The 108,329-nt window shown below is 49.7% G+C and carries 104 protein-coding genes, 1 tRNA gene, 1 other RNA gene and 9 pseudogenes; 73 read left to right on the top strand and 42 right to left on the bottom strand.

Going from position 1 to position 108,329, the window contains the following annotated elements:
- From LH51_RS20825 to LH51_RS09635, 4 genes are all read left to right on the top strand, one after another.
- Nucleotides 1–639 (top strand): hypothetical protein (locus LH51_RS20825; protein ID WP_036521904.1); only part of this gene is annotated, 639 nt, incomplete at its 5' end.
- Nucleotides 640–707: 68 nt separating this feature from the next.
- Complete coding sequence (locus LH51_RS09625) at nt 708–1,502, top strand: hypothetical protein (RefSeq protein WP_144244234.1); 795 nt, start codon at nt 708–710, stop codon at nt 1,500–1,502.
- Nucleotides 1,502–2,020: a hypothetical protein gene (locus LH51_RS09630; RefSeq protein WP_036521906.1), complete on the top strand. Its 519-nt coding sequence runs from the start codon at nt 1,502–1,504 to the stop codon at nt 2,018–2,020. The genes LH51_RS09625 and LH51_RS09630 overlap by 1 nt, the downstream gene beginning before the upstream one ends.
- Before the next feature lie 226 nt (nt 2,021–2,246).
- Nucleotides 2,247–3,203 carry a hypothetical protein gene (locus tag LH51_RS09635; RefSeq protein WP_036521909.1) on the top strand — a complete coding sequence of 319 codons (957 nt, stop codon included), beginning with the start codon at nt 2,247–2,249 and terminating at the stop codon, nt 3,201–3,203.
- A gap of 102 nt (nt 3,204–3,305) precedes the next feature.
- Here LH51_RS09635 and LH51_RS09640 read toward each other — a convergent pair whose 3' ends face one another.
- The gene (locus LH51_RS09640) at nt 3,306–3,980 is read right to left on the bottom strand and encodes a M15 family metallopeptidase (RefSeq protein WP_052063634.1); all 675 of its coding nucleotides are present in this window, start codon (nt 3,978–3,980) and stop codon (nt 3,306–3,308) included.
- A 204-nt stretch (nt 3,981–4,184) separates the two neighbouring features.
- On the opposite strand from LH51_RS09640, the gene LH51_RS19150 reads away from it, so the two are divergent.
- Nucleotides 4,185–5,144: a L,D-transpeptidase family protein gene (locus LH51_RS19150; RefSeq protein ID WP_052063635.1), complete on the top strand. Its 960-nt coding sequence runs from the start codon at nt 4,185–4,187 to the stop codon at nt 5,142–5,144.
- A gap of 8 nt (nt 5,145–5,152) precedes the next feature.
- Nucleotides 5,153–5,521: a L,D-transpeptidase family protein gene (locus tag LH51_RS23545; RefSeq protein WP_052063636.1), complete on the top strand. Its 369-nt coding sequence runs from the start codon at nt 5,153–5,155 to the stop codon at nt 5,519–5,521.
- On the opposite strand, the gene LH51_RS09650 is transcribed toward LH51_RS23545, so the two are convergent.
- The 7 genes and pseudogenes from LH51_RS09650 to LH51_RS09680 form a co-directional block, all read right to left on the bottom strand.
- The gene (locus LH51_RS09650) at nt 5,478–6,248 is read right to left on the bottom strand and encodes a M14 family zinc carboxypeptidase (RefSeq protein WP_052063637.1); all 771 of its coding nucleotides are present in this window, start codon (nt 6,246–6,248) and stop codon (nt 5,478–5,480) included. The two genes, LH51_RS23545 and LH51_RS09650, sit on opposite strands and share 44 nt — an antisense overlap.
- Nucleotides 6,249–6,325: 77 nt before the next feature.
- The gene (locus LH51_RS09655; RefSeq protein ID WP_052063638.1) at nt 6,326–6,793 is read right to left on the bottom strand and encodes an OmpA family protein; all 468 of its coding nucleotides are present in this window, start codon (nt 6,791–6,793) and stop codon (nt 6,326–6,328) included.
- A gap of 249 nt (nt 6,794–7,042) precedes the next feature.
- Nucleotides 7,043–8,539, bottom strand: coding sequence for an alanine/glycine:cation symporter family protein (locus LH51_RS09660; protein WP_036521911.1), 1,497 nt, complete (start codon nt 8,537–8,539; stop codon nt 7,043–7,045).
- A gap of 350 nt (nt 8,540–8,889) precedes the next feature.
- On the bottom strand, nt 8,890–9,297 hold the full coding sequence (locus tag LH51_RS09665; protein ID WP_036521913.1) for a GlcG/HbpS family heme-binding protein: 408 nt from the start codon (nt 9,295–9,297) through the stop codon (nt 8,890–8,892).
- A gap of 33 nt (nt 9,298–9,330) precedes the next feature.
- Nucleotides 9,331–10,548, bottom strand: a complete 1,218-nt coding sequence (glcF, locus tag LH51_RS09670; protein ID WP_036521914.1) for a glycolate oxidase subunit GlcF — start codon at nt 10,546–10,548, stop codon at nt 9,331–9,333.
- Between the two features lie 18 nt (nt 10,549–10,566).
- Nucleotides 10,567–11,676 (bottom strand): glycolate oxidase subunit GlcE, encoded by a 1,110-nt coding sequence (glcE, locus tag LH51_RS09675; RefSeq protein WP_081960769.1) that lies wholly within the window; start codon nt 11,674–11,676, stop codon nt 10,567–10,569.
- Nucleotides 11,676–12,961 (bottom strand): annotated as a pseudogene (locus tag LH51_RS09680) (FAD-linked oxidase C-terminal domain-containing protein). Before LH51_RS09680 ends, glcE begins: the two are co-directional and overlap by 1 nt.
- 474 nt (nt 12,962–13,435) lie before the next feature.
- Here LH51_RS09680 and glcC point away from each other — a divergent pair.
- From glcC to LH51_RS09745, 13 genes and pseudogenes are all read left to right on the top strand, one after another.
- Complete coding sequence (gene glcC, locus LH51_RS09685; RefSeq protein WP_036521915.1) at nt 13,436–14,191, top strand: transcriptional regulator GlcC; 756 nt, start codon at nt 13,436–13,438, stop codon at nt 14,189–14,191.
- Nucleotides 14,192–14,224: 33 nt separating this feature from the next.
- The gene (locus LH51_RS09690) at nt 14,225–14,593 is read left to right on the top strand and encodes a CidA/LrgA family protein (RefSeq protein WP_036521917.1); all 369 of its coding nucleotides are present in this window, start codon (nt 14,225–14,227) and stop codon (nt 14,591–14,593) included.
- Nucleotides 14,580–15,272, top strand: coding sequence for an LrgB family protein (locus tag LH51_RS09695; protein ID WP_036521918.1), 693 nt, complete (start codon nt 14,580–14,582; stop codon nt 15,270–15,272). Before LH51_RS09690 ends, LH51_RS09695 begins: the two co-directional genes overlap by 14 nt.
- A 124-nt stretch (nt 15,273–15,396) precedes the next feature.
- Nucleotides 15,397–17,057: pseudogene (locus LH51_RS09700) on the top strand (GMC family oxidoreductase).
- Nucleotides 17,058–17,185: 128 nt separating this feature from the next.
- Entirely contained in the window at nt 17,186–18,292 is a 1,107-nt protein-coding gene (gene zapE, locus LH51_RS09705) for a cell division protein ZapE (RefSeq protein WP_036521919.1), read from the top strand.
- Nucleotides 18,293–18,359: 67 nt separating this feature from the next.
- Nucleotides 18,360–19,343 carry an acrylyl-CoA reductase (NADPH) gene (acuI, locus tag LH51_RS09710; protein ID WP_036521920.1) on the top strand — a complete coding sequence of 328 codons (984 nt, stop codon included), beginning with the start codon at nt 18,360–18,362 and terminating at the stop codon, nt 19,341–19,343.
- Nucleotides 19,344–19,577: 234 nt separating this feature from the next.
- Nucleotides 19,578–20,009 carry a 50S ribosomal protein L13 gene (gene rplM / locus LH51_RS09715; RefSeq protein WP_036521921.1) on the top strand — a complete coding sequence of 144 codons (432 nt, stop codon included), beginning with the start codon at nt 19,578–19,580 and terminating at the stop codon, nt 20,007–20,009.
- 13 nt (nt 20,010–20,022) lie between these two features.
- Entirely contained in the window at nt 20,023–20,415 is a 393-nt protein-coding gene (gene rpsI, locus LH51_RS09720; RefSeq protein WP_036521922.1) for a 30S ribosomal protein S9, read from the top strand.
- Between the two features lie 307 nt (nt 20,416–20,722).
- Nucleotides 20,723–21,319 carry a ubiquinol-cytochrome c reductase iron-sulfur subunit gene (gene petA, locus LH51_RS09725; protein WP_036521923.1) on the top strand — a complete coding sequence of 199 codons (597 nt, stop codon included), beginning with the start codon at nt 20,723–20,725 and terminating at the stop codon, nt 21,317–21,319.
- Nucleotides 21,319–22,575 (top strand): cytochrome b, encoded by a 1,257-nt coding sequence (locus LH51_RS09730; protein ID WP_036521924.1) that lies wholly within the window; start codon nt 21,319–21,321, stop codon nt 22,573–22,575. The genes petA and LH51_RS09730 overlap by 1 nt, the downstream gene beginning before the upstream one ends.
- Nucleotides 22,575–23,351 carry a cytochrome c1 gene (locus LH51_RS09735; RefSeq protein ID WP_036521925.1) on the top strand — a complete coding sequence of 259 codons (777 nt, stop codon included), beginning with the start codon at nt 22,575–22,577 and terminating at the stop codon, nt 23,349–23,351. The genes LH51_RS09730 and LH51_RS09735 overlap by 1 nt, the downstream gene beginning before the upstream one ends.
- Nucleotides 23,352–23,442: 91 nt before the next feature.
- Nucleotides 23,443–24,075 carry a glutathione S-transferase N-terminal domain-containing protein gene (locus LH51_RS09740; RefSeq protein ID WP_036521928.1) on the top strand — a complete coding sequence of 211 codons (633 nt, stop codon included), beginning with the start codon at nt 23,443–23,445 and terminating at the stop codon, nt 24,073–24,075.
- Between the two features lie 33 nt (nt 24,076–24,108).
- Entirely contained in the window at nt 24,109–24,555 is a 447-nt protein-coding gene (locus LH51_RS09745; protein ID WP_327124704.1) for a ClpXP protease specificity-enhancing factor, read from the top strand.
- 47 nt (nt 24,556–24,602) lie between these two features.
- On the opposite strand, the gene LH51_RS09750 is transcribed toward LH51_RS09745, so the two are convergent.
- Genes LH51_RS09750 through LH51_RS23555 form a run of 5 tightly spaced genes read right to left on the bottom strand, consistent with a single transcriptional unit; the run spans nt 24,603 to nt 27,936 of the window.
- Entirely contained in the window at nt 24,603–25,169 is a 567-nt protein-coding gene (locus LH51_RS09750) for a BON domain-containing protein (protein WP_036521929.1), read from the bottom strand.
- A gap of 3 nt (nt 25,170–25,172) precedes the next feature.
- A complete protein-coding gene (locus LH51_RS09755; protein WP_036521931.1) occupies nt 25,173–25,760 on the bottom strand; it encodes an SIS domain-containing protein in 588 nt (195 codons plus the stop codon).
- 23 nt (nt 25,761–25,783) lie between these two features.
- Nucleotides 25,784–26,134 carry a YraN family protein gene (locus LH51_RS09760; RefSeq protein WP_036521933.1) on the bottom strand — a complete coding sequence of 117 codons (351 nt, stop codon included), beginning with the start codon at nt 26,132–26,134 and terminating at the stop codon, nt 25,784–25,786.
- Nucleotides 26,135–26,137: 3 nt separating this feature from the next.
- On the bottom strand, nt 26,138–26,788 hold the full coding sequence (locus LH51_RS23550) for a penicillin-binding protein activator (RefSeq protein WP_036521936.1): 651 nt from the start codon (nt 26,786–26,788) through the stop codon (nt 26,138–26,140).
- Nucleotides 26,785–27,936: a penicillin-binding protein activator gene (locus LH51_RS23555; RefSeq protein ID WP_036521938.1), complete on the bottom strand. Its 1,152-nt coding sequence runs from the start codon at nt 27,934–27,936 to the stop codon at nt 26,785–26,787. The genes LH51_RS23550 and LH51_RS23555 overlap by 4 nt, the downstream gene beginning before the upstream one ends.
- A 33-nt stretch (nt 27,937–27,969) precedes the next feature.
- Here LH51_RS23555 and rsmI point away from each other — a divergent pair, with 33 nt between their 5' ends.
- The 24 genes and pseudogenes from rsmI to mutT all read left to right on the top strand — a co-directional run bounded on the left by rsmI (nt 27,970) and on the right by mutT (nt 51,888).
- Nucleotides 27,970–28,809, top strand: coding sequence for a 16S rRNA (cytidine(1402)-2'-O)-methyltransferase (gene rsmI / locus LH51_RS09775; RefSeq protein ID WP_036521940.1), 840 nt, complete (start codon nt 27,970–27,972; stop codon nt 28,807–28,809).
- Between the two features lie 39 nt (nt 28,810–28,848).
- An RNA gene (gene rnpB / locus LH51_RS19165) (RNase P RNA component class A) lies at nt 28,849–29,202 on the top strand.
- 271 nt (nt 29,203–29,473) lie between these two features.
- A complete protein-coding gene (gene mraZ / locus LH51_RS09780) occupies nt 29,474–29,926 on the top strand; it encodes a division/cell wall cluster transcriptional repressor MraZ (protein ID WP_036521942.1) in 453 nt (150 codons plus the stop codon).
- Nucleotides 29,927–29,962: 36 nt separating this feature from the next.
- The gene (rsmH, locus tag LH51_RS09785; protein WP_036521944.1) at nt 29,963–30,901 is read left to right on the top strand and encodes a 16S rRNA (cytosine(1402)-N(4))-methyltransferase RsmH; all 939 of its coding nucleotides are present in this window, start codon (nt 29,963–29,965) and stop codon (nt 30,899–30,901) included.
- The gene (gene ftsL / locus LH51_RS09790) at nt 30,892–31,251 is read left to right on the top strand and encodes a cell division protein FtsL (protein ID WP_235263645.1); all 360 of its coding nucleotides are present in this window, start codon (nt 30,892–30,894) and stop codon (nt 31,249–31,251) included. The genes rsmH and ftsL overlap by 10 nt, the downstream gene beginning before the upstream one ends.
- On the top strand, nt 31,235–31,630 hold the full coding sequence (locus LH51_RS24220; RefSeq protein WP_327124707.1) for a hypothetical protein: 396 nt from the start codon (nt 31,235–31,237) through the stop codon (nt 31,628–31,630). Before ftsL ends, LH51_RS24220 begins: the two co-directional genes overlap by 17 nt.
- The gene (locus LH51_RS09795) at nt 31,582–32,943 is read left to right on the top strand and encodes a peptidoglycan D,D-transpeptidase FtsI family protein (protein ID WP_327124740.1); all 1,362 of its coding nucleotides are present in this window, start codon (nt 31,582–31,584) and stop codon (nt 32,941–32,943) included. Before LH51_RS24220 ends, LH51_RS09795 begins: the two co-directional genes overlap by 49 nt.
- Nucleotides 32,940–34,435: pseudogene (locus LH51_RS09800) on the top strand (UDP-N-acetylmuramoyl-L-alanyl-D-glutamate--2,6-diaminopimelate ligase). The gene LH51_RS09795 and the pseudogene LH51_RS09800 overlap by 4 nt, the downstream one beginning before the upstream one ends.
- Nucleotides 34,432–35,814 (top strand): UDP-N-acetylmuramoyl-tripeptide--D-alanyl-D-alanine ligase, encoded by a 1,383-nt coding sequence (locus LH51_RS09805; RefSeq protein WP_036521945.1) that lies wholly within the window; start codon nt 34,432–34,434, stop codon nt 35,812–35,814. Before LH51_RS09800 ends, LH51_RS09805 begins: the two are co-directional and overlap by 4 nt.
- A pseudogene (gene mraY, locus LH51_RS09810) lies at nt 35,814–36,895 on the top strand (phospho-N-acetylmuramoyl-pentapeptide-transferase). Before LH51_RS09805 ends, mraY begins: the two are co-directional and overlap by 1 nt.
- Before the next feature lie 19 nt (nt 36,896–36,914).
- Nucleotides 36,915–38,261, top strand: a complete 1,347-nt coding sequence (murD, locus tag LH51_RS09815) for a UDP-N-acetylmuramoyl-L-alanine--D-glutamate ligase (protein WP_327124742.1) — start codon at nt 36,915–36,917, stop codon at nt 38,259–38,261.
- Between the two features lie 134 nt (nt 38,262–38,395).
- A pseudogene (ftsW, locus tag LH51_RS09820) lies at nt 38,396–39,483 on the top strand (putative lipid II flippase FtsW).
- Nucleotides 39,480–40,052 (top strand): glycosyltransferase, encoded by a 573-nt coding sequence (locus LH51_RS24225; RefSeq protein WP_327124710.1) that lies wholly within the window; start codon nt 39,480–39,482, stop codon nt 40,050–40,052. The pseudogene ftsW and the gene LH51_RS24225 overlap by 4 nt, the downstream one beginning before the upstream one ends.
- A complete protein-coding gene (locus LH51_RS24230; protein ID WP_327124712.1) occupies nt 40,016–40,564 on the top strand; it encodes a UDP-N-acetylglucosamine--N-acetylmuramyl-(pentapeptide) pyrophosphoryl-undecaprenol N-acetylglucosamine transferase in 549 nt (182 codons plus the stop codon). Before LH51_RS24225 ends, LH51_RS24230 begins: the two co-directional genes overlap by 37 nt.
- Complete coding sequence (gene murC, locus LH51_RS09830; protein ID WP_036521948.1) at nt 40,561–42,009, top strand: UDP-N-acetylmuramate--L-alanine ligase; 1,449 nt, start codon at nt 40,561–40,563, stop codon at nt 42,007–42,009. Before LH51_RS24230 ends, murC begins: the two co-directional genes overlap by 4 nt.
- Nucleotides 42,006–42,965 (top strand): D-alanine--D-alanine ligase, encoded by a 960-nt coding sequence (locus LH51_RS09835; RefSeq protein ID WP_036521949.1) that lies wholly within the window; start codon nt 42,006–42,008, stop codon nt 42,963–42,965. The genes murC and LH51_RS09835 overlap by 4 nt, the downstream gene beginning before the upstream one ends.
- On the top strand, nt 42,910–43,410 hold the full coding sequence (locus tag LH51_RS20515; RefSeq protein ID WP_144244236.1) for a cell division protein FtsQ/DivIB: 501 nt from the start codon (nt 42,910–42,912) through the stop codon (nt 43,408–43,410). Before LH51_RS09835 ends, LH51_RS20515 begins: the two co-directional genes overlap by 56 nt.
- Nucleotides 43,407–43,784 carry a cell division protein FtsQ/DivIB gene (locus LH51_RS20520; RefSeq protein WP_160173715.1) on the top strand — a complete coding sequence of 126 codons (378 nt, stop codon included), beginning with the start codon at nt 43,407–43,409 and terminating at the stop codon, nt 43,782–43,784. The genes LH51_RS20515 and LH51_RS20520 overlap by 4 nt, the downstream gene beginning before the upstream one ends.
- Complete coding sequence (gene ftsA, locus LH51_RS09845) at nt 43,774–45,042, top strand: cell division protein FtsA (protein WP_036521951.1); 1,269 nt, start codon at nt 43,774–43,776, stop codon at nt 45,040–45,042. Before LH51_RS20520 ends, ftsA begins: the two co-directional genes overlap by 11 nt.
- Nucleotides 45,043–45,103: 61 nt before the next feature.
- The gene (gene ftsZ / locus LH51_RS09850) at nt 45,104–46,336 is read left to right on the top strand and encodes a cell division protein FtsZ (RefSeq protein WP_081960771.1); all 1,233 of its coding nucleotides are present in this window, start codon (nt 45,104–45,106) and stop codon (nt 46,334–46,336) included.
- Between the two features lie 19 nt (nt 46,337–46,355).
- Entirely contained in the window at nt 46,356–47,270 is a 915-nt protein-coding gene (gene lpxC / locus LH51_RS09855; RefSeq protein ID WP_036521953.1) for a UDP-3-O-acyl-N-acetylglucosamine deacetylase, read from the top strand.
- 210 nt (nt 47,271–47,480) lie between these two features.
- Nucleotides 47,481–50,225, top strand: coding sequence for a preprotein translocase subunit SecA (secA, locus tag LH51_RS09860; protein WP_036521954.1), 2,745 nt, complete (start codon nt 47,481–47,483; stop codon nt 50,223–50,225).
- A gap of 27 nt (nt 50,226–50,252) precedes the next feature.
- On the top strand, nt 50,253–51,473 hold the full coding sequence (argJ, locus tag LH51_RS09865; protein ID WP_036521955.1) for a bifunctional glutamate N-acetyltransferase/amino-acid acetyltransferase ArgJ: 1,221 nt from the start codon (nt 50,253–50,255) through the stop codon (nt 51,471–51,473).
- Nucleotides 51,436–51,888 carry an 8-oxo-dGTP diphosphatase MutT gene (gene mutT / locus LH51_RS09870; RefSeq protein ID WP_235263646.1) on the top strand — a complete coding sequence of 151 codons (453 nt, stop codon included), beginning with the start codon at nt 51,436–51,438 and terminating at the stop codon, nt 51,886–51,888. The genes argJ and mutT overlap by 38 nt, the downstream gene beginning before the upstream one ends.
- A 36-nt stretch (nt 51,889–51,924) precedes the next feature.
- Here the strand turns inward: mutT and LH51_RS09875 are convergent, their stop codons facing one another.
- The 6 genes and pseudogenes from LH51_RS09875 to LH51_RS09900 all read right to left on the bottom strand — a co-directional run bounded on the left by LH51_RS09875 (nt 51,925) and on the right by LH51_RS09900 (nt 57,769).
- On the bottom strand, nt 51,925–52,314 hold the full coding sequence (locus LH51_RS09875; protein ID WP_036521957.1) for a Na+/H+ antiporter subunit G: 390 nt from the start codon (nt 52,312–52,314) through the stop codon (nt 51,925–51,927).
- A 10-nt stretch (nt 52,315–52,324) separates the two neighbouring features.
- On the bottom strand, nt 52,325–52,594 hold the full coding sequence (locus LH51_RS09880) for a K+/H+ antiporter subunit F (RefSeq protein WP_036521959.1): 270 nt from the start codon (nt 52,592–52,594) through the stop codon (nt 52,325–52,327).
- On the bottom strand, nt 52,588–53,091 hold the full coding sequence (locus LH51_RS09885; protein ID WP_036521962.1) for a Na+/H+ antiporter subunit E: 504 nt from the start codon (nt 53,089–53,091) through the stop codon (nt 52,588–52,590). The genes LH51_RS09880 and LH51_RS09885 overlap by 7 nt, the downstream gene beginning before the upstream one ends.
- A 1-nt stretch (nt 53,092) precedes the next feature.
- Entirely contained in the window at nt 53,093–54,619 is a 1,527-nt protein-coding gene (locus LH51_RS09890; protein WP_036521964.1) for a monovalent cation/H+ antiporter subunit D, read from the bottom strand.
- Nucleotides 54,619–54,975 carry a Na+/H+ antiporter subunit C gene (locus LH51_RS09895; RefSeq protein ID WP_036521966.1) on the bottom strand — a complete coding sequence of 119 codons (357 nt, stop codon included), beginning with the start codon at nt 54,973–54,975 and terminating at the stop codon, nt 54,619–54,621. Before LH51_RS09895 ends, LH51_RS09890 begins: the two co-directional genes overlap by 1 nt.
- Nucleotides 54,975–57,769: pseudogene (locus tag LH51_RS09900) on the bottom strand (monovalent cation/H+ antiporter subunit A). Before LH51_RS09900 ends, LH51_RS09895 begins: the two are co-directional and overlap by 1 nt.
- A gap of 362 nt (nt 57,770–58,131) precedes the next feature.
- Here LH51_RS09900 and LH51_RS09905 point away from each other — a divergent pair.
- A complete protein-coding gene (locus tag LH51_RS09905) occupies nt 58,132–58,764 on the top strand; it encodes a LysE family translocator (RefSeq protein ID WP_036521968.1) in 633 nt (210 codons plus the stop codon).
- 89 nt (nt 58,765–58,853) lie between these two features.
- Here LH51_RS09905 and LH51_RS09910 read toward each other — a convergent pair whose 3' ends face one another.
- The 13 genes and pseudogenes from LH51_RS09910 to rpsU all read right to left on the bottom strand — a co-directional run bounded on the left by LH51_RS09910 (nt 58,854) and on the right by rpsU (nt 69,337).
- Nucleotides 58,854–60,110 carry a PIN domain-containing protein gene (locus LH51_RS09910; protein ID WP_144244238.1) on the bottom strand — a complete coding sequence of 419 codons (1,257 nt, stop codon included), beginning with the start codon at nt 60,108–60,110 and terminating at the stop codon, nt 58,854–58,856.
- A gap of 433 nt (nt 60,111–60,543) precedes the next feature.
- Nucleotides 60,544–62,196 carry a hypothetical protein gene (locus LH51_RS09915; RefSeq protein WP_036521972.1) on the bottom strand — a complete coding sequence of 551 codons (1,653 nt, stop codon included), beginning with the start codon at nt 62,194–62,196 and terminating at the stop codon, nt 60,544–60,546.
- Complete coding sequence (gene gapS6a, locus LH51_RS09920) at nt 62,196–62,525, bottom strand: GapS6a family protein (protein WP_036521973.1); 330 nt, start codon at nt 62,523–62,525, stop codon at nt 62,196–62,198. The genes LH51_RS09915 and gapS6a overlap by 1 nt, the downstream gene beginning before the upstream one ends.
- A gap of 144 nt (nt 62,526–62,669) precedes the next feature.
- The gene (locus tag LH51_RS09925) at nt 62,670–63,149 is read right to left on the bottom strand and encodes a PIN domain-containing protein (protein ID WP_036521974.1); all 480 of its coding nucleotides are present in this window, start codon (nt 63,147–63,149) and stop codon (nt 62,670–62,672) included.
- Nucleotides 63,150–64,202 carry a helix-turn-helix domain-containing protein gene (locus LH51_RS09930; RefSeq protein WP_036521976.1) on the bottom strand — a complete coding sequence of 351 codons (1,053 nt, stop codon included), beginning with the start codon at nt 64,200–64,202 and terminating at the stop codon, nt 63,150–63,152.
- A 339-nt stretch (nt 64,203–64,541) separates the two neighbouring features.
- Nucleotides 64,542–64,618, bottom strand: a tRNA-Ile gene (locus LH51_RS09935).
- 64 nt (nt 64,619–64,682) lie between these two features.
- Nucleotides 64,683–66,521, bottom strand: coding sequence for an RNA polymerase sigma factor RpoD (gene rpoD, locus LH51_RS09940; protein WP_036521978.1), 1,839 nt, complete (start codon nt 66,519–66,521; stop codon nt 64,683–64,685).
- A 160-nt stretch (nt 66,522–66,681) separates the two neighbouring features.
- A complete protein-coding gene (locus LH51_RS20030; RefSeq protein ID WP_036521980.1) occupies nt 66,682–67,122 on the bottom strand; it encodes a hypothetical protein in 441 nt (146 codons plus the stop codon).
- 16 nt (nt 67,123–67,138) lie between these two features.
- Entirely contained in the window at nt 67,139–67,534 is a 396-nt protein-coding gene (locus LH51_RS22565) for a hypothetical protein (RefSeq protein ID WP_235263648.1), read from the bottom strand.
- 15 nt (nt 67,535–67,549) lie between these two features.
- Nucleotides 67,550–67,699: pseudogene (locus tag LH51_RS22570) on the bottom strand (toprim domain-containing protein); the annotation flags it as partial.
- Nucleotides 67,654–68,547: a DNA primase gene (dnaG, locus tag LH51_RS22575; RefSeq protein ID WP_235263649.1), complete on the bottom strand. Its 894-nt coding sequence runs from the start codon at nt 68,545–68,547 to the stop codon at nt 67,654–67,656. The pseudogene LH51_RS22570 and the gene dnaG, both read right to left, overlap by 46 nt.
- 37 nt (nt 68,548–68,584) lie before the next feature.
- Nucleotides 68,585–69,028, bottom strand: coding sequence for a GatB/YqeY domain-containing protein (locus tag LH51_RS09955; RefSeq protein WP_036521982.1), 444 nt, complete (start codon nt 69,026–69,028; stop codon nt 68,585–68,587).
- A 93-nt stretch (nt 69,029–69,121) separates the two neighbouring features.
- Nucleotides 69,122–69,337 carry a 30S ribosomal protein S21 gene (gene rpsU / locus LH51_RS09960; RefSeq protein ID WP_036521983.1) on the bottom strand — a complete coding sequence of 72 codons (216 nt, stop codon included), beginning with the start codon at nt 69,335–69,337 and terminating at the stop codon, nt 69,122–69,124.
- Nucleotides 69,338–69,577: 240 nt separating this feature from the next.
- On the opposite strand from rpsU, the gene tsaD reads away from it, so the two are divergent.
- The gene (tsaD, locus tag LH51_RS09965; protein ID WP_036521985.1) at nt 69,578–70,615 is read left to right on the top strand and encodes a tRNA (adenosine(37)-N6)-threonylcarbamoyltransferase complex transferase subunit TsaD; all 1,038 of its coding nucleotides are present in this window, start codon (nt 69,578–69,580) and stop codon (nt 70,613–70,615) included.
- Here the strand turns inward: tsaD and plsY are convergent.
- A complete protein-coding gene (gene plsY / locus LH51_RS09970) occupies nt 70,612–71,199 on the bottom strand; it encodes a glycerol-3-phosphate 1-O-acyltransferase PlsY (protein WP_036522035.1) in 588 nt (195 codons plus the stop codon). The two genes, tsaD and plsY, sit on opposite strands and share 4 nt — an antisense overlap.
- Nucleotides 71,200–71,228: 29 nt before the next feature.
- Here plsY and folB point away from each other — a divergent pair, with 29 nt between their 5' ends.
- The 4 genes from folB (at nt 71,229) to LH51_RS21415 (ending at nt 74,769) form a co-directional block, all read left to right on the top strand.
- Nucleotides 71,229–71,585 carry a dihydroneopterin aldolase gene (folB, locus tag LH51_RS09975; protein WP_036521986.1) on the top strand — a complete coding sequence of 119 codons (357 nt, stop codon included), beginning with the start codon at nt 71,229–71,231 and terminating at the stop codon, nt 71,583–71,585.
- Nucleotides 71,585–72,115 (top strand): 2-amino-4-hydroxy-6-hydroxymethyldihydropteridine diphosphokinase, encoded by a 531-nt coding sequence (folK, locus tag LH51_RS09980; RefSeq protein ID WP_036521988.1) that lies wholly within the window; start codon nt 71,585–71,587, stop codon nt 72,113–72,115. The genes folB and folK overlap by 1 nt, the downstream gene beginning before the upstream one ends.
- Before the next feature lie 141 nt (nt 72,116–72,256).
- On the top strand, nt 72,257–74,074 hold the full coding sequence (locus tag LH51_RS09985; RefSeq protein WP_200881956.1) for a GGDEF domain-containing protein: 1,818 nt from the start codon (nt 72,257–72,259) through the stop codon (nt 74,072–74,074).
- On the top strand, nt 74,041–74,769 hold the full coding sequence (locus LH51_RS21415; RefSeq protein WP_200881957.1) for an EAL domain-containing protein: 729 nt from the start codon (nt 74,041–74,043) through the stop codon (nt 74,767–74,769). Before LH51_RS09985 ends, LH51_RS21415 begins: the two co-directional genes overlap by 34 nt.
- Before the next feature lie 3 nt (nt 74,770–74,772).
- Here the strand turns inward: LH51_RS21415 and LH51_RS09990 are convergent, their stop codons facing one another.
- The 3 genes from LH51_RS09990 to LH51_RS10000 are packed head-to-tail and all read right to left on the bottom strand — an operon-like array spanning nt 74,773 to nt 77,035.
- Nucleotides 74,773–75,879 carry a CCA tRNA nucleotidyltransferase gene (locus LH51_RS09990; protein ID WP_036521989.1) on the bottom strand — a complete coding sequence of 369 codons (1,107 nt, stop codon included), beginning with the start codon at nt 75,877–75,879 and terminating at the stop codon, nt 74,773–74,775.
- Nucleotides 75,879–76,196 (bottom strand): thiosulfate sulfurtransferase GlpE, encoded by a 318-nt coding sequence (gene glpE, locus LH51_RS09995; RefSeq protein ID WP_036521991.1) that lies wholly within the window; start codon nt 76,194–76,196, stop codon nt 75,879–75,881. Before glpE ends, LH51_RS09990 begins: the two co-directional genes overlap by 1 nt.
- The gene (locus LH51_RS10000; RefSeq protein ID WP_036521993.1) at nt 76,196–77,035 is read right to left on the bottom strand and encodes a symmetrical bis(5'-nucleosyl)-tetraphosphatase; all 840 of its coding nucleotides are present in this window, start codon (nt 77,033–77,035) and stop codon (nt 76,196–76,198) included. Before LH51_RS10000 ends, glpE begins: the two co-directional genes overlap by 1 nt.
- A gap of 117 nt (nt 77,036–77,152) precedes the next feature.
- Here LH51_RS10000 and msrA point away from each other — a divergent pair, with 117 nt between their 5' ends.
- Together msrA and LH51_RS10010 are read left to right on the top strand one after the other, a co-directional pair.
- Complete coding sequence (msrA, locus tag LH51_RS10005) at nt 77,153–77,623, top strand: peptide-methionine (S)-S-oxide reductase MsrA (RefSeq protein ID WP_036521994.1); 471 nt, start codon at nt 77,153–77,155, stop codon at nt 77,621–77,623.
- A gap of 61 nt (nt 77,624–77,684) precedes the next feature.
- Nucleotides 77,685–78,407 carry a 16S rRNA (uracil(1498)-N(3))-methyltransferase gene (locus tag LH51_RS10010; protein WP_036521995.1) on the top strand — a complete coding sequence of 241 codons (723 nt, stop codon included), beginning with the start codon at nt 77,685–77,687 and terminating at the stop codon, nt 78,405–78,407.
- Here the strand turns inward: LH51_RS10010 and LH51_RS10015 are convergent.
- On the bottom strand, nt 78,400–79,860 hold the full coding sequence (locus LH51_RS10015) for a sigma-54 interaction domain-containing protein (protein ID WP_036521996.1): 1,461 nt from the start codon (nt 79,858–79,860) through the stop codon (nt 78,400–78,402). The two genes, LH51_RS10010 and LH51_RS10015, sit on opposite strands and share 8 nt — an antisense overlap.
- 215 nt (nt 79,861–80,075) lie before the next feature.
- Here LH51_RS10015 and LH51_RS10020 point away from each other — a divergent pair, with 215 nt between their 5' ends.
- From LH51_RS10020 to LH51_RS10045, 7 genes and pseudogenes are all read left to right on the top strand, one after another.
- A complete protein-coding gene (locus tag LH51_RS10020; RefSeq protein WP_036521998.1) occupies nt 80,076–82,022 on the top strand; it encodes an acetoacetate--CoA ligase in 1,947 nt (648 codons plus the stop codon).
- A gap of 56 nt (nt 82,023–82,078) precedes the next feature.
- Entirely contained in the window at nt 82,079–82,771 is a 693-nt protein-coding gene (locus LH51_RS10025) for a 3-hydroxybutyrate dehydrogenase (protein ID WP_327124729.1), read from the top strand.
- An 8-nt stretch (nt 82,772–82,779) separates the two neighbouring features.
- Nucleotides 82,780–82,860, top strand: a complete 81-nt coding sequence (locus LH51_RS24235; protein ID WP_327124744.1) for a hypothetical protein — start codon at nt 82,780–82,782, stop codon at nt 82,858–82,860.
- 88 nt (nt 82,861–82,948) lie between these two features.
- Complete coding sequence (locus LH51_RS10030) at nt 82,949–84,010, top strand: TRAP transporter substrate-binding protein (protein ID WP_036521999.1); 1,062 nt, start codon at nt 82,949–82,951, stop codon at nt 84,008–84,010.
- A 220-nt stretch (nt 84,011–84,230) separates the two neighbouring features.
- Nucleotides 84,231–84,649 (top strand): annotated as a pseudogene (locus tag LH51_RS10035) (TRAP transporter small permease subunit).
- Between the two features lie 63 nt (nt 84,650–84,712).
- The gene (locus LH51_RS10040) at nt 84,713–86,074 is read left to right on the top strand and encodes a TRAP transporter large permease (protein ID WP_235263650.1); all 1,362 of its coding nucleotides are present in this window, start codon (nt 84,713–84,715) and stop codon (nt 86,072–86,074) included.
- A 155-nt stretch (nt 86,075–86,229) separates the two neighbouring features.
- Complete coding sequence (locus LH51_RS10045) at nt 86,230–87,261, top strand: IS110 family transposase (RefSeq protein WP_036522000.1); 1,032 nt, start codon at nt 86,230–86,232, stop codon at nt 87,259–87,261.
- A gap of 299 nt (nt 87,262–87,560) precedes the next feature.
- On the opposite strand, the gene LH51_RS20830 is transcribed toward LH51_RS10045, so the two are convergent.
- On the bottom strand, nt 87,561–87,725 hold the full coding sequence (locus LH51_RS20830; RefSeq protein ID WP_160173716.1) for a hypothetical protein: 165 nt from the start codon (nt 87,723–87,725) through the stop codon (nt 87,561–87,563).
- Nucleotides 87,726–87,793: 68 nt separating this feature from the next.
- On the opposite strand from LH51_RS20830, the gene LH51_RS10050 reads away from it, so the two are divergent.
- From LH51_RS10050 to efpL, 7 genes and pseudogenes are all read left to right on the top strand, one after another.
- The gene (locus LH51_RS10050; RefSeq protein WP_036522002.1) at nt 87,794–88,018 is read left to right on the top strand and encodes a hypothetical protein; all 225 of its coding nucleotides are present in this window, start codon (nt 87,794–87,796) and stop codon (nt 88,016–88,018) included.
- Between the two features lie 111 nt (nt 88,019–88,129).
- The gene (gene alaC, locus LH51_RS10055) at nt 88,130–89,347 is read left to right on the top strand and encodes an alanine transaminase (protein WP_036522004.1); all 1,218 of its coding nucleotides are present in this window, start codon (nt 88,130–88,132) and stop codon (nt 89,345–89,347) included.
- 63 nt (nt 89,348–89,410) lie between these two features.
- Nucleotides 89,411–90,325 carry a glycine betaine ABC transporter substrate-binding protein OsmF gene (osmF, locus tag LH51_RS10060; protein WP_036522006.1) on the top strand — a complete coding sequence of 305 codons (915 nt, stop codon included), beginning with the start codon at nt 89,411–89,413 and terminating at the stop codon, nt 90,323–90,325.
- A gap of 17 nt (nt 90,326–90,342) precedes the next feature.
- Nucleotides 90,343–91,506 (top strand): ABC transporter permease, encoded by a 1,164-nt coding sequence (locus LH51_RS10065; RefSeq protein WP_036522009.1) that lies wholly within the window; start codon nt 90,343–90,345, stop codon nt 91,504–91,506.
- Entirely contained in the window at nt 91,503–92,453 is a 951-nt protein-coding gene (locus LH51_RS10070; protein ID WP_036522010.1) for an ABC transporter ATP-binding protein, read from the top strand. Before LH51_RS10065 ends, LH51_RS10070 begins: the two co-directional genes overlap by 4 nt.
- A 282-nt stretch (nt 92,454–92,735) precedes the next feature.
- Entirely contained in the window at nt 92,736–93,203 is a 468-nt protein-coding gene (locus LH51_RS24240; RefSeq protein ID WP_327124734.1) for an ABC transporter permease, read from the top strand.
- Between the two features lie 82 nt (nt 93,204–93,285).
- Nucleotides 93,286–93,851, top strand: a pseudogene (gene efpL, locus LH51_RS10080) (elongation factor P-like protein EfpL).
- A gap of 22 nt (nt 93,852–93,873) precedes the next feature.
- Here efpL and LH51_RS10085 read toward each other — a convergent pair.
- Nucleotides 93,874–95,649 (bottom strand): SulP family inorganic anion transporter, encoded by a 1,776-nt coding sequence (locus tag LH51_RS10085; RefSeq protein ID WP_052063646.1) that lies wholly within the window; start codon nt 95,647–95,649, stop codon nt 93,874–93,876.
- A 172-nt stretch (nt 95,650–95,821) separates the two neighbouring features.
- On the opposite strand from LH51_RS10085, the gene LH51_RS10090 reads away from it, so the two are divergent.
- The 4 genes from LH51_RS10090 (at nt 95,822) to LH51_RS23565 (ending at nt 100,405) form a co-directional block, all read left to right on the top strand.
- On the top strand, nt 95,822–96,118 hold the full coding sequence (locus LH51_RS10090) for a SulA-like leucine-rich domain-containing protein (protein WP_036522011.1): 297 nt from the start codon (nt 95,822–95,824) through the stop codon (nt 96,116–96,118).
- 195 nt (nt 96,119–96,313) lie between these two features.
- Nucleotides 96,314–97,342, top strand: a complete 1,029-nt coding sequence (locus LH51_RS10095) for an efflux RND transporter periplasmic adaptor subunit (RefSeq protein WP_036522012.1) — start codon at nt 96,314–96,316, stop codon at nt 97,340–97,342.
- Nucleotides 97,339–99,168, top strand: coding sequence for an efflux RND transporter permease subunit (locus LH51_RS23560; protein ID WP_200881958.1), 1,830 nt, complete (start codon nt 97,339–97,341; stop codon nt 99,166–99,168). Before LH51_RS10095 ends, LH51_RS23560 begins: the two co-directional genes overlap by 4 nt.
- A 19-nt stretch (nt 99,169–99,187) precedes the next feature.
- Entirely contained in the window at nt 99,188–100,405 is a 1,218-nt protein-coding gene (locus LH51_RS23565; RefSeq protein ID WP_200881959.1) for an efflux RND transporter permease subunit, read from the top strand.
- Here the strand turns inward: LH51_RS23565 and LH51_RS10105 are convergent.
- Entirely contained in the window at nt 100,398–102,440 is a 2,043-nt protein-coding gene (locus LH51_RS10105; RefSeq protein ID WP_144244240.1) for a methyl-accepting chemotaxis protein, read from the bottom strand. The genes LH51_RS23565 and LH51_RS10105 overlap by 8 nt on opposite strands.
- Nucleotides 102,441–102,728: 288 nt before the next feature.
- Here LH51_RS10105 and LH51_RS10110 point away from each other — a divergent pair, with 288 nt between their 5' ends.
- The 3 genes from LH51_RS10110 to LH51_RS10115 all read left to right on the top strand — a co-directional run bounded on the left by LH51_RS10110 (nt 102,729) and on the right by LH51_RS10115 (nt 105,110).
- The gene (locus tag LH51_RS10110) at nt 102,729–103,550 is read left to right on the top strand and encodes a GTPase (RefSeq protein ID WP_052063642.1); all 822 of its coding nucleotides are present in this window, start codon (nt 102,729–102,731) and stop codon (nt 103,548–103,550) included.
- 68 nt (nt 103,551–103,618) lie between these two features.
- Nucleotides 103,619–103,780, top strand: a complete 162-nt coding sequence (locus LH51_RS20835; RefSeq protein WP_160173717.1) for a hypothetical protein — start codon at nt 103,619–103,621, stop codon at nt 103,778–103,780.
- Nucleotides 103,761–105,110 (top strand): GTPase, encoded by a 1,350-nt coding sequence (locus LH51_RS10115; RefSeq protein ID WP_052063643.1) that lies wholly within the window; start codon nt 103,761–103,763, stop codon nt 105,108–105,110. The genes LH51_RS20835 and LH51_RS10115 overlap by 20 nt, the downstream gene beginning before the upstream one ends.
- A gap of 188 nt (nt 105,111–105,298) precedes the next feature.
- On the opposite strand, the gene LH51_RS10120 is transcribed toward LH51_RS10115, so the two are convergent.
- Together LH51_RS10120 and LH51_RS10125 are read right to left on the bottom strand one after the other, a co-directional pair.
- Entirely contained in the window at nt 105,299–106,750 is a 1,452-nt protein-coding gene (locus LH51_RS10120; protein WP_036522015.1) for a GntP family permease, read from the bottom strand.
- Between the two features lie 2 nt (nt 106,751–106,752).
- Nucleotides 106,753–107,802 (bottom strand): patatin-like phospholipase family protein, encoded by a 1,050-nt coding sequence (locus LH51_RS10125; protein WP_036522016.1) that lies wholly within the window; start codon nt 107,800–107,802, stop codon nt 106,753–106,755.
- Nucleotides 107,803–107,890: 88 nt separating this feature from the next.
- On the opposite strand from LH51_RS10125, the gene LH51_RS10130 reads away from it, so the two are divergent.
- The coding region (locus LH51_RS10130) for an EamA family transporter (protein WP_036522019.1) at nt 107,891–108,329 on the top strand (439 nt) is incomplete at its 3' end.

Raw genomic sequence — 108,329 nt, forward strand, 5'->3', positions numbered from 1 at the left:
GACCCGGAAGAGCGTGAAGCTAATGTGCTTCGTCATACGGCGATCGGTCAACTGGATATCACCCCCTTCGAGCAAATGAAAAACAGCGACAATGAACATATTCGAGAGCGCTATGAATATGCTCGAATCGTAGCCATACAAGACACCTTGGGCGAAGCCAAAGACCTGCTGCGCTTATTGGAAATTGAAGAAGCCAATATCCAATACTATGAAACTGAACATCACTACGCCCTCACCACGGCTAAAGCCATTGCCGCCGTTGATAAATTAGAGCGGTCGATTGATAAGCGATACGTCGATCCGGGCATACAGCTATGGAATAACGTCACTTATGCTACCCGGAAAGTATTTAGCTCAGATCCATTTAACCGATCAGCCGATGAGCAACGACATCAATTCGCGGCCTATGGGATAGAGCAACGTAAAAAGTACCAACGGCTTGCGGATTACTGGAAAACACTGGATCAACGTCCTGGTGTGCATGAACCCGCCAAGCTGGCGCTGCTGGGTGCTGAACAGCGACGTTGCGAAGATTGTCTTGGCTTTGCAGCCAGTCAGTTGGGTTCGTATGTCGATGGCGTTAGGTTAAATGCATCCACCCGGCCTCGGTTTACGAAAAACTCAGTCTGGATGAGATAGAGGGAGAAAACTCAGCTGGTTCGGAATGGGCTACACTCTTCGCTGGCATGATTTCAGTGGCTTCCGAAATGGTTAATCAGCTGGGTGATTCAACAGTCATCGAACGTGTGCAGCAAGTATTCTTTAATGTGTACACTGAAGTGGCTACAACGCTCTTTCATGGGAATAGCCGTATTCAGCTCACACACATGGAAACACTCGCAGGTGTGGTAGAGCGAAGAGTTCGCATTCCCACCAGTGAATTAAATAGTCAAATACACCAACACTACGAAAAATTTCTAACAGGTCAGTCATCAAACCTGTTCGCCTCGTCAGACGGACAACCGCCTAATGGCAGAAACAGCGGTCTACATCAGCATACACATCGTTTTGGCAGTATCAACGTAACTACCTATGACTATGTGACGGATACCGCAGCAGGTAGAGCGAGTGCCGGGCTATCGGGTATTGCCCTGGCCCTGGCCCTCTTCAGTGCCCAAAAAACCATTAAAGACTGGCACGACCATCACCGATTTGATGCACGATCCAAAGCCGGAGCAATCGCCAACCTGCCTGCAGTGCAGCTCAGCGTCGCCTTCAGCACCGTCGTTGCCAGTTACAGCTCGCTAAGAGCCGAAGCCACCTTCATCCGCGCCAGCCAAGGCGCCGCTCAACTCGCCACCCGCTTCGCCGCCTATGCCATAGCAGGGTTACCGGGTAGAGGTTATGTGCTTCCTCAACGACCCAAACTGGGGATATCGAGTACTCAGATGGCATTGAGAGCACAGCAAGCCAGGATATTAGGGGGAATAGGCCTGGTGATTGGCTTACTCATCTCTGCAGGGCAGGCATGGGAGGGTAAAGTCCGTGAAGATTATGCCTGATGACAGGACATACATTGCAAGGAGCGGGTGGCTTGATGCTATCAGCATCACTGTTAGGCTCTCTGGCGGGTAGTAAAATTACTGCGTTAGCTATTGTTGGCAAGGCTGTTGCTGCTGTTGCCTGGCCCTTAGTCATTATAGGGGGAGTGCTCCTTGCAATCGGACTGGTCTTCGTCGCTTCCCAACGAACGGACTTGGAGCAATGGATCTCTGAAGGGTTTTGGGGAAGTAGTAAGAGGTACTGGGATGATGAACGTCCTGCATTTAACGCTCAATTAACTCAATCCAGAAAACTAATCACTAGTGATTCTGATACGTTAGATCAGTCAGAACAACTTCTAGTTCTTTTTAACGATGAAATGCGAGCCTTCGAAAAACTGATCTGGCCGATTAATGCTTCACAAATAGAAGACGATTTGGTTGTAAAGGTGGAGTTTCAAGGCCTCACTGATGAAGCTGATTTAGCGCAATTATCTATCAGCATAGAAAACTATCAGCCCGCGGAGCCCATGGCATGATGACAGGTGCATCAACCTGGGCACGCATTCAAAGTCATCAGGTACGTCGAGAATGGGTAGGGCCCGGTGTCGTGTCGTTAGATTTATCTGCCTATTCTGATGAGAAGAGACTGCGATTAACCGTGAGTTTGATCGCTTAATCGCTGATGGTGAGTCACAGCGGTTTACGATGATAGAGCCACTTGAAATCACAGTTATATAATCAAAGAAACTATAGGATAACCGGATGTCGTTAACACCTGAAGAGTTACTACCCAATCCCACTGAAAATCCAGATGTTATTGAGGCATTAAATCTGTCCATTACAAAGATCGATGATGATTTGATTGAAATTCCCCATATGACCGCAATGGGTGCTAATACATTTTTTAAGATGGTTTTTATTGCATTGATGCTGGGGAGTGCAGCAGCATATAATCCTGGTTGGTTTGCCTCGGATGGTAAACCAGGTGTTGCTTATGCTGCTATCTACAATATGTTTAATAGAGAAGAAAGTATCTTATCTTCTTTTGCACGTTACGAAGATAGAAAAAACCCTGGATTCACTGGTTCGGGTATGTCATATGAAGAGTTCAAATTAGATATGCTCGAACGCCATGGCAGAGGCATAGGGTCTGGTCTATTTGCTATAGCTTTTCTTATGGGAACCTGGATTTTATTAAATATAGCGATTGCAAACCCTGTCAGGATTGATCGCAAGCGTCGTATTATGTATGCTTGGATTCATGGTCAATTTGCATGCATTCAGTTTCCTTCTAATATTGATCAGCCTATGCAGGTTGTCGAAGCCCATGTGCCTATGCGAGATAAGGCAAACGATCTTTATAATATGACAGGACCCTTAAATCTCTGGTTGCCCTATCCCAAAAAAAATAAAAATGTAATCGTTAGCTTAGGTGCCAATCATGGATTATTTAACGCAATGGTCTTAGGGCAACCTTATTACCTACAAGACTTTCTGAATGATTACCTGACAACCCCCAATCCGAAATGGCTGGATCAGCTTGGTCCTAAGCGAAAGCCTAAATATGTACACCCACTCAATTACTTGTTATTTCATTTCTCGCGCTTACAGTTCTTACCTCAGTTTCCGTTCAAAAAACGTAAAACGGAAAAAGCGATTGAAGCGTTTATGAAGAATCCACGTACGAAGCTATATGATGAATATGTGCCGTATCGTTAAACATCTGGATGATGGTGCAAACAATACTAAGGAGCATCATCAATCGGCTTAACAGTCGATGGCCTTGAAGCGTTTCACCGGTGAGGTGCCATGCCGACATTATTATTCAATAATGTTAAATTGCTCTCGTGCGATATCCTTGTGTATTCCGTCAAAATGCCACCACTCATGACTGAGCGGGATAAAGCCAGCTTGAGTCATGATGTCAGCAAGTAATTGGCGGTTGTCCTTTTGTGTTTCGTTCAAGCCAAATGCCTGAAGGTGTGCATATCCTAAATAGATTGCGACACTGCTCTGATAAAATGGGATGAACCCCATATCTATTCTTTCGCCGTTGGCATCCACAATAGTGACGTCAACAGCAACACCATAGTTATGCATTGATCCACTATCAGGATGCGCGACATACCTTTCAAAGCGTGTACCCTGCATTTTTTCAAACATCTGCCTGGATACACTTCTGGGGCGTGCTGCATCCATTATTATAATTGAATGGTCTGGATGTATGGCTTTTAGATTTTGTTGAGCTGAGGATAATTGATGAGCAACTTCTTCACGAAGATAAGCTGTGGTTAAGCCATCGTAAAAATTTTGTCGAAAAAGATTTTTAGTGGAGTCAGAGTTGACCAGGTCTACTTGAATCGTATTATCAATGGAGTGAATATCCACCAGGTCTGCTTGAATGAATCTGTTTTCAATCTCGTTTGTATGAGAGATAGCACTTGCAGAGAAAATCATACAAAAATACGCCAATCCAATAGTGTTTATCTTTAACATGACTGAATACACCATGAGCATAATAGAGGGTGATGGCTAGATTTGTACTGCATTTGCGCCAATTTGGTTGATTAAAATAACATGCCTGATGAAATCTAATCAACTCTGGCTGTTTATTAAGTAGTAGTTAATTTTCGGGGTTGAAGTTTTGTGTTTGTAGGGTAATCTAGCCAATCAATTTTAAAAGGGACGAAGGAATCGTAAATGTCAGGGTTGGGAAACTATTACAGGGTAGTATTGTTTGTTTTGTGTGCATTTTTTATTGATATACGTGTTGTCTCTGCAGCAAAGATAGACGAGTTTTATGTGCATGAGTTTCTTCGGATAACAGAATCCAGTGCTATCTGGCAAACCTCTAAATTTATTCAGCAACTAAATGAAGAGGTTCAACTGCTGGCTGATGACGGTTTAATACCCTCTCGTTATCGCTTAACTGATGTAGATTCAATGATCCAGCAGCTGGATCAAAGTAAAGATTTAGATGAATCAAAAAAGTTTGAGGTAGTACGTCAGTACTTTTCGGCATTGAGCGATTTACACTATGGTCCAACATTGCAGGCGAATATTGAACCCTATTTAATTTATCCTGAGCATAGGCAACCCGTCACGCTTGATGCTAACCATATTCTTAATTTTGCCCTTTTGGGCGTGGACTCTCCTTCGGATGCTTTTGCTTTGGCCAGGCCAGACTATATTCCATATCTGAGACTACGTGTGGCTTTTAGGGTTGCTGAGAAGTATGGGGTGCTTACTGATGATCAGCGGCTCAAAGTGCAAGTCAATCTGGAGCGTTTCCGGCGTTTGAGCCATAAAGTCACTGATCAGATGTTACTGGTGGATATCGCCGGAGCTGAGTTGGCGTTATATGATGGTGGTTCTCAACCCCTTGTACAGCAGGCTTCTCAAATTGGGCGAACGGATCGCCAAACCCCGCTGATGTGGAGCGAGGTGACTCATATTACGGTTAATCCCTCCTGGACTGTGCCGCCAACAGTATACCGTGAGGATATGTTGCCTCAGATACGCCGTAGTCAGCGTTTTTTGGAGGAAAACCAGATACAGGTGTTGGATTTCGATGGAAACCCGCAGAGTCCCGCGTCGATTAACTGGCGTAATCCTGGCCGGATTCTGCTGCGCAGGCACCTGGCGACCAAAATGAGTTAGGGCGGATAGTGGTACGTTTTCCAAATAACGAAGCAATTTTTCTGCATGATACACCCAGCCAGGGATATTTCAGTCAGAACATGCGCGCATTGAGTTCCGGCTGTGTCAGATTGCAGGAGGCTCCTGAGTTGGCGCATAAGCTGCTGGCTGTCAGCAAGACCGATGCCGCAAGTACGTTAGAGCAGTTATTGAGTACTGGTGTGACTCAGGAGTTATTTTTGGATCAACCCATCCCGGTATTGTTGGCTTATTGGACTGTTGATACAGACGCGAAAATGAGGTTGCATTTCCGCTCTGATATTTATGAGCTGGATGAGCCGATGCTGGATTTTTTTAAAGATTTGGCGGCGTTTCCGGATAGACAATACCTGCCATAAGAGCTCTGCCGTAACGTGTCCATATTTGCCCTGGCTTTAAGTGATGATCCTCCGGTCGCATTTCAAATGTTACGATGGGGATCTGACGCTCCACACCTGCATAGCTGCCATGAGAGCCAGGGCGTGCACCCAGTTTACAGATTGGCAGGTCAGTATGACGTGCCATGGCCCGACTGATCTGAATGGCCGGCCCATCATAGTCGATACAGGCCAAAGGTTGGTGAATGGATAGAATTCTGTCGGGAGGGTAGATTTTCTTGATGTTTACCAGTGCCCGGGATTCGGGTTCCGATAAGGGGTGCATGCCGAACTGACGATTATTGATGCGGTTTTGGCTTGGAAAATTACGATTGGGATCCACCCCTCGGGCATTTGCCCGTGTATTGGCCAGTAAGCCATCCGGGTTAGCGACAGGGATTGCAATGACCCGGTGCTGATAGCGCCAATCTCCCGGAAGTTGCTTGAGTTTTTCTATTAATTGTTCCGTCAGGGTTGTGCTGGCGGGCTCATTGCCGTGAATCGCACCGTAGACCAGGGTTGTCTGATGACCACAGCCGATTCGGGTGTATTGGATAGGACGTCCGTTGTATGAATGTCCCGCGATACCCTGTTCAATATCAGGAATATTATTTGGGCAGCTTGGTTGAGGTGATAGCAGACTGCATCCGTGTGTCAATAGCATTGTCAGTGCCAGGCAAGCTGACACTGCAATTTTATGAGATGGCATAAAAAACTCTCAGGCAAGGTCCAGGTACACAAACCCTGACCCAAAGCTGGTATCAGGGCGTAGTGTCTCGATTCAGATCATTCGGAGATGATCAGTTCGACTCGACGATTGGCTGCACGACCTTCTGCTGTACGGTTGTTGGCAATAGGGGCTTCCTGGCCCATTCCAGTCACCTGGATTCGTGACATCTGGATGCCTTGCTGGTTCAGGAAGTCAGCAACCTGGCGTGCCCGGTTCTCAGAAAGTGCCTGATTATAATCCGGGTTGCCAATATTGTCTGTATGGCCGATCACTTCAATGTTCAGGTGGGTGTTCTGTATCGATGCCCCTGCAACATCGGTGAGTGCTGCCTGTAGCTCTTGACTCAAACTTGCTCCATCAAAGCTGAAAGCCTGGATTTCAGGAAATTCGAGTAGCAGAGAGTTGTCATCCCGTTGTTGCATTTGCAAATAGGGTGAGGTGATCAGAGCATCAGCAACTGAGCGTATCGATTCAGTAGTTTGCGCGGTGTGGCTGCCATCAACCTGAGACTGGTCGAGCTGCACAGCCAGTTAATATGAAACAAGTAAAGCCCACTATGATTGCTTTTCTTGGATTGAATTCCATTTGTTTCTCCCAATAGATAAAAAATGCGTTCCAAATCGCCAGCGTCCATGCTGAGCGATATTAAGGAGCTTTGCGGGAAAAATCCACTCTAAAGAGTGAAACTAAGCATAATTTTGATATGTTGCAGGTAGATAATACGACGAGCTAGCTAAGAAAAAGCCCGACAGGGTCGGGCTTTTTACGGAGGTTTATTCAGACTTCTGCTTTGCCAAGCGTTCTTCCCAGAAGGTAGCGTTTTTGATGCCCAGTTTCACCGGATCAAAGGTGATAGGGCCACCGGCTTTCTGCTGCTCTTCATAGTCACGTAGCGCTTTCATAGTGGGTTTGGAGACAAAGAAGATCACCAGGATACCGACAATGTTGATCCAGGCCATCAGTCCGACACCGACATCACCCAGATCCCAGATGTAACCGGCGGTGTTGACGGTGCCGTAAGCTACCATGAACATGATAACCAGTTTGACAATTACCAGGGGTATATCAAGCTTGAGTGCACGACGCAGGTAGGCGACATTGGTTTCGGCAATATAGTAGTAAGCCAGGATGGTGGTGAAGGCAAAGAAAAACAGTGCAAAACCAACAAACACAGGACCTACGCCACCGAATACGCTTTGTAGCGCCAGTTGTGTAAATGCAGGTGAACCGATTTCAGTACCAGCTGCAACGTTCTGAACGATAAATTGGCCAGCTTCCAGAGAGCCCTGCACATTGTACTGCTGTGTGATCAGAATCATCAGAGCCGTGGCGGTACAGATAAACAGTGTGTCGACATAAACCGAGAAGGCTTGTACCAGACCTTGCTGGGCCGGATGCTCTACTTCAGCCGCTGCCGCTGCATGGGGGCCGGTTCCCTGACCCGCTTCGTTGGAGTAGATGCCGCGTTTGACACCCCAGCCAATGGCTGCACCAAATCCAGCCTGAGCGGTAAAGGCATCAGTGAATATCAGTCCGAATACCCCAGGTACTTTGTCCAGATTCAGGAAAATAATGATCATCGCCATCACGATGTAACCCAGTGCCATAAAGGGAACGACGAACTGGGTGAAGTGAGCGATGCGCTTGATGCCGCCGAAGATAATGAACGCCAGTACGATCAGAATAATCGCCAAGGCGATCAGCTTGGTGCTGCCAACTTCGCCAAAGCTGCTGGAAACCATCTGTCCTTCGCCAAATACCTGGGTAACCGCATTGCCGACTGCATTCGCCTGAATTCCTGGTAAGAAAATGCCACAGGCGATAATCGCTGAGATAGCAAAAAGAACACCTAGCCATTTCCAGCCCAGGCAGCGTTCAAAGTAGTAAGCTGGTCCACCACGGTACTGACCATTATCGTTAACCTTGTAGATCTGACCTAGTGTGGATTCAGCATAAGCGGTGCTGGCACCCAGGGAGGCAACCACCCACATCCAGAAAACTGCACCTGGGCCACCAAAGCCTATCGCGGCGGCGACACCCGCGATGTTACCCACCCCTACACGGCCTGACAATGATACTGCAAGCGCTTGAAATGAAGAGATACCCTTGTCTGACTCGTTAGAGTTGAACAGTAGGCGCCACATCTCTTTAAAATGACGTACCTGCGCAAAACGCGTCAGGATGGAGTAGAAAAGACCTGCGCCAAGGCACAGAAAGATCAGAGCATCACTCCAGATAAAACCGTTAAGAGTATTAACCAGTGTTTCCATGATGAGATTCCGGTTCGTTATTGTTGTTAGCCTTTGTCGATAAGTCTGAAGTTATAGGTTTATATATTTTTATAACCTTTAGGCTTCGACACCAAGGGAAAGTATTCTACAGTAACAAAAAACTAATATCTATCTAACGTGTAGTGATTAATTCTGAAATACTTTTAATAAAAAGCAAAAAAATCTATTTTTAATAAAAAAGTAATAACAATTACTGATATTTTTTGTAAGATTTTGAAATTAAATGGTTATTTAGGTTTGTGTAAGAGGGGAGGCAAAAAAGAGGCGGATATTGGGCCCTTGTACAGAAAAGCCGCTTAGGGACGGCTTTTCTGCTGGGAAGGTTATGTTTAGCTTTGCAGTCCGGCAACACCGGCTTTGGCGACCTGGGCGTCCTGATCAGGTTTAACCCCTGATACACCTACGGCCGCTATAACCTGTCCTTCGTGAATCACGGGTACACCGCCTTCTAAAGTAGCGCTGATCACGGGTGCTGACAGGAAGGCATTGCGACCGCCATTAATCATATCTTCGTAGACTTTGGTTTCACGGCGACCCAAGGCGGCTGTACGTGCCTTTTCGACAGCGATATAGGCACCAACTGGTGCGCAGTCTTCCATACGTTGCATTGACAGCAGGTGACCCCCATCGTCGACAACAGCGACAGCAACAGCCCAACCATTCTGTTTGGCTTCAGTGAAGGCGGCGCTGATCAGTTGGTTGGCTTCTGACAGTGTAAGGGCCTGTTTCGTGTACATGGGTGATCTCCTGTTGTATTTTCTTGTCGTTAATTAGCTGAGTGCATCTTCCACTATTTCAATCCAGTGACGTACTTCCGTGCGTCCAGCACCATTGAGGTGTGTCTGGCAGCCGATATTGGCGGTGGCGATCATATCAGGTTTGCCGCTTTCCAGGGCATTGAGCTTATTGTCTCTCAGTTGTATAGAAAGCTCGGGTTGCGTGACCGAATAGGTGCCAGCTGAGCCACAGCACAAATGCGCATCGGGTACAGCTGTCAGTGTAAATCCAAGTCGGCGTAACACACCTTCAACTGCACCGTTGAGTTTGAGAGCATGCTGCAGGGTGCAGGGACAATGAAAAGCCAGCTTTTGATCGCTATTCAGGCTGAGCGCTGTCAGATCTTCATGGGCCAGAATTTCTACCAAATCTTTGCTCAGCACACTGATTTTATTGGCTTTTTCAGCGTAGGCAGGATCATCTTTCAGTAGATGTCCATAGTCTTTTACAAAGGCGCCACAGCCGCTGGCAGTTTGAATAATCGCTTCCGCGCCGGATTCAATCATCGGCCACCAGGCATCAATATTCTGGCGTGCGCGAACCAGTCCGGCTTCATGGGCATTCAAATGGTAGTCCACGGCACCACAGCAGCCAGCTTCGTTGGCCGTGATGACCTGAATGCCCAGTTTATCTAAAACGCGGGCTGTGGCGGCATTGGTGTTGGGTGACAGGGAGGGTTGTACGCAGCCTTCCAGAATCAGCATTTTGCGGACATGTTGGTTTTCAGGGCGTGGTTTGGCCTTGATGCTGCGTGCCGGTATTTTTTGCTTCAGACTGGCGGGTAATATTGGCCGAAACAACTGCCCGGTTTTCATCAAGGGCTCAAAAATCTGTGGGTTAGGGATAACCTTGCGCAAGGCGCTTCGTACCAGCTTTTCACTGAAAGGGCGTCCCACCTTGTCTTCAATGGCAGCACGACCTATGTCCAGTAAGGCGTGATAGTTTACACCGGAGGGGCAGGTGGTTTCACAATTGCGACAGGTCAGGCAGCGGTCCAGATGAGCCTGGGTTTCACGGGTGACTTCGCCACCTTCAAAGAAACTTTTCATCAGGTAGATGCGCCCACGCGGACCGTCCAACTCATCACCAAGTAGTTGGTAAGTTGGGCAGGTTGCCGTACAGAAACCACAGTGCACGCAGCTGCGCAGTATATCTTCAGCTTCTTGGGCGCGGGGCAGTTTTTTAGCGTCTTCAGACAGGTTAGTTTGCATAGTATTTCTCTCTACTGCTTAATAGTCGCTGTACATGCGTCCGGGGTTAAAGATACCTTTCGGATCCAGTTGCGCCTTGAGTTGCTGATGATAGCGAATCAGTAAAGGTTGTAACGGATGCAATGGCTGGTCAGTGATGTCAGGGGTGAAGCAGGTGGCATGGCCTCCGGCATTTGCCGCCGCTTCACGTAGTATTGCTTCCGGTTGGTCAGTTTTGTACCAGCGTTGTGCGCCACCCCAGTCGATCAGACAGTCACCCTCAAGGCCTGGTTGAGCGGCATTAGCGGGCAAAGACAGTCGCCAGAGTGGGCGTGAGTCCTGAAAAAAGCCTAGTTGCTGTTCTTTAAGTAGCGCCCAGAATTCTGGATCGATTTCCTGGCCCTGCAAGCTGTCAGCAAAGTTTTTTACCGAAGCTTCACCGCCTTCCAGGCGCAAATAGAGTTGCTCCTGATAGTGACAGGCGGCCGTGATGGGTAGCGGTTGCTGTCCCCAGCTAATCAGCTTCTGCAAGGCTTCTGCCTGATTGCATGGAATGCTCAGGTGGTATGCATTACGTGGCTTTGGCAGGACTTTCATGGACACTTCAGTGAGTACGCCCAGGCAACCAAAGCTGCCAGCCATTAGGCGAGACAGGTCATAACCGGCGACGTTTTTCATTACCTCGCCGCCAAAGCGCAACAGTTTGCCGTGTCCGGTGATAACCTTGGTGCCCAGCACAAAATCGCGTACGGAGCCTGACCAGGGGCGGCGTGGGCCAGACAGACCGGTAGCAACCATACCGCCCACTGTGGCGTTTTCTCCCAGGTGGGGTGGCTCACATCCCAGAATCTGCCCTTGTTCAGCCAGCAGGGTTTCCAACTGCTGCATGGATGTACCGGCGCGGACGGTGATGACCAGCTCGGTCGGGTCATAACTGACGACACCCTGGTGTGGAGTGATATCCAGTACCTCTCCCTGGGTTTTTCGGCCGAGGAAATGCTTGCTGTTGCCACCCTGGATTTGCAGGGGTGTGGCTTCATGTAGTGCTTCACAGACCTGTTCAAGCAGGGCAGCTTCCGTCTGGCTGACCGGCCGCTCTCCAGGGCGATGGTGAGTCTGTTGATCTGTTTGGGAGTTGGCTGCAGACATCAGAAGCGCTCCAGTTCTGGGAAGGGTAGTTCGCCATGGTGAATATGCATGGCACCAAATTCAGCACAGCGGTGCAGTGTCGGGATGTTTTTACCTGGGTTGAGCAGGCGATCCGGATCAAAGGCGGCTTTGACTGCATGGAATAATTCCAGCTCGTCATCATTGAATTGCGAGCACATCTGGTTGATTTTTTCCCGACCCACGCCATGTTCTCCGGTAATGGAACCGCCAACTTTGACGCAGAGTTCCAGGATTTGTCCACCGAGGGCTTCGGCTTTTTCCAGGCCACCGGCACATCAGCATCAAACAGGATCAGCGGGTGCATATTGCCATCACCGGCATGAAACACATTGGCAACTCTTAGTTCATAGCGATCCGCAAGCTCGGCAATACCTTTTAATACGCCAGGTAGTTCGCGCCGTGGAATGGTACCGTCCATACAGTAATAATCTGGTGAAATACGACCTACAGCAGGAAAGGCATTTTTACGACCGGCCCAGAAGCGCTGGCGTTCGGCTTCATCTTTTGCAGTTTGCACGGCTGTGGCACCGGATTGCTCTAACACTTCCTGAACCCGGGCACTTTCTTCATCCACATCGGATTCAACACCGTCGAGCTCACAAAGCAGTATGGCTTCAGCCTCCACCGGGTAGCCGGCATGAATAAAGTCTTCGGCGGCGCGTATGGCGAGGTTGTCCATCATTTCCAGACCACCGGGAATAATACCGGCGGCAATAATATTACCCACGGCCAGCCCGGCCTTTTCCACATCATCGAAACTGGCCATGAGCACCCGAGCGACCTGAGGTTTGGGCAGTAGTTTGACTTTGACTTCCACGACGATGCCCAGCATGCCCTCGGAGCCGGTGAACAAGGCCATCAGATCAAAACCGGGTGAGTCCAGTGCATCGCTGCCCAGCGTCATAAACTCACCTTCCACGGTGATAATGTCGACACTGATCAGGTTGTGTACGGTCAGACCGTATTTCAAACAATGCACGCCACCGGCATTTTCCGCTACGTTACCGCCAATGGAGCAGGCAATTTGTGACGAGGGGTCGGGTGCGTAATACAGGCTGTGTATAGCGCAGGCTTCAGAAATGGCCAGGTTACGCACACCGGGTTGTACCCGTGCAAAGCGCCCCTCGGGATTCACTTCAAGGATGCGGTTGAATTTAGCCATAACCAGCAGTACACCCTGCTCCAGTGGTAATGCGCCACCCGACAGGCCTGTACCTGCACCACGGGCGACCACCGGTACTTTTAACTCGTTGCAGGTTTGCATGATGACCTGGACCTGCTCCAGGGTTTCTGGCAGGACGACCAGTAAAGGCGTGGTGCGGTAAGCGGCCAAACCATCGCACTCGTAAGGTTTGAGCGCTTCTTCACTGTGTAAAACATGCAGGTCGGGCAAGCGAATACTGAGCTTGTGCAGTAGTGCTGTGCGGTCAGGCACAGGCAGCACACCATCAAGGCGCTCATCATGGAGTATATTCATTAATCAGGTCCTGTGTAGAGGCTATGACTTCGTTATTATGCGTTATTAATGCATAGATCTTGGTAGCTGGGAGCCGATAGGTCAACCTTTTAGCTCACTGGTCCTACCAGTTATTTTTATAGAAATTTGTAAAATCCATCTAAGAATAAGACACTGCAATGTATTATTCCTGGTAAGGAAGTTATATTTGCATGGATTTTAAACTGGTCCTACCAGTTGGCATAAGGCAACTTTAAGTAAAGTCTAGCGGGTAACTGGTTAATGGCAGAAGAAACGCGGCAGATTGCCGATCTGGTGGCTGATCGGATTGAAACCTTGATTCTGGATGGGGTGCTTAAACCAGGGCAGCGCTTACCCTCGGAGCGGCAACTGTCAGAGAAACTGGGTTTTTCACGCTCGGCCCTTCGGGAGGGGCTGAAGCTGTTACGTGCCCGTGGGATTATTGCGACTGAGCAGGGCCGTGGCTCCTATGTCGCCAAGATGATGCCCGAGCCCTCTACGCCGCTGATGCATCTGTTTAGTGAGCATCCACGCACACTTTATGATCTGTTGGAGGTGCGTGCGCTGCTGGAGGGGGAGTCGGCACGCCTTGCCGCCATGCGTGGTACAGATGCTGACTTTATTATGATCCGTCGTCGCTATGAAGAGATGGTCGCGCTGACACAGTCAGAAGAGCCGGTAGAACTGCGCGAACATGCTCGCGTTGATCACGCATTTCATCTGGCTGTGTGTGAGGCATCGCACAATCCGGTATTGGTGCACACCTTGCAATCTCTGACGGATTTGCTGATCAGTTCAGTATTTGCCTCGCTGAATAATCTTTACCACCGTCCGGTGCAAAAGCGTCAGATCGACCGTCAGCATGCCCGTTTATTTCATGCAGTGGTGGATCGTTTGCCCGAGCAGGCGCGTCGTGCGGCGGTAGAGCATATTCAGGGTATTCGTGATGAACTGCAGGATATAGAAGTGGAAGAGCAGCGCCTGCTGCGTGCATCCATGCGGCTGCATGGCTGGTGATTAGAATAAAGTAATTAATAATCAGGGTATTTTATGATTCAGGGTATGTTGATTCTGCTGTTTTGTCAGTTGCTCGGCGAGTGGTTGATGGTATTTCTGGGCGCGCCGATACCCGGTCCGGTGGCGGGCATGTTGATTCTTTGGTTGGGGTTACTTGTTTATGGCAAGGTGCCGGATGCGCTGCGCTTGCCGGCGGAAGGATTGATCCGCCACCTGTCGCTGCTATTTATTCCGGCTGGCGTGGGCTTGATGGTGTTTGCTGAACTACTGGCGGCACACTGGCTGGTCGTGCTGTCCTCGCTGATTGGCAGTACGTTGATCACCCTGGTGTTGACTGCGTGGATGATGCAAAGCATGGAGAATTATAAAACGCGGCGTAGAGGTGAGCATGGAGATAGGTAACTTTTGGGTTTATTTTGCCGCCCGGCCCCTATTCTGGATCGTGGTGACGCTACTGGCATTTTTAATCGCCAATTGGCTGAACCGAAAAGCCGGCGGTACAGCCCTGCTGCATCCGGTGTTTGTTGCTATGGCACTGATTATTTCGCTGCTGTTGTTAACTGGAACCGATTACGACACCTATTTTGAGGGTGCTCAATTTATTCATTTTTTGCTTGGTCCGGCAACAGTGGCCTTAGCCGTTCCCCTGTATGACCATATGGCACGTATTCGCCGGCTACTTCTGCCGGTACTGTTGTCCTGTTTTGTCGGTAGTATTACAGCGGCTGTTACGGTGCTTGGTATAGGCCTGATGCTTGAAGGGCCGGATAGATTGTTGCTATCGCTGGCGCCTAAATCGGTCACCTCGCCGATAGCCATTGGTATTTCAGAACAAATAGGCGGCTACCCGTCTTTGTCTGCCGGGCTGGCATTACTCACCGGGGTTATCGGTTGTTTGTTGGCGCCGTTGGTGTTTCGTTTGTTGCGGGTTGAATCGCCTACTGCAAAAGGGTTTTCGCTGGGGTTGGCTGCACATGGTTTTGGTACCGCTTATGCCATGCAGATCAGTTCAATCGCAGGTGCATTTGCCGGGCTGGCTATGGGGTTAACCGGGGTGTTTAGCTCCTTGTTAATACCTTGATAGTGCAGTTGATGGGGTTGCAGTAGTCGGGTTTCTGTTCAAATTATACGTAATGCTTATAATGTGGCATTGCACGCATAAACCATAACAATAAATATGAACGACCCCTACTGTGGAGATGGCTATGCCACGTGATCTGTTTGATTACATTATCGTGGGAGGTGGCTCAGCCGGTTGCCTGCTGGCGAATCGTTTGAGTCAGGACTCCAGTAAACGTGTTCTGCTTGTTGAGGCTGGAAAAAAAGACAATTACCACTGGATTCATATTCCGGTGGGGTACCTCTACTGTATTGGAAACCCCCGAACCGATTGGTTATATCAGACTGAACCGGATGCCGGGCTTAATGGCCGTGCGTTGCGTTACCCGCGCGGTAAAACCCTCGGTGGCTGCTCCTCTATTAACGGTATGATCTACATGCGCGGTCAGGCGCGGGATTATGATAACTGGGCTAGATTGACGGGTGATAATGCCTGGAGCTGGGAAAACAGTCTGGCTGATTTTAAAGCGCATGAAGACCATTACCGCTTGGATAAGGAAAACGCTGCGGCGGTTCAGTCCAGCGGTGAGTTTGCCCAGTTGCACGGACATGGTGGCGAGTGGCGGATTGAAAAGCAGCGTTTGCGCTGGGAAATACTGGAAAGTTTCGCCGATGCGGCTGTACAGGCTGGTATTCCACGTACAGATGACTTTAACCAGGGCGACAATACTGGCGTGGGGTATTTTGAGGTTAATCAGCGTCAGGGATGGCGCTGGAATACATCCAAGGCTTTTTTACGCCCGGTGCAGGGGCGTTCCAATCTGACTGTCTGGACCGAAGCTCAGGTGGAGCGTCTGACTTTTGAACAGGCCGAAGGTGCGCTTCCACGTTGTAAGGGTGTGATTGTGCGTCATGCTGGTGAGGTTGTCAGCGTGCATGCCAAGAGCGAAGTCATTCTCTCTGCGGGTGCCATCGGTTCTCCGCAAATCCTGCAGGTTTCCGGGATAGGTCCGGCTGATCTGCTTGATCGGCATGGCATCGATGTGGTTGTGGACTTGCCTGGAGTGGGTGAAAACCTTCAGGATCATTTACAGATACGCGCTGTGTACAAGGTTCAGGGTGTAAAAACCCTCAACACGATGGCGAGCAATCTTTTGGGTAAAGCGGCTATTGGCCTGGAATATTTACTCAAGCGCTCAGGACCTATGAGCATGGCGCCTAGCCAGCTCGGTGCCTTTACCAAGTCTGACCCACAGCAGCCCTATGCCAATCTTGAATACCACGTACAACCCCTGAGTCTGGAGGCTTTTGGTGAAGACCTGCATCCGTTTCCAGCGTTCACTGCGAGTGTGTGTAATCTGAACCCCTCAAGCCGGGGGCATGTGCGTATCCGTTCAAATCGCATTGACGATGCACCCATGATCGCCCCCAATTACCTGAGTACAGCTGATGACAAGGCTATAGCAGCACAAAGCCTGCGCCAAATACGCGAGATTGTCGCTCAGTCGGCGCTGCAAAAATACCAGCCGGAAGAATGGCGCCCCGGGGTGCAGTATCAGACGGATGGGGAGTTGGCCAAGCTGGCAGGAGATATCGCAACGACTATTTTTCACCCAGTTGGCACAACCCGGATGGGGCAGGTGGATGATCCGATGGCGGTGGTCGATTCGCACCTGCGTGTTCGGGGGTGGATGGATTGCGGGTTGTCGATGCAGGTGTCATGCCGGTGATTACCAGCGGCAATACCAATGCTCCTACGTTGATGATTGCGGAAAAGGCCGCGCGCTGGATACAGTCTGCTGAATAAATCCAGCGTGGGGTTGTGATCCAGGCGCGTGTTTCGGCGTATATCTGATCCCAATGAATAATTGCAACTTACCTGGCTGAGCAGTAAAGTTTTGCGCTTGTCACGATAAGACTGAGGCTTGAGCGTTTATGACACCCTTAGAGCGTTACCAAAAAGATCTGCAGCGCGAGGATTTCTCCTATGATGCGACGCAGGAAATGGCTGTCAAACACCTGCAGCGACTTTACGATGAGTTGATTGGATCGGTAAATGCACCGGTGCCCAGTATGATTCGGCGCCTTTCGGGTATGATTCGTAAAGAACAGAAAGAGCCTTTGAAAGGGTTGTACTTTTGGGGTGGGGTCGGGCGCGGAAAGACCTACCTGATGGATACCTTTTACGACAGTTTGCCGTTTGAGCAGAAAACCCGTACGCACTTCCATCGTTTTATGCAGCGAGTACATCAGGAGCTTAAACAGCTCGAAGGCACCAAAAATCCGCTGGTAGATATAGGTAAAAAATTTGCCGAAGAATCACGTATTATCTGCTTTGATGAGTTCTTTGTATCAGATATTACCGATGCCATGATTTTGGGAGGGTTGCTGGAGCAGTTATTTGCCAATGGTGTATCGCTGGTAGCGACCTCCAATATCGTACCGGATGGCCTGTACAAAGATGGTTTGCAGCGCGCCAGGTTTTTGCCTGCTATCGACCTGTTGAATAAATACACTGAAGTGGTCAATGTGGATGGGGGGATTGATTACCGTCTGCGTGTACTTGAACAGGCCGAGTTGTATCACTTCCCGCTGGATGAGGAGGCCGATATCAGCCTTAATAGCAGCTTTGAAAATCTGGCGCCGGATCTGCATGAAGCTAAAAGTGATCAGTTGGTTGAGGTTAATGGTCGACATATTCGCTGTCGACGGGTGTGTGAAGACGTAATCTGGTTTGATTTTAAGGAGCTGTGTGAGGGGCCTCGTTCACAAAATGACTATATTGAAATTGGCAAGATATACCATGAGGTTTTAATCAGTAATGTGCCTCAGATGGGGCGTCAGAATGATGATGCTGCCCGCCGTTTTATTAATCTGGTGGATGAATTTTATGATAGTGGCGTGAAGCTAATTCTGTCGGCTGAAGTGAGTATTCATGATATCTATACCGAAGGGCGTTTGTCATTCGAGATAGACCGGACCAAAAGTCGCTTGCTGGAAATGCAATCGCATGAGTATCTGGCTAAGGCACACCGTGCTTGAGATCTATGCTATAAATTAGGCAGGGTAAAATAATAATTATCCTGATAAAAGGGTAAGTGGAGGTTGTATGTTTAACGCAGTAGTCATCAATAAAGACGATCAGGGTTATCGTGCCGCATTGAGTCAGGTAGATGAATCGCAATTACCTGAGGGCGATGTGTTGGTCAAAGTAGAATACAGCACACTTAATTATAAGGATGGTTTAGCTATTACCGGTAAAGGGCCTGTTGTTCGTAAATTTCCTCTGGTGCCGGGTATTGATTTAGCCGGCACAGTACTGGAAAGCGATTCTGAACGTTTTGCACCGGGTGACAAGGTTGTATTGAATGGCTGGGGTGTGGGTGAAGCACACTGGGGCGGATTGGCTGAAAAAGCGCGCTTGAAAAGTGAATGGCTCATTCCGTTGCCTGAAGGTTTGAGCGCTCGCGAAGTTATGACGGCAGGCACGGCAGGATATACCGCTATGCTGTGTGTGATGGCGCTGGAAAAAAATGGCGTTAAGCCGGATTCAGGTGATGTACTGGTAACCGGTGCCAATGGTGGCGTTGGCAGTTTTGCGGTAAAGCTTTTGAGTCGATTGGGTTACCGTGTAGTGGCATCAACTGGCCGTCCAGAGGAGTCAGTCTATCTGACAGAGTTGGGTGCAAGCGAAATCATCCCTCGCTCCGACCTGAGTGAGCCGGGTAAGGCCTTGCAGAAAGAACGCTGGGCCGCTGTGGTGGATTCAGCCGGCAGTCATACGCTTGCCAATGCCTGCGCACAAACGCGTTATGGTGGTGTGGTGGCTGCTTGCGGGTTGGCGCAGGGCATGGATTTCCCATCCAGTGTCGCCCCCTTTATTCTGCGCGGCGTTACGCTGGCAGGTATCGATAGCGTAATGCGTCCACTGGATGATCGTATTGAAGCCTGGTCGCGTTTGGCGAAATTGTTAGAACCTGCGGATTTTGATGCTATTGGGCAGGAAATTGGCCTGGATCAAGTGATTGAAACGGCTAATGCGCTGATGGATGGGCAGGTGCGAGGGCGTGTGCTGGTCAAAGTGGCCAGCTAGACGTGTTAATTTAATCGCCAATAGCCGGTTGTTACGAAGCTTCGGGCCGGCTGCTGCCTGGTTAAAAAATTCTCAAATACACTCGTTTTTTCGAGAAAACCCCAGTATAATTTCGCCTCCCATAAATAATGGGTATGCGAAGGTTGTTAGCTGTTTGCTAACAACGAATAACTATAAGGTAAGTCGGAACCGCTGTGGCGGATCGAGACTTAACGAGTTAAGGTGAAACTACCAATGAAAACTACTGTTAGCACTAAGCCAGCCGAAGTAAAGCGCGACTGGTATGTTGTTGATGCAGAGGGTAAAACCCTGGGTCGTCTGGCAACTGAAATTGCACGCCGTCTGCGTGGCAAGCATAAGCCGGAATTTACACCGCACGTCGATACTGGTGACTACATTGTTGTGGTTAACGCTGAAAAGGTTCATGTAACCGGTAACAAGCGTAATGACAAAATGTACTACCGTCACACTGGATTCCCGGGTGGTCTTAAAGAAGCTAACTTCAATAAGATGATCCAGACCTTCCCAGAGCGCACCATTGAGTTGGCTGTTAAAGGCATGTTGCCTAAAGGTCCGCTGGGTCGCTCTATGTACTCGAAGCTGAAAGTCTACGCGGGTAAAGAGCATCCGCATCAGGCTCAGCAACCTCAAGAACTGAATATCTAAGGGGAAGGCGAATATGTCTATTACTCAGTATTACGGCACAGGCCGTCGTAAAACCTCAACTGCACGCGTATTCTTGCGTCCAGGTACAGGTAAAGTCACTATCAATCAGCGTACCATGGAAAACTACTTTGGTCGTGAAACAGCGCGCATGATCGTGATGCAGCCGCTCGAACTGACTGGCAATAAAGATAAATTTGATCTCTACGTTACGGTTGCTGGTGGCGGCGGTTTCGGTCAGGCTGGTGCGATTCGCCACGGTATCACCCGTGCGCTGATGGAGTATGATGAAACTCTGCGCCCTGTGTTGCGTGAAGCTGGTTTCGTAACGCGTGATTCACGTATGGTTGAACGTAAGAAAGTCGGTCTGCGTAAAGCACGTAAGCGTCCTCAGTTCTCCAAACGTTAAGTTTCGTCAACTTCGGTTGTTCGAGAAAAACCCGGTCTGCTCAAAGTGGCCCGGGTTTTTTTATGTACAGGATGTACGATATGCCGCGGGCGCATGGCGAGTGCAGAGCGGGTGCGAAACAGGCATGGTGCATGTTTTCAGCATTATTAGAAGTAATAGCCTAAGGTCGGTAGGTTTTTACCTTGTATAAATTAGGTATTTTCTTTAATATTTGCGCCATTTGAAGAATTCAATTCTTGGGTTTAATGACTGGCGGCTGAGTTGGGTAATTTTTGCCCGAAAAGCTGAATGAGTGGAGATAAAATTAATGAGCAATGACGGCGTGAATAAAGGTCGGCGTCGGCTTCTTCTAGGTGCCACTACTGCCTTGGGTGCAGTGGGTGCTGTTGGGGTGGCTGTGCCGTTTGTAGCGTCCTGGAATCCGAGCGCAAAAGCCAGAGCAGCGGGCGCACCTGTTCGCGCTGACGTAAGTAAGCTGGAGCCAGGTCAGCAAATGATCGTTGAATGGCGTGGACGTCCTGTATGGGTCGTGCGTCGTACCGATCAAGGTTTAGCAGATTTGCCTTCTCTGAATGATCGATTAGCCGATCCAGAGTCAAATCGCTCAGAACAGCCTGAATACATACCTAAAACCCCCGAACGTGCGATACGTCCAGAGTATGCAGTTGTGATTGGTATCTGTACGCATTTGGGATGTTCACCAACCTATCGTCCGGAAATTGCACCAGCTGATTTAGGTGAGAACTGGTTAGGCGGTTTCTTCTGTCCGTGTCACGGTTCGCGTTTTGACCTTTCAGGTCGTGTGTTCCGCTCACAGCCGGCACCCACCAATCTGGTTATCCCACCTCATGCGTATCTGGATGACAACACCCTGATAATTGGTATAGATCCGGAGGAAGTATAATGGCTGGTCATCGTAATAAAGGTAATCCGGGCTTGATGGGGTGGATCGATGATCGTTTCCCAGCAACAGCCATGTGGGAAGACCATCTTTCCAAATACTATGCACCTAAAAACTTTAACTTCTGGTACTTTTTTGGCTCATTGGCACTGCTGGTGCTGGTCAACCAGATAGTAACCGGAATCTGGCTGACAATGAGCTATAACCCGTCAGCTGATGGTGCTTTTGCGTCGCTTGAATACATCATGCGTGATGTAGAATATGGCTGGTTGCTGCGTTATATGCACTCAACCGGTGCGTCAGCCTTCTTTGTGGTTGTATATCTGCATATGTTCCGTGGCATGATGTATGGATCGTATAGAAAGCCGCGTGAGTTGGTGTGGATCTTCGGTATGACCATCTATCTTGCGTTGATGGCTGAAGCCTTTATGGGCTATCTGCTACCTTGGGGACAGATGTCTTATTGGGGCGCTCAGGTTATTATCTCGCTGTTTGGTGCAATTCCGGTTATAGGGCCAGATCTGCAACAGTGGATACGTGGTGACTATCTGATTTCGGGTATCACTCTGAACCGTTTCTTTGCCCTGCATGTGGTTGCTCTGCCGATAGTGCTTCTGGCGCTGGTTGTGCTGCATATTATTGCACTGCACGAAGTGGGTTCAAACAATCCAGATGGGATTGAGATCAAGGATAATCTTGATGAAAACGGTATACCTAAAGACGGTATTCCTTTCCACCCCTACTACTCAGTGAAAGATCTGGTGGGCGTTGGCGTGTTCCTGTTTGTTTTCTCTGTGGTGGTGTTCTGGTTCCCGGAAGGGGGTGGTTATTTCATTGAAAAACCAAACTTTGAACCTGCAAACGCACTGAAAACACCTGATCATATTGCTCCTGTTTGGTACTTCACTGCTTTCTACGCCATGTTGCGTGCAGTAACCTTCAGTATCTTTGGTCTGGATGCGAAGTTCTGGGGGGTAGTAGTCATGGGTGCAGCGATCGCTATACTCTTCGTACTGCCTTGGCTGGATCGTAGTCCGGTAAAATCCATGCGCTATAAAGGCTGGATAAGCAAAGTGTTCCTGGCAATACTGGCTATCAGTTTCGTGATTCTGAGTATACTGGGTGTATTGCCTGCGACTGATGCTCGTACGATGGTAGCTCAGATCTGTACAGTGCTGTATTTCGCTTATTTCCTTCTGATGCCTTTCTACACCAGAATGGAAAGCACTAAACCGGTTCCGCAAAGGGTGACAGGCTGATGAAAAAATATCTAATTGCATTATTGATGGTGTGTTTCCCGGCGCTAGCTATAGCGGCTGGTGGTGCAGCCTACCCCATGGACACATTTAAGGCTGATCTGAAAAATCAGGAATCCTTGCAGCGCGGTATGGGGCTGTTTGTTAACCGTTGCATGGGTTGTCATTCTATGGAATATCAGCGCTTTGCCCGTTCGGGTGAAGATATAGGTATTCCAGATGACCTGATGGAAGAGTATCTGATTCTGGGTGAGCAGGGCATTAATGACCAGATGACTATCTCTATGGATAAGGATGATGCTGAAGGTTGGTTTGGTGCGCCGCCTCCTGACCTGTCACTGGAAGCGCGCCTTCGCGGTGGTGAGTGGATATATAACTATCTGCGTACTTTCTATCGTGATGATGCGGCCAGGTTTGGTGTGAATAACGCTGTATTTGCTGATGTGGGTATGCCTAATGTATTGGAAGACCTTCAGGGTGTGGTAGTGAACCATTGCACCCATGAAGAGCTTTTGGCACGCGGTGGTTTTACCGGTACATTGGATCCGCTGACGGGTACGCGAAGCGGTCAGTGTTTGCAGGTTCAAGCGGGAACAGGCAGTATGACACCGGTGGAATTTGATCAGGCAATGTACGATCTGACCAACTACATGACCTATGTGGGTGAGCCATCAAAGCTTCAGGCACATCGTATTGGTACTTATGTACTGATTTTTCTGGTGATCTTCACCTTCGTGGCTTACTTGCTCAAGCGTGAATACTGGAGAGATATACATTAAACCTGAATGTATTCAGGTTAAGTCAGCTACGCGGCCACTTAGGGTCGCGTAGTTTTTTGTTTTTTGATCCCTGTAACAAAGAGGTACCTCAATGGGAGTGGTAGCAAAACGTTCTTCCATGACTTTCTTTTCAGACGGTGATGACCACTACAGCCATCGTGTACGTATTGTGCTGGCTGAGAAGGGTGTAGCAGTTGATATTGTGGACTGTAAAGTTGATGACATGCCTGAAGATGTAGCAGGGCTGAATCCCTACAATACTCTGCCCACTTTGCTGGACAGAGATCTTGTATTGTATGAACCGGGCGTGATGATGGAATACCTCGATGAGCGTTTTCCTCACCCGCCATTATTGCCGGTATATCCTGTTGCCCGTGCTGATAGCCGGCTGTATATCTACCGTATTCAGCGTGACTGGTGTGGCTATGCTGATACGATTCTGACTGGTACAGCTGATCCTGAGAAGATAGAATTTTGTCGTAAAGAATTACGTGATAGTTTGGTATCTATCTCGCCAATTTTTACAGAAAAACCCTATTTTATGAGTGATGAGTTTACTTTGGTAGACTGCTGTATCGCTCCTCTATTGTGGCGTTTGCCTGTAATGGGGATTGAGCTGCCTCAGTCACAGTGCGCGCCATTACTATCCTATATGAAGCGCATTTTTGAGCGTGAAGCTTTTCAGACAAGCTTATCTGAAGCTGAAAAAGAGATGCGTGATTAATAAAATCAAGTTATGTGAGATGGTGGATTTTTCATGACCATGACACCGAGTCGTTCTTATTTACTCAGTGCGTTGCACCAGTGGATAACGGATAATGATCTTACGCCCTATCTGGCTGTAGATGCCAGGGTGCAGGGTGTCATGGTGCCTGAGCAGTTTACTTTGGATGATCAGCTGGTGCTGAATATCAGTTATTCAGCCGTACAGCAGTTGAATATTGATCAGGATGGCGTATCGTTTAATGCACGCTTTGGTGGTGTGCCCATGAATGTGTTCATTCCATTGGCGGCTGCCCTGGCAATTTATGCAAAGGAAAATGGTCAGGGTATGGGGTTTGGTATGGAACCCGGTGCTGAAGATTTAATGCAGTTGGCTGAGCAGCCACCTGAGCCTCCAACACCATCACCCAGTGGTCCGGTATCAGTTGGTAAAAAAGGGACAACTTCCAAGTCCAGAACAAAACTTAAAGTAGTTAAATAAATCATGTAGTTACGACGGCCAGATTCTGTCTGGCTGTCGTATGCTCTTCAGATATATTCGAACACCTTCACTATCCGGTTAACACCCACGATATTGCGTACAACCTCAACTGCAAGTTCCCCTTCCTGTTGTGTAATCAAACCCATTAGATACACAGTACCATTCTCCGATACTACTTTGATGCGCATGCCATGGGTGCGATTATCCGCGAGTAATTGAGCTTTGACGCGTCCGGTCAGGTAAGTATCATTAGCGCGTATCATTAGCGAGGTGGGTCCAGCAATTTCCAGCTCGTTATGGATTTTACGCACTTCGCGGATTTGATTAACGACTTCAGTAGCCTCAGACTTGGTACGCTCATCGGGAATCTGTCCTGTCAGTAATACCTGGCCGTTAAAGCTGTGAACGTTGATATTGGACTGTGACAGGGCTGGGGAGCCTTTGTTGATGTTCACTTTGGCTTTGAACTCAATGCTATTGTCTTCGATATAGTTTCCTATTGTTCGGCGCCCTTCATTTTCCTCAATGGGGGTTTCGCGTGTTGAGCTGACTAGCATTGAGCAGCCACTGAGAATAAATACAGAAGTCATTAATACAAGCATAAGCTTTTTCATCGATCAGGCTCCAAAAAGTTGAAAGTCTATCAAGTCGGTTAAACTGTGCAGCACCAGTAGATGTGCATGATGAACTAGTGCGTCATCCTTGCTGGGCACGCAAATTTCAGTTTCATCTGGTCTGAGTAATGCGGTCATGTTACCACCTTCTCCACCGGTGAGTGCTATGACAGTCATTTCACGGTCATGTGCAGCCTGAATGGCCTGCACCAGGCTGGCTGAGCGGCCTGTAGTCGAAATGGCCAGGAGTATATCACCTGACATGCCGATAGCCCGGATCTGCTTTGAATAGATATCTGCAAAACCACTGTCTTCAGCGATAGCACTAATGGCTGCGCTGTCTGCATTTAGTGTGATTACGGGCAGGCCAGGACGTTCCTGGCGAAAGCGGTTAATGAGTAAGGTGCCAAAATGCTGTGCCAGAGCGCCTGATGCGCCGTTACCGGCACTGAGGATTTTATGCTCACTGATCAGGCACTGAAGAATCAGTTCGCTGGCGGCTGCGATGACCGGTGTAAACTGCTCAATGGTCTGGGCGTTTACTTCCATCGATTGATGAAATTGATTAATAATACGGTCTTCAAGTTCCATGGTACGGTTCCAGCTTGATGGCTTCAGTTCTGAAAGGCATTACGATACCACAAAGGTTCGTTGTTGCCTTCAAAAGCAATGACATCAAAGCGACAGGGGTGGTTGGCCCAGTTGGGGTTGCCAGCCAGAAAGAAACGTGCGGCCTGAACAAGTTTACGTTGTTTACGCCAGTCAACTGAAGCCGCGGCACCGCCGTAAAAACTGTGCTTTCTTTGCCTGACTTCAATAAAAACTAAGTGATCGCCATCCATCATGATCAGGTCAATTTCTCCCAGGCGACAGCGCAAATTGCGCTGTATCAATTGCAATCCCTGCGCTGTAAGCCAGGTTTCTGCATCACGTTCGGCTTCCTTGCCGATAATTTGTCTGTCCATGAGTTACTCCGTAATGAGTTGAGGTTCTCCGTTTACAAATTTTGCCCAAACGAGAGCTCTGTTTATCCTGCGGTTAGGTCCTAGTTTCAGGCTGCCGGTTTCGCCGTTGATTGTGCTGCCCTGATTGATGAGTTGTGGCAGGTTCTGACTTATTAAGTAGGCATCAGCACCCAGTGCATATAATCTGCCAATATCCGTGTCAGTGTTTTCACGTAACTCAAGCAAGGTGAGGCGTATAGAACTGGGTTCGGCAATTCTCCAGGGTAGATCCACAAAAGTTATACCATTCAGGTCGGTATCTCTTGATGCGCTTGCGTTGCCTTCATACACTTGTGATGTGGCCATTACCGGAATGGCTCCTGCGAAATGATACATCAACATGGGGCGAATCAGACGGGCATCGGCTGCATCTGTGGCCATGAAAATTACGTCAGTTTCATGTTGGACATTAACACTCATACCGCTGCGTGAACGGCTTGGCATGGTGCGTGCTATTTCAGGGTCTTGGAGTAAAAGCCCCCGAACCTGCTCAGAATTGCTTTGTGAAGCTTTGAAGTTGAGTGTGGCAGTGATAGAGCCACCGCGCTGTTGGTATTCTTCACGAATGAGTTGCTCAAAACGCTGCCCGGAGCGAGTGTCACTGTGAATGATCATGCGTTACGGTAGCCGAGTTGCATAGCTTTTTGTGCCAGTGCCAGTGCTTCGTGATCGCTGGATAGGTCAAGTTGTAATGGGGGATTGTTGCCTTCCAGTGCAGGGTTTAGCGCCAGAACGGTGATTGGGTGCTCAGGATAATGAGCCAACTGATTAACAAAGTCGCGTTCCAGTGGTCCGACAATAAAACTGGCGCCTTGTATTCTTGCTGCATGAAAAAGCTGCTCTGGTGTGCGGATGTCTGTACTGTTGAGTAATACCAGCTCTGAGTGGCTGGAGCCAGCGGCCTGCATTGCCGTAACATAGCCCTCAGTAATAATGCTGGCTATGTTGGCCAGATCTCCTGTCATAGGCAGGAACAGGGCGGTGCGTTGAACGCCAGTGGTTGGTAGTTGGATGGGCGATAATCCGGTGGCAATTTCGGCATCCAGATCCTGGGGTGGTAGTTCGGCTGCCGGATGTTGATCCCAAAGTAACTGCCAGTCGAAGAGATTTTCTTGCTGCTCTCCGGTATCGCTGATACCTGCAACAGCAATAGCGCGTTCAAACCAGCCCTGCTCGTGGTAGTTGTTGCTTCTGTCCTCTGCGGCACTGTTGAGCTGGGCGATGCTGGCTGATGTCAGCTCGCTCCAAATCTGTGTGTGCAGGGTTTGGCGAATATTCTGATCAGTGGTCATCTGGCTGGCGGCAATCAGCTCACTGGCTGCACTGATATAGTCCTGTAGCGCTGAAAAAGCATCTGCCCGAAGCTGATTGAGTTCAATAATTTGTTCTGTCGTCAGTTGGGGAGGAAGTTGAAGGAAATTCAGATAGCTGAGTGCTTGTTCAGGTTGATTGCTTTGCAGTGCAAGCTTTGCTTGCAAGCTGGCAACATCCAATCCTAAGCGGGCCGGAAGTCTGCGTTTGTCGATAGTTTCAAGTATACTGATGGCTTCATCGATTAGCTGATCATCTGTAAGCAGTTGTGCCGCTTCAAGTTTCAGTCTGGCTGCCTGCTCGGGCGCTGCACGTTGCGCTGAAGCGAGCAGTTGCTGCACTTGTGCATCACCGCTTGTGGGTGTAATGACTGTTGATGGCCGGGAGCTGCAGGCCGACAGCAGCAGTAAAGTCATAATCAGGCACAACGACTGGCCTAGTTGCTTTGTCATAAACGCGTCAATCCTTAAAAGAGAAGAACCTTCATGGCTGAGCCGGTTTTATATGTTATTGCCACACCTATCGGGAACCTGGGCGATCTTTCGCCACGTGCCATCGAACTTTTGGGCAGGGCTGATTTAATTGCCGCTGAGGATACCCGTCATACCGGGCGGCTACTAGCCCACTTTAACATTAAATCGTCGCTTATTTCAGTCCATGATCACAATGAAAATGCCCGTGCTGAGTTGATTATACGCCATTTATCCGAGGGTAAGACGATTGCGTTGGTGTCTGATGCGGGAACACCTTTGATTTCCGATCCGGGTTTTTCCCTGGTTAGACTGGTACGCGAAGCCGGATACACTGTTTCCCCTGTGCCCGGATGTTGTGCTTTTGTGGCGGCATTGAGTGCGGCTGGCCTGCCATCAGACCGTTTTATGTTCATCGGCTTTTTACCCGCAAAGCATCAGGCGCGTCTGAAAAGTCTGAGTGAGTTGTCCGAATATACCTGTACCCTGATTTTTTATGAATCAACACACCGTATACTGGATTCTGTGCAAGCTATGATTGAAGTGTTTGGCGCTGAGCGTGAGGCAGTGGTGGCGCGCGAGCTAACCAAAACCTTCGAAACCATAAAGCATGGAAGCCTGGCTGAGCTGTTGCTTTGGATGCAGTCTGATGCGAACCAGCAAAAAGGTGAGTTTGTGGTGTTAGTACGCGGTGCTGTTGCAGCACAGGCTGACCGTTCTGGACCGGATGCGCGTAGTCTGGACATTGTCAGGTTGCTTGCGGAGGAGTTGCCGCCTAAAAAAGCCGCTGCTCTGGCAGCGCAGATTACGGGTGTGCACAAAAAAAGTCTTTACGAGGCTTTGCTGCAAAGGTAATGCTTGCACTTGCGAGGTTTCCTGTTATTCTGCGTCGCGGGAGTCTGCCGGACAATCGCTGTTCTGCTTGCAGGAGGGAGGAAAGTCCGGGCTCTACAGGCAGAGTGCCAGATAACGTCTGGGCGGCGTGAGCCGACGGAAAGTGCAACAGAAAGTATACCGCCTAAGGGCTTTTCGAAGTCACGGTAAGGTTGAAATGGTGCGGTAAGAGCGCACCGCGTGGGTGGCAACACTCCACGGCGATGGAAAACCCCACTCAGAGCAAGACCAAATAGGGATCCTTAAGGTGTGGCCCGCACTGGATCCGGGTAGGTCGCTTGAGGTGCATGGTGACATGTATCCCAGATGAATGATTGTCCCCGACAAAACCCGGCTTACAGGCAGACTCCCACACTTGCCTGCTCACGACTTTCCTGTCGAATTTTATAATCTGTAAAAAATCTTTTAACTGTATGTATATACAGTCTATCTGTTTGTTTCTCTTTAATTAATTGATTCGCTAATAATTCTTTTGATGCCCTGCGTCGATCATCGTTTGTTGTCACTTTGCCTGCTGTTTTGACCCGTGGTTGTGCCTTGCATTGCCTGGGGTTACTCACTATAGTGTGCAATAGTGGGTAAAAGTGGTTCAAAGTGGTTAATTTTGGGGAATTCAGTGGGCATAATGTTCCGCGGAGTCAATCCGATCAATCTGGATGTTAAGGGTCGCATGGCGATCCCGGCACGCTATCGCGAGATGATAGCGTCGCATTGCAGTAATCAGATGGTCGCAACGATCGACACCGAGTCCCGCTGCTTGCTGCTTTATCCCTTGCCAGAGTGGGAAGATATTCAAGCTCGGATCGAGGCTTTGCCTAGTTTTAATAAAGTGGCTCGTCGGATTCAGCGCTTATTGATCGGGCATGCCACTGATCTGGAATTGGATGGAAATGGCCGCTTGTTGTTGCCAGCGAGCCTGCGGGAATACGCCGGTTTGGATAAAAAAATTGTGTTATTAGGTCAGGGACGCAAGTTTGAAATTTGGGATGAAGCACAGTGGAGCGCCACTCGAGACGAATACCTTGACGAGGTTGGCGAAGATACTTTGCCACCGGAAATGCTGGATCTGTCGCTTTAACGCCACAATCCACAATACAGGTTTACAGGATCTCAGATGAGTCAGGAATTCAGCCATATCACCGTATTACTTGAAGAAGCTGTCGCTGCGTTGGTGACGGATCCTGATGGTTTTTATATTGATGGTACGTTTGGGCGTGGCGGTCATTCTGCACGTATTTTATCCAGTTTGAGCGACCAGGGGCGTTTGCTGGCTATAGATAAAGACCCGTTGGCGGTAGCAGAAGGGCAACGGCGTTTTGGGGATGATCCGCGTTTTTGCATCGAACACGGCTCGTTTAGTGAACTCGCAACAATGGTTGCTGCACGTGATATGAACGATCAGGTCACTGGCATACTGCTGGATCTGGGTGTGAGTTCTCCGCAGTTAGATGATCCTTCAAGAGGGTTCAGCTTTCAGCAAGATGGTCCGCTGGATATGCGTATGAATACATCGGCAGGTGACAGTGCTGCCGAGTGGATTAATCGTGCTACAGAAGCTGAGATTGCTGACGTTCTGTTTCACTATGGTGAGGAGCGTTTTTCCCGTCGTATGGCGAAAGCAGTGGTCGCAGAGCGGGCCGTATCTCCGATTACTACCACGGCACGTTTGGCCAGCATTATTACCGCCGCCAACCCGCGTTGGGAAAAGGGTAAGAACCCTGCAACCCGTGCTTTTCAAGGCATTCGTATCCATATTAACCGGGAGTTGGAGGAAATCGAAACCTGTTTGGACCAGTCTGTGGATGTGTTGGCAGCCGAGGGGCGTTTGGTAGTTATCAGTTTTCATTCACTGGAAGACCGGATTGTAAAACGCTTTATACGCAAACATGTGAAAGGGGATGAGCACTTACCTGCCGGACTGCCATTTACCCAGTCCATGTTGAACCAGCGCTTGCGCAGTGTGGGTAAGGCTGTCAAAGCCAGCGCAGGGGAAGTGGATGCCAATCCTCGCGCTCGAAGTGCGGTGATGCGAGTGGCCGAGAAGTGCGCCTGAAGCTATTTAGTGCTTTGCGCTATAGCAAAGTGGAAGAGAATAACAAGCACTATATCAGTCACGCGGAGCTGTATCGGCCAATGGTCATTTTATTGGTATTGATACTAGCCGTATTGGTGTCAGCACTGACGGTCATTAAAGCAGCTTATGACTACCGTCGGTTGTTTAATGATCATCAGGTGCTGGTACATCAGTGGGATGAACTGCAGGTGGAATGGGGGCAGTTATTGCTGGAGCAAAGCACCTGGGGTGGACATGGACGTATTGAGAGTGAAGCAGAAGCCCGTTTGCAGATGCGGGTTCCCGAAGCGGACGAAACTGAGATAATCAGGAATGAGCAGCGAAACTGAACAGACACAGGTATTGGCCGCCAGAAGCTGGCGTATGTGGGTGGTTTTCCTCCTGCTGTGTCTTGCTGTGGCTGGTATTCTGGCAAAGCTGGTTTCACTCTATTGGACAGATCAGGAATTTCTGCAGAATCAAGGGGATGCCCGTACGATTCGTACCATGCTGATTCCGGCCCATCGAGGACTGATTACGGATCGTAATGGCGAGCCACTGGCCGTTAGTGCACCCGTGGCAAGTATCTGGCAGATCCGAAATTTATTGATCTACAGCACCCCTACATTAGTCGTCTCAGTCAACTGCTGGATATGCCGCAGGATAGCTTGTTGGAGCGTGTGGGTAGTCATTCTGAACGGCGCTTTCTGTATCTACGTCGCCAAGTGACGCCTGAAGTGGCTGAATCAGTACGTCTGCTGGGTATCCCCGGCATTAATGTTGACCGTGAATATCGCCGTTTTTATCCTGCCGGTGAAGTGGCAGCGCACCTGGTAGGCTTCACCAATGTTGATGGAGACGGGCAGGAAGGCATGGAGCTAGCCTTTGAACAATGGCTCAGTGGTGAGCATGGTAGTAAATTGGTTATGCGGGATCGTGTGGGTCGTACTATCCGGCACATCCGCTCAATCAAAGATGCGCATCAGGGCGATGAACTACAGCTCAGTATCGATCTGCGACTGCAGTATATGGCGTACCGTGAGCTTAAAGCTGTCGTTGAAGCGCATCAGGCAGATGCTGGCTCTGTGGTAATACTGGATACGCATACTGGCGAAGTGCTGGCGATGGTAAATCAGCCATCTTATAACCCCAATGACCGAAGTCGTCTTGAGCCTGCTGCACTGAGAAATCGGGCTATGACTGATTTGTTTGAACCGGGTTCTACGGTCAAGCCCATGACCGTCGCTTCTGCCTTAATGACGGGACGTTACACACCAGAAACCGTTGTGCATACCTCACCGGGAACTATGCGAGTGCGCAGTGCTACGATCAGAGATTTTCGTGACTACGGCGATCTGGATCTCACTGGCATTATTACCAAATCCAGCAACGTGGGTGTAGTGAAGCTGGTGATGGATATGGAACATGACCGGTTAACCCGCTTAATGCACAACTTTGGCATAGGCCAGATGAGCATGACCGGCTTTCCAGGAGAGCGCACAGGTTATCTGCCTCAACTAACCGAGCGCCAAGTTGTTGAGCGTGCCACCTTGTCTTATGGCTACGGCTTATCGGTAACTCCCCTGCAATTGGCTCAGGCTTATATACCCTTTGCTTCGGATGGTATTTTTCATCCAGTGTCCTTATTGAAAAAAGACCCCGATGCGGGTACCCGAGTTATGCCACAGGGTGTGGGTAACCAGGTATTGCAGATGATGGAAACTGTTATTGGCCCTCAGGGTACTGCGCGTCGAGCCGCGGTAGAGGGTTACCGTGTTGCAGGAAAAACAGGCACAGTTCATCGTATCGGCGGTAGTGGCTATAACCGTGAAGAATACACCACGGTGTTTGCTGGCATTGCACCGGTTTCAGATCCACGTCTGGCAATAGTGGTAATGGTAGACAATCCCAAAGGTCGGGAAATATACGGAGGCGAAGTGGCGGCGCCGGTATTTGCACGGGTGGCTGCGGGGGCTTTGAGGTTGTTGAATCTGGATCCGGATCGTTGGCCGGAGCAAAAGTCGCAGGTGGCCGGACGATGAACTCAGTACGCTCAGATCTGCCGAGTTTGAAAAGCCTGTTGCCAGATTGTCCTGATATACCGGATTATTTATTGATCCGTAATGTGGTGCTGGATAACAGGGATGTGCGTGCGGGCGATCTCTATATTGCTCGATCCGGTACACAGCATAAGGGCGTTGACTTTGTGATTCCGGCGATCAGTGCCGGAGCCTCTGCTGTTATTATGCATGCCTCAGAATATCACTCCGGCCTGGATGCCTATGCAGACTGGATTTTTCCGGTAGATAATCTCAATCAGGTTGCGGGAGAAGTGATCAGCCGATATTACCAACGCCCGTCAGACGTGATCAAAGTCATCGGTATTACCGGTACTAACGGTAAAACCTCCTGCAGTCATTTTATCGCTCAAGCATTGAATCTGTTAGGCGAAAAAGCTGCGATTGTAGGTACCATCGGGAATGGTTTTCTCAGCTCTCTGGATCGCTCTACGCACACGACACCGGATGTGCTTACCGTACATCAGCTACTTGCAGGGTATCAGCAAGCGGGTGCCGATACGGTAGTCATGGAAGTGTCCAGCCATGCACTGGATCAGGCCCGAACGGCGGGTGTGCGGTTTCGACAGGTAGGCTTTACCAACCTCACTCGTGATCATCTGGACTATCATCAGAGCATGGCAGCCTATGCTGACTCTAAGCGACGTTTATTTGAACAAGCTGATAGCGAGCAGATTCTGAATCTGGATGATGCGTTCGGTGCTGAGTTGGCTGAACAAAGTAAAACCAGGGGTTGTAAAGTTATCACTTATTCACTATTGGATCAGTCAGCTGACCTATGGGTAAAAACCTCTGAGCTGCATGATGAGGGGATGAGTTTTGCACTGGCATCACCCTGGGGAGAAATCAGTGTCAGTTCGTCTCTGATCGGACGCTTTAACCTCAGTAATTTGCTCTTAACAACCGCTTCTTTGGGTTTATCCGGTTACGAAGCTTGCCGTATCAGTCATGCATTAACGCAGGTTACAGCTGTGTGTGGACGGATGGAAAAAGTCTCTGAAGTAGGAGAGCCTTTGGTGTTGGTTGATTATGCGCATACACCGGATGCTCTGCTGCAAACCCTGTCAGCTCTGAACGAACATAGAAAAACAGGCTCCAGGATTATTTGTGTATTTGGCTGTGGTGGTGATCGAGATCAGGCAAGCGCCCACTAATGGCACAGGTGGCCAGTGGTTTGGCAGATCAACTTATTATTACCAGTGATAATCCGCGCTTCGAAGATCCCCAGCAGATTATTCAGCACATACTGTCTGGTGTCAGCGCTGCTCACCAACCTCAGGTAGAAACCGACCGTGCAGCCGCTATTGCAATGGCTATCGAGCAGGCTCGGGAAGAGGATATCGTGTTGATTGCCGGTAAGGGGCATGAGGATTATCAGGAAGTGCTGAATAAACGCCAACCTTTCAGTGACCAGACTGTAGCAAGAGATGTTTTGAGCAGCAGGAGAATCACATGATAGGGGAATGGACACTGGATACTGCAGCTACAGCAATTGAAGCTGAATTGATTGGTGTTTCCCAGCCGCAAAGCCGGGTTGCACGTATTTGCACAGATACGCGCCAGATTCAGTCGGGAGATCTGTTTATTTGCCTCAAAGGCGAGCATTTTGATGCCCACGATTTTATAGCACAAGCACGACAGCAAGGTGCACTGGCAGCCGTCACAGATCATCGAGTGGATGATAGTCTGCCGCAGCTGGTGGTTGACGATACGCTGATAGCACTAGGCCGTCTGGCAGCACTCAACCGTAATCGTTTCCAGGGTAAGTTAGTTGCAGTGACTGGCAGTAGTGGTAAAACCACAGTGAAAGAGCTGCTGGCCAGCATGTTTAGTCAGCTCGGCCCCACACTGTATACACAAGGTAATCTAAACAACCATATTGGTGTGCCTTTAACCCTGTTGCGCCTGCAAGCTGAACACCAGTATGCCGTGATTGAGCTGGGAGCCAGTGCCGAGGGTGAAATTGACTATACCGTGCATCTGGCACAACCACAGGTAGCGCTGCTCAATAATGCCTGCGCGGCCCATATCGAAGGCTTTGGCAGTCTGAGTGGTGTGGTCCGGGCTAAGTCAGAAATATTTAATGCGTTGACAGATGAAGATACCGGCATCATTAATCTGGATGATCCACATACCGATTTCTGGCAGGAAAAACTGGATAACCAGCTACGTGCTTACCTGACATTTTCTGTTATCAATCCTGAGGCCGATATATGGGTCAGTGATATGGCTGAGAATGATGTGGGTGCGTGGCATTTCCGGTTGCATCACCAACAGGACTCAGTACAGGTCCAGCTCAGGCTTCTGGGAAAGCACAATGTTGCCAATGCAGCGGCGGCAACGGCGGCCTGGATTGCTCAGGGTTTGCCTTTGAATGCAGTCAAGGCTGGGCTGGAAGCCTGTGAAGCAATGAATGGCCGCATGAAGCTGGTTATGCTGCAACCTGCACTGCTAATCGATGACAGCTATAACGCCAATCCTCAAGCTATGCAGGCGGCTATAGATTATCTCGCTTCCCGTCAGGGACAGCGCGTACTGGTGCTGGGCGATATGGCTGAGTTGGGTGCCGATGAAATTGAGCAGCATGTCCAGATTGGTGAGTATGCTGCTGCAGCCGCATTGGAAGGTTTTTATGCAACGGGTGCATTGATGCGTCATGCCGTTGATGCAGCCAGACAGGCTGGACTGAATGCACTGTATTTTGAACACCAGAGTGCCTTGATTGAGGCGTTGAAGCAGATGTTGAACGAGCCGGTGACATTACTTGTTAAAGGCTCACGCAGTGCCGCAATGGATAGAGTGGTCGCCGCTCTACAGAATGGAGATGCTCAGTAATGTTGTTACTGATAACAGAGTACCTGACCCAGTACTACACGGCTTTTTCAGTGTTTGGCTATATCACTTTACGAGGCATTCTCGGGGTGTTAACAGCACTGGCAATTTCGCTGTTACTGGGCCCTTATCTGATTAATCAGTTGCGCAGTCGACAAATAGGTCAGGCTGTAAGAACCGATGGACCTCAATCGCATCTGAGTAAGTCAGGCACCCCAACGATGGGTGGTGGATTGATTTTACTGGCGATTGCGGTCAGCACACTGCTCTGGGCTGATCTTTCCAACCGCTATGTGTGGATTACATTGTATGTGTTGATTGTCTTCGGTGCGGTGGGTTGGGTGGATGACTGGCGCAAGGTGATTGAAAAAGACCCGCGCGGACTACCTGCACGATGGAAATACTTATGGCAGTCCGTCGGTGGTGTCGGTGCAGCCGTACTGCTTTATATCACAGCGCAGAGCCCTGTTGAAACTCAGCTTATCGTGCCGTTTTTTAAGGATGTCGTTATAGAGATGGGGATTTTCTTCATCGTATTTACTTATTTTGTCATCGTCGGGAGTTCCAACGCGGTGAACCTGACGGACGGGCTTGATGGCCTGGCCATTATGCCAACGGTGATGGTTGCTGGTGCGCTGGCGGTGTTTGCCTATCTGGGTGGCCATGTGCAGTTTGCCAATTATCTGCATATTCCTATGTGGCCGGTGCGGGTGAATTGATTGTTATTTGTGGGGCGATTGTCGGTGCCGGTTTGGGGTTCCTGTGGTTTAACACCTATCCCGCTCAGGTTTTTATGGGGGATGTCGGTGCGCTGTCATTAGGAGCTGTGCTGGGAGTTGTTGCCGTGATTGTGCGCCAGGAGCTGGTATTAGTGATTATGGGTGGTGTGTTCGTGATGGAAACTGTATCGGTCATTCTTCAGGTGGCATCTTACAAACTGACCGGGCGGCGCATATTCAGAATGGCACCGATCCATCATCACTTTGAGTTAAAGGGGTGGCCTGAACCTCGGGTCATCGTACGGTTTTGGATTATCAGTGTCGTTCTGGTGCTCATCGGCCTGGCCACACTGAAACTGCGTTAAGTAGGAGAGATAAGTGACAATGATAGCAACGGATACACTACGCATCATTATCGGTCTGGGACAGACCGGGTATGCTTGTGCCCGTTATATGGCAGCCAAAGGCTGGCCATTTGTTGTTGTTGATACTCGCGATGAACCGCCCTTGGCGGCTGATTTTTACAATGAATTTCCTCAGATCAAACTCTATACCGGTGAACTGGATCCTGTACTGTTGGCCAGCGCCAAAGAACTGATCCTGAGTCCAGGGGTAGCCAAGTCATCACCGGCAATTCAGTATGCGATGCAGCATGATAGCCGGGTGATTGGTGATATAGATCTGTTTTGCCGGGAAGTATCAGCCCCCATTGTGGCGATTACCGGATCCAATGCCAAGAGTACGGTAACCACGCTGGTGGGTGACATGGCAAGGGCTGCAGGCATCAACGTGGCTGTCGGCGGTAATATTGGTACACCCGTATTAGAGCTGCTTAATCAGCCAGCTGCTGACCTTTATGTGCTAGAGCTGTCCAGTTTTCAACTGGAAACCACGCATGAGCTAAAAGCGCTAGCCGCTACTGTGCTGAATATCAGCCCGGATCATCTTGACCGTTATCCGGATATGCAAAGCTATTATCTGGCTAAGCACCGCATTTACCGGGGTTGTCGTCACTGTATTGTGAACCGTGATGATCCTTTAACAGCGCCATTAATGGCACAGGGTATGAAACAGATCAGCTTCGGCCTGTCAGCACCTGATCTGGGGCAGTATGGTGTGGCACTGGAAGCTGATCAGTCTTGGTTATTCCAGGGATTGCAGCCATTAATGCCAGTGGCTGATCTCAAAGTAAAAGGTGAACACAATGTCGCTAATGTGCTGGCGGCACTGAGTTTAGGTGGTGCAGCAGGTTTGCCTCTGGATGCGATGCTGCGTGCGGTTAAACAGTTCACTGGGTTGCGTCATCGCTGCCAGTGGGTAGCTGAAAAGCAAGGGGTCGGTTATATCAATGACTCCAAGGGAACCAATGTAGGTGCCACACTGGCGGCAGTGCAGGGGTTGGGCGCGATGCTGGATGATGCGCAAAAATTAGTGATTATTCTGGGTGGTGTCGGTAAAGAGCAAAGCTTTACTGAGCTGAAAGCACCGCTGGCGCGTTATGCCCGACAGGTGCTGCTGATAGGTCGTGATGCTGATCTGATTGCCACAGACCTGCAGGGCTTGCCACTGCAGCGTGCAGAATCCCTGGAACAGGCAGTTGCCTTAGCCGCTGACCTTGCGCAGCCAGGTGATCAGGTGCTGCTATCTCCTGCTTGTGCCAGTTTTGATATGTTTCGCGGCTATGAAGCACGTGGCGATCGCTTTATTGAAATCGTGGAGAGTCTGCTATGAATGGACTATCCCTGAAGTTTTATTGGCCTGCCTTTCTGGATATGCCGTCCGGAAAGCTGTCATTTGATCCCTTGTTAATTTTAAGCACAGTGACCCTGATGCTGACCGGGTTCGTGATGATTGCATCGGCTTCCATGGATGTAGCTGCAAGGGACTTCGGTTCAGCATACTTTTTTATTATGCGCCATGGGATTTTTGTGGTGATGGCACTTATCACCCTGGCTGTTGTCTCGGCTGTACCCATACAGCTGTGGCAAAAATACAGTGTGCCTTTGTTGGCGATTGGCGGGGTTGCACTGCTGTTGGTTTTGATTCCCGGTATAGGCCGGGAAGTTAATGGAGCACGCCGCTGGATCAGTATGGGCTTTTTTAACCTGCAGGTATCTGAATTAGCCAAAATTTTCATGGTAATTTACATCAGTGGCTATCTGGTCAGGCGCCTGTCCGAGGTGCGAACGACTTGGTCGGGTGTGATTAAACCAATATTACCACTGATGATATATGTCGGATTGCTGATCAGTCAGCCGGATTTTGGTGTCACCGTAGTGCTGATGTGTACCGTGATGGGCATGGTGTTTCTCAGCGGTATGCGGCTGATACAGTTTTTGAGTGTGGTATTGGTAGGCATATTAATGGCTGGCTTGCTGGCAGTGACACAGCCTTATCGTGTACAGCGCTTGAAAACTTTCCTTGACCCCTGGCTGATCCTTTTGGCGCCGGATACCAATTATCCCAGGCGCAGATTGCATTCGGCCGTGGTGAGTGGTTCGGAACAGGTCTTGGTAACAGCATACAGAAACTGTTTTATCTCCCGGAAGCACATACTGACTTTATCTATTCCATCCTGGCAGAAGAGCTGGGGCTGATGGGCGCACTGATTGTCATCGCCCTGTATTGTTTTTTGGTACTACGAATTTTCATCACTGGACGTAACGCAGAAAAGCAACAGCAGTTTTTTATGGGGTATATCTGTTATGGCTTTGCCTTTATTTTTGCCGGTCAAGCGCTGATTAATATTGGTGTCAATGTCGGTGCGCTGCCCACCAAAGGGCTGACGTTACCCCTGCTTAGCTATGGTGGCAGCAGCTTGCTGGCATCGTCCATTATGATCGCTATTGTGTTGCGTATTGATTATGAACTTAAGCGTGCAGAAGTGGTTGCTTTAACGGCATCAGGTAAATCTGATAGTCCGCGCAAAACCGCGAGGAGGGCCGTAGCATGAAAGCTGAAACGACAAGAACCCTGTTGGTGATGGCTGGCGGCACAGGTGGTCATGTATTTCCAGCCCTGGCGACGGCTGATTTACTGCGGGCCCAGGGTGTAGATGTGGAGTGGCTGGGAACCGAAAAAGGGATTGAATCCCGCATTGTGCCAGCGGCAAATATTAAATTGAACTGTATCCCTGTTGCTGGTTTGCGTGGTAAAGGCGTGCTGCGCTTACTTACCGCCCCCTTCAACTTGTTGAAAGCGGTATTGGCAGCCAGAGCCGTAATTAAACGGGTAAAACCAGCTGCGGTGTTGGGTATGGGAGGCTTTGCATCCGGGCCAGGAGGCATTGCTGCTCGGCTGATGGGGATACCTGTGGTGATTCACGAACAAAACGCCATCCCCGGGATGACAAATAAAGTGCTGGCACGCATTGCAACACGTGTATTACAGGCGTTCCCTGGTGCATTTGAGCAGTGCAGGGTAAAGATACCATCGGTAATCCGGTTAGAGGCCCTATCCTGGAATTGCCCGATCCAGCTGAGCGCATGCAGGGTCGAACAGGACCTATCCGTCTGCTGGTAGTGGGAGGGAGTTTGGGGGCTAAGGCTATTAATGAGCGCTTACCTGAGGCGCTGGCGATGATGCCGGTGGAAGTACGTCCGGAAGTGTGGCACCAAACCGGACAAACTCATCACAAGCAGACACTTGAACATTATGAATCTCTGGGTATAGAGGCACGCGTGGTGCCCTTTATTGAACAAATGGATGCAGCCTTTGGCTGGGCTGATCTGGTGTTATGTCGCTCGGGCGCTCTGACTGTGAGTGAACTGGCTATTGCGGGAGTGGCTTCCATTCTGGTGCCTTTTCCCTTTGCTGTCGATGATCATCAGACAGCCAATGCCCAGTTCCTTGCTGGTTGCGGAGCCGCTGAGTTGATGCAGCAATCTGAATTGACAAGTGATGTTCTGTATCAGTTGCTGAATAAGCTCAATCAACGTGAGCGTTTGCTGAAAATGGCCCAGCTGGCGCGTGAACAGGGTAAGCCGGAAGCCGGAAGGCAATTAGCCGAAGCTTGTCTGGAGGTAATGGCATGATCAAAGATGATGCGATGGGCGTGTATGAAGTGCCTGAAATGCGTCGTATCCGTCAGATCCACTTTGTCGGTATCGGTGGTGTTGGTATGTGTGGTATTGCCGAAGTACTTTTGAATCAAGGGTATGCAATCAGTGGATCGGATATCCGTGATTCGGTTGTGACCGATCGCCTGGCATCTTTCGGTGCCCGGATCTGCATAGGCCATAAGGAAAGCAATGTAGAAACGGCCGATGTAGTGGTGATTTCTACCGCTGTAGCTGAGGATAACCCGGAGCTGATTGCCGCACGCCAATCACGTATTCCCGTCGTACGCCGTGCCGAGATGCTGGCAGAGTTGATGCGCTACCGGCATGGTATTGCGGTTGCCGGTACACATGGCAAGACGACCACTACCAGCCTGTTGGCATCGATTATGGCTGAAGCCGGACTGGATCCGACCTTTGTGATAGGTGGAAGGCTTAACAGTGCGGGTACTAATGCGCAGTTGGGCGGCAGTCGTTATCTGGTGGCTGAAGCGGATGAAAGTGATGCGTCCTTTCTACACTTGCAGCCCATGGTCGCCATCGTCACCAATATAGATGCGGACCATATGGATACCTATGGCGGCGACTTCAATGTACTTAAGCAGACGTTTGTTAACTTCTTGCACAATCTGCCCTTTTACGGTCTTGCGGTTATGTGTAGTGACGATCCGGTGGTAACTGAAATTCTACCGCAGGTAAGCCGTCCAATACTGACCTATGGTTTTAATGAAGGCGCTGATTTCAGGGCCGTTGATCTGCATATGGAAGGTTTGCAAACCCGTTTCCGAGTTGAGCGTCCTAGCGGTCATGAACCGCTGAACGTCACTCTGAATATGCCGGGTCGCCACAATGTACTCAATGCCCTGGCCTGTATTGCTGTGGCCACCGATGAAGGCTTGGCGGATGTATCTATCTGTCGGGCACTGGAAAAATTTGAAGGTGTCGGGCGCCGTTTTCAGATTTTGGGAGAGGTACCTGTCACTGGTGGGGATGTTACTTTAGTTGATGATTATGGTCACCATCCCCGCGAAGTGGAAGCGGTCATTCAAGCTATTCGTGATGGTTGGCCGGATCGCCGGTTGGTGATGATTTATCAGCCGCACCGCTATACCCGTACGCGTGATCTGTATGAAGATTTTGCCCGGGTATTGTCAGAAACCGACCTGCTACTGATGTTGGAAGTCTATGCTGCTGGGGAGCAACCGATTCCCGGTGCCGATACCCGCAGTCTATGTCGATCCCTGCGTCAGCGCGGTGAAGAGCCTGTGTTTGTAGAGTCAACGGAGGATTTGCCTGCGCTGCTGAGCACCTTGTTGCGCCCTGGCGATCTGTTATTAACACAGGGAGCCGGTGACATTACCACCCTGGCACATACCCTCAGTAAATTGAACTTAAGCCGTGTCGGTGAGGTGCAGCAATGAAGGCATTTGAAATAACCGCCGCAGAAAAACAGGCTTTTGGACGGGTTGCCGTGCTGATGGGCGGCGACTCGGCTGAGCGCAGTATCTCGTTACGTAGCGGTGCCGAAGTATTAAAAGGCTTATGCCAGGCGGGAGTTAATGCTTTTGCTATCGATCTTTGTGCCGGGGGAGCCGATCCGGTTGCACAGTTACTTGAGGCAGAATTTGATCGTGCCTTTCTGATTCTGCATGGTCGTGGTGGTGAAGATGGAACCTTGCAAGGTTTGCTGGAGATGCTGAAGAAGCCTTACACAGGCAGTGGTGTGGCTGCATCAGCTCTGGGTATGGATAAGCTACGTTGCAAACAGCTTTGGGTGGGTGCGGGTTTTCCTACCCCTCCCTTTGCCGAATTGAACAAAGACACAGACTTGCAGACTGTTGCCGACAAATTGGGCTTTCCGATGATGGTAAAGCCGGTGCATGAAGGCTCCAGCATAGGTATGAGCCGTGTCATGGATCTGACACAGCTGCAGGCGGCGTATGCCGAAGCAGCTCAATATGACAGTCTCGTAATCGCAGAACAGTGGGTGCAGGGCGCTGAGTACACCCTGGCGGTTTTACGCGATAAGGCCCTGCCTGTAATCAAGCTGGAAACCTCACATGATTTTTATGATTTTAATGCCAAATATGAAGCATCGGATACCCGATACCTGTTTGAGCATGGTCTGTCAAACGAGCAGCATGAGGCTTTGCAAACCTTGGCTGTGCAGGCGTTTGATGCCGTGGGCTGTCGTGGCTGGGGCCGGGTTGATGTGATGATGAATAACGCTGGCGAGTTTCTGCTTCTGGAAGTGAACACCCTGCCAGGCATGACAGATCACAGCCTGGTACCTATGGCTGCAAAACAGGCAGGTATGAGCTTTGCTGAGCTGGTGGTCGAAATACTGCGCACTGCAAAACGAGACCGGGAGAGCTGAAGATGAATTTGTCGTTGCTTGGCTGAAACAGGAATCGCAACCGGTTGCACCGGTACGCGGTGCTGTGGCCGTGCAACGTCCGTCGGAAACACCTGTTGAGCCAATGCCAGTTAAACGGGCGGCATTATTGCTAGGGCTGCTTTCACTTTTTGTGCTACTGGTGATGGGTTTGGCGGACAAAGCATTGGCCTGGCTGGACAAACCGGTAAATGAAGTCAGCATCAGCGGTCAGATGCGCTATCTGGATGGTCAGGCTTTGGCGAGTCATCTGGCACAGGAGGTTAAAGCACCCATTTTATCACTGGATCTACGTAGTTTGCGTGATGTGACCCTGGCAAATCCCTGGGTGCACACGGCTGAAGTCAGACGCCAGTGGCCAGCCGCTGTGCATGTGAGTGTTGCTGAGCAGGTTCCCGTAGCGCGCTGGGAGATCGTGGACTGTTGAATCATCAGGGAGATATTTTCTGGCCGGATTTGAGTGCCGGATATGCTTTTTTACCGCGCCTGAACGGACCCGCGCATGAAACCCGGGCGATTATCGAGCAGTACCATGATCTGAGCGTGCTGTTTGCCCGTTCAGGCTTGCGCTTGATCGGCTTGTCACTGGAAAGTCGCGGTGCCTGGAATCTGGAGCTGGATAACGGTATCCAGGTGGTGGCTGGGCGTGAACAGCTAATGCCCCGGTTGCGGCGTTTCATCAGCATCTATGAAACCGAGCTGAGCCAGTCAGCGGATAGAATTGAACAGGTTGACATAAGATATACCAATGGTGTCGCCGTCAGATGGCGCACCGAAGAGAGGCAAAGCGATGCAGGATAAAAGAGCGACATCAGATCACAGTATGATTGTTGCACTGGATATAGGTACATCAAAAGTGGTGTGCCTGGTAGGCGAGGTCTGTGCTGATGGTGGTATCGAAATAGTTGGTGTAGGTTCTCAACCCTCTCACGGTATGAAACGTGGGGTGGTGGTGAATATTGAATCCACCGTTAATGCGATTCAGCGTGCGGTTGAAGAAGCTGAACTGATGGCCGGTTGTAAAATTCATTCAGTGACAGTGGGAATTGCCGGTAATCATATCAGTAGTCTGAACTCTCATGGGATCGTTGCGGTCAGGGATCGTGAGGTTTCTGAATATGATCTGGAACGAGTGATTGACGCCGCACGCGCAGTCGCAATACCGGCTGATCAGCGCATTTTGCATATTCTGCCGCAGGAGTACCTGATCGATACCCAGGAAGGTATTAAAGAGCCTCTGGGAATGTCTGGTGTGCGTCTGGAAGCCAAAGTGCACCTGGTGACTGGTGCGTCCAATGCGATTCAGAATATTGATAAATGTATCCGTCGTTGTGGGCTGGATGTCGATGCCATCGTGCTGGAACAACTGGCCTCCAGCTATGCCGTGCTGGCAGAAGATGAAAAAGACCTGGGTGTCTGCATCGTCGATATTGGCGGGGGCACTACAGATATTGCCGTGTTTACGGGTGGCTCTATCCGTCATACAGCCGTCATTCCGATAGCGGGTGATCAGGTTACCAATGATATTGCCATGGCGTTGCGTACACCGACACAGCATGCCGAAAAAATCAAGATTAAGTATGCCTGTGCCTTGGCACAGCTGGCGCACACTGATGAAACCATTAAGGTGCCCAGTGTGGGAGATCGGCCAGCCAGAGACCTGTCGCGGCAGTCACTGGCTGAGGTGGTTGAGCCACGCTATGAAGAGTTGTTTGCCCTGGTTCAAGCCGAGTTGCGACGTTCAGGTTTTGAAGACCTGATTGCTGCAGGTATCGTGCTGACCGGGGGTACATCAAAAATGGAAGGGGCGGTTGAGCTGGCGGAAGAGATCTTCCATATGCCGGTCAGACTGGCGCTTCCGCAAGGCGTCCGGGGTATGGAATCGCTACTAAAGAACCCGATTTATGCAACCGGAATCGGGTTACTGCACTATGCAAAAGCGGAGCAGAAACCAACAGCAAAAGAAATTGTGCCGGAAATGCGTGAAAAGCGTCTGCAGCGTCCACAGGTCGGTGATCTGATGAGTCGGGTAAAAGACTGGTTTAAGCGTCATTTCTGAATGAACCGTAAAGCGTGGCATGGCCGGAAGGTAAAAACAGGCATGTCAGGGGAGGATGAAAATGTTTGAATTGATAGATAATGTACCTCAGGAAGCCGTCATTAAAGTAATTGGTGTCGGTGGTGGTGGCGGTAACGCCGTACAACACATGGTGTCTGATGATTTGGGTGGGGTAGAGTTCATCTGCGCCAATACCGATGCGCAGGCTCTGGAACGTCTGGCAACACGTGCGGCCCTGCATATTGGCGGTGGTTTGACTAAGGGTCTGGGGGCAGGGGCTAACCCTGAAATTGGACGCAAGGCGGCCCTGGAAGATCGGGACCGTATTGCTGAAAGCCTTAAAGGCGCAGATATGGTGTTTATTACTGCCGGAATGGGTGGTGGTACAGGGACCGGAGCCGCCCCTATAGTGGCACAGATTGCGCGTGAAATGGGTATTCTGACAGTGGCTGTTGTCACCCGTCCGTTCCGTTTTGAAGGGCGTAAGCGGATGGCGATTGCTGAAGAAGGGATACGTGAACTGCGAGAGAATGTAGATTCATTGATCATTATCCCGAATGAAAAATTGATCGCTGTGCTGGGTAAAAACACCAGTTTGATTAATGCATTCAATACCGCCAATGACGTACTCAAAGGGGCCGTGAAGGGTATTTCTGATCTGATCACCTGCACCGGTATGGTCAACGTCGACTTTGCCGATGTCAAAACCGTGATGTCTGAAATGGGCATGGCGATGATGGGTACAGGTATTGCCAAGGGTGATAAACGTGCACAGGAAGCGGCACGTTCCGCCATTATGAGTCCACTGCTGGAAGATATCGACCTGCGTGGTGCTCGCGGTATTCTGGTTAATATCACCGCAGGCCTGGATTTGAGCCTGGGTGAATACAGTGAAATCGGTGAAATTATCGAAGAGTGTGCCGATGCGGATGCTACGATTGTAATCGGTACGGTGATCGATCCGGAGATGGTGGATGAGTTGCGGGTTACGGTTGTTGCCACCGGTCTTGATCGTCCCAAAGAGAAAGAGTTTAAACTGGTGGCTTCGGAGGCCCCTAAAGCTGATCTGCGCCAGGAGGAAATAGAACTGCCGTCAGTTCTGCGTCGTCAGAAGCAAGAAGCCCTGGTAGATAAGCCGGATAGCCATGATAAAGAGACAGGTAAGCGCAAGGATTACGGTGAGCTGGATATACCGACTTTCCTGAGACTCGAGCCAAGGCACTACGAGGNTAGCGGTCTGAGAGGCCGATTGCCTGAAATGGCTCAGTCTGTTATCATTCTCATTTATTTTTGATGATTTTCGGCGAACTGTAATGATTAAGCAACGCACTCTGAAAACGAGCATCCGCGCGACAGGCATTGGTTTGCATAGCGGTCAGAAAGTTTATTTGACCCTAAGACCAGCACCGGTCAACAGTGGCATCGTTTTCCGGCGTGTGGATCAGGATCCTGTGGTCGAAATTCCGGGTTTTGCAACCCATGTAGTCGATACAGTCTTGTCGACCAATTTGTCGGTTGACGGCGTTCGTGTTGCTACAGTTGAACATTTGATGTCGGCACTTGCCGGATTGGGAATCGACAACTTGTTTGTCGATCTGACCGCAGAAGAAGTGCCGATCATGGATGGCAGTGCGGCGCCTTTTGTGTTTCTGATCGAGTCAGCCGGTATTGTTGAGCAGAATGCGGCCAAGCAGTTCGTACGCATCAAAAAACCGGTTATGGTTGAACTGGACGGTAAATCCGCCAGTTTTAAACCCTATGAGGGTTATAAGGTCGGTTTTCGTATCGAGTTTGATCATCCGGCTTTTACGGATCGTCATCTGGAAGCCTGTCTGGATTTTTCCAGCACCTCGTTTGTTCGCGAAGTCAGTCGAGCCAGAACCTTCGGGTTTATGCGGGATATCGAATTCCTGCGTTCACAAAATCTGGCACTGGGTGGCAGTTTTGATAATGCCATCGTAGTGGATGACTATCGGGTGCTGAACGAAGAGGGCCTGCGCTACGAAAACGAGTTTGTTAAGCATAAAATTCTGGATGCGGTTGGGGATCTGTATTTGTTGGGTAAAAGCCTGATCGGCGAGTATTACGGATACAAATCGGGCCACCACCTGAATAACCTGTTGCTCAGAAAATTACTGGAAACTGAAGATGCTTACGAAATAGTGACCTTTGAAACACTGGAGCAGGCATCTCCTATAGCATTTTTGCGACCGGCCGCCGCTGTTTGATTCTGGTTTTTCGGGTGTTTTTTACCCACTTAAAACAAAATATCAGCAAGAAGCCGGTTCTTACCCGGCTTTTTTTGTTTATATCGACCACCAGGGGTTGAACATTGCGTCTGGAAACTCAACTATCTATAAGAATCACTGTAGAATAATGTGCTCTTTCCGCGATGGACATTGCGCGAATAACATCCAATTAACGGTAAAAGTTGAATTATGCTCACATCACTGTTGAAAAAGGCCTTCGGAAGCAAAAACGATCGTGAACTCAAACGTATGGGACGCGTCGTTAAGGACATCAATGCACTGGAAGTGCAGATGGAACAGCGTAGTGATGAAGAGCTTAAAGCACTATCCGAAACTTACAGGCAACGTTTTGAAGCGGGTGAGTCGCTGTCTAAGCTTCTACCTGAAGCCTTTGCTACTGTGCGGGAAGTTTCGCGCCGGGCGATGGGTTTACGCCATTTTGATGTACAAATGATTGGTGGCATTACCCTGCATGACGGCAAAGTGGCGGAAATGAAAACCGGTGAAGGTAAAACGCTGGTGGCAACACTACCTGCTTACCTCAATGCCATCAGTGGTAAGGGTGTACACGTTGTTACCGTGAACGATTACCTGGCCAGCCGTGATGCTGAATGGATGCGCCCCCTCTATGAAGCGCTGGGTTTGAGTGTGGGTGTAATCGTATCCGGTCAGGACAATGCCGGAAAGCGCGAAGCCTATGCTTGTGATATCACTTACGGTACCAACAATGAATTCGGTTTTGATTACCTGCGTGACAACATGGCGTTCAGTGTCGAGGACAAGGTGCAGCGTGGTTTCAATTTTGCCATCGTCGATGAAGTCGACTCCATCCTCATTGATGAAGCCCGTACACCACTGATTATTTCTGGTCCGGCTGAAGACAGCTCGGCCCTGTATGCACATATCAATAAAATTATTCCCAAGCTAAAGCAGTTTTTTGGCGAGGTGGATGTTAAGGACGACACCCAGATTATTGATGAACACTTTGTGGTAGATGAAAAAAACCGCACGGTAGAGCTAACCGAAGCCGGTCACCAGTTAGTGGAAGATCTGCTGCGTGAAGAGGGCTTGTTGCAGGAAGAGGAGAGCCTCTATGCATCAGGTAATCTGAACTTATTGCACCATGTATTGGCGGGGCTGCGTGCACATTACCTGTTTGAACGCGATAAAGACTATATTGTTCAGAATCAGCAGGTGGTCATTGTTGATGAGCATACCGGTCGTATCATGCCAGGGCGCCGCTGGTCGGAAGGTCTGCATCAGGCAGTTGAAGCCAAAGAAGGCGTGAAGATTCAATTGGAAAGTCAGACCCTCGCGTCTACCACCTTTCAGAACTATTTCAGACTCTACGAAAAGCTGTCGGGCATGACCGGTACGGCTGATACCGAAGCCTTTGAGCTGCGTCAGATTTATGGTCTTGATGTAGTGGTGATTCCGACCAACCAGCCGGTACAGCGCACAGACTATAATGATTTGGTATTCCTGACCATCGAAGAGAAGTTCAACGCCATCGTCAAGGAGATCCGTCACTGCCAGGAGAAAGGGCAGCCGGTTCTGGTTGGTACAGCCTCTGTCGGCTCATCAGAAGTTTTGTCAAAGATGCTGACCCAGGAAAAGATCACTCACAGTGTGTTGAATGCTAAAAATCATGGGCGTGAAGCGGGCATTATTGCCAACGCAGGTTGTCCTGGCGCTATTACGATTGCCACCAATATGGCAGGTCGTGGTACCGATATCATGCTGGGTGGAAAACTTGAAGTAGAATTGGATGCACTGGAAAATCCGACAGAAGCGCAGCTGGAAGCCGCTAAGGCTGATTGGCAGCAACGTCATGAGCAGGTAGTGGCAGCGGGTGGTTTGCATATTATCGGTACTGAGCGGCATGAATCCCGTCGTATCGACAACCAGCTGCGTGGTCGTGCCGGTCGTCAGGGTGACCCAGGTTCTTCGCGTTTCTTCCTGTCCATGGAAGATGATTTGATGCGCATTTTTGCCTCTGAACGTATCCGCCAGTTTATGCAGGCGTTGGGTATGGATAAGGGTGAAGCCATCGAACATAAGATGGTCAGTAATGCCATCGAGAAAGCCCAGCGTAAGGTTGAAGGGCGCAACTTTGATATACGTAAAAACCTGCTTGAATATGATGATGTTGCCAATGATCAGCGTCGTGTAATCTACGAACAGCGTAATGATCTGATGGCTACTAATGACATTTCCGACACGATCAATGCGATACGCGCTGAGGTGATCGATACCACTATCAGTGATTTCATCACGCCGGAAAGCCTGGCAGAAACCTGGGATGTGGCTGGCCTGGAAAAAGCACTGCAGACAGATTTCTCTATTGAACTGCCTGTTCAACAGTGGCTGGATGAAGATTCGCTGCTGCATGAAGAGCCTTTGCGCGATAAAATCCATACTGCCATTAACGAAAAATATGCAGAGAAAGAACAGCTGGTCGGTGCCGAAACCATGCGTCTGTTTGAAAAACAGGTGATGCTGCAGGTGTTGGATACCCTCTGGAAAGAACACCTGCAAACCATGGACCTGCTGCGTCAGGGCATACATCTGCGTGGTTATGCACAGAAAAACCCGAAACAGGAATACAAGCGCGAATCTTTTCAGCTATTCCAGGCACTGTTGGAGAATATCAAAAAAGATGTGGTACGTATTATCAGTCATGTGAAAGTGCGTGAGCCTGAGGATGTTGAAGCGATTGAGCGTCAGCGCCGTGAAGCGGCCGAACGTCAGAAAATGAACTTTGAACATTCACAAAGCAGTGCTATGCAGGCTGAAGACGACAAAGGTGCTGATGCGGGTGCCGCAGGTGATAAGCCCGAGCCTTTTGTGCGCGACGTACCCAAGGTTGGTCGTAATGAGCCTTGTCCTTGTGGTTCAGGCAAAAAATATAAACAATGCCACGGTAAAATTTAACACCAGCGCATAACTGAGGAAGGTAATATGGCGGTAGGTGCTGAGAAAAAGCTGGAACTGCATCCGGTTAAAGGGTTTCGTTTGGGTATTGCGTCAGCCGGCATCAAAAAGCCGGGACGTAAAGACATTGTTGTGATGGAAATTCCGGTAGATGCTACGATTGCCGGTGTTTTTACCCGTAATCAGTTTTGCGCAGCGCCAGTCCTATTGGCGAAAAAACATCTTGCTTGTGGTGCATTACCTCGTTATATGCTGGTGAATACCGGCAATGCCAATGCGGGTACAGGAGCGGCAGGTTTGGATGCGGCCACTGCTTGTTGCGCGGCTTTGGCAGAGAAAACCCGTGTTGATACTGAATCTGTACTGCCTTTCTCCACCGGTGTTATCGGTGAGCCTCTGCCGGTTGCAAAGGTGGTTTCTGCGCTGGATGCGGCACTGGATAACCTCGATGAAAATCACTGGCTTGAAGCCGCTCAGGGTATCATGACCACAGATACGCGTGCCAAAGGTCATAGTGTTCAGATTGAATATCAAGGTCAGTTAGTCACCATCACTGGTATCTCCAAAGGATCCGGTATGATCATGCCGAATATGGCGACCATGCTGGGCTATGTTGCTACCGATGCAATTATTGATGCCAACCTGTTGCAACGTCTGCTGAGCCAGGTGAATGAACAGACCTTTAACCGCATCACTGTCGATGGCGATACCTCAACCAATGACGCCTGCATGCTGGTTGCTACCGGTCAAAGCGGTGTTGAGCTGAGTGATATGGAACCGGCCTTGATGGATAAGTTTGTTACCGCTCTGCATGAAGTCATGCTGGAATTGGCACAGGCTATCGTTAAAGATGGCGAAGGGGCCACCAAGTTTGTTGAGGTGCGTGTTGAGCGTGCGGCCAGTGTAGATGAGGCGCTCAAAGTGGCTTACACCATTGCACATTCTCCCTTGGTAAAAACAGCACTGTTTGCCAGTGACCCCAACTGGGGCCGTATTCTGGCCTGTGTCGGCCGTGCTGGTGTTAGCGAATTGGATGTGGATGACGTTGCCATCTGGCTTGATGACGTTGCCATTGTTAAGCAGGGTGGTCGTGCCGATAGTTATACTGAAGAACAGGGTCAGGCGGTCATGAATAAAGAGTCTATCTTGATCCGTGTGTCCCTGAACCGTGGTCAGGTACAGGAAAGTGTCTGGACCACGGACCTGTCACATGATTACGTCAAGATCAATGCCGAATACCGCTCCTGATAAGGGTTCACCGTCTCGCCAAACGCTACATGTGGCGGCGGCGGTCATATACAGTCCTTTGGGACGTATTCTGATCGCACGCCGTCCGCTGGATAAGCATCAGGGCGGGTTATGGGAGTTTCCAGGTGGCAAGGTAGAGCTGAATGAAACAGCACGTCAGGCCCTGGACAGGGAGTTGCTTGAAGAGCTGGGCATTCAGGTAACGGCTGCTCAGCCGCTTATTCAGATACCCTATGAATACCCCGAACGTCATGTCTTATTGGATGTGTTTAGCGTAACGGCATTTAAAGGGGAAGCCAGAGGCTGTGAAGGGCAACCCCTGGCATGGGTGGATGTATCGGACCTGGTTGACTATCCCTTCCCCGCAGCTAATCAGCCGATTCTCGACCGTATAATCGCAGATCTCTCAGTTTAGTCTCGATGTCAGCCCGGGTTTTAAGGCCTGGGCGTTTTAGAGACTGGTCTCTGATGTTTTGGCTTGTGCTGGTGCTTCCTGTCGTGCGGCTGTATCTACCAAATGCTGTCCCTGTGTACGTTTCATCATCTTCAATTTCTGATGCAGTGCTGTCTTTGCCATCATATGCGCACTTACCGGTGCCGTGATGAACAGGAACAACGTAATCAGCAGTTCGTGCACGCTGATATGGCCTGGCTCGCGCAGGGTAAACAGAATCATCGATGCAATCAGCAAACCGCCCATGCCCAGAGTGGTGGCTTTGGTAGGAGCATGCAGACGCATGAAAAAGTCCGGTAGTCGCATCAAGCCGATAGAGCCCACCAGAATAAACACACCGCCAGTCAGCAAAAATACCGATACAACCAATTCGAGTAAAAAATTCATCTATAGTACCTTATTCAATGATGTCGCCGCGTAACAGGTATTTGCACAAGGCGGCTGTGCTGACAAAACCCAGCATGGCAATCAGCAGTGCGGCTTCAAAATACAATGTTGCGCTGAACCAGATACCCAGCAAGATGATCAGGGCAATACTGTTAATGTACATGGTGTCCAATGCCAGCAGACGATCCGCCAGATCCGGACCTGCAAAGAGTCGCCAAAGGTTCAGGATCAGGGCAATCACCACCATAATGCTCACCAGAATGACAGTCCAGGCTAGCATGAGAAGATCTCCATCAGGGGTTTTTCATAACGTTGTTTGATCGTGGCAATCAGCTCAGCTTCATCGGTCATTGACAGGGCATGAATGTAAAGGAACTTCTTGCACTTTGATACTTCGGAGCTAACCGTGCCGGGGGTCAGCGATACCGTGCTTGCCAGCAAGGTAATGGGTAAGTCTCCCTCTATATCCAGCGGCATCGCGATCAAAGCGGGATGCAGCTTATCAATCGGCCCCATCACCTGGCGGGCTACTTCAACATTGGCCGTGACAATATCGCCCAATACCATCAGAGCGTAACGTAGGGTTTTAATCGGCTTGTGTAGCGCCGGTTGAGGCATGCTCAAGCTGCTGGTCAATAACGGGATGCCCAGAGACAGGAAAGCACCGAGTACCAGATGGCCTGGCGCGACAGTATTGTTTAACAGCAGCCAGGTCACAAACAGCAAGATGCTGTGATATGGCATGGGTAACCAGCGAAAGCGGGGTTTTGCTAGCATCTTATTGCCCTCCTGAAAGCGTCGGCAGTTGAGGTAGCAGGGCCTGAACAGATAGTTCCGGGTTGTATAGCACCGCTGCAGCTTCGGCTGTGAGTGCCGTCACAGGGCCTGCAAACAGCACCATTAGTGGGGAGCATAGCAATAAAATTGCTACAGCGATCAGCTTCGGCATTTTTACATCTTCACCATCAGCGGTACTACCCGTTACCCTCCAGAACAAGGTGGTACCTGCGCGTGATAAGGCAAGGATTGCGGCAAGACTTGCCAGCAGTATCGCTGACCAGGACCAGGCCATCTCGGCACCACTTTGTGCCGATTGCATCATTAGGGCTTTACCAATAAAGCCAGACAGAGGAGGCATGCCAACCATAGCCACCGCCGCCACAAAAAACAGCCCGGCTAACAGGTCGCGCTGCTTCATCATCCGTGCAGGCACAAAACGGTCTTCGGCCTTGCCGCGCTGGCGGGTGATCATATCGGCGATCAGGAACATGGCCGCAGATACCAGTGTGGTGTGCACCAGGTAATAAAATGCAGCACCTGCTGATTGTTCGGTACCCAGTGCGGCGCCCACTAACAGCGTGCCTACTGAAATCAGGATTAAATTCGCGGTCAACATGCGTAGGTTGGAGCTGGCCAGTGCACCTATGGCACCCATGAGGAGGGTCAGGATCGCTATCGGCCAGAGCCAGTACTGGGCGATATTGGCCAAATCTCCGGCAAAATCACCAAATATGACAGTGTGGACACGAAAAATACTGTATATCCCGACCTTGGTCATGATGGCGAACATCGCCGCTACCGGCGCGCTGGCGACTGCATAGGTTCGTGGCAACCAAAAATGCAGTGGCAGCATGGCGGATTTCAGGCCGAATACGACCAGCAGGAGCAACCCGGCTATCTTAACCAGTAGCTGATCGTCGTGATTCAGCAGCTTTACCTTGACGGCCATATCGGCAATATTCAATGTACCGAGCATGCCGTAGAGTATCCCCAGGGCAAACAGGAAAATACTCGATCCCACCAGGTTAAGAATCACATAATGAAGACTGGCCTGGGTTTTCTGTTTTCCACCCCCGTGGATCAGTAAGGCATAAGAAGCAATCAGCAGGATTTCAAAGCAGACAAACAGATTGAACAGGTCACCGGTCAGAAACGCCCCGTTGACACCGGCAACAAGTAGCAAAATCAGGCTGTGGTAATACATACCCGTTTCATCATCACCCGCTGTCGCGAACAGAATGGATGCCAGACACAGTATTGTTGTCAGTAATACCAGTAAGCTTGCCAGTACATCGGCTACCAGTACGATTCCGTAAGGCGGCGACCAGTCACCGAGCATGTAAATCTGAGTGCCTTGGGTGTAGGCCGTGTACAGCAGGTTGGCTGATACAAGGATCAACAGGATAGCCGCGACAACGGCAAAGACGCGTTGACGCTTCAAACTGTTTTGTACAGGAGGTAACAGCAGCAGTAACCCTGCAACGATTGGCAGCAGGAACGGCAGGATAACCAGATGCGTCGACATCAACCTCGCTCCTTATCTGACAGTGAAGAATGATCCGGGATGCGACCATCTACATGGTCATTACCCAGGTCACCACGGCCACGCATGGATAAAATGACAACAAAAGCGGTCATGGCAAAACCGATTACAATCGCCGTCAGAACCAGCGCTTGGGGTAAAGGGTCGGCATAGGTTTCACTGGCGCCAATCACAGCCGCTGAATTAATCGACAGTCGGCCACTGGCAAACAGGAAAAGGTTGACGGCGTAACCCAGCAGGGTTAAACCTATCACCACAGGAAAGGTGCGCCCTCTGAGAATTAAAAACACCCCACAGGTAATGAGTACGCCCACACAAAGAGCAAAAAGCGCTTCCATCAGGATTTGTCCTCCATTTTAGGCCGGTGCGATGTTGTCAGCTTGCCTAGGTTTGCCAGGATCAACAGGGTGGCTGCTACCACGGTAATATAAACGCCAAGGTCGAATAAAATGGCACTGGCCAGTTCAAATTCACCAATCCAGGCAGGTGGAAATAGTCAAACCAGCTAGTCAGGAAAGGTTTGCCAAACAGCCAGCTACCAGCCCCTGTGGCAGCGGCAATTAATACCCCGATTGCTATGCTCCATTGGTAATTTACTTTAAGGCGCGGCTTAATCCAGTCGACCCCATGGGCTATGTATTGCAGTATGATAGCCACAGCGGTAATCAGTCCGGCGATAAATCCACCACCAGGCAGATTGTGGCCGCGTAAGAAAATATAAGCCGATACCAGTAGCGCCAGAGGTAATAGCGACTGGGATACCGTTCGCAGAATCATCGGGTGGCTGTCTTCTGTCCAGTTACGCCCTTTAATATCGCCTGATGGCTTGGATATTTTCATCCGGTTAATCAGTTTGAAGATACCCAGTGCGGCAATACCTAATACCAGTATTTCACCAAAGGTATCGAAGCCACGGAAGTCGACCAGGATCACGTTAACCGCATTGGTGCCACCGCCACCCGGTTTACTGTTTTCCAGGAAGAAGTCGGAAATACTCAGGCCGGAACGGGTCATGATGGCGTAGTTCAGGGTCGCAAAAATACCACCAATAAGCGCTGCAATACCCAGATCACGTGCCACACGCCCGGGGCTGGACTCCTTGGGTGTCTGTTGTGGCAAGAAAAATAACGCCAGCATCAATAGAATTACCGTGACTACCTCAACCGATAATTGCGTTAGCGCCAGATCAGGTGCGGAGAAATACGCAAAAGACACCGACACGATCAAGCCGACCACCGAAAGCGTGAGCAAAGAAATGTATCGCTGGCGATGCCAGATAACCGTTGCCAGGGCTGCAAAAATCAAAATAACAGCCAGAATCACGCTGATACTATTAAGCGGCAGTTGTTCCCTGTCGCCGGTGGTTTGCACCAGTTGCAACAGCGGTTTTCCAGCAAACAGGATGACCATGACAAAGAGTAAAAACAGGTAGCGCTGCAGCGAGCCATTCTCGATAAACTGGTTAATTTTCGTTGCGCTGCGCACCAGGCATTGCACCAGGCTTTCAAAAACCAGCTTGGCGTCAGTTTCCGGGAACTGGCTTTGAAACTTAAACAGTTTGCGACGGTTATGGTAAATGATAATACCCAGAACCATGGCGACAATACTCATGATCAGTGCCAGGTTAAAGCCGTGCCAGATAGACAGAGAATAAGCTGGCACCTCACCTCCGAGTACGGCCGCAGACGCTGAATAGAGCAGGCTGCCAACCATAAAGCCAGGAAATAGACCGACTAACAAGCAAAGTCCAACCAGGATTTCGACTGGAACTTTCATATAGCGAGGGGGTTCATGCGGTACCTTGGGCAGATCAACCGGTTCGCCATTGAAAAATACATCGTGGATAAAGCGCAACGAGTAAGCCACCGAGAAGACCGCTCCCAGCGTTGCCAGTACTGGAATCATCCAGGACAAGGAACCCAGGGTATGCTGCAGCAGTGTTTCGGCAAAGAACATCTCTTTTGACAGGAAACCGTTTAATAGCGGCACGCCAGCCATCGAAGCCGCCGCCACCATCGCCAGGGTGGCCGTGTAGGGCATAAATTTCCACAAACCATTAAGGCGGCGCATATCCCGCGTTCCGGCCTCGTGGTCGATGATTCCCGCTGCCATGAACAACGAGGCTTTAAAGGTGGCATGGTTGATAATATGAAAAATAGCGGCGATGGCGGCCAGTTCAGTGCCCATACCCAGCAGCAGGGTAATCAAGCCCAGATGACTGATGGTTGAGTAAGCCAGCAATCCCTTTAAATCATGCTTAAATAAGGCTGTGTAAGCACCCAGTAGCAATGTTGCCATCCCGGTAAGGGTGACAATGATGATCCACAGCTCTGTGCCCGCCAGCACTGGATAAAAGCGCGCCATCAAAAAAATACCGGCTTTTACCATGGTGGCTGAATGTAAGTAAGCACTTACGGGTGTGGGGGCGGCCATTGCATGTGGCAACCAGAAATGAAACGGGAACTGAGCTGACTTGGTGAAGGCCCCCAATAGCACCAATATCAGCGCAACTGGATAGGCTGCATGGGTGCGAATAATATCGCCACTCTCAAGGACAGTCTGAAGATCATAGCTACCGACAATCTTACCGATCAGGATCAAGCCTGCCAGTAACGCCAGACCACCAGCACCCGTCACAGCCAGCGCCATACGGGCTCCCTTGCGCCCTTCGGTATTACCATGCCAGAAGCTGATCAACAGGAATGAGCTGATGCTGGTCAGCTCCCAGAACATCCACAGCTGAATCAGGTTGTTAGACAGCACAATACCCAGCATGGCGGTCATAAACAGCATCAGGTAGGCATAAAACTGCGCCATATTATCTTTGCCAGACAGATAGTAACGGGCATAGAGAATGATCAGTAAGCCGATACCTAAAATAAGCAGGGCAAACAGAAACGCCAGGCCATCCAGGCGAAAAGTGATATCCATATTCAGTGCCGGAACCCAATTGGCCGTTACGATGAGGGTTTCACCACTAAATACCGCTGGAGCGCTGAACAGTACCAGCAGCAAAGCCAGTGCTGGCGCTGCCGCGGTTGCAAATGCACAGGCCGTTCTGCCAAAGCGATGCGCCAATAGTGGTGCAAACACTCCCAGAGCTGGTAATAAAGGAATCCAGAAAAGACTCATGGCGGCAACAGGCTCCTGCAAGATAAAATAATAACGTGTAATCTACTCAGCACGACGGTCTTGGTCAGACATTAAAATTGGTCGTGCTGCTAACTCACTATACGCAGCCGTGGAAGTTTACTGTAAAAATGTGCACCTTTACAGCGCTGGACCTTGCTGATTATCAATGTTGATGTTAAATATCAATATATCCTAATTTAATGGCGTGCCAAAATAAAACCCCTGTTTTTTTAGGGCAACGCTAGGCGTTTGATCTATGTGTGACTTAGAAAGCAGATAATATGCACATATTAGTCAACCTGAGTGCTATAGTTTTTCGATCTAGTGAATGTATTTGAAGCTATTTTTCAGGAGAAATATTCATGCCGTTCGATCTTTGGCTTGCATTTGTTGCTGCTTCAGCCCTGTTGTTAATCATTCCTGGGCCAACGATTCTGGCCGTCATCAGTTACTCTATCGCCCATGGACGCCGTGCTAATGTCCCTTTAGTAACAGCCGTTGCATTAGGGGATTCGACAGCACTAGCCGTGTCTATTCTGGGTTTAGGTGCACTGCTGGCAGCTTCAGCCTTTTGGTTTATGGTGATCAAGTGGCTGGGTGGGCTCTACTTACTGTATCTCGGCATTAAGCTGTTACGTAGTGGTTTTGGCTCTGTTGAAATGACAGCGCCGCCTAAACCCGGATCTCGCTGGCGATTGTTCCTGAACACCTATCTGGTAACTGCGCTGAACCCTAAAGGTATGGTGTTTTTCATGGCTTTCCTGCCTCAGTTTATTCATCCGGGCACAGATCACGTTCAGCAGTTGTGGATTCTGGGCATCACCTTTGTGGTCATGGCTACTTTAAATGCAACACTCTACGCCGTGTTTGCCGGTTCAGCCCGCAGGCTGCTATCGCGCCCGGGTGCACATCGTGGGTTTAATCTGGTGGGTGGATCGTTGCTTTCAGCGGCGGGACTTTGGGCGTTGTTGTCCCGGAATCAGGTGTCGGGGTAGTTGACTGATAGTCAAAAGTAGAACTGGTTTTGAGCAAATTGCCCTAGCCTAGCCTGTAAGTTTGCTTTCACATTTGTGTAGGATGAATATTATTGCCACGTAGACGTGATTTCGCAAATATGAGCATTAACTGCGTTAATACTCATAAAGTGCCCAGCGATAAATACAGAAGCCAGTTTTCTGGTTAGGTTTCTTATTGTTGGTATGTCCTTTACGTTCTCCATAACGGCACATAATAACATTGCAAGCTTTTGTTCAGCTTCTTTACCATCAGAGTGATGGATCGCAAGCTCGCAGCAGATATGGAAAACATGCTCTGTGTATCCAAAATTGCTGGGATTTGTTACCTTCAGTCCCCGAAAAATTTCTCCATCAACAAAGGCTTGGGCGAGAACGATTACAAGGATTTTATGAAGGTGTCGGATGGCCGTTTCCGTATCTGGATAGGCATCAGGATACATTTTTAGTAGCTTCGCCAAAAAATAGTGCGCATATTGATCTTTTGATCTACTAAGTTGAAGTAGCTCTTCATAGGTAAGTGGATATGGTAGTCCACAAGTGACATGGCGATAAATACCAACATGTTTTTGCATGATATCCAATCCAACCCCTAAGGACATATAAAATTGCAAGGCGTTTGCAATTGGGTATTTTGCATGATGTGATAGCTGTGCAAAAGTTGTGTCAACACAGAGCCATGGTATATCGTTCGAAATGGAAAGAGCGAGGCTAGAATATACCGATGCGTCAACAGAGTTTCTCAGGTGGACAATAGTTGGCGGCATATCAATCAAACGAGGGGTAATTACTTCTGCAGTTTCAAGTGTGTGCTTTATAGCTATTTGAACATCAGCGGTTGCAGCTTGTACATGTTCAGATGTTGTTATTTGTATTTTACCAGTGTCTTTGTCAATGCCCATCCTAATGTAGTCATCCCTGTTGATGTTTTCAATGAATGCCTCAAGGATGGCTTTTGTCTCCATAGTGATCGCTAAACCAGTATTACACTTAGTCAGGCCATGCACTAGTCCAGTTAATCCGCTGTATACAATGGCATAAACGTCTAAGATTATTTGTCTGGGTTGACTCTCCCCAAAACTTGGCAACGGATGTTTGATGGAAAAGCTTGAGCAATACTGTCTGAGTGCTGCATGAACCGGGCACCCCGATTCAAATCGGCGTCCTTTTAGAAAAAGTGGTATTTTCGGGTCAGAGCATATAGCTTCTTCGTTATAGACTGTATTTTTCAGTAGTTTTTTTTCTATACTACTGATCATTTCATTTGGGTCTTCAGGTAGCGAAAACTTATAGAAACAATCACTGCCATCATTATTGGTTTGTCTCAAAACCGCCGGCTAGTCTCAGTATGGCAACATAAGGCGGCAAGACCTCGATGAGTTTTATTTCTTGCATGCGTGGTGTACCGTTTCCTCCACCTGCATGTTTAGCAAAAGTTCACCTAATGGGGAGTCGCTTTTCAGCAATATAGGCTGATTCGATTCAATATTCTGCACTACCAGCTTGGAGACCAGCATTCCATCAACAAGATAATTAAAACCACCTAAGCATGTTTCCGTTGTTTTTGAGGGTTCTAAAAATATGTTCTCTCGTATAAGTACAGCATTGGATAGTTGGAAGTTGGTAATTTCTTTAGCGCAGCCGTTTGGATTGGCTACAAACCAGTTGATAAGAATATTTTCAGCTCGATAAAAACCATTGTTACAGGATATTTCAGAAAGTAATAGCCATGCCTTACTAGATGGATGTTCAAATATCTCGTCAGGAATTTTTTTTTAGTAGATCGACGTACTGTTCTTGTGGTGTTTTGTTTTTCTTGTGTAGATAAATACAATAATGCCATAGAGAGAGTGAGGCTGGCGCCAAGTCTAGAGCTGACTCCATAGCCTCAATGGCACCGGATGTTTCGTTGATACGATCTAACTGTCTGGCTTTGACTTCCCACAAAAACTCGCACCAGTCTCCCTTTGGAATTTCAGCTAATACAGTTTCGAGAGTAGTGAGTTGGTGGCTGTTTACCAAAGCAATGATGTAGCTTCTCACAAGTGGTGATAGCCAAAGATCCCCTGCTGGCAGTATCGGTTTCAATAGCGAGCATACTTGAGAGTCAAGATCTGCGTCAGATAGTTTGGTGGTTAGCTCAAGAAGTCGGGGTGGGTTTAATTGAGATAGCTCACCTTGGTGAACAGATATAAAATTAGCAACTGCACTTTTTATTTCAGCTCTGGATTTTAGGTTTCCATCGTATTTATGGCAAAGTAACTCTATGGCGACAAATTGCTGCTCAAGGTCGCTAGCTGTGTTTACTTTGCCACCCTGCCTAAGCCACTGAGTAATATCATCTGGCTTGGCGATATGACTGAGGATGAAAAGTTGCTCTTGTGAGATTTCGGAGCTCTCGGTTAAATGTTTAATCAACGAGTTCCTATAGGAAAAGTCCCGCTGAGCTTTGTCTATTTCTGAAAAAGGGCCTGAAGGATAGTTTGAGTTGCGTTCCTTTAGGCTCCGCAAAAAGGCGGCTGCACTCGAATCCAATTGTTCAATGGTATTTATGTATTTCCAGCAGGCGTCAATCAATCGGGGGTGACTTTCATTTAAATAGTTAAGAAAGCTAATTAATAGAATGATCAGTCTTTTATTATCTCCCTGGGATTCCTCCAGCATTGTTATGGTTTCGTCCATCAATGCTATAAGCTGCTTTTGGTCTGATCGGGTAATAAGCCAATAATGTGCTTGAAAAATTTGACTGTTGAAATAGTGGTGGCGGGTAATGAGACTCACAACTTTGCTATTGAATGTTGGGTAGGTGGATTTTAGACGATTAGCTGCTGCGACAGACTGCTCAAAGCTTCCACATCGCAGTAGCCCCCTAGTTATTCCGCATAGTGTTATTTCGGAGAAAATTAATGCACTACTGGAAAAATAATCCTCAAGAAAAACATTCGAAGCTATAAATTCAAAGAATACCTCTTGGCAGTAGTCTCCAGGAGATTTGATGGCTGTATATCTGCGAGTAGCATCTTCTAGCTTTTTATTATGGATATCCAGTCGCATTAATGAGGAGAGGGCAATGTCATTGAAGAAGCTATCAGGAGAGCTTCTGAGGCAGCTTTCTACAATAGAGTAGCTGTCTTCTGGCGGCGTACCATAAGCGAGATCTATTAAAACAGATACGGTTGATAATATTGTTATAGTCGCTGTATCGAGTTGAGATGTTGCCTGAAGTGATGAGAGTTTTTCTTTGGCAGTGTCGACAGTACGATGCCGAAGATTGGTAAGAATATCTTCAACCGGTCTTTGAATCGCTGATGGCGCTATTGACTGGTGAACGTGTTTATCACCTCCGATGTTATCTCCAGTGCTATGGTGGACTTGCATAGCCCGGGCGGTGGGTGTTGTATTCTCATTCGCCATTAGTGGTTAATGACCTTGTTACCAGCGACATTGTCGCCTGAGCCGGAGTGCGTTTGTACTATGGTTGTTGCGTTGTAATGTTTAATTGTTTCAATGATTTCCAATAATTCACCTGAGACAAGTAGCCTCTTTTCAATCGCCAATTCGCTCATATCGCTGTTGAGATCTAGGGATGAAATCTGATTTTCTAAGGCCGTTAGTGTTGAGTCATCGACCAGCCAGTCTTTCAGGCGGTTTTTCAGGTTTGTTCCTGATAAGGCCAATGAGTGTTTCAATATATCGTAGATGGTGCTTGCCAATATTGATGTGGTGATAGTCTCTGAAATCATGATGTTCTCCAGATGTTAATTTAGCTGCTTATCCATTTCTGCATATATTAGTTTTTGTCGTCAAATTTTACTCTTGTTTGCTTAACTTTTGATATTTTCAAGTGTGATTAGGTGTTTTCAGCTGCTTGGGATTTAGTGCATTTGTCATAGATTCTCCAGACGTTGAAGTGCTTCTTCCCAAGGCAGGCGGCTTCCGGAATCTTGCATGGATTGATAAGCTGCTTTGGCAATGTCCTTGCCGATTAGGTCTTGTTCAATTATCTGTTCTACCAGCCATATTGTGCCTTTAACAATAACTGCCTCTTTTCTGGCTGCCTTGCGAAGAACCTCATCTCCCGTGAGCAATGAACATTTTTCTTGCTTGGCTAAAGCAAGGGAGAAGCAGTCGTAACGGCTAGGCCCAGAATAAGTATATGTCATCCGCATTGCTTCAATCATGCTTTCTGGGGTTAGCTCTGCTTGAATAAGACCCATATTCAGTAAGTGAGAATGCCGATGTGAAAGCTCATCGGCGAAAAGCATATCGGATACCTTGAATTCAAAGGGTAGCTTAAACATCAACTCCAAAAGCCCACCTGCTTCCATATCAATCAGTACATTAGCATCACTGATGAGTACTTGCATTTAGGCAGCTGCTCCTTCCATCATTTTATCCTTTCGGAACTGAGCAACGGGCATCTTCAGTAGTTCTGCTGCTTTGGAATCGGAAATCAGGCCTTCACCAGCACCACGATAGACCAGTTGTTCGAAAAGCAAGGTTTGTTCTTTCGGGTACGCTTGTCCAGGCTCTTCTTTACGCCAGCCGTTAGATGAAAACTGAATGAAAAGAGACTGATACTTCTGTTTGTTAAGGATGCCTAAATCTTGGCAACGGTAAAGAATGCTCGCCATGCTCAAGCCATATTCATGCTTCAGAAGGTAAAGCTCTTTCCAGTCGATGCTCTGGCGTACAGCACCAATGTGTTCAATAGCTCCTTCGCGGGGTAACAGGAACGAAGATGCAAAGCGGTTACAGGCCTGCTCCTCATCTATATTTGCTGGTAGTTTGTCATGGAGTAGTAGGTGCCCCAGTTCATGTGCCAGAGTGAAACGTTGCCTACAACCGGGCCACTGGTTCGATATGACAATAACTGGCTGACTTTCAACGCTCGCCTGCATACCATCAACCTTATCAGCATGATCTGACTCAGTCACGATAACCAGAATACCTTTTGATTCAAGCATATCGATCATTTCTGGCAAGGGGTTTAAACCCAGCTGCCAAACTTTGCGAACGGCGACACTAAATGCCTCTATGTCATCCAGAGTTGATACACTTGGCAGATTAGAAGGCGGTGTAAAGCTCGGAATAGGGAAGTCTGGCCAAAGATTCTTTAATTCAAACCATCGTTCTGCCTGATCTAATACATCCGCCGAAATTCTGTCTAAAATCTTTTTAGGGGTGTTAGCTTTTTTGCGGTATTCAATACCTGAGAGCTTAAAGCTATTAGGGCGAAAGAAAAATTCGGTACGAACTCCCAAAGCTTCAGCCATTTTTATCAGAACAGAGGAAGAGGGCATGCTGTCATTATGCTCGTACTTCTTGATCATGTTGGCGCTGACACCGGCAGTTTGTCCTAGCTTGGCCATGGATAGGCCAGCCGCACTGCGTGCTCGCTTGAGACGTTCACCTATCATATCGACCTCCGGTTTATGAAAATTAAAAATTACTCATAATTGTAAACCAGGGAGGCAATTTTCGCTAGCTGCTAAAGTCAGTATGGCAACTGTCCTTCAGGCTCAGAATCATTTTTTAGGTGTAATTCGGAACTCAGTGCGTTCCAATTGACGAAACGCTGACAAAATGGGCGAGTTTTGAGTAAGTTGACTAGTTCGAAGCCATAAAAATAAGGCTAAAAAGGGACTGTCAGTGTACCGAAATTGTACCGTTTGGAAATCCGTGAGGTCATCTGGTGCAGCGGTAAATACTTATCAATCTTTAATCTGCTGATTTTTAAGTATTTTTTAAGCTTGAAATGGTGGGCCCAGCTGGACTCGAACCAGCGACCAACGGATTATGAGTCCGTTGCTCTAACCAACTGAGCTATAGGCCCTTGAAAAGCGAGCGCCAATGATACAGAGAAGTATGCATTGGCGCAATATGTTGAACGCGTTGAGTTATTCGTCGAGGAAGCCACGCAGGTGATCGGAGCGGCTGGGGTGGCGCAGTTTGCGCAGTGCCTTGGCTTCAATCTGGCGGATACGTTCGCGAGTGACATCAAACTGTTTGCCAACCTCTTCCAGCGTGTGGTCGGTATTCATATCAATACCAAAGCGCATTCTGAGAACCTTGGCTTCACGAGCTGTCAGTCCGGATAACACGCTGCGTGTGGCTTCACGCAGGCCTTCTCCTGTGGCGGTGTCAACCGGTGAGGCCATAATGACATCTTCAATAAAGTCGCCCAGGCTTGAGTCTTCATCATCACCGATGGGAGTTTCCATGGAGATAGGCTCTTTCGCAATTTTGAGCACTTTACGAATTTTATCTTCCGGCATTTCCATTTTTTCTGCCAGTTCTTCAGGGGTGGGTTCACGACCCATTTCCTGTAGCATCTGACGGGAGATGCGGTTGAGCTTGTTGATCGTTTCGATCATGTGTACCGGGATACGAATGGTACGAGCCTGATCGGCAATCGAGCGCGTGATTGCCTGACGTATCCACCAGGTGGCGTAAGTGGAAAACTTGTAGCCACGACGGTATTCAAATTTGTCTACGGCTTTCATCAAGCCGATGTTGCCTTCCTGGATCAAGTCAAGGAACTGCAGGCCGCGGTTGGTGTATTTCTTGGCGATAGAGATAACCAGGCGTAAGTTGGCCTCGACCATCTCTTTCTTGGCGCGGCGGGCACGGGCTTCGCCAATAGACAGACGACGGTTTACATCTTTGATTTCTGAAAGGCTGATGCCGACATCATTTTCAATGTTGATCAGGCGGCGTTGGGCGCGTTTCAGGTCGTCCAGGCTTAGCTCGATTTTACTCGCCCAGCTCTGTTTGCCGCTGGCGAGTTTATCAAACCACTCCGGATTAGTTTCATTACCGGGGAAGCCGCTGATGAAATCTTTGCGTGACATGCCAGCACGCTGGGTGCAGATGCGCATGATGGTGCGTTCCTGCGCACGTACTTTTTCGATGAACTGGCGAATACGGCTGACCAGCATTTCGTAAAAACGCGGTGACAGTTTGATCGGTGAAAAGGCGATGCTGAGTTCTTCCAGAGCCAGTTTGGCTTCGGGGCTATCTTTACCTTTCTCATTCAGGCTCAGTAGGTAGGCATCCAGCTTTTCGCGGATAAGACCAAAGCGTTGACGAGCTTCTTCCGGATCTGGACCGCGTTCCTTTTCTTCATCGGCATCATCGGTGCTGTCATCGTCGTCATCGTCATCCGTGTCATCATCTTCTTCATCGATTTCATCGACATCGACTTCCTCTTCAGGAATGGGTGCGTCCGGATCAATGTAACCACTGAAAATATCGCTGAGACGGCCTTCTTCCTGTAGGGTGGCATCGTAGGCGGCCAGAATGGCCTCGACACTGCCTGGAAAATGTGCCAGCGCCATCATGACTTCGCGAATACCTTCTTCGATGCGTTTGGCTATTTCGATTTCGCCTTCACGAGTCAGCAACTCGACCGTTCCCATTTCGCGCATGTACATGCGTACCGGGTCGGTGGTACGGCCAGCATCAGATTCAACCGCGGCCAGAGCCGCAACGGCCTCCTCGTCTGCTTCTTCGGCGGAGTCACCTTCGGTCATCAGAAGCGTTTCAGCATCGGGTGCCTCTTCTGAGACGCTGATGCCCATGTCGTTAATCATGCGAATGATATCTTCGACCTGGTCCGGGTCGGCAATGTCTTCAGGCAGGTGGTCGTTTACCTCTGCGTAGGTGAGATAACCCTGTTCCTTGCCTCGTGCGATGAGTTCTTTCAGACGAGACTGCTGTTGGGATGTATCTGACATAGAGCCCCTGCAATGAATACTGATGTGAATGATGGATGGAAATGAAGCGCAATATTATAGCTGTTTCAGACCCGGCTGAACAGATTTAGCACCTTAATTCGTTATCTACTGTATAAAAGTAGAGCATTAACGGGTATTTGCCAAACTTGCTGCCGTATTTTTAACGTCCGGACAGGAGAAGTTGCTGCAATAAATTTTTTTCATCTTGAGTTAATGGGGTCTGTCGTTGTTTTTTCAAGAGCCGGTCAAGTTGATTTTCTGTGTGACGGCTTAATAAACGACTCAGTGCATCTCTTAGCTCAGTGAGTGAGTCGGCGCTCACAGGTACGGGCTCCAGATGGGATATTTCATTCAATATCATCAGGTAGGCTGCTCTTTGGCTGTCGTGTTGCCAGTCAACAAGCAGTGTGCCGAGGGAGTTGTCCGGGTGTTGGCGCAGATAAGTCAGGAGTTCGATGAGTAGATCAATGTTGGATTCCTGCAGATTACCCAGCGCTTCTGGATCTTTTAGCTCGCGAGCCAGGGCAGGGCGGTGTAATAGGATGGAAATAATCCGATTGACCAGGCTGACTGTTCGGCTACGAGGCGCTTGGCGCTGCACTGGTGCGGCAGTGCGTTCATCGTCTGGCAGGTCTCAGTTCAGGGTAGTCGCCATATTCCTGGTCCGAGAAGTCGTTGTGTTCCTGTGGTGTGTGTGTGATGGGGTGGCTGACCTTGTGAAGGTTAACCAGGCTGGCTAGTTGGTCAGCACTTAGGCCGGTGATTTCGCTGACTCGTTCCTGCATCATCTGTTGCAGTAGCCCGGGTTGCATGCTGCGAATTGGAGGGAGTGCCGCAGCGGCAAGCCGGGCGCGGTCATCCATGCTGTCCAGGTTGATTCCCTCAGACAGATTGTTGAAAAAGAATGTGCTCAAGGGGGTGGCGTTGAGGATGCGTTGCTCGAAGGCGCTTTGGCCTTCCTGGCGAATCAGGCTGTCGGGGTCTTCTCCCTCGGGTAAAAACAGAAAGCGCACTGATTTGCCATCCTGAAGTACCGGGAGGGCTATATCCAGTGCGCGCAGAGCAGCTTTACGGCCAGCCTGGTCTCCGTCAAAGCAGAAGATCAGTTCGGGTACCAGTTTGAACAGGCGTGTCAGGTGTTGCTCGGTGGTGGCTGTGCCGAGCGTAGCGACAGCCAGGTGATGCCATTTTGTGCCAGGCCGACGACATCCATATAGCCTTCAACAATCAGCAGTCTGTTCAGCTCGCGGTTGCTCTGTCGGGCTTCGTAAAGACCGTACAGCTCACGGCTTTTATGGAAGGTGTCGGTTTCTGGGGAGTTCAGGTATTTGGGTTTGTCGTCGCCCAGTACGCGTCCGCCAAAGGCAATTACACGTCCGCGCATGTCACGGATAGGAAACATGATGCGATCGCGAAAGCGGTCATAGTGGCGGTTTTTTTCTTCGTTGTGAATCACCATGCCGGCTTTTTCCAGCAGGTTGGCAACGTCCTTCTGGCTGCTAAAATGTTGCAGAAGGTTGTCCCATCCGGGTGGTGCGTAGCCGATTTGGAATTCTGAGGCGATCTGTCCTGACAGGCCGCGCTGTTGCAGGTACTGAACCGCTTTGTCTTTGGTGTTGGTGTTGGCGTTACGGAGTTGCTGGCGATAAAACTGGCTGGCCTGGTCTAGCAGTGAGATCTGCTGTTTGACCTGGTGATCACGTTCCGCTTGTTGTGGGCTTTGCTCTTCGCGCGGGATATCGACACCGGCGAGACGGGCGAGCTCTTCAACCGCTTCAGGGAAAGCCAGGCGCTCGTATTCCATTAGAAAGCCTATAGCGTTGCCGCCAGCACCGCAACCAAAGCAATAATAGAATTGCTTATCCGGGCTTACTGTAAAGGAGGGAGAGTTTTCTTTATGAAAAGGGCACAGCCCTGAGTAGTTTTTACCACTGCGGCGCAGTTTTACGCGGCTTTCGACCACGTCGGTGATGTTGATGCGGGCTAGTAAGTCATCAATAAAATATTGCGGTATTCGCCCTGCCATAATTACTCCGCTGTCATGTCCAGCGAAATTGCTGGCGTCAGAACCGGGCTTTCACTCGGGTAGAAACCTGACCCATATCGGCACGCCCTTGTACCCTGGGCTTGACTAGTGCCATAACCTGTCCCATCTGCTGCATGCTGGATGCGCCTGTGGCGTTGATGGCATCATCAATAATCTGTTCTATTTCACTATCACTGAGAGGTTGCGGCAAGAAAGTTTTAATCACCTCCAACTCTTGCTGCTCCTTGTCTGCCAGTTCCGGACGCTCAGCCGCTAGATACTGGGCAATCGAATCGCGACGCTGTTTGGCCATTTTGTCTAATGAGGCCAGTACGCGTGCATCATCCAGTTCAATGCGTTCATCTACCTCAATGCGATTGAGATCAGACAGGATCAGACGGATAGTGCCGAGTCGCACTTTATCCCTGGCGCGCATGGCGTCCTTCATCTGTTCTGTTATGTGTTTCTTCAGATCAGACATCTTGATTCCTGTTGTTGTGAACACCTGTTATGAACACTTGATGGGTTCGATTACAAGTCGGTTATTACAGTTAAAAAAATGTGTAGCGCTTAATTAGTACAGGCGAACGCGACGTGCAGTTTCACGTGATACTTTTTTAGCGTGACGCTTAACAGCTGCAGCGGCTTTACGTTTGCGCACTGTAGTTGGTTTTTCGTAGTGTTCACGACGACGAACTTCAGCCAAAACACCGGCTTTTTCACAAGAACGCTTGAAGCGACGCAGAGCAACGTCAAACGGCTCGTTATCTTTAACTTTTACTGCTGGCATGAATGCTCCTTCAGTAGATTGGGGTTAGGTTAATTCTTGATCAGTCAATTCATCCAGGGTGTTTGTGCTAAACAAACGGAATTTGGGCGAGTTTGTGATCAAGGTGCAAAATTTTACTGGTAGCGAGAGGCGAAGTAAAGCGACATAGAGATGAAATTCTGTTGAGTTTTGGTGATAATGCAGTCTTTCTTCTTCCTGCAGGCTGCGAGTGCCTGTTTTGACTGTGAGTGAGCTACAGAAATGCGTGTACTGGGTATTGAAACATCCTGTGATGAAACCGGTGTGGCGGTCTATGACAGTGAGCAGGGTTTGCTGGGTGATGCCCTTTACAGTCAGGTGGAAATGCACACTGAATATGGGGGGGTGGTACCTGAACTAGCATCACGTGATCATGTTCGCAAACTCATACCCCTGATTCGTGAAGTGATAGCCGAATCCGGGCTGGCGCTGACGGACCTGGATGCTGTTGCCTATACCGCGGGTCCCGGTTTGATTGGTGCCTTAATGGTCGGTGCCTCGACGGGACGTGCTCTGGCACTAGGCTTGGGTGTTCCGGCCATCGGCGTACATCACATGGAAGGGCATTTGCTGGCACCCATGCTGGAGGAATCGCCACCCACTTTCCCGTTTGTCGCGCTGCTGGTTTCGGGCGGACATACACAGCTGGTTCGTGTGGATGGCATCGGTGAATATCAATTGCTGGGTGAGTCGCTTGATGATGCGGCTGGTGAAGCCTTTGATAAAGCCGCGAAAATGCTCGGTCTCGAATATCCGGGTGGCCCATTGATTGCCAAACTGGCTGAGCAGGGTGATCGGACGCGTTTCCGGTTTCCACGGCCGATGACGGATCGTCCCGGGCTGGACTTTAGTTTTTCGGGCTTGAAGACCTTTACCCTGAATACCGCCCACGCCTGTCGTGATGCCGAGGGCGTGATTGATGCGCAAACCCTGGCAGATATTGCGGCGGCTTTTGAGGAAGCTGTAGTCGATACCTTGTCGATCAAGTGTCGCCGGGCGTTGCGTGATACCGGGCTGAAACAATTAATTATTGCGGGTGGAGTGAGCGCTAATCGGCGTTTACGTGAGAAATTGGCCGAAACAGTCGCTGTGGAAAAAGCCAGTCTTTATTATGCACGCCCAAGGTTTTGTACCGATAATGGTGCCATGATTGCTTATGCAGGTTGTCAGCGGTTGTTGGCGGGGCAGCAGAGTGATCTGACAATATTAGCCAAACCGCGCTGGCCAATGGATAGCTTGCCTGCTTTAGAGGTTAACTAGAAGCGATCTTCCTGACCTTTAAAAAGCCGTACCAGATTCAAGCGGTGGCGGGCAATCAGTATTAGTGAAATCAGTGCCATGGGGCTGATTAATTCAGGTGCTAATAACCAGGTCAATAATGGGGTTATCAGTGCCATCATTATTGAAGCCAGTGATGCGATACGTGTGACCCCGGCGATCAGTAGCCAGCTAAACAGTTGAGCCAGCATGAGTGGCCAGCTGAGGACCAGGCTACAGCCGAGAAAAGTGGCAATACCCTTGCCGCCCCTGTATGCCCCCAGTAAGGGGAAAAGATGACCCAGCACGGCCGCAAGGGCGCAAAGTCCGGTAATGCCCGAGGGCTGATTGGTGGCGATAGAAAGGTAGACTGCCAGAGCGCCTTTGCTTGAGTCACCCAGGAGCGTTAGGGTCGCAGCGACTCGGTTGCCGATTCTGAGTACGTTGGTGGCGCCAGGGTTACCGGAACCTTGTTGACGGGGGTCGGCGATCCCCATAAAGTTGCACACCAGTAATGCCGTCGGCACAGAACCCAGTAGATAGGCGAAGCTGATCAGGACAGGTTCCAATAAACTGTCGGTTAGCATAGCTGGCTCACAGTTTTCAGAGGTCAATAATGGATATAGTGTACATTCGTGGGTTGCAGGTTGAAACGGTTATCGGGATTTACGACTGGGAGCGTGAAATTCGTCAAACAGTCTGTATTGATCTTGATCTGGGCACAGATATTCGTACAGCTGCGCATGCGGATGATATCGACAGTACGCTCAATTATAAAAGCATTGCAGATCGGTTGATCACGTTTATTTCCGGAAGTGAGTTTTTGTTGATAGAAGCCTTGGCTGAAGAGATTGCTACATTACTTATGGATGAGTTTTCTGTGCCCTGGCTACGCTTGCAGTTAGGCAAGCCTGGAGCTGTACCTGAAGCACGCGATGTGGGCATTATTATTGAACGTGGAGAGAAGCGCTGATGGCTCAAGTCTTGTTGAGTCTGGGCAGTAATCTCGAACGGGAGCGCTATATTACCGCGGGGTTGGATGCTCTTGCTGAACTCTTCGGAGAACTGGCGCTATCGTCAGTCTACGAAAGTGAGTCGGTCGGTTTTAAGGGGAGTCCTTTCTACAATATGGTAGTGGCAATTCACACGACCTTGTCCGTGGCTGAGTTATCCCGTAAATTAAAACAGATTGAAGATAATAATGGACGTCAGAGAAATGGTCCGCGTTTCTGCTCACGCACCCTGGATATTGATATTTTAACCTACAATGACCGGGTGGGTGAGGTTGACGGCGTCTGTTTGCCACGTGATGAAGTCGATAAGAACGCCTTTGTACTCTGGCCTCTGGCGGAGTTGCTGCCTGATCAGTATCACCCGGTGCGTCACATGACTTATGCCCGTTTGTGGGCGGACTATGACCAGGATCAAAAGCTTTGGCCGGTTGATTTTGTCTGGCATGGTCGTCAGATTTCATACGCCAATACCAATATCGGATTGACTTGAATTGCGTATCCACATACTTTGTGCAGGGTATTTCTTTAACGCATTCATGAGAGTTTGACTTGAGCCGTATCATCCACTTCGTGAAAACCCTGCCGGGTTTTGTTTTCTCTGCCATTATGGCGGTTACCTTGGCCGTTTTTTTTGGGTGTATCACTGACCGTTTCATTGCTCTACGAGAGCGTGATTGACCGTGAGGCACAGCAAACCTCCGAAGCCATAGCCAATCATACCTTCAGTACCATGTTCATGATTATGAGCCAGGGCTGGACGCGTGCAGAGATGGAAGCCTTTGTAGATGCAACCCAGTCGGCTTATGCAAACAGTCCCTTTGAAATCGCTTTGTATCGCGGTGCTAAAGTAACAAGACTCTATGGTGAGGTGGCTCAGCGTCAATCAGACCAGGCTGTCGATCGTACCTTTGACGGTGCCGGTAGGCAGGTGCTGGAAGAAGCTGCGCAGATCCGTCGCCTTTATCCGGTTGAGGCACGTCAGGAGTGTCTGAGTTGTCATGCGAACGCCAGTCCGGGAGATGTGCTGGGTGTTATTGAGTTGCGACAGGATAAGCAGGCGATCAGCACAGAGATGCGCCGTGACTATATTATTCTCTTTCTGCTGTTTGGCGTCTTTACATTTTTAATTGCGTCGCTGATTTCAGCTTTTGCTTCACGGCGTATTAATGATTCGGTTGCCCAGTTTGGTAATCGATTGCGTTCAGTTAATAGTGTAACCGACTTTAAGCAGCTGGATATCAGTGATGTGGATTTATACTTTAAGGAGTTCAATAATACATTTGGCCAGATCAATGTGTTGATGGAGCGCTTAAAAGGGGTCGCGGTAGATAAGGATATTCTGGAGTTTGAAATTCGCCTGCTGAGCAAATTTATTATTACTTCCGAGGTGGTTAAGGACTGGCGGGACTTCATCAAGGATCTGCTGATTGATATCAATACGATCATCAAGGCACACACGCTGGTGACCATTTTTCAGGTCGAAGAAGAAGGCTATGAGCTGGAAGTGTTTTGGCATCTCGATGTGTGTGAAGTTACCAAACAGCAATTTGAAGCCGTGGTGACGCGCCAGTTGGGGAGTAATACCCATTACCATAGCGGTGTACCCATACTGAATATTATCCACCATGTTGCGTGTCCTGAAGTGATTGATGAGCAGGAAAAGCTCAGCCTGAGCTCGCATGATATTGAGCTACAGACCAAATCGCTGCTACTGGAAACACCGAAAATTGGTGGGGTGGTAGGCATTGGTGTGCAGTCTGAAATGGCACGTGATCCGATTCGACATATAGTCATCGACAGCATTCTCACCACGCTGTTGAATCTGGTGGGTTCGGTCAAGGCGATCTACAAATACACTAAGGATCTTGAGTACTATGCTACGCGTGATCCGCTGACGGCTCTGCATAATCAGCGCATGTTCCGTGAATTGCTGGGCTATGAAGTAGGGCGTGCATCCCGCCATGACGATGAGTTCAGCCTGCTGATGCTGGATCTGGATAATTTCAAGAACGTTAATGATCGCTACGGTCATGCCTTTGGCGATCAGTTCCTGCACGCGTTTGCCAAGGTGCTGGAAAATGCTGTGCGCCCGGGGGATTTTGTGGCGCGCTACGGCGGTGATGAGTTCACTATTATTTTGCCTGAGACCGGGGAAGAGCAGGCGCATACAGTTGCTCAGCGGGTTGCGGGATTACTGCAGAAGTTGGCACTGACAGCACCGGATGGCAGTAATGTTCGCGCCACTACGTCCATCGGTATTGCTATCTACCCTCGCCATGCTGATGATCCGCGTGATCTGTTTGTTGTAGCTGATAACATGATGTACAAGGCTAAGCGCAAGGGTAAAAATCAGATAGCCATTCCGGATGAGCATGAGATGGCTGAAGTGTTCAAGGCGTCGGTGAGAAAAATCTCATGGTGCTGGATGCACTGGAAGAGGAGCGCATAGTGCCTTACTTCCAGCCGATAGTAGATCTGGGAACCGGAGATGTGGCCATTCATGAGCTGCTCATGCGTATCGAGTTAGGTGATCGGATTGTTCCTGCAGGTGAATTTATTGATATTGCTGAGTCGATCGGTGTGGTACATAAAATGGATTATCTATTGATCGAAAAGGCCTTTCAGCAGATGCATGAACAGCAATATAAAGGCATGTTGTTCGTGAACTTGTCACCCAAATCACTGATTATAGGTGAATTTATCTCCCGGGTACGCCAGCTGGCTATGGAGTATGAAATAGAGCCGAAACGTATCGTGTTCGAGCTGACGGAGCGTGAAACTGTCAGTAACATGGCATTGCTGGAACGCTTTGTGCAGGATCTGAAGCTGGAAGGTTTTAACTTTGCCATTGATGATTTTGGTTCGGGTTTCTCTTCGTTCCATTATATTAAGCACTTCCCTATTGATGTGATCAAAATTGAAGGGGATTTTATCCGTAATATGCTTACCGATGATAAAGATATGGCGTTTGTTAAGAGTATTGTCACCCTGGCACATAATCTGGGTATTCAAACCGTGGCTGAGTTTGTTGAGGATCAGGCGGTTATGGATGCGGTCCGAGAGTTGGGTATCAATTATGGGCAGGGTTACTTTATCGGTCGGCCTTCACCGCAGCTTGCTTTGCCGGGTGGCACTGCAGAGTAGTTATCAGAAGCCTTCGGCCAGTTGCTGTTGCTGATCCTCCAGGGCTTTTCCCAGCGCCTTACCTTGTAAGCCCTGCAGTATAAAGGGCTCAGCTGAAACTTGTTGCAGTTGAGCCAACAACTGAAACAGGCGTGCATCTATTGATTTATGCATAGGTGGATGCAAGAGTCTGGATAGCCCTAACAGGGGAGCTGCTCGCTCAGGGGTGCGTATTAGTTTCAGGGCTTTGATCAGAGCCATGCGCTCTTTTGCACTGCTATGATCCAGTGTCGCCAACCTGGTATGCCAATCCATCAGGTCTCGGGCGCGCTGGCGAAAGCGATTTGGAACTTTCACTCTGTCACACAGGTTGTTCAGCTGTACGCTGGGCTCCTGTGTTAATGCTTGCTGACAAAGCAGGGCGAAACTGCTTTCGGCACTGGTGTCATTAGCTTTCAATTGTTGAAGTAGTTGTTGGCAGTGGCTGAAGTCAAGTTCACAAAAATCGGGTAACAGTTGTTCCAGTGCCTGAGCCTGGTCCAGGCAGTGCAGAAAAATAACTGGCTGTGTTGTTGCCAGGGCACGTTCAAATTCCATCCATACCCGCTCAGCACTCAAGTGACCCAGTTCACCACTGTGGCTGATCTGTTGCATCAGGGTTAGTGTTTCTGGAGCGATCTGGAAATTTAATGCGGCAAATCGGGCCATAAAGCGTGCTACACGCAGCACCCGTAAGGGGTCTTCGGCAAAGGCTGCTGAAACATGTCGCAGTTTACGTTGTTGCAGATCTTGCTGGCCGCCAAAGGGATCTATGAGAGTGCCATCAGGATGGACCGCCATGGCATTGATGGTCAGATCGCGTCGTTGCAAGTCTTGCTCCAGGGTAACCTCTGGGCTGGCATGGAAGGTAAAACCCTGATAGCCATGTCCGGATTTGCGCTCGGTGCGTGCCAATGCATACTCTTCACCGGTATCGGGTTTAATGAAGACCGGAAAATCTTTGCCTACTGGTCGAAACCCCTGTTGCTGCATAAGTTCGGGAGTGCCGCCGACAACTACCCAGTCACGGTCTTTGATTTCCAGCCCCAGTAGTTGATCGCGTACAGCTCCACCAACCAGAAAAATTTCCATCAGGATTGGCACAGCTCCGGAAACTGCAGTTTCCACTGCTCAAAGCCACCATCCAGACTATAGACCTCAGTAAAACCTTGTCCAGCGAGGAAATCGGCGGCTGACTGGCTGCTGATTCCATGATAACAATACACAATCAGAGCCTGGTTGCGGTCAGCCTGTTGCAGAAACACCGGCAGGTTGTCATTGTTCAGATTTTGAGCTTGTGGAATATGACTGCTGTTAAAGCTGTTCAGATCACGTATATCTACAACGGCAGCACCCTGCTCCAGCAGTGTGACGGCAGCTTGGGGTGCAAGGCTTTTAAATTGGCTCATCAGACAGTCTTCTCATGCGGTTTGGGTTGATAAGTGGGGCAGCTACAGTGGGTCAATTCTTGTGTTTCCAGGCAGAAGGCACTCAGGCTATAACCCCAGACACAGCCGGTGTCCAATGCGATAGTTTCTGGCTGCCCTGTGCTTCCCATCAACGCAGCCCAGTGCCCAAACAGCTGGCGACGGGGCAGGGGTGACTGGCGTCTGACATCATACCAGGGGTAAAACCCCTCTGGAGCACTATCTGCTTCACCATTGCCATGAAACTCCAGCTGTCCATTCGGTGTAATAAAGCGCATTCGGGTAAAGTAGTTGGTAATCAGACGTAAGCGCGGCCAGCCATCCAGGTCGTTATGCCAGGTATCTGGTTTGTTGCCATACATGTGATTAAAGAAATCACCGGCATCCTTGCTGCGCAGTACGCGTTCGACTTCCTGCGCACGTTTTCTGGCTTTACCCAAAGACCAGATATGCGGAATGCCGGCATGGGTTAAAATGTAGCCGAGCTTTTCGTCTTCCACCAGCAAGGGGCGAGACCTGAGCCAGTTCATCAGTTCATTACGATCAGGTGCTTCAAGTACCTGTTGCAGGGTACTGTTGCGTTTGTCGCGTGTCGCGCCATAATGCAGAGCCAATAGGTGCAAGTCATGATTGCCCAGTACGCACTGGGCACGCTCACCGAGCCCGGATACAAAGCGCAATACCTCCAGCGACTGTTGGCCACGATTGACTAAATCGCCGGCAAACCAGAGATGGTCTGTATCATTGAAGTCGATCAGATCAAGCAGCTGCCTCAGTTCATCATAGCAGCCCTGGATGTCGCCAATTGCATAAGTAGCCATAAATCCCCTGTGTTATCACTGAATCATACCCCAGATAGGTGATAAATTTCTAATCTAAGTAAAGCGTTTTTGCGTAGAATATAAAAGCATTTAATTCCTGAAAATTGAGGTGAGAGCATGGCTATTGCAACATTTGCCGCAGGTTGTTTCTGGGGTGTTGAGCTGACATTTTCAGCATTGAGTGGTGTTACGCAGACGGCTGTTGGCTATATGGGAGGGCATACCGACCAGCCGGACTATAAAGGGGTATGTGGCGGTGATACGGGTCATGCTGAAGTGGTGCAGGTGGTGTTCGATCCAGAGCTGATCAGCTATGAGACGCTCCTGGCGGTGTTCTGGCAGTGTCATAATCCCACCACACTGAACCGGCAGGGGCCTGATTTTGGTACACAATATCGCTCAGCGATCTTCTATGAGGATGAGGTGCAGCGCGTGCTGGCTGAACAGAGTAAAGCTGAAATGAGTGCGGCTGGCGTGTTTGCTCAGCCTATTGTAACGCAGATTCTACCCGCTGCGACTTTCTGGCGAGCGGAGGAGTATCACCAACAGTATCTGGCCAAGCGCGGACAGGGGCATTGCTCGTTCTGAAATTACGCGTTTGTTTGCTAGAATGGCGCGCTTCTCTTCTAGTGTTGGCTGAAACAGAATCATGAATCTTATATTGCTGCATCCTGGGGAGCTGGCTGATTCAGCGAGCGTGGTGCTAACAGATCGCCGCTTCACGCATATTCGGGATGTGCATCAAGTACAACCAGGCGACAGTTTACGGGTCGGTATGCTGGGTGGTGCTATTGGAGTGGCCAGGGTCGTTCAGCTAAATCCACACTCAGTTGAGCTGGCGCTGGATTTCAGCGCGGCTCGCCAGCCACCAGCTCCCCTGCCGGTGATTCTGGTGCTGGCATTACCACGGCCGAAGATGTTCAAACGTATTCTGCAGACTGTAGCAAGCCTCGGTGTTAAAGAGATCTGGTTAATACATTCATATCGCGTGGATAAGAGCTACTGGTCTTCACCCTTGCTGACTGAAGCTATGATTGAGGCTCAGTTGTTGTTGGGGCTGGAGCAGGCAGGCGATACACTCATGCCTCGTGTCGAGATACGTAAACGCTTCAAGCCTTTTGTTGAGGATGAGTTGCCGGGGTTGCTGACAGGTCGTCAGGGCTGGGTTGCACATCCTTATGAGGCTGAACCTTGCCCTTCCGCTTCAGTTGAGCCTAAGCTGGTAGCGGTTGGACCTGAGGGTGGCTTTATTGCCTACGAGGTGGGTAAGTTACAAGAGGCAGGCTTGCGCAGTTTGTCTTTGGGTTCGCGCATCTTGCGGGTAGAGACTGCAGTACCGGTATTATTATCGCGATTATTCCCTCTCAGTTGATCTGCAGTGCTTCCAGTTTCTGATACAGCGCGGCGCGTGAAATGCCCAGCGCTTTAGCGGCTCGTGTACGCTGTCCTCCCGCTTGCTTCAGTGCCTCAATAATAACCTGACGTTCAGTTTCTCGAACCTGTTCTTTGAGTGTTTTAGGCGCGTTGCTTAGAGTCTGCCAGGGAGGTTGCTGTGGGGTTGTTTGTGTTGCAGGAGAGGGGCGCAGTTCATCGTGACGAATCAGATTGTTGCTGAATACATCACGGAAGCCCTTGGCACTGATCTGGGTGGCATTTTCGTTCATGATACAGGCGCGTTCGATGACGTTGTACAGTTCACGCACATTGCCTGGCCAGTCATGTGATCTGAGTATGTCTAAGGCATCTGTTGTCAGTTCTTTGGTGGGCACCCCCAGGCGCTCACAGCATTCATCCAGAATACGTTCACTTAGCAGTTCGATATCATCCATGCGTTCGCGTAAGGGGGGGAGGTGGATTGGCATGGCGCTGAGGCGGTAATAGAGGTCAGCCCGAAACTCTCCTATGGATACCATTTGCAGTAGATCGCGGCTGGTTGCGGCAACAATCCTGACATTGGTGGCCTGAACTTCATTGGAGCCAATTTTTTCGAACTCTTTTTCCTGTAATACACGCAGCAATTTAGATTGCAGGGCAAGCGGCATATCACCGATTTCATCCAGAAACAGGGTGCCATCCTGAGCGATTTCAATCTTGCCGGGGCGACCCTCTTTCTTTGCGCCGGTAAATGCACCGGGCGCGACACCAAAGAATTCTGATTCAATCAACGTGTCTGGAATTGCCGCTACATTGATAGAAACAAACGGCTTGTCAGCTCGATCAGACAGGTTATGCAGTGCATGGGCAAACAACTCTTTTCCTGTGCCTGTTTCACCGGTTAACAGTACCGAAATATCAAATCGACCTGCCTGGCGTATCTGGTGTTTGACCGTTTTTAGTGCCTCACTTTGTCCGGAAATCTGTGACAACTGGTAGCGTGAGCTGCGTTCTGATTGATAATGCTTGGAGTTGCGCACCTCACTTTGCAGCCGGTTGTATTTAGCTAACAGAGGCTTGGCTGTACTGGGGTTGTCTGTGGCGACAAAGGCGAAAGCACCTTCGACTTCCTTGTGCTTGTTAAGTAAGGGAACTGCGCTGACCAGAACCCACTGATTGCGTATATACAGCACATCAAGTAGTACAGGTTTGCCGCTGGCTATCACCTGGGGTAGATAACTGTTGGGGATAATCTCGGTGATGTGCTTGCCGACCGGACTTTCAGTAAGGCCCAGGAATTGACAATAACTTTCACTCATCCAGGTAAGGACGCCTTTTTTATCCGCTGCTATAGTATGTTCATAGAAATCATCGAAGGAGTGTTGCAGAAACTTGAGGATGCGTGTTCTGAGAATACGGGTGTCAAACTCTTTCGGATTCAGTGCTGTCATAGTTGTATTGTCTTTATTATTGGACAGTGTTTGTTGTTAATACTAGACAGTCTGTCTATTTTTGTAAACAGTATTTAAAGGGGGGCGCTACAGATTTGTACGTCATACCTGCCTTGTGTCGAGTTGGCACGCTATCTGCAACGGCTTTAACAAAATAAAATCAAGTTGAACCTGCCTGTCAGCGTGCAACAGTAAAACAATAATAAGGAACGTCTATGCCAGCGCCTCTCTGGAGCCCGTCAGCCGACCGTATTCAGGCGACACGTATTGGATCATTCATTCAATACATCAATCAGCATCAGGGTACCTCATTCTCCGCTTATCAAGACCTGTGGCAATGGAGTGTGGATGACATTCCGGGCTTTTGGCATCATTTCTGGGACTTCGCGGGTGTAGTGGCATCTGAAAAAGGATCGCAGATACTTGTCGATGCCGATAAAATGCCTGGTGCACAATGGTTTCCTCAGGCTCGTCTGAATTTTGCCGAAAACTTGCTGAAGTACCGTGATGATAAGCCTGCGCTGGTATTCCGGGGTGAAGACGGGCGTCGACACAGTTACACCTACGCGCAGCTCTATACTCAAGTGGCCGGATTGGCTGCTGCCTTGCGTCAGCAAGGGGTAGTGAAGGGCGATATCGTTGCCGGGTTTGTGCCCAATATTCCAGAGACAGTGATGGCTATGTTGGCGACCAGCTCCATTGGCGCAGTATGGACCTCCTGCTCACCTGATTTTGGTATCAATGGTGTGCTGGATCGTTTTGGTCAGGTTAAACCCAAAGTTCTGTTTACTGCGGATGGTTATATCTATAACGGAAAAGCCAACAGTTCGATTGATCGGGTAGCGGGTATAGCGTCTGAATTGACCAGCGTTGAACACATCGTTGTTATTCCTTTTCTTGAAGCTAATCCCGATATAACAGCCCTGCCTAAGGCTACATTGCTACAGGATTTTACTGATGCTGATGCCACTGAAGTAGTCTTTGAACAACTGCCTTTTAATCATCCGCTGTATGTCATGTATTCCTCCGGCACCACCGGGGTGCCTAAATGCATCATTCACAGTGCGGGTGGCACTTTATTGCAACAATTGAAGGAGCTGGTGTTACACACTGATCTTTCACGAGAAGACAGTTTCTTTTATTACACTACCTGCGGCTGGATGATGTGGAACTGGATGGTTACCGGATTGGCAACGGGTTGCAAACTGGTTTTATTTGATGGCTCACCCTTTGCGCCTTCTCCAACCGTCCTGTGGAAAATGGCTGAAGAAGAGCAAATCAGTGTGTTTGGTACCAGTGCAAAATACATAGCCGCACTGGAAAAAGCGGATGTAAAACCGGGCAGGGATTTTAACTTGAGTTCACTCAAGGCAATTTTATCTACTGGTTCGCCGCTGGCGCATGAAAGCTTTGACTATGTCTATCGTGAGATTAAGCAGGATCTGCAGCTTTCCTCTATTTCCGGTGGAACGGATATTGTTTCCTGCTTTGCCCTGGGTTCGCCCATCCTGCCAGTATGGGCCGGAGAACTTCAATGCCGGGGTTTGGCTATGGCCGTGGATATCTTTGATGACGAAGGGCAGTCGCTACGTCAGCAAAAGGGTGAGCTGGTCTGTACCAAGCCTTTTCCCAGTATGCCAATCGGATTCTGGAATGATCCGGATAACAGTCGTTTTTCTGAAGCGTATTTTTCTCAGTTCGATAATATCTGGGCGCACGGCGATTACGGTGAAATAACTGAACATGATGGCGTGATCATTCATGGACGTTCAGATGCGGTACTCAACCCCGGTGGCGTGCGAATCGGTACAGCAGAGATCTATCGTCAGGTAGAAAAAGTTGACCAGGTATTGGAAAGCCTATGTATCGGTCAGCCCTGGAAAGACGATGTGCGTGTTGTGCTGTTTGTAAGATTAAAGCCGGAGGTGACACTGGATGATGCCTTGGTTAATACCATAAAAACCACTATTCGTGCCAATACGACACCACGTCATGTGCCCGCTGTAATTATTCAAGTGGCGGATATACCCCGCACTATCAGTGGCAAGATTGTGGAACTGGCGGTCAGGAAAATGGTGTTGGGTGAAGCGGTTAAAAATAAAGATGCACTGGCTAACCCGGAGGCTTTGGAGTTGTTCAGGGATCTGCCGCAGCTGCAGTAATGAAACGTTTTCGTTGTACACATCGATCAAAAAATAATAACTATGGAAGCTAACCTATGAGTCGAATCAAACGCGCACTGATCACTGGATCGACCAGTGGTATCGGGCTTGCCATCGCCCATCAGCTTGCTGTTGCCGGTACGGATGTTGTGCTACATGGTCTGGAATCGCAGCAGGAAGGTGACAAGCTTGCCACCTCTTTTCATAGCCAGCACGGCGTAGAGGCCATCTATGTTCAGGCTGATATCAGTGATCCTGACAATATTGCTGCCATGATGTCACAAATCGCAACGCAGGTAGGCCCCGTCACTATTTTGGTCAATAATGCCGGGATCCAGCACACCGCGCCGCTGGAAGATTTTCCACCGCAGAAGTGGGATCAGATTTTGGCAGTGAACCTGTCGGCTGCATTTCACACGACACGACTGGCGATCCCGGCTATGCAGGCTCAAGGCTGGGGACGAATCATCAATATTTCCTCAGTTCATGGACTGGTCGCTTCGGTTCATAAATCGGCCTATTGTGCTGCCAAACATGGCTTGATCGGTATGACCAAAGTAACGGCTCTGGAGTTGGCAACCAAAGGAATAACTGCTAACTGCATCTGCCCTGGCTGGACGGACACGCCATTGCTGGTAGAGCAATTTAAAGCCTATGCACAGGACAATAACACCAGTTATGAAGAGGCCAAGCAAGGCCTGATCAAGGCGAAAGCCCTTACCCGGATTTCGTATCGCCAGCTGATATAGGTCAGTTGGTGCTGTTCCTCTGTTCCGATGCGGCGAAAGCCATTACCGGAACCTCAATGCCGATAGATGGAGGTTGGACTGCTCACTGAACTATAAATTAAACAAATGCGTAAAATTGAGAATAACGTCTAAGCTAAATACACCTGTTTTTATAAATCTAACAAAAGGTAAATAAGCATGAAAAAATCACTACTAGCCGCCGCTGTTTCTTTTTCAATGGTGACCTCAACGGCCGTAATGGCTGAGTTTGACCGTGTTCGCTGGCAGGTCCCCATGGGCTTCCCTTCTACCTTGACAGCCTTGGGAGATACCATGCCCGAAGTTGCTCGCATGGTAGATGAAATGAGTGATGGCCGAGTCACTTTGCAGACTTTTGAACCCGGTGCCTTGATCCCTGCTTTAGGTGCTTTCGAAAACGTCAGTAATGGCAACGTGCCTGCAGCCTATTCATGGATGGGCTATGAATGGGGTCAACTTCCGGTTGCCGCCTTGTTTGGTGCAACACCCTTTGGCCTGGAATCACAGGAATTTCTGGCCTGGATGAATTTCCACGGTGGTGATGAACTGCTGAAAGAAGCCTTTGCTCCCTACAATGTCTATCCGATTCATTGCGGTACTATCAGCCCGGAAGCAGCGGGCTGGTTCCGTGAAGAGATGGACTCCGTGGAAAAATTTGAAGGTCTGAAGTTCCGTGCTGCCGGTGTCGGTGGTGAAATCATGGCCGAGTTTGGTATGTCGGTAACCCTGTTGCCAGGTGGCGAGTTGTATCAGGCACTGGAAACTGGCGTACTGGATGGTACTGAATTCTCCTTGCCGACAGTGGATGAGCAGTTGGGCTTCTATCAAGTGGCTAAGCATTACTATCTGCCTGGCTGGCACCAGCCATCTACTAACCAGTTCCTTTACGTCAATATGGATGAGTGGAAGGGTTTGAATGCGCAGACCCAGGCGCTGATTGAAAATGCCTGTATGGCCGGTAATGCAATGGCTCTGGCTAAAGCTGAAGCCTTGCAAGGGGCGGTACTGAAAAGCTTTGCAGAGAAGGGTGTGAATCTGCATCAGTATCCAGAAGATGTTCTGGAGGCCTTTGAAGAAGCGACTGATCGTGTTATGGCGCGTCGTTCAGAAAGTGATCCTATGTTCGCCAAAGTGTATGAGTCTATGAAAGCCTTCCAGGCCGAACACCGTACCTGGAAACATCTGGGTTACCTGCCACGTGACTGGGGTGTTGAAGACTAAAGCTTGCTAACCCTCTGACTTAAAATTAAAGGCGATATTCACAATGGATGAATATAACGTAGATCTGAATAAAGTCGAGGAGGCGGTCGCTCACAAGGCGGCCGTCGAATTCCCTCGAACGCTGGTTTCTGATGTACTTGAAGGAACTGTTGAATTTTTCGGCAAGTACACTTCTTTACTCTGGATCGTGCTGATGCTGTTGATCGTGGCCAACGTGCTGATGCGCTATACCCTCGGAACCAACTTTATCGCGCTGGAAGAACTCCAGTGGCATCTTTATGCCGTGGGCTTCATGGTGGGGCTGTCTTACTGTGTGCTACACGATGGCCATGTCCGTGTTGATGTCCTCGCAGAACACTGGCATCCACGTACCGTGCGGTGGTTGAAATCATCGGAATTCTAGTGCTCTTACTACCTTTCTGTTATTTCATACTCTCTTATGCCTGGCCCTTTGTTGAACGTGCTTACCGCATTAATGAAGTATCAGCTGCGCCGGGTGGTCTACCCATGCGCTGGTTGATCAAATCTGTCATTTTGCTTGCGTTTACGCTCATGGCGATGGCTGCTATTGCGCGGATGATACGTGCATTTTCTTTTCTTACCGGTTTTCCGCGGGAACGAAAGTCAAGCAGCGAATAATAATAAACTTGCCTGCTACATAAGTTTCAGGCGAATACACAGTCTGTGCAAGAGGACTTTTTTGTGTTCGAAACCAATGAATTAATTGTAATTGCCATGCTGGGCAGTTTTATACTGCTGATTTTCTCTGGCTATCCTGTTGCCTGGATACTGGCCGGTATCTCGGTGCTGTTTAGTGCCGGTTCAATCATTGCCTACCAGTATTTTGATGTCGATACGTATTTTTTAACCGACTGGCGAATTTTTGGAGTGATGGTCCAACGCATCTATACGCAGATGACCAACTGGGTATTGGTGGCCTTGCCCATGTTTATCTTTATGGGGTTGATGCTGGAACGATCCGGTGTAGCTGAAAAGCTGATGAAGAACTTTGTCGAGCTGTTTGGCCGCTTTCGGGGTGGTTTGGGTGTGGCTGTTATTACCATCGGTATTCTACTGGCGGCTTCTACCGGTATTGTTGGTGCTTCTGTGGTACTGCTGGCGATGCTGTCTATACCCACCATGCTGGAACAAAAGTATTCACCTGCTTTTGCCAGTGGTATCGTGGCCTCAGCGGGTACGCTGGGTATTTTAATTCCCCCGAGTATTATGCTGATCATTATGGCCGACCAGCTTTCATTGCCTGTCGGTGATCTGTTTATGGGTGCACTGATTCCCGGGGTCATGCTGGGGTTGATGTACATTGCCTATGTGGTAATAGCGGCCACGCTGTTTCCTTCACTGGCCCGCCCAAAAACCGACCTGCCACCCATTACTTTGAAAATGATCTTGTCTACACTTTGGGCGGTCATCCCCTCTCTGGGTCTGATTCTGGCCGTGTTGGGATCTATTTTCTTGGGTATTGCCACACCGACAGAAGCCGCAGGGGTCGGTGCGCTGGGTGCAACGATACTGGCCGCGATGAACGGTCGCCTGAATAAAGAAGTACTCAAGGATGTGAGTATGAAGACCAGTATCACCACCGCCTTTGTGTTCGGTATTTTTCTCGGTGCAACCGCCTTTGCGGTGGTGATGAGATCACTCGGTGGCGATGAATTTATTGGCGGATTGTTAAGATCTATCCCGCTGTCGCCTGAAGGTATTGTTATCGTGATTTTGTTGATAACCTTTGCGGCTGGATTCTTTCTTGATTGGCTGGAGATCAGCTTAATCCTGCTGCCTTTGGTCGGGCCAGTGGTTTCCGCACTGGGCTTTGATCTGACCTGGTTTGTGGTGCTGTTTGCCCTGGCATTACAAACATCTTTCCTCACTCCGCCGGTAGGTTTCTCACTGTTTTATCTGAAAGGGGTGGTGCCACCGAGTATCAAAACCACGGATATTTACAAGGGCGTCATTCCGTTCATTTTGATTCAGTTGCTTGCAGTGGCAATGGTGTTCTACTGGAAGGATCTGGTGCTCTGGCTACCGGCGGTGCGTTACGGGTGAAGTTGCTAGTTGTGTTGTGGGGTGTTTGTGGGTTTAAGAGTGCTGCCACCACCTCCGTGTGACACAATGGGATGGACTCCTCCTCACCTAACCGGCATCTATGTGCCAAAATGGTGAGTAGACCACAAACCATCTAACGATGAGGAGAAGCCCAGATGACTATTATCCGTGTTGGTGTTGATATTGCAAAGTCTGTTTTTCATGTTCATGGTGCTGACCGTCAGGGTAAAACCTGCTGGCAAGGAAAATACTCACGCAATAAGTGGCTGGATGCAATTAGCAAGAAAGTGCCCATTAATGCTGAAATCGGTATGGAGGCCTGTGCTTCCTCTCATCACTGGGCACGTGAACTCCAAAAGCGTGGTTACCGGGTTCGTTTGATAGCCGCTCAGTTCGTTAAACCCTATGTCAAAAGCAACAAGAATGACCGTGTTGACGCTGAAGCCATCTGCGAAGCCATGAGTCGACCTAACATGCGGTTTGTCACTCCAAAATCGGTTGAACAACAGGATATCCAAGCGATGCATCGAGTTCGTGAAGAGCTGATTGCTCAACGTACAGCCAAGGCCAACCAGATTCGAGGTTTAGTCGGTGAATACGGCATCATCGCACCTGTTGGTATTCAGCAACTAAGGCGTGCTTTACCCAGCTGGTTAGAAGAGGTAGATAGCGGTCTTACTTATTCTTTCAGACTGCTGTTGAGTGACCTTGCAGAGGACCTTCGTCATCTTGATGGCCGTGTTCAAAGGCTGGATGAACAGATCCTTGAAAGCGTCCAACGTGATCCTGTTGCCAAGCGCTTAATGACGTTACGTGGTGTAGGCCCTTTAACTGCCAGTGCCTTGGCCGGAGCACTGGGAGATGGTAAAGCCTTTAAAAAAGGGCGGGATTTCGCGGCTTCTCTAGGACTTACCCCCAAACAGCATAGTACGGGTGGCAAGGATCGACTGTTAGGCATCAGTAAACGCGGTGACGGCTATTTACGCAAACTACTGGTTCACGGCGCAAGATCTGTATTGCATCATGTGACCGGCAAGGAAGATGGCCTGAGTCGCTGGTTAACAGGCCTGGCTTCGAGGAAACACCAAAATGTGGCCGTAGTTGCTTTAGCCAACAAAACAGCCCGTATCGCTTGGGCTTTGATTAACAAGAATATTGATTACAACGAAAGCTTAGCTGCTGCCTGAGCATTCGACTGAGTAAATAGAAACATAGAACGATGAATTAGTTAGGAGTTAAACCTCACCACGATTGCGTGGCACTTTGATTGATGGCGAACAGGTCGAACCGGCACTGAAAAAACCCTGAAAAAGCGAAGAGCTTCAAGCTCGTTGACACGATTGGGAGTCAGTGCGCGAATAGCCCATCAGGGTCCGATGCCTAATAGCGGCATCATTAATGAGACCGGATACACGTAGGCAGTCGTACCTTGGCTTCGATCAAACAAAGTGCTTGCAAAAGAGGAGGAGTCCATACACGCTTTTCGTCATCCTGACCGCTCCACTGCCGCCATCCCTGGCGGCAGACGGTCACTCCAAAGCGATACCACCACCCCGCCGAAATCTTGTGCCAATCCAAATAACAGATAGATCGCGATAAACGACATGCTTATTGCACGGATCAAAGTATTCAGATTTGGACTCAGCAACATGAAATAAACGTTCCGCAAATACTAGTACCAAACCAACTTTACACTGGAACTCATGTTTGAGAGGGTTGATGGAATCAATTCTGCTCCATCTTATATTCGGGCAGGCACAAGTCTGTGGGCGGGATGGTGGTATCACTTTGATGGGACCGTCTGCCGCCCGGACGGCGGCAGTCGAGCGTGCCATGGACGGCGAAAGCGTGTCACACCAAAGTGATACCACCATCCAGCGTGGCACTACCCTATCCAGCACTACCGGTGAGGCACTGAATTACCCAGCACGCCATCCAAAATGATGCATTTTAAGCATGGCACTGTGAAAAAATTCTGCTAGGATGCGTTTATGGCTACAGACTGTAGTCAGCGTCGCTCGGACGGTTCCGGGCGCTTACGTAATCGAGAAAACCATGACTGAGAAAGCACCGCTTCGTTTCGAGCGTATCGAACGCCTGCCCCCCTATGTATTCAACATCACCGCTGAATTGAAGATGGCCGCACGCCGTCGTGGTGAAGATATTATCGACCTGAGCATGGGCAATCCGGATGGTGCCACCCCGGCGCATATCGTTGAAAAACTCTGCAGCGTAGCTCAGCGACCCGATACTCACGGCTATTCCACCTCGCGCGGCATTCCACGCCTGCGTCGTGCCATCAGCCATTGGTATCAATCCCGCTTTGATGTTGAAATCGATCCGGAAACTGAAGCCATAGTCACCATCGGCTCGAAAGAAGGTCTGGCTCACCTGATGCTCGCCACACTGGATCGGGGTGATGGGGTGCTGGTGCCTAATCCCAGTTACCCGATTCATATCTACGGTGCGGTGATTGCCGGTGCCCAGGTTCGCTCTGTACCGCTGATACCGGGTGTCGATTTCTTTGCTGAGCTGGAACGAGCCATTAAAGAAAGTATTCCCAAGCCGAAAATGATGATACTGGGCTTTCCCTCCAATCCCACGGCACAGTGTGTGGAAATGGACTTTTTTAAGCGCGTCATCGCGCTGGCAAAAGAACATAACATCCTGGTGGTGCATGATCTGGCCTATGCCGATATTGTCTTTGATGGCTGGAAGGCGCCGTCAATCATGCAGGTGCCGGGGGCTAAAGAAGTCGCAGTGGAATTCTTCACCCTATCCAAAAGCTACAATATGGCGGGCTGGCGTATCGGCTTTATGGTAGGTAATCCTGAGCTGGTTAACGCACTTTCACGGATTAAGAGCTATCATGATTATGGGACCTTTACCCCCCTGCAAGTGGCTGCCATCGCGGCGTTGGAAGGTGATCAGCAGTGCGTAAAGGACATAGCTGCCACGTACCAGAAACGCCGTGATGTACTGGTTAAAGGTCTGCATGAGATTGGCTGGATGGTTGAAAAGCCTAAAGCCTCTATGTATGTCTGGGCTAAAATCCCAGAGGCCTATGCTGAAATGGGGTCGCTCGAGTTCGCTAAAAAGATGCTCGCCGATGCCAAGGTATCTGTTTCACCCGGTATCGGTTTTGGCGATTATGGCGATGATCATGTGCGTTTTGCTCTGATTGAGAACCAGGACCGTATACGTCAGGCATTGCGGGGGATTAAAACCATGTTCCGTGCAGACGGGTTACTGCCGGGTAAATCGGCGCAGTAACAACCAGCTGTCAGGCATCCTCATGGGTGCCTGACTGTCAGACTCAAAAAACAGGATTTTGTTATGCATTTATCAGGACTTTTTCGGACGCTGCTTCTCACCGGCGCTGTGGCGCTATCCACCTCAGCCCTGGCGCAGCAAGCGGTAGTGGTTTCCTCCAAAATTGATACCGAAGGCTCGGTGCTGGGGCACTTGATTTACCAGGTACTGGATGATGCCGGCATTCCGGTTACTAACCGGATTCAACTGGGTGGTACCAGTATTGTGCGTAATGCTCTGATCAGCGGCGAAATCGACCTCTATCCGGAATATACCGGCAATGGCGCATTTTTCTTCGATCGTGCAGACAGCCCGATCTGGAAAGATGCCCAGGCCAGTTATGAACTGGTCAGCGAGCTTGACTATGAGCAGAACAAACTGGTCTGGCTAAAGCCAGCCGATGCCAATAACACCTGGGCCATGAGTGTACGAGGCGACCTCTCTCGTAATGAAAATCTGACGACGCTGGATGACCTGGCTGACTACCTCAATAGTGGCGGGACCTTCAAATTTGCCGCCAGTGCTGAATTTGTTGACTCTCCCAGCGCCCTTCCTGCGTTTCAGGATGCTTATGGCTTTAGCCTGGAGTCTGAACAGTTGCTGATTCTCTCCGGTGGCAACACCGCGGCAACCCTGCGTGCAGCCGCCTTGCAAACCAGTGGTGTCAATGCCGCCATGACCTATGGTACCGATGGTGGCTTGCAGGCGCTGGATTTGATTGTATTGGAAGATACCCGCGGGGTTCAGCCAGTCTATCAACCGGCACCGGTTATCCGTGAAAGTACTTTGGAAGCCTATCCGCAAATTGCTGAGTTGCTGGAGCCGGTATTTGCCGCTCTGGATCTGCAAACCCTGCAGAAGCTCAACGGTGATGTGGCCGTGAATGGTGAAGATCCGGCACAAGTCGCACGACGTTTTTTAGACTCACTCGCGCCTTGAGGATCACCTAAGCGCTTATGAAGGTTTTGCCGACCGACAGAGTGATGCCAGTATTGACCTGCGCATCACTCCTGGTGTTCTGGTCACTCGATTTCCTGACATTTCAACCCAATCGAATCGTTCCTGGTACCGGTTTCAGAGCGGATGCAGCGCTTGGCTGGCCCTGGGCGCTCAGTATTACTGCCTTGCTACTGTTTATCCTCGCGACTTCGTTTACCCGGCTGCGTGCCAGGCACGTTTTGCAACTGCTGTGTGTGATTCTGATATTGGTTCAGTTACCGCTTAGCCTGGCCGGCTTCAGCGCAGCGCAGGTTCCGGACACCCTGCCCCATGCACGCACAGGTATAGCTTCAGGCTTTTGGCTGCTGTTGTTTTTTGCAGCGCTGATGCTGATTGAACTGCAACAGAAAATGCATCTCAGTCGATTAAGAGTCACGGCATTACTGATGTTGCCGCTGAGCTGTCTGATATGGGTCTATTACACAGGGCAGATTGAATCCCTCGCGCTGGTCCGCGAATACGCCGCCCGCTCGTCACAGTTTCAGGATGCTCTGCAGGTCCATTTATTATTGGTTTGTGGTGCGGTGGGTTTCAGTCTGTTCTTGGGCTTCCTGCTGGTGCTGTTGATGCGTCAATGGCCTGGGGTACAGAAATTCACCTTCGGACTGTTGAACTTTATTCAGACAATTCCCAGCCTGGCGCTGTTTGGTTTGCTGATTGCGCCACTGGGTTATCTGGCCTCCCGCAGCGAATTTCTGCAAACCATCAATGTCAGTGGCATAGGTTGGGCACCGGCACTAATTGCCTTAATTGCTTACAGCCTTCTACCTATAGTTCGTAATATTTTCATAGCATTAGAAGAGGTATCTGATGCTGTACTTGAATCAGCTAAGGGCATGGGCATGAGCCGGATGCAGGTGTTTTTACAGGTCAGGCTTCCCTTGGCCATGCCAGTGATACTGGAAGGTGTGCGCATCACCAGCATTCAGGCCATAGGGCTGACCGCCGTCGCAGCGCTGATTGGTGCGGGTGGTCTGGGCAGCTTTATTTTTCAGGGGTTAGGACAAGCCGCCATGGATATGATTTTACTGGGCGCCCTACCCATTCTTATGATGGCGCTTTTGGCTGACTTGTTTTTCTCTGGTCTGGCGGGTGTATTTCGCAATGGAGCCAAACAATGATTGAATTACAGCAGGTCACCAAGCGCTTTGGTGATACGCGGGCTGTGGATGCCATAGATCTGTGCATCAACCAGGGTGAGTTTTGCGTCCTGGTAGGAACCTCCGGTTGCGGTAAATCCACCACCTTACGCATGATCAACCGTTTGATTCCTCATACATCGGGTCGACTGACGATTGAAGGCGAAGAGATCAGTCAACTGGATGAGCAGCAATTGCGCCGCCGGATTGGCTACGCCATCCAGAGTACAGGGCTTTTTCCTCACTGGCCGGTTGCCCGCAACATTTCTCTGGTACCGCGGTTACTGGGTCGGCCGGAAAGCCGTGTGGCTGAGCGAGTAGAGGAACTGCTCGAATTACTGAACCTGCCCTTTGCTGAATTTGCGCATAAGTACCCATCTGAGTTATCCGGCGGGCAGGCACAGCGCGTGGGTGTGGCCCGTGCGCTGGCGGGTGATCCGGACATCTTGCTGATGGACGAGCCGTTTGGTGCTCTGGATCCGATCACTCGAGAGTCGTTACAAAATGAGCTCTTGCGCATTCAACGTCAGATCCACAAAACCCTGGTGTTTGTCACCCATGATATGGATGAGGCGCTGAAACTGGCCAGTCAGATCGTGGTGATGGATCAGGGTAAAATTATCCAGCAGGCCAGCCCTGCAGAGTTACTGCTCAATCCCGCCAATGATTTTGTCGCCCAGTTACTTGGGGGTGAAGACCGTGGCCTGAAGCAAGCAGGGCTGCTGCGTGTCGCTGAGCGGATGCTGCCCATATCCAGCCACAGTCCCGCGCTGGATCAAGCCCCTGTAATTCAACTGCATGATAGCCTGCGTCAGGCACTCTCCATAATGCTCTGGCATCAATGCCAGCAATTGCGTGTGTACGAAGGTGAATCGCTGGTCGGTTACCTGCCTCTGGATCGCATTATCCGGGCTGACCGTCATGCCTGACTGGAAGCGTCTGTTTTTCTGGGGGCTGCCGCTGTTTTGGGCCGCCTGCCTGCTATTAGCCACTGTCGGCCTGCCCTGGCTGGAAGAACTGTTCAGGCAGGTTGCACCCGGGCACCGGCAAGTGATTTACAGTCGTGACAGCTTTGCCTTGTTGTTAGGAAATCATTTGCTGCTGGTAGGTCTGGCGGCGTTGATCTCTATCAGCCTGGGTCTGGCCGGTGCCGTGTTTGTCACCCGCCTTATGGTCGGGATTTTCTGCCATTGGTCAGCCAGGTGGCTTCGATGGGACAGACTTTTCCACCCGTTGCCGTACTGGCCCTGTCGGTGCCCCTGCTGGGGTTTGGTGCCCTGCCAACGATCATGGCACTGGCCCTCTATGGCCTGCTGCCGATTGTGCGCAATACCCTGGTTGGCTTGCACAGTGTTGATCCAGCCATACTCGAATCCGCACGCGGTATGGGCATGTCACCTTTGCAGGTGCTTTGGCAGGTAGAAATACCGCTGGCCGCCAATGTGATCCTCGGCGGCATCAGAACCTCCGTCACCATCAATATCGCCACAGCGGCCATCGGCTCGACCATAGGTGCCACCACACTGGGCGATCCGGTTATTTCAGGGTTAGTTAATGGTAATACGGCTTATGTACTTCAGGGGGCTATATTGATTGGCTTTCTGGCAGTCACAGCCGACAGCTGTCTGGATAGACTGCAGCAGTTCGTGAGTCCACGTATGGATAGTCGAAGGCTTTAGCGCAAGCATGGCGAAAGATATTGCTCGAATGCGCCACGCAGCTCAGTTAAAATCAGCCAACACTTATCCTTGAGAATTCAATATGCCAAAAGCTTCAGAAATTAAACGCGGTCATGTTGTTGAAATTAATGGCACCTTGTATATCGCCAATCAGGTCGATGTCAAAAGCCATCTGCTCGCGGAGCGGCTACCCTGTATAAAGTTCGCTTTAATCAGGTGCCTGGCGGACGTAAGCACGAAGAAACCTTCGTCGGAGACGACTATGTCAAAGATGTACAGCTGGAGCGCCGCAAGGTGTCATTTCTGTACAAGGAAGACGACCAGTACACCTTTATGGATCTGGAAGATTATAGCCAATACACGATAAACGCAGACGCAATTGAGGCACAGCTGCCCTATTTAATGGATGGCATGGAAGGCATCACAGCGCTATTGGTTGACGGCCTGCTGATTACGGTAGAGCTTCCCGGTACCGTAGTGATGGAGATTATCGAAACGGTTCCAGGCATGAAAGCGGCCAGTGCCACCGGGCGTAACAAACCGGCACGTTTTGCCACTGGCCTGGAAATCCCGGTTCCTGAGTACCTGGAGGCAGGTCAAAAAGTCAAAATCAACACCGAAACCGGCAAGTTCCTGTCACGCGCCTGATCTTAATTTAATAACAGCCAATTCAAGACTCACTCAGTTTTGAGTTGGCTGTCGATTTCGGTGCCTCGGGTTTATCTTCGGCTTCTTCGGCCCGCTCATGCAGTACCTTCCAGGCATCATAAGTGCTCATGTAAACCACGCCACTCATCTCATCCAGAAAGTCGGTTTTACGCAATCGGTCCATGACCGGTCCTTTGACTTCAGCCAGATGCATCTGCACACCGGCATCCTTAAGTCGGCTGTTGATGGTGCGCAGACTATCCAGTGCTGATGCATCAATCAGATTCACCGCCTGACAGGTCAGTACCAGATGATTTAGTTTCGGCTGATTAATCACCAATCCCATGACTATATCTTCAAGATAACGTGAGTTGGCAAAGTATAGGCTCTCATCGATGCGCAATAAGGCGATTTTATCGTCAGTTTCGACCTCATGGCGTTCAATGTTACGAAAGTGCTCGCTATTGGGTAACCGGCCTATCACTGCGTAATGCGGACGGCTGGTGCGGTAAAGGAACAGCAGCAGCGATAGCCCAACCCCGGCCACAATGCCGATTTCCACCCCCTGGGTCAGCGTAGCTACGATAGTGACCAACATGGCGGCAAAATCACTTTTGGCATACACAAAGGTGTGTTTAATGGCGGGTAGATCAATCAACGACAGCACCGCGACAATTATCGTAGCACCCAGTGTAGCAATTGGCAGAAAGGCAATTAGTGGCGTCAGAAACAGTGCGGCCAGCAGTATACCTATGGCCGAAAAGGCGCCGGTTGCAGGAGTCGCCGCACCCGCATCATAGTTGACGCTGGATCGGGCGAAACTACCGCTGACAGGCATCCCGCCACTGAATGCTGAACTGATATTAGCGGTTCCCAGAGCGATTAACTCCTGATCCGGATCAATACGTTGTCGTTGTTTGGCCGCCAGGCTCTGACCGACGGTTACCGATTCCACAAACCCAACAATACTGATCAGCAAGGCTGCCAGAAACAGATCACGCCACAACCCCGGTATAAACATGGGTAAGGTTAAAGGTGGTAAACCTGACGGAATATCTCCCACCACTTTGACACCCGCTTGATCCAACTGCCAATACCAGGTAACCAGCGTGGTGACGACAACGGCCAATACAGGTGCGGCCTTGCTGAACATATCAGCGGTATGTGGATGCAATCCGGTGAGACTCAGGAGTGCGCGCCCCCAGCGCCGATTAGCGTAGAGAAAGATCAAGCTACCGGAACCGATGATCAGTGTCAGCAGATGTATGTCTGGAATACGAGCTATCAGCCCATACATCACCGTGACAAAGTTAAGCCCTTCGGCTTCCAGGCCTAAAACATGTCGAGCCTGACTGGAAGCAATAATCAAACCCGATGCAGTAATAAAGCCGGAAATAACCGGATGACTGAGGAAATTAGCCAGGAATCCAAGTCGCACCAGACCCATCACCGTCAGCATCAGTCCTGACATCAGCGTCAGGATAAGTACCACGGTGATGTACTCAGGTGTGCCCTGTAGCGCAAGATTACCTGCCGCTGCAGCTGTCATTAGTGAGATGACTGCGACTGGCCCAACCGCCAGGGTGCGACTGCTGCCAAAAATAGCATAGAGAAACAGAGGGGCAATACTGGCATAGAGGCCAACTTCTGGGGGTAAGCCCGCCAACATGGCATAAGCCAGAGATTGCGGTATCAGCATGATGGTAACGATCACGGCAGCTAACAGATCACTGGCCAGTGTCTCTTTACCGTAAAGAGGCAGCCACTGCAGTATGGGAAAGTAGCGCTTGAGTTTTATGGACACAACCTATTCCTTAGCGGTATCAACCCGAAGTAGATTTTCATAAAGGTTATAAGTATATAGCAAAACAGGAAGCATCAGATTTATCCCACAAAAATATTTGACACAAATCCTTTTACTGTATATAAATACAGGTACTGTATAAATGAACAGTTAATGAGGTGCTATCATGTATCAAGCGCATACTGCTGTTGAATCGATTGTTAGTGATCCTGAACAGATCCTGCCACTACTGGCCGAAGCTAGCGGGCAGTCACGCTGGATTACCCTGATCAATCCTCCAGCCCTGCCGGATCGGCAGGTTCTGCTACACGCCGGCATAGATATGCACAAGGTTCGTATTATCCATACACACAACCGGCATCAATGGTTAAAGACCCTAAGCACCTGCGTGTGCAATGGCCTGAACAGCCTGGTTGTTGCCTGGCCTGAGCTTCTGTCAGTGCAGCGACAGTCAAGGCTTTAGCTGATGCATGTCGTCATGGTAAAAGTTTTTGTCTGCTATTGGGCAATCGTCAGAGCAATCAGCCATTACAGCGGGCCGTTATGGCAAGCAATCGACATGAAGAACAGCTGCAATTGGCGCTTTAACACGGAGCCATAACCGATTAGAGTGCGTACATACAAAACCCTCCTCATACTATAGTGGCTAAGAGGTTTTATGCATCGCACTTTTTATACTATTGGTCGTACTATTGGTTGTACTATTGGACTACTAAGCAGCTTGGTTTTTACCCTGCAAGCAGCGCTTGCTGAAGAGGCACTGCCCCTTTACACCACGGCCGCAGTCGCAGATATACAGCAAAGCCGACAGCACCACTTTGCAGCCACGGTTATCAGTCAGAACACAACACGCCTGTCCAGTGAAATTGCAGCCAATATCAAGCAGTTTCACGTTCGACCGGGAGACAGGGTGGAACAAGGGCAAGCACTGGTTTCACTGGATTGTCGTGATGCCGAAGATCAGCTGGCACTTTTGCAGTCACGGCTGGCAGAAACCCGATCCAGCGTGCAGCAATCAGAGCGTTTAGCCAGTCGCTTAGGCTCATTACGTGAACGCCAGCTCACTGATACCCTGTCTGTAGAAGATGCGCTATCTGAAGTCACCCGTCAACAAGCGCGCTTATCGGCCGTCAACACCGAAATTCAACTGGCTCAGCGCCAAATCAGCCGTTGTGTTATTTACGCCCCTTTTGACGCGGCCGTCACGGCACAGCTCGCGGGTGAAGGTGAACGCTCTTCACCCGGCACCCTGCTCTTATCTCTGCAGCAACTCTCAGATGCTGAAATAGAAGTCAGTCTGCCAGTTGACCGGTTTACTCTGTCTGACGACTTGCAAGCGGAATTCAAAACCAGAGAATCTATCCAGTCGATCGAACTGCTTAGAAAGTCTGTCGTGATAGATACCCCAAGTCGTAGTCAAAAATTCTGGTTCAGTGCACCAGATGACATTACCATAGGTACGAGCGGTGAATTAATTTTGACTGAGCCTCAGCCTTATTTACCCGCTGAGTATATTGTCAGCCGCTCAGGTCAATTGGGTGTTTTTCTGATCAAGGAAGATAAACCAGTTTTCGTACCCTTAGCTAACGCACAGGAGGGGCGCCCATACCCTCTGACCGAGGAGCTTGAAGCCGCGAAAATTGTGACACAAGGGCAGCAGTGGTTACAGGCAGGAGCTACGGAATGATTCGGGCTCTACTGCGCAATACTGTTCTTGCTAACCTGGTGTTTATACTGGTTCTGCTGATTGGTACCCTATCCTATCAAATGCTGCCCCGACAGCAGGATCCGACAATCAACTTCAATTGGATAGTGATTGTCACGGCGTTGCCTGGCGCCAGTGCTGAAGATATTGAGATGCGTGTAACCCAGCCGATGGAAGATGCCCTTAGAAAACTCAATGATGTCAGCTTTGTATCCAGCACCTCCCGCGTGGGCTTATCCAATATTCTGGTGCGCTTTCGTGATCTGGATGAGCGTACCTTTGATAAGCGAGTGAACGATTTACGCCGAGAGATCCAGAGCAAACGTAGTGAACTACCCAATGAGATTGTCGAACCCATCATTCTTGAAATAACCAGTGCTAATGCGTTTCCAGCAGCGACTATCGTAGTTCAGGGCATGGATGATGACGAGACGCTTCGGCGCATGGCCTATCAACTGCAACGCGAGCTGGAGCAGTTACGAGGTATCGACCGGATCGATACCCTCGGATTAAATGACCCGGAAATTCAGATCAAACTGGATTTTAACCGACTGGCTTCACTCGGTATCAGTCCGGCGCAAGTGGCTGACATGGTTGCCAGTCAATGGCAGGATCTGGCCGCCGGAAAGCTGACTGTTTCTAACCAGCAATGGTTGATCCGTCATATCGGCCAGTCACCTGATCCGGAACAGCTCGCCAGGCTCGAGCTACCCTTACAAAGCGGCGAGCTCCTGTTGGAAGAAGTGGCAGAAATTCACCGAGCGCGCCAGGATGCATCCCAGCAAGTGCTGTTTGAACAGCAACCGTCGGTGATGATGGCGGTGATGAAAGAAGCCAATGCCAATACGCTGGTACTGATTGACTCGTTAGATGAGTATTTGCAGTCCTGGAATCAACTCAATGAGTCTCAGGGTGTAACGGCGATCCTGGCCGATGACCAGACAGAAACTACCCGCCGCGCTATAGATATTATGCAAACCAATGCATTACAGGGGCTGTTGTTTGTATTTGCGGTGAGTTGGTTATTCCTGGGTTGGCGCATTGGCTTGCTGGTTGCTTTGGCGATTCCCTTTGCGCTAACTGGTGTCTTTATTTTGCTGCAGGCACAGAATGAAACTCTTAATCTGACGGTACTCCTGGGAGTTATCATTGCACTGGGGATGCTGGTTGATGTGGCCGTGGTTATGGTCGAAGCCATGCATCAGCGCCTGCAACAAGGGCTCGACTCCATTGAAGCTGCGATGGGTGCGATGCAGGAGGTTGGTTGGCCGCTATTAGCGGCAGTGATGACAACCATGGCGGCCTTTTTACCGCTGATGCTGATGCCGGGTATTTTGGGTGACTTCATGCGCATAGTGCCGCTGGTCGTGACCTTTGCCTTACTGTTTAGTCTGATTCAAGCCTTTTGGATGTTACCTTCACAAACCCGCTTACTGCAGGCTGATCCAGCTTACCTAAGCCATACCATCAGCAGGCGCGAACGTATCATGATGCGCTTGCGCAACCTTTATGGACGGCTGCTGGTGCGCAGTTTTCGTCACCCTTGGGTAACCCTGTTATTGTTATTAGGCGCTTTTTCATCCGCGATCTACCTGTTTGCGAGCGATCGTATTGCTACAAATTTTTTTGCGGCAGATACCCTGCAAGTCTTTTATGTCAATGTCGAAATGCCAGCCGGTTCAACCCTGGAAAATACTCTGGAGGCCACGCGTCAGGTTGAAGCCTTGTCGAGACAATGGATTCAACCAGAGGAGTTGCGCTCTATGGTGACCTATGCCGGGCAGATTTTTACTGAAACTGAGCCTTAATGGGAGATGCTTATGGCAGGTGTTTATCAGTCTGACGCCACGCTATAACAATGGACGCAGCGCAGATGACATTATTCAGGAGTTACGTGAGCAGTTACCTGTCCACGCCCCGGCACCCGCACGCATCAACCTGTTGAAACTATCAGGTGGTCCACCCAGCTCCATGCCGATAAGCATTAAAGTGCGTGGCGATGATTACACCCTGATTCAGCGTGCTGTGGATGACCTGACGGCTATCCTTCAACGTATCGCTGGAGTGACTGATATCAGTAGTGATGCATCACCTGGCATGCAGCAACTGATCACACAACTGAATTTACCCGCGATCCGTCGAGCCGGGCTGGACCCGGCAAGTGTCACCCGAACCTTGCGACTGATGACCGATGGTGAAATTGTTGCACAAATGACGGATCGGGGTGAGCAGTTAGATCTGCGGGTGCGAAGCATGAGTAACACTACCGAGGACGTTTACCAATGGCTGGATACGCTGATTGCCACGCCCAATGGCCAACTCATCCCGCTGAGTGAACTGGTTAACACGCAGGTCAAAACCGGGTTTGAAAGTTTACGCCACTATAATTTCAGTCGTTCAATTACGCTGGAAGCCAACCTCGACCGTGCCCAGATCGATACCCTCGAGGCCAATCAGCGTATCCAGGATGCTTGGCAGGAGCTTGCCTCGGAGCACCCAGGCATCAGCCTGGACTTCTCTGGTGAACTGGATGATATTCAGGAATCATTGAGCGCATTAACCATGCTATTTGTGCTCGGTGTGGGTTTAATGTACCTGATCCTGGGTGCGCAGTTCCGCAGCTATTTCCAGCCACTCACTATCCTCCTGACCATTCCTATGGCGTTTACTGGCGTGGCCTATGGTCTATGGCTGAGCAATAACCCGCTTAGCCTGTATACCCTCTATGGATTAGTGGCGCTGTCAGGGATTGCAGTCAATTCAGCCATAGTGCTGATGGCCGCGGCTAACAGCCGACTTCACAATGGCATGAGTGTACAGCATGCTATTGTCTATGCCGCACGACGCCGACTGGTGCCCATTATTATTACAGCTGCCACTACAATGGCAGGCCTGATGGGGCTGGCATTGGGACTGGGGGGCAAGTCATTAATCTTCGGGCCTGTCGCAACTGCTATCGTTTGGGGTATCTGTGTCTCTACCCTGTTAACGCTGTTTACGATTCCGTTGATTTATAAACTAACCACCCGTCGGGTGGTTAGATAGAAAATCGCTTGACCAGATCACCCAGTGTACTGGCCGTGCGATTCAGATTTTCACTGGCACTGACATTATCCAGTACCGCTTCACTGGCCTGTTCAGATTGACGGCGCACACTTTCCACGCCGGCCTCAATACTGTCCAGCTGCTGCAGTTGCTGACGGGTATGCTCACCAATTTCCAAATTCAGGCGGCTTATAGTAGCAACCTGATCAATAACTGATTCCAGCGACAAAGCAACAGATTCTGTGGCCTGGGTATTACGAGCCACCTGCGCCAGACCTTCAGTCATGGACTCGACACCCTGGTCTGATCCTGCCTGTATCTGTTCGATCAGATCACGTATTTCTATTGTCGCTTCACTGGTCCGCTGGGCTAATTGTCTGACTTCATCGGCCACTACGGCAAATCCTCGACCATGCTCACCGGCTCGTGCAGCTTCTATCGCTGCATTTAGCGCTAACAGATTGGTCTGGCCAGATACATTTTGAATCACACTGATAACCTGGCCAATATTATCACTTTGCAGTTTCAGGGACTGAATCACCTCATTGGAGCGGCTTACTGTATTTGCCAGACTGGCCATCTCACGCTTGGCATTTTCTATATCCTGCTGGCTCTGCTTGATCACTTCATCGGCTTCACGTGCTCGTTCACCTGCTTCGGAACCACTGTTCGCGACCTGCCGCACCATATCAGCCAATGCATCAGTTGAATCAACAATCGCCTGCTCTCCCTGTTTTTGTTGTTCCAGCGCATCACGAGTTTTGGTTGATGTATTGGCCATCAACCTGGCACTTTCACTGATATTCTTACCTGATTGCGTCATATCCAATACATTCTGGCGCAGCCCTTCAATCATTTCATTCACCGAGCCGATAACCGCTTTCAGCTCACCGATAGCGCCTTCATCAGTAACCCGTGTACGTAAATCATTGTCGGTGACACGTCGCACACCACTGACAAAGTTAGCCAGAGGTTTCACTATCAGGCGTTGCAGGTAAAAGGCTACGACAGCACTAATAGCGAAGGCTATGAGAATAAATACTAATAAGACAATCGGTATGGTTTGTGCATTTTTCTGCGCCTGAAGCGCCCTGTTACCCGCTTCATCCATGCGTTCAACCTGATCCGAGGCAACGGCACGCTGTACAGCATTCAGTGACGTTTCTATCTGGCGCTCAACCTCAGGGATACTTTGTAAAGACAGGGTGAGCTGCTCGACCGAGGATGTCAGATCACTGATAACAGAGCGAGTGCCCTCATTGGACTGGTTAATGAGTCTGAGTGCATTATCCAATACCTCTGCTGAAGTCTTGCTGGCGGCAATCTGATCGGCTGTTGCGGCCTGGGTCTGCTGCGCAAGCGTATTGGCTTCTGCCGCTGTACGGTTGGCCAATTCCAGGCTGCCGGCCTGGATCTGAATAGAAAGCTCAATCATCTTTTCGACAGCTGTTACGATTTCTCGCCCAAGAACTCTTCGTTCCAGCGACATATCCATTTGCGCATACTGGCGTGTTTGTCCACGCAAAGGACGCAGGTCACGACGCAAATCTACCAGTAATGAGCGGGTATTATCACTTTGATCAACGTTAAACATGGCGCTGGTCATTGCCGAAGTACCACGATAAACCAGTTGTAGATTCGCCTCCATTGAGGCCAGCGCATCGGACTCACCCTGACTCAACTTATAAAAGTCGATGAGTGCCTGCAATGAATGCTGGTTGATCTGCTGAGCGGATGTGATCATGGAGTGAAGCGGGCCGGAAACCAGTTCCAGGTTAGTGGCTATATGACGGGTCACTTCACTGATGTCGTTCATACTCTCATTTTGCCGCGCCGATACCTCTCTGAGCTGTGTCAGACCGGCATCAATTTCACCACTGGCGGCTTCTGTTTCATCCAGACGTAGCTGTAATGCCTGAAGAGTAGACAGTGAGTCCTGCGCCTTCGAAAGCTGCTGCACTTGCCCTTCCATCTGCGTCAGTGCATCCACAGACTGCACCAGGCTGTCAGCCACACTGGCTGTTTCGGATTGCAAAAAAGTTAAATCATCACTCAGTTGATTGGCGCTAAAAATGGCAAAGCACCAATTAACAGCAAAATAGCTAACATCAAGCCAAACATGGCATTTATGATGAAACGAACTGTCAAAATTCCCATCATTTCCAGATACTCTTAGACCAAAGTTTATGCAAATATAACAGATTGATCGCAAAAGGCTTACCCTTGAGAACTTTTTTTAAATGAATAAACGCCATGACATCACAACTTGCTTTCATCTATGTGACAATGAAGCAGATGACCCCCTTAACATCAGGTTAGCTAAATGAACGCTGAGTACATGTCTAACAAGCCTTTACCTACCCTCTGGTTGCTGGGAAAAACGGGTGCCGGGAAGTCATCCCTGGTTCGCTTTCTAACTGGCTACCCGGCGGTAACTCTGGGTACAGGCTTCCGTCCCTGCACGCAAACTTCTGATGCATATGACTTCCCCGCTGAGGCGGCGTTGGTACGATTTTTAGATACACGGGGTCTCGGGGAAGCCAATTACGATCCAACAGAAGATATCCAGGCCTGCATGTCGCAGAGCCATGCCTTGCTGGTCTGTATGCGTGTGGATGACCCTGAACAGCATGATCTTGAACAAGCGCTTAGAAAAATAAAAAAATCCAACAAGATCAAATCAGTCATACTGATACATACAGCCTTGGATCAGATTGCTGATCAGCGTGATCGTCAAACAGCGCAAGCATTTAATCAGCAACAGCTCGAAAAAGCCTGGGGTGGCTCTTTGCCAACAGTGGCCATGGAACTGGCTGATCCACACAATCCAACAGGGGGTGAAGCGCTGTTGCACTGCCTGTTAGAGCACTTACCCGTGATAGCCCGCTGCAGCCAGCGAGCCCAACTCGTTGCTGCAGAACAGCAGGTATTTCAGCAACATAAACGTAAGCTACGCCATTTTGCCTCGGCGGCAGCGGCCACGGATACACTCCCTATTGTCGGCCTGGTGTCTGTGCCAGCCTTGCAGGCTGCCCTGTTAAGTACGCTGGCTAAAGGCTATGGGATTCACTGGGACCGGCGGGCTATTTCCACCTTTATAGCCACACTGGCACAGGATTTGGCATACAGTACGCCTCACATTTAGGTCTTCGCCAGCTGGTTAAACTGATTCCGGTATATGGGCAGACAGTGGGTAGCCTGGGAGCTGCCGCGATGAGCTTCGCCACCACCTATGCTATAGGTCGAATCGCTTGTAAATACTTATACTACCAGAGCCAGGGAGAATCACTGCCTGACGCAGAGATACAACAACTCTACCGCCAGGCTTTTGAGTCTATCCGGGAGGTTGCCGGACGTGAAACGACTACTAAATAGTGTTCGCATCAGCCACAAACTGTTTACCAACATGATTCCACTGCTGTTGATACTGATTGCCTTCCCGCTACTGTTGTTAGCTGGTTTTGGTCTGATCGCTATCTACCAGTTTGGTTATCTGTTGCATTTTGTCGTACTCCTGTCACTGCTGAGTTTGGTGTTTGCACTGGTAGTCCGGGTTGGTCGCAAGTCTGTATCTCAGCAGAGTGCCGATAGTCTGGCAGCCGATGAAGCACTGGTGGTCGCGAATACTGAGTGGAGTGATTTTGATCTTCAGATTTGGCAACAGCTAAATGCGCAAATGGACAGCCTGCTGGATGAAAATGATCAGTGGGAGGTGTTACGTGAACATGGTCTGGCACTGATCAGCGCTACAGCCAGTGCCTACCGAGCTGGCAAAGCAGGTGGCGAACTCGCCTTCACCCTGCCGGAACTGTTGAGCATGACGGAAGAGATCAGTCGGCGGTACCACTTGATTGTGATGGAACACCTGCCCTTTGCCGAGCAGCTTAAGCTCTCAACTATCCAGCGTCTTTACAGCCACCGGGACAAAGCGGACAAAGTACAAAAAATCTGGGCGGTATACCGTGCGTATCGGTTATTTACACCCACCGGGCTGATTTCAGAAGCCCGCTCTCAACTGGCCGGTTATCTGCTGGATGATGTGAAAGCCGAGGTGGGTTACAAACTTAAAAAAGCCTTTTTGCAGGAAGTTGTCAGCGTGGCTATTGATCTCTATTCAGGTCGATACCGGGTGAAGGGACCCTTGAATTCAAGCGTAGCCCAGACGACTGATACGCAACGCATGGCCAGCCAGCCCGACCCGTTAAGGGTCTGCCTGATTGGTCAACTTAAATCAGGAAAATCCACTATAATTAATGCTTTATCACAACAGTCTAATGCTGAAGTTGACCATCTGCCTGCCACCAACAGTGTGCAGGTGCATCAACTCAAAGCCGAGGGTGTACCACTGCTTCACCTGGTTGACTTACCGGGACTGGATGGCACACCAAAAACGGAGAAGCTTCTCCTGGAGCAAGCCAGTCAGGCTGACCTGATTCTTTGGGTATTAAAAGCCAATCAACCGCCCGGGCACTGGATGTTAACTTCAAAGCCCGATGGGACGATTTTTATCTACAACCGGATAACCTGTCGCGTAAACGCCCCCCCGTCATTGCGTTGCTCAGCCAGGTTGACCGGCTACCACCTTTGTCAGAATGGATGCCTCCCTATGATCTGGATGATTGCAGCACGGCCAAGGCTGCGAAAATTCGTGATGCCCTGGCGTTCAATCAATCACTGCTACACCCTGACCAGCTACTCCCCCTGAGCCTGGCTGAGGATAAACCCCACTTCAATCTGGCAAAGCTGCAGCAACTGCTTGATCAACACTATGACCAGGCACTGCAAACACAGCTTAACCGTCGGCGCTTGGAAATGGGGATGAACTTCTCATCAACTGAACAGTTTCGCCGTGTATACCACCTGGGTAAATCGCTATTCAGGGCCGTCAAGGGTTCAGAAGGAACCGAACACAGATCCAAGAATAACCAGTAATACCAATGAAATAATGGGGAATAATACTGCCACCATAAAAATATCCTTGTAGGCGTCCCGGTGCGACAACCCACAAATAGCCAGGAGTGTAACGACCGCACCATTATGTGGAAGGCTATCCAGTCCACCGGTTGCCACAGTTGTCACACGATGCAGCAGATCCGGTGTCATGCCTACCGCTGATGCCATCTGCAAGTATTCAGCGCCCAGGGTTTCCAGGGCAATACTCATCCCACCAGAAGCTGAACCTGTCACACCCGCCAACACATTCACCGACAGGGCCAAAGAGACCAGAGGATTCCCTCCTCCCAGGCTATCGACAAAACCCTTAATCAGTTCAAACGCTGGTAGCGCCGCAATCACCGCACCAAAACCCACCAGACTGGCGGTATTGAAAATAGGCAAAACAGAGGCGTTGGCACCATCATCCAAGGTGCGCTTCTTGTCAGCCAAACGCTTCCAGCACAGGGTGATTAACAGCAAACAGGCCAGTGTCAGTGAGCAGATAATGGACCAGACACCCTGTACCGAAGACAGTGAGGTAGCGCCATATTGAGGTTCGGCGAGATAAGCGGTATCCATTGATGGAATGATGATTGTGCTAAACAAATAGTTAAGCACAATAACGACTACAACCGGCAGTATGGCCAGCATAAACGGCGGGAGCCGGTCAGCCTTAGCTTCCGGCTCAATGAGCAGAACATCAAAACCTTCACCGGCACTGCGCTCACGCTGCTCTTTATCAAATGCAACCGTATTGTCCTGGTGTGCTCCATAGCCCTCACCTGCCCGCCTGGCTTTGCCTGCCTGGCGTTCCAGCCAGAACTGACCCAAACCAAACATCACTGCGGCAGTGATAATACCTAATATAGGCGCCGCAAAGGGTGTAGTGCCGAAATATGGCATGGGAATAGCATTCTGGATGGCCGGAGTACCCGGTAAAGCGGTCATCGTGAAGGTAAAGGCACCCAAAGCAATGGTTGCCGGTATCAAGCGTTTGGGAATATCCGCCTTTCGAAACAGTGCGGCCGCTATAGGGTAAACAGCAAAAGCTACCACAAATAACGACACCCCACCGTAGGTAAGCACCGCACAGGCCAGCACGACCGCCAGCATAGCGCGTTGCTCACCCAATTGTCCGACTATGCCCTGTGCTATGGATTCGGCCGCACCGGCATCATCCATCAGCTTGCCAAAAATAGCGCCAAGCAGGAACAGTGGGAAATACTGCACGATAAAATTACCGGCAGAGGACATAAACAGCTGTGTATAGGTTGCCAGCAGCGGTGTTCCGACGGCAAACAGGGTGGCAATCAATGCCATCACAGGGCCCAGCAGCAAGACACTGACTCCGCGATAAGCCAGCCATATCAATAACAGCAGCGAAATCAAAACACCCGTCAACCCCAGCATGACTAACCTCCTTTTTTACAATCGGGATCGCGAACACTTTCTTTAAGCAGCCACTGTGGATCAAAGGTGGCACGCTCACCCAAATCTTTCCAGTGCTCCTTCAGCCAGACATCTGCGCGGTTGCGCCCCATATCGCGTAAGTAACACAGATATTCCCACTCCGCATTCAATTTACTCGAGGCTTTTAAACTCTGAAGATCTTCATCCCCATGGATGCGGTGCAAACGCATCTCGCGATAACGTTCTTTTTCCAGACCTTCCGCTTCAATAAGATCACGCAATAGCGTTACGCTACGTAACTCCTTGATCAAGCATGAGTTGAATGTAATTTCATTGATGCGATCAATAATTTCACGTGCCGTTTTCGGCACATCCGGACGCTCAAACGGATTGATTTGAACCAGCACCATGTCTCTGGCATCGCACTCATCCACCAGAGGAAAAAGGGCCGGGTTACCGCTGTAGCCACCATCCCAATAAAACTCACCATCCACCTCAACAGCCTGAAACATAAAGGGCAAAGCCGCTGATGCCATGAGTGCATCAGCAGAGAGGTTGGGTTGAGTGAAAATTTTGGGCCGGCCATTGCGAACCTGGGTTGCAGTGACAAACACCTTCACCGCTTTGCATCGGTTCACGGCTTCAAAATCAACCAGGTCAACAATCAGATCGCGTAGTGGGTTGAGGTTGAGCGGATTGAACTCGTAGGGTGAGAAAACACGGCTTAGATGGTCGAACAGCAGGTAATTGGGTGAGCTTTCCATACCCCAGTCGCCGGTAATTTTTGCCCAAAGATTACGTTGAATCGGGCTGGATTTTCCGGCGTCACTCACTGATTTCCAGAAGGTTTGCAACGCATCACGCGCTCCTTGTCGAGACCCGGACTCCAATCCATTTGCCAGTACTACCGCATTCATTGCCCCGGCGCTGGTACCACTCACCCCTTCAATCTTCAGATTACTTTCTTCAAGCAAGCGATCCAATACACCCCAGGTCAGAGCACCATGTGAACCTCCTCCCTGAAGTGCCAACTCAATGGTTTTAACAGTCATTTGTTAAGCTCCCTATTAAATTACTGCGCTGCAGCATTACAATACACCAAACTAGAGTAGTATTAACTCGATTACAAGGCTGTGCCTCATGCAACATAGTGCATTAAAATCAGATTTCCTGCTGGTGTTGGTTACACTGCTGGCTGCCACCAGCTGGGTCTTTTCACGCGAGGCCCTGACCGGAATAGCCCCTCTACAGTTTATTGGTGGGCGCTTTCTGTGTGCCGGTTTGATACTGGGTGCCTTTGGTTACAGTGCTCTGAAACAACTAGCGGGTGAGTCCTGGCTACGCGCACTGATGACCGGCGTTGTTATGGGAGTGGCGATGTGTTTCTGGATTATGGGACTCTACCATTCAGATAACATGGGCATTGGCGCCTTTATCACCAGCCTGAGCGTGGTGTTTGTACCCATTGTCGGGCGATTGTTTTTTGCTACACGTACGGCCCTGAGTACCTGGGTGGCTATGGCGATTGCCTTAGTCGGCCTTGCCTGTCTTCGCCTTGAAGGCGGATTTGCTTGTCAGC

It is taken from the genome of Nitrincola sp. A-D6 (assembly GCF_000764495.1).
Lineage (GTDB): Bacteria > Pseudomonadota > Gammaproteobacteria > Pseudomonadales > Balneatricaceae > Nitrincola.

Excerpts from the sequence above, each read along its gene's own strand:
- murC (WP_036521948.1), top strand. The coding sequence starts at position 40,561 with ATGATCAAAGATGATGCGATGGGCGTGTATGAAGTGCCTGAAATGCGT.
- rpsI (WP_036521922.1), top strand. The coding sequence starts at position 20,023 with ATGTCTATTACTCAGTATTACGGCACAGGCCGTCGTAAAACCTCAACT.
- folK (WP_036521988.1), top strand. The coding sequence starts at position 71,585 with ATGGCTCAAGTCTTGTTGAGTCTGGGCAGTAATCTCGAACGGGAGCGC.
- glcE (WP_081960769.1), bottom strand. The coding sequence starts at position 11,676 with ATGTCTGCAGCCAACTCCCAAACAGATCAACAGACTCACCATCGCCCT.
- LH51_RS20830 (WP_160173716.1), bottom strand. The coding sequence starts at position 87,725 with ATGTTGCTGAGTCCAAATCTGAATACTTTGATCCGTGCAATAAGCATG.
- LH51_RS24240 (WP_327124734.1), top strand. The coding sequence starts at position 92,736 with ATGGGACAGACTTTTCCACCCGTTGCCGTACTGGCCCTGTCGGTGCCC.
- LH51_RS21415 (WP_200881957.1), top strand. The coding sequence starts at position 74,041 with ATGGTGCTGGATGCACTGGAAGAGGAGCGCATAGTGCCTTACTTCCAG.
- LH51_RS09805 (WP_036521945.1), top strand. The coding sequence starts at position 34,432 with ATGATAGGGGAATGGACACTGGATACTGCAGCTACAGCAATTGAAGCT.
- msrA (WP_036521994.1), top strand. The coding sequence starts at position 77,153 with ATGGCTATTGCAACATTTGCCGCAGGTTGTTTCTGGGGTGTTGAGCTG.
- mraZ (WP_036521942.1), top strand. The coding sequence starts at position 29,474 with ATGTTCCGCGGAGTCAATCCGATCAATCTGGATGTTAAGGGTCGCATG.
- petA (WP_036521923.1), top strand. The coding sequence starts at position 20,723 with ATGAGCAATGACGGCGTGAATAAAGGTCGGCGTCGGCTTCTTCTAGGT.
- murD (WP_327124742.1), top strand. The coding sequence starts at position 36,915 with ATGATAGCAACGGATACACTACGCATCATTATCGGTCTGGGACAGACC.
- rpoD (WP_036521978.1), bottom strand. The coding sequence starts at position 66,521 with ATGTCAGATACATCCCAACAGCAGTCTCGTCTGAAAGAACTCATCGCA.
- LH51_RS19150 (WP_052063635.1), top strand. The coding sequence starts at position 4,185 with ATGTCAGGGTTGGGAAACTATTACAGGGTAGTATTGTTTGTTTTGTGT.
- glcF (WP_036521914.1), bottom strand. The coding sequence starts at position 10,548 with ATGCAAACTAACCTGTCTGAAGACGCTAAAAAACTGCCCCGCGCCCAA.
- LH51_RS24230 (WP_327124712.1), top strand. The coding sequence starts at position 40,016 with ATGCAGGGTCGAACAGGACCTATCCGTCTGCTGGTAGTGGGAGGGAGT.
- rplM (WP_036521921.1), top strand. The coding sequence starts at position 19,578 with ATGAAAACTACTGTTAGCACTAAGCCAGCCGAAGTAAAGCGCGACTGG.
- LH51_RS09930 (WP_036521976.1), bottom strand. The coding sequence starts at position 64,202 with ATGATAGGTGAACGTCTCAAGCGAGCACGCAGTGCGGCTGGCCTATCC.
- LH51_RS20835 (WP_160173717.1), top strand. The coding sequence starts at position 103,619 with ATGAGCTTCGCCACCACCTATGCTATAGGTCGAATCGCTTGTAAATAC.
- LH51_RS10030 (WP_036521999.1), top strand. The coding sequence starts at position 82,949 with ATGAAAAAATCACTACTAGCCGCCGCTGTTTCTTTTTCAATGGTGACC.
- dnaG (WP_235263649.1), bottom strand. The coding sequence starts at position 68,547 with ATGGCAGGGCGAATACCGCAATATTTTATTGATGACTTACTAGCCCGC.
- LH51_RS10000 (WP_036521993.1), bottom strand. The coding sequence starts at position 77,035 with ATGGCTACTTATGCAATTGGCGACATCCAGGGCTGCTATGATGAACTG.
- LH51_RS09625 (WP_144244234.1), top strand. The coding sequence starts at position 708 with ATGGTTAATCAGCTGGGTGATTCAACAGTCATCGAACGTGTGCAGCAA.
- LH51_RS09875 (WP_036521957.1), bottom strand. The coding sequence starts at position 52,314 with ATGAATTTTTTACTCGAATTGGTTGTATCGGTATTTTTGCTGACTGGC.
- rsmH (WP_036521944.1), top strand. The coding sequence starts at position 29,963 with ATGAGTCAGGAATTCAGCCATATCACCGTATTACTTGAAGAAGCTGTC.
- LH51_RS24220 (WP_327124707.1), top strand. The coding sequence starts at position 31,235 with ATGAGCAGCGAAACTGAACAGACACAGGTATTGGCCGCCAGAAGCTGG.
- LH51_RS10015 (WP_036521996.1), bottom strand. The coding sequence starts at position 79,860 with ATGACAGCACTGAATCCGAAAGAGTTTGACACCCGTATTCTCAGAACA.
- acuI (WP_036521920.1), top strand. The coding sequence starts at position 18,360 with ATGTTTAACGCAGTAGTCATCAATAAAGACGATCAGGGTTATCGTGCC.
- LH51_RS09990 (WP_036521989.1), bottom strand. The coding sequence starts at position 75,879 with ATGGAAATTTTTCTGGTTGGTGGAGCTGTACGCGATCAACTACTGGGG.
- LH51_RS10070 (WP_036522010.1), top strand. The coding sequence starts at position 91,503 with ATGATTGAATTACAGCAGGTCACCAAGCGCTTTGGTGATACGCGGGCT.
- argJ (WP_036521955.1), top strand. The coding sequence starts at position 50,253 with ATGGCGGTAGGTGCTGAGAAAAAGCTGGAACTGCATCCGGTTAAAGGG.
- glpE (WP_036521991.1), bottom strand. The coding sequence starts at position 76,196 with ATGAGCCAATTTAAAAGCCTTGCACCCCAAGCTGCCGTCACACTGCTG.
- tsaD (WP_036521985.1), top strand. The coding sequence starts at position 69,578 with ATGCGTGTACTGGGTATTGAAACATCCTGTGATGAAACCGGTGTGGCG.
- osmF (WP_036522006.1), top strand. The coding sequence starts at position 89,411 with ATGCATTTATCAGGACTTTTTCGGACGCTGCTTCTCACCGGCGCTGTG.
- LH51_RS09665 (WP_036521913.1), bottom strand. The coding sequence starts at position 9,297 with ATGTACACGAAACAGGCCCTTACACTGTCAGAAGCCAACCAACTGATC.
- LH51_RS09915 (WP_036521972.1), bottom strand. The coding sequence starts at position 62,196 with ATGGCGAATGAGAATACAACACCCACCGCCCGGGCTATGCAAGTCCAC.
- LH51_RS10025 (WP_327124729.1), top strand. The coding sequence starts at position 82,079 with ATGAGTCGAATCAAACGCGCACTGATCACTGGATCGACCAGTGGTATC.
- lpxC (WP_036521953.1), top strand. The coding sequence starts at position 46,356 with ATGATTAAGCAACGCACTCTGAAAACGAGCATCCGCGCGACAGGCATT.
- rpsU (WP_036521983.1), bottom strand. The coding sequence starts at position 69,337 with ATGCCAGCAGTAAAAGTTAAAGATAACGAGCCGTTTGACGTTGCTCTG.
- LH51_RS09630 (WP_036521906.1), top strand. The coding sequence starts at position 1,502 with ATGACAGGACATACATTGCAAGGAGCGGGTGGCTTGATGCTATCAGCA.
- rsmI (WP_036521940.1), top strand. The coding sequence starts at position 27,970 with ATGGCTGAGCCGGTTTTATATGTTATTGCCACACCTATCGGGAACCTG.
- LH51_RS09745 (WP_327124704.1), top strand. The coding sequence starts at position 24,109 with ATGACCATGACACCGAGTCGTTCTTATTTACTCAGTGCGTTGCACCAG.
- LH51_RS09695 (WP_036521918.1), top strand. The coding sequence starts at position 14,580 with ATGGAGATAGGTAACTTTTGGGTTTATTTTGCCGCCCGGCCCCTATTC.
- LH51_RS09650 (WP_052063637.1), bottom strand. The coding sequence starts at position 6,248 with ATGCCATCTCATAAAATTGCAGTGTCAGCTTGCCTGGCACTGACAATG.
- LH51_RS09895 (WP_036521966.1), bottom strand. The coding sequence starts at position 54,975 with ATGGAAGCGCTTTTTGCTCTTTGTGTGGGCGTACTCATTACCTGTGGG.
- mutT (WP_235263646.1), top strand. The coding sequence starts at position 51,436 with ATGATTACGTCAAGATCAATGCCGAATACCGCTCCTGATAAGGGTTCA.
- ftsA (WP_036521951.1), top strand. The coding sequence starts at position 43,774 with ATGCAGGATAAAAGAGCGACATCAGATCACAGTATGATTGTTGCACTG.
- LH51_RS09905 (WP_036521968.1), top strand. The coding sequence starts at position 58,132 with ATGCCGTTCGATCTTTGGCTTGCATTTGTTGCTGCTTCAGCCCTGTTG.
- LH51_RS09760 (WP_036521933.1), bottom strand. The coding sequence starts at position 26,134 with ATGGACAGACAAATTATCGGCAAGGAAGCCGAACGTGATGCAGAAACC.
- LH51_RS09880 (WP_036521959.1), bottom strand. The coding sequence starts at position 52,594 with ATGCTAGCCTGGACTGTCATTCTGGTGAGCATTATGGTGGTGATTGCC.
- glcC (WP_036521915.1), top strand. The coding sequence starts at position 13,436 with ATGGCAGAAGAAACGCGGCAGATTGCCGATCTGGTGGCTGATCGGATT.
- LH51_RS09690 (WP_036521917.1), top strand. The coding sequence starts at position 14,225 with ATGATTCAGGGTATGTTGATTCTGCTGTTTTGTCAGTTGCTCGGCGAG.
- LH51_RS10095 (WP_036522012.1), top strand. The coding sequence starts at position 96,314 with ATGCATCGCACTTTTTATACTATTGGTCGTACTATTGGTTGTACTATT.
- LH51_RS23550 (WP_036521936.1), bottom strand. The coding sequence starts at position 26,788 with ATGATCATTCACAGTGACACTCGCTCCGGGCAGCGTTTTGAGCAACTC.
- LH51_RS10065 (WP_036522009.1), top strand. The coding sequence starts at position 90,343 with ATGAAGGTTTTGCCGACCGACAGAGTGATGCCAGTATTGACCTGCGCA.
- LH51_RS09890 (WP_036521964.1), bottom strand. The coding sequence starts at position 54,619 with ATGTCGACGCATCTGGTTATCCTGCCGTTCCTGCTGCCAATCGTTGCA.
- LH51_RS10125 (WP_036522016.1), bottom strand. The coding sequence starts at position 107,802 with ATGACTGTTAAAACCATTGAGTTGGCACTTCAGGGAGGAGGTTCACAT.
- LH51_RS10020 (WP_036521998.1), top strand. The coding sequence starts at position 80,076 with ATGCCAGCGCCTCTCTGGAGCCCGTCAGCCGACCGTATTCAGGCGACA.
- LH51_RS09730 (WP_036521924.1), top strand. The coding sequence starts at position 21,319 with ATGGCTGGTCATCGTAATAAAGGTAATCCGGGCTTGATGGGGTGGATC.
- LH51_RS23555 (WP_036521938.1), bottom strand. The coding sequence starts at position 27,936 with ATGACAAAGCAACTAGGCCAGTCGTTGTGCCTGATTATGACTTTACTG.
- LH51_RS23560 (WP_200881958.1), top strand. The coding sequence starts at position 97,339 with ATGATTCGGGCTCTACTGCGCAATACTGTTCTTGCTAACCTGGTGTTT.
- LH51_RS09885 (WP_036521962.1), bottom strand. The coding sequence starts at position 53,091 with ATGCTAGCAAAACCCCGCTTTCGCTGGTTACCCATGCCATATCACAGC.
- LH51_RS09755 (WP_036521931.1), bottom strand. The coding sequence starts at position 25,760 with ATGGAACTTGAAGACCGTATTATTAATCAATTTCATCAATCGATGGAA.
- LH51_RS24225 (WP_327124710.1), top strand. The coding sequence starts at position 39,480 with ATGAAAGCTGAAACGACAAGAACCCTGTTGGTGATGGCTGGCGGCACA.
- gapS6a (WP_036521973.1), bottom strand. The coding sequence starts at position 62,525 with ATGATTTCAGAGACTATCACCACATCAATATTGGCAAGCACCATCTAC.
- LH51_RS10120 (WP_036522015.1), bottom strand. The coding sequence starts at position 106,750 with ATGCTGGGGTTGACGGGTGTTTTGATTTCGCTGCTGTTATTGATATGG.
- LH51_RS09660 (WP_036521911.1), bottom strand. The coding sequence starts at position 8,539 with ATGGAAACACTGGTTAATACTCTTAACGGTTTTATCTGGAGTGATGCT.
- LH51_RS09750 (WP_036521929.1), bottom strand. The coding sequence starts at position 25,169 with ATGAAAAAGCTTATGCTTGTATTAATGACTTCTGTATTTATTCTCAGT.
- LH51_RS10050 (WP_036522002.1), top strand. The coding sequence starts at position 87,794 with ATGGAATCAATTCTGCTCCATCTTATATTCGGGCAGGCACAAGTCTGT.
- LH51_RS10045 (WP_036522000.1), top strand. The coding sequence starts at position 86,230 with ATGACTATTATCCGTGTTGGTGTTGATATTGCAAAGTCTGTTTTTCAT.
- alaC (WP_036522004.1), top strand. The coding sequence starts at position 88,130 with ATGACTGAGAAAGCACCGCTTCGTTTCGAGCGTATCGAACGCCTGCCC.
- zapE (WP_036521919.1), top strand. The coding sequence starts at position 17,186 with ATGACACCCTTAGAGCGTTACCAAAAAGATCTGCAGCGCGAGGATTTC.
- LH51_RS09955 (WP_036521982.1), bottom strand. The coding sequence starts at position 69,028 with ATGTCTGATCTGAAGAAACACATAACAGAACAGATGAAGGACGCCATG.
- folB (WP_036521986.1), top strand. The coding sequence starts at position 71,229 with ATGGATATAGTGTACATTCGTGGGTTGCAGGTTGAAACGGTTATCGGG.
- LH51_RS10090 (WP_036522011.1), top strand. The coding sequence starts at position 95,822 with ATGTATCAAGCGCATACTGCTGTTGAATCGATTGTTAGTGATCCTGAA.
- LH51_RS10110 (WP_052063642.1), top strand. The coding sequence starts at position 102,729 with ATGAACGCTGAGTACATGTCTAACAAGCCTTTACCTACCCTCTGGTTG.
- secA (WP_036521954.1), top strand. The coding sequence starts at position 47,481 with ATGCTCACATCACTGTTGAAAAAGGCCTTCGGAAGCAAAAACGATCGT.
- plsY (WP_036522035.1), bottom strand. The coding sequence starts at position 71,199 with ATGCTAACCGACAGTTTATTGGAACCTGTCCTGATCAGCTTCGCCTAT.
- LH51_RS10010 (WP_036521995.1), top strand. The coding sequence starts at position 77,685 with ATGAATCTTATATTGCTGCATCCTGGGGAGCTGGCTGATTCAGCGAGC.
- LH51_RS09740 (WP_036521928.1), top strand. The coding sequence starts at position 23,443 with ATGGGAGTGGTAGCAAAACGTTCTTCCATGACTTTCTTTTCAGACGGT.
- LH51_RS09835 (WP_036521949.1), top strand. The coding sequence starts at position 42,006 with ATGAAGGCATTTGAAATAACCGCCGCAGAAAAACAGGCTTTTGGACGG.
- LH51_RS09735 (WP_036521925.1), top strand. The coding sequence starts at position 22,575 with ATGAAAAAATATCTAATTGCATTATTGATGGTGTGTTTCCCGGCGCTA.
- LH51_RS09635 (WP_036521909.1), top strand. The coding sequence starts at position 2,247 with ATGTCGTTAACACCTGAAGAGTTACTACCCAATCCCACTGAAAATCCA.
- LH51_RS09640 (WP_052063634.1), bottom strand. The coding sequence starts at position 3,980 with ATGTTAAAGATAAACACTATTGGATTGGCGTATTTTTGTATGATTTTC.
- LH51_RS09925 (WP_036521974.1), bottom strand. The coding sequence starts at position 63,149 with ATGCAAGTACTCATCAGTGATGCTAATGTACTGATTGATATGGAAGCA.